We start from the raw sequence: 115,343 nt of genomic DNA on the forward strand, positions 1-115,343 counted from the left end.
GTGGAGACAGCGCGACGCTCACCATCACGCTGCAGGCTGATGGGACCTTCGACCGCACATGCCAGCTGGTTGGTCGATTGGAGCCATCCTGGTTCGCATCCAATGTCGGCTTTGACTTGAGCGTGGATGAGAATACCGGCAGCGCGAGCACGACGGTAAACGTGACATTCGATACTGATCCCGGAGAGGTCGATCTAAGGCTGGAAAACCTCGGTGGATGCGGCGACCTGCCGATCTCCGTTGTGCAACCAGCCTCGATCACCGTCACGGATGGAGACAACGGGGAGAACGGGGAGAACGGGGAGAACGGGGAGAACGGGGAGAACGGGGAGAACGGGGAGAACGGGGAGAATACGCCCCTGGAGCGCGCCTGTGCAGCAATTCTCCAAATCCCTGAAGCTCAACGCACCGCGGAACAACGCGACCTCCTGGAGACCTGTGACCGGTTCCGAGAAAGCGAAGACCCCGAAGATTTCCTGAACCGGCTGGACCCACGACAGGTTGCAGCCCAGGGGCGGGCTGGCCTGCTGGTGATGCGTCAGCAGGTTCGCAACATCGGCGGTCGAACCCACCGACTGCGGGCGGGCAGCCGGGGGCTCGACGCCTCGGACCTGCAGGTCAACATCAATGGTGAGAGCCTGCCAACGGGCCTGATGCCGGCGGCGCTCCGCGGTGGCGGCGCGGGAGACATGCTGTCGACTGGTCGACTCGGCGTCTTCATCAATGGATCACTGATCGTCGGCAGTCGCAGCAATACCGACCGGGAGCTCGGCTTCAGCTTCGATTCCGTCAGCCTGACAACAGGTGCCGATTATCGCTTCAGCCCGGAATTCTACGCCGGCGCGGCCATTGGCCTCAGCCGCAACGAAGCGAACCTCCGCAGCAGCGCCGGTTCGGTTGAGGTGGACGGCTACAGTGCCTCCCTGTACGCGGTTCGGTTCCTGCCGAGGGATGCCTACATCGATGCCATCATGACCATCGGCCGCCACCGCTATGACACCACGCGCAACGTCTTCCCGGGGAGTGACGGTCAGCGGGCCGTGGCACGCCCGGAAGGCCGTGAGTTTGCTGCGGGCATCAATACCGGAATCGATTTCGCCAACGGCCCCTGGACACTCGGGCTACAGGGGACTTTCGAATACGTCCGCTTGAGCATCGACGGTTATCGCGAGCGCGCAGCCAACAGCGATACTGACGGATTCGGGTCGCTGCTTTCCATCGACGGCCAGACCGTGGACTCGCTGGTTGCAGGGCTCGGCCTGCAAGCCACTTATGCCTACCCGTTTCGTTATGGGGTGCTGCTGCCTACCGCGAGGGTGGGGCTCGAGCGCGAGTTTCGTGACGACAGTCGCGTGATCACTGCACGCTTCACCCACGACCCCAACGGGGAGCGTTTCGGGATACGAACCGATTCGCCGGAGCGCAACATCGTCAACCTTGGGGCGGGCATCTCGGCGCAGTTCGCCTACGGAATCTCGGCGTTCGTGTATGTAGAGACACGGGAAACCAATGGGCCGACCAGCCTATACCGTGTGGACGGCGGCGTCCGGGTCGAGTTCTGAATCGGCGTTCGGCGGCGAGGAGCCCCAGGCCCAACAACATCAGTACCATTGCCGATGGCGCGGGAACCGGAACCGGAAACTGCGTAAGCGCGTCCACCGAATAATTGCCGAAGAACGTCGACTTCTCCTGTTTGCCGAAGTCCAGCAGAAGCATTTCCGTGGTGAAACCTGTAGGTTGCATCTCCGTCATCGCGGCCACCTGGAACAGGTCGCGGAACAGTAGATCGATGATCAGACCATCAACACTCAGCGACATGACGGCAGCGATATTGCTGCACTCCCCCCACTGGCAACTCAGGGCGAGGCTCTGGACGTGGTCCACACCAAGGCTGAACACCTGAGACTGATCAGCCCTGAACAGGTCGATCCGAAAGTCGCCGACTGTAGACTCACCCTGACTTATCAGGAAATCCCCGGAGCCTCCAGCCGCCTCGAAGGCATCCCGCTCCAGCGAGAAACTGCCATCCAACAACCACTCGGGGTCCGCCTGTCGCTCGGAGACAGCAGGCCCATAATTCGCAGAAAAGTCGAACAGGTACGGACCGGCATTGGCCCAAAGCGGCAATGCCAGAGCACACATGGCAACGCACGCCCGAACCCTGAAAGCCACTCCACCAGCCCAGCGCATCGTCATTCCCTCGCTACCAACGTCTGGTCCACCACCTTCAGAAGTGGAAACACCATGCAAGAGACGGCCCGCCCCACAAAAAATACTCTTTACTACAGTTGCTTGCGTAATGGGGGCTACAGCAGCCAATTGGGACTGGATTGCTCTCAGTCCAGCAAATGTAAGATCTTTCGACGCCTGTTTCGTAAGCGCTTTCTGAGCTGCGCGCAGTTGCAACATGGGAACTGATTCTGGCAATAATGCCCGTGGGGACCGGACGTCCTGGACCACAGGACACAGGACAGTCAGAAAAGAAGAAACCAGGGGGCGTCGTCGTGATCTCAGGTCTGCAAGTGAGCCCTCCCCGAATCCGCGGCCAATCATCGTGGAAACTGCTCCTCCTGATTGGACTCGGCGCAACACCGTTTTCTCACGTCGCGGCAAACGCACTGGTAACGTTTCAGCCCGAACCCCCGAGCTTCATCCAGTCTGGCCAGCAGACTTTCACCGTGGACCTGGTGCTCCGTGCGGAAGGTGAGGTCACGGCCCCTGCCGAAGGCTGTTTGGCCCAAGCGTTTGCTTCGATCTCTGCGGAGGGGAATGGCGCCTTCGCCGAGGGCGACACCATCGACTTCAATGTGGCGCCTGGCACCTATCCCGCCGGTAGCACCCTGGACGCGGGAACAATCACATTCACGCTGAACGAATCATTCCAGGCGGCTGGCAGCTTTACTGTCGCCATTGCCGCTGGCACTGAGGACAACTGCGGTATCAATGGCTCCGACGGATTCGTGATCGATGTGGATACGGCCACGCGTCTTGTGCAGTTCAGCGAGACGGCGGGGGATGCGCCCACCAGCGACACCGGTGCGATCAATGTCACGAACGCCCAGCCGGGGCAGACCATCAGCGTCGAGTTCCAGGTGAGCAGTCAGAATCCACCCATGACCCTGGAGACGGATATCGGCAGCGTCACGCCTCCCGGTTTCGAGGCGAATTCGGGTATGGCCACGTTCAACTACGAGGTACCCACCGATGCAGAGCCAGGGTTCACGGACAGCGGCGGAATCCTGGTAACCGATTCGGGTCAGTCCGACGGGCTGTTCATTCCAGTGCAGATTTCTGTCGGCTCCCAGGAACTCTCCGAACAGGAAGGTCTCACGCCGCGCCAGCGTAGTGTGGCGAACTCACTGGATGCTGCCTGTGGCGCACTGCGGGAGATTCCCGAAGAGGAGCGCACCAGTCGGCAGAACGACCTCATCGCCACCTGTGATCGCGCCGCCGAGTCCGGTACCCCCGGCGCCATCTATGACGGCCTTGCCCCCGAGGAAGTCGCCGCCCAGGGCCGCGCCTCCATGCAGACCATGCGCCAGCAACTCCAGAACGTGGGCTCACGCATCACCGAGCTGCGTGCCGGCGCCACGGGCTTCAGCGCCCGGGGCTTCAACGTGGCGCTGGACGGCGAGCGTCTGCCGGTGAACATGTTCACCAATGCCCTGGGCGCAGGCGCCAGTGACGATATCCTCGCCTTCAGCAACTTCGGCTTTTTCGTCAACGGCTCGGCGGCCTTCGGCAATCGCCAGCAAACCGACAACGAGCAGGGGTTCCGAAGCCGCACGCTCGGGCTCACCGCCGGGCTCGACTACCGCTTCTCGCCACAGACCATCGGCGGCGTGGCGCTGGGCTACACCCGCACCGATACCGATCTGCGCAACAACGCTGGCGGCGTCGATGTGGATGGCTACAGCCTGTCGCTCTACGGCACGCACTTCCTGCCCCGGTCGTTCTACGTCGATGGCATCGTCACCGTGGGCCGCAACCGCTACGACACCGTGCGGACCGTGTTCAGCGGGCCCGATGGCCAGAGTGCCAAGGCAAGGCCCGACGGCATGGAATACGCCGTTGGCCTCAATGCGGGCTACGACCTGAGCGACGGCCCCTGGACCGTGGGTTTCCAGACCAGTCTGGATTACATCCGTGTGGAGATCGACAGCTACCGCGAGCGCGCCACCAATTCCAACAACCCCGGCGCTGGTTCCCTGTTGCGCATCGACAGCCAGACCATCGAGTCGAAAACCGCAGAAGTCGCGGTGCAGCTGTCCTATGCCGAGAACTATCCCTGGGGTGTGATGGTGTACTCCACGCGCTGGGGTCTGGAGCGGGAGTTCAGCGACGATAGCCGCCGCATCAATGCCCGCTTCATCGAGGACCCCACCAATACCCGCTTCTCGCTGCGCACCGATGACCCGGACCGCACCTACATGAACATCGGCGGCGGGCTCACCGCGCAGTTCGCCCGCGGCCGCGCGGCCTACCTGTTCCTGGAGAGCGTGGAGGGCCGCAGCGGGTACAGCCTCTATACCGTCGATGTCGGCTTCAGGATGGAGTTCTGAGGGGTGGCGCAGAGAGATCGGGCGTGGGTTGCGGTGCGTTACGCGCTGCGCGCTAACAGCATCCTACAGCGGGCACGGCTCACCTAGCGGTGCGTTACGCGCTGCGCGCTAACGCACCCTACAGCGGGGACGGCTCACGTAGGGTGTGTTAGGCCGAAGGCCGTAACGCACCGCGACGGCGGTCGTTTTGCCCGCCCCAAGCCCAAGGCACAGACCGCGGTCCGGTGCGCCGCTCATGGACCGTCAGCGACAGGGATGTCGCTGTCGAGCCCCCATGGACGGGTTTACGGCGTGTCCATGAGCGGCGTACCGGATCGCGGTTCCCCGATCCAACCCGTACCGCAACCCACGCCCATCAGCGCCGCAGGCCATATCGCATGACCCCACACACGCCCAGGGCGGCGAACAGCAGCACGAGCACCGGCCAGTTACCCCACCACATGTACGGCGTCACCCCCTCGTGGGGGGTCACTTCCGTGAGCAGGGCGTCCACCGTGAACTGTGGCACCCGGGCAATCACCTGGCCGCGGTGGTCGACGCTGGCAGTGATGCCGGTGTTGGTTGCCCGCACCAGCGGCCGACCCATTTCCAGGGCACGCATGCGCGCCATCTGGAAGTGCTGGTGGGGGCCGATGGACGTGCCGAACCAGGCATCATTGGACACGTTCACCAGCACCGTCGCCTCCGGCAGGAAATCCCGCACTTCGTTGGGGAAGGTGATCTCGTAGCAGATGGAGATGGCCATGGGCTGGCCGCCAACCATCAGCGGCCCGGCAGTCCAGCCCGGGGTAAAGTCAGCCATGGGCGCGCCAAAGACATCCAGCGCGGCACCAAGATAGCGGCGGAACGGCACGTACTCGCCAAAGGGCACCAGGTGGCGCTTGTGGTAGACATCCACCTCCTGCCCCAGGGCCAGCACCGTGTTGTACACCGCCCGGGTTTCGCTATCCCAGCTCGGCAGGCCTACCAGCACATCGGTGCCGTAGTCCTCGGCGTCGGCCAGCAGTGGCGCCAGGAACTCCCGCGACACCTGATGCTGGAAAGCCGGGATGGCCGTCTCCGGCCAGATGACAACATCCGCGCCCCAGAACCGGCTGGTGAGCCGCTCGTAGAGATCAAGCTGGCGTTGGCGGTTCTCTGGCAACCATTTCTGGTCCTGCGGGACATTGCCCTGCAGCAGTGCGATCTGCAGCGGCTCGGCGGCGGGGCTGGTCCAGTCGCGCTGCATGACACCACCAATCAGCCAGACGACGACAACCGCCACCACCGCGACAATGGCGGGCTTGCGACGGCGCACCAGCGCCGCCCAGGCAATCAGGCCCGCCAGCACGCTCACCAGCATGCTGATACCAAGGGCACCGATAATCGGCGCGTAGCCCCCCAGCCAGTTGTCGACGTGGGCATAACCGAGTTGCAACCAGGTGGTGCCGGTGAAGAGCCAGCTACGCACCCACTCCACAGCCATCCAGCAGGTGGGCAGCGCCACCGTCACCGCCGGCAGCGCGGCCTGGGGACGCACCCGCAACCACAGATGCACCAGCGCCCAGATGAGCAGCCCAAAGGCGGCGGCAAGCGCAGCACAGAACACCAGCGCCACCAGCGGCCCACCGCCGAACTCGCCTACGCTGTAGTAGATCCAGTGCCCACCGGCACCGAAGTAACCCACCCCGTATACGTAACCGACCCAGGGTGCGAGGCGGCGCGGAGCGGCGGCAACCAGGTAAAACAGTGCGGCTGGCGACAGCAGGGTCAGCCAGGACCAGTGGAAGGGCGACAGGGCCAGCGCAATCAATGCGCCGGAAAGAGCCGCAGCGGGCAGCACGACAGCGGCCCGCCCTGCCCAGGCGGGCTTCTCGAAGGCCTCGGTCATGCTGTGGGCTGTCGCGGACGATGTGACTGGTGAGGAACGATCATTCCCTTCTCGCGCTGCGGGCTCTGCCTTCATCACGGGCTTCCATTTCCGGCTCTTCGGGCACATTGGTGACCATCAGCAGGTGAATGCGACGGTTGTCCGCCCTGATGACCTCGAAGCGATAGCGCTCGACGGTGACCTGCTCGCCACGCCTTGGCAAGTGCCCGAAGCTATGGGCGACGAGCCCCCCGATCGTGTCGAACTCTTCGTCGCTGAAATCGGTGTGGAAGTGCTCGTTGAAGTCCTCGATGGGCGTCAGCGCCTTGACGATGCTGGCGCCCTCTCGCTGACTGAGGATATAACTGTCCTCATCGATATCGTGTTCGTCGTCGATCTCGCCGACGATCTGCTCGAGCACGTCCTCGATGGTGACCATACCCGCCACACCACCGTATTCGTCAACCACAACGGCCAGGTGGTTCCGGCTGCTTCGAAACTCCTTGAGCATGACATCGAGGCGCTTGCTCTCGGGCACAAACAGCGCCGGGCGCATGAGTTCGCGCATGTTGATGCGTTTGCCGGCGTCCTCGGAGAAATAGCGCAACAGATCCTTGGCAATCAGGATGCCGATGACGTCGTCCCGGTTATCGCCAATCACCGGGAAGCGGGAGTGGCCGGACTCGATCACCGGTGGCAGCAGTTCCCGCAGTTCCGCGTCGCGGCGCACCACCACCATCTGCGAGCGGGGAATCATGATATCCCGCACCTGCATTTCCGACACATGCAGGGCACCCTCGATCATGGCCAGTTGATCGGCGTCGAGCAGCGCCCGTTGCTGCGCCTCACGCAGCATATCCACAAGGCCATCGCGGTCACGGGGCTCGCCGGAGAACGCCTGGCTGATGCGCTCAAACCAACCGCGTTGGTCGCGGCCGTTTTCGTCGGACTGCGTAGGTCGATCTTCGCTCATCGGTCGGCCAACCCCCTGTCACGCCCATGCCCGGGGCACTGGCTACGGCCCGCGGCGTGGCTGGTCGGTACAATCGAATTGTTCATGGATCGTTCTCGGCATAAGGAGCGGGGAAACCCAGCCCCCCGAGTATGGATGTTTCCAGGGCTTCCATCTCCTCGGCGTCGGCCGGCTCAACGTGATCATAGCCGAGCAGGTGCAAGGTGCCATGCACAACCATGTGTGCCCAGTGTGCGGAAGCCGTTTTGCCCTGCTCCTTTGCCTCTGCCGCAACCACGGGCGCGCAGATGGCGATATCACCCAACACTGGCAAATCGAGCCCCGGCGGCGCCTCGAATGGGAAGGACAGGACGTTGGTCGCATAGTCCCGGCCGCGATAGGTTGCGTTCAGTGAGCGGCCCTCATCCTCATCCACGACACGAATGGTAAGTTCCAGCGGCTCGGCGCGACCATCGAGCACGGCACCCACCCAGGCGCGGATGTCAGCCTCCGAGGGCAGATCCGGGTGCTGGCTCGCGAACTGCACCTCGAGTCCGGACAGATTCTCAGCGGCGTTCACCGGCATTCCCGATGTTGTCTTCTTCGCCAGAGGCACGTTCATAGGCCTGCACAATGCGTTGTACCAGCGGATGGCGAACCACATCCGCCGCGCTGAAAAAGGTAAAGCTCACACCTTCCACGTCCTTGAGCACCTCAACCGCCTGCCGCAGCCCGGACGGCGTGCCCCGGGGCAGGTCCACCTGGGTGACATCACCGGTAACCACGGCGGTGGACCCAAAACCGATACGGGTCAGAAACATCTTCATCTGCTCGACGGTGGTGTTCTGCGCCTCATCGAGGATGATAAAGGAGTGATTCAGCGTGCGGCCCCGCATGTAGGCCAGCGGGGCAACCTCGATCACATTGCGTTCGATGAGCTTGCCCACCCGCTCAAAGCCCATCATCTCGAACAAAGCGTCGTAGAGCGGGCGCAGGTAGGGGTCAACTTTCTGGGCAAGGTCACCCGGCAGAAAACCAAGCCGTTCCCCGGCTTCCACCGCCGGGCGCACCAGCACCAGCCGGCGCACATCGTCGGCATCCAGCGCCTCCACTGCAGCGGCGACGGCCAGATACGTCTTGCCAGTACCTGCCGGGCCGATGCCAAAGCTGAGATCGTTGCCCTGGATGTTGCGCAGGTAGGCCTGCTGATTCGGTCCGCGGCCACGGATTTCCGTCTTTCGGGTGCGAATCACCACTTCCTGGGCGTCACCGGCCCGGGCCCGCAGCCGTTCCTCGACACCGGCGTCCTGCAGCATCAGGTGCACATCATCGGCGGACAGGGCATTCTGCGTCGAGGTGCGATAGAGCTCCTTGAGCACACTCTCGGCGGCTCGGGCAGCGTCCGGCTCGCCGATGACCCGAAAGCGATGGGCACGATTGGAAATCTCGACCCCCAGCCGACGCTCCACCTGACGGAGGTTCTCATCGAACTGTCCGCAGAGATTGGCAAGCCGATCGTTGTCGGCGGGTTCGAGGCTGAAATCCAGAGCGGCAGGATTCGCGGTATTCAAGGTGACAGTGTTACCTCATGCACTGGCGGCGGGGCGCAGCAGGGCCTCGTCGACGCCGACCATTTCGCCACGCAGGGAATGCGCAAGCGCTTCGGTGATGCGTACCCGGACGAACTGCCCGATCAGGCGGCGATGTCCGGGGAAGTTGACCACCCGGTTATTCTCCGTGCGGCCGGCGATCTCGTGATCGCTCTTTTTCGACAGGCTGTCCACCAGCACCGTCTGTTCGGTGCCGACCATGGACTGGCTGATGGCCTTTGCCTGGGCTTCAATGGTGCTCTGCAGCCGCTTCAAGCGCGCCTTCTTGACTTCCGGCGGTGTTGCATCGGCCAATGAGGCCGCTGGCGTGCCCGGGCGGGCGCTGTAGATGAAGCTGAAAGAGCTGTCGAAGTTGAGCTCCCGCACCAGGGCCATGGTCTCCTCGAAGCTGTCTTCGTCCTCGCCGGGGAAGCCGACGATGAAATCCGACGACAGGCTGATGCCGGGGCGGACTTCCCGCAGGCGGCGGATCTTGTCCCTGAACTCGTCAATGGTATGACCGCGCTTCATCATCTTGAGGACGAAATCCGAACCGCTTTGCACCGGCAGGTGCAGGTGATCCACCAGCTCCGGCACATCGCGATAGGCCTCGATCAGGCTGTCGGAGAACTCCACGGGGTGGGAGGTGGTGAAGCGGATGCGCTCGATGCCGTCGATGGCGGCAACGTAGTGGATGAGCAGCGCCAGGTCGCAGACGGTGCCATCGACCATGTCGCCGCGATAGGCGTTGACGTTCTGGCCCAGCAGGGTGACTTCCCGCACGCCCTGTTCGGCGAGCTCTGCCACCTCGGTGATGACGTCGTCGAAGGGGCGGCTGATTTCCTCGCCCCGGGTGTAGGGCACCACACAGAAGCTGCAGTACTTGCTGCAGCCTTCCATGATCGACACAAAGGCCGTCGGGCCCTCGGCCCGGGGTTCCGGCAGGCGGTCGAACTTCTCGATCTCGGGGAAGGAGATATCCACCTGCGGCTCGCCACCCCCGCGCACGCGATCAACCATTTCCGGCAGCCGGTGCAGGGTTTGCGGGCCGAACACCAGGTCGACGTAGGGCGCACGCTGCTGCAACGCCTCGCCCTCCTGGCTGGCAACGCAACCGCCGACGCCGATGATGAGATCGGGGTTGCGCTCCTTCAGGGGCTTCCAGTGGCCCAACTGGGAAAACACCTTCTCCTGCGCCTTCTCGCGGATGGAGCAGGTGTTGAGCAGGATGAGGTCGGCATCCTCGGGATTGTCGACGCGGCTATACCCACGCTCGGCACAGAGCACGTCCGCCATCTTGGCGGAATCGTACTCGTTCATCTGGCAACCATGGGTCTTGACGTAGACCTTACGATTCATAGGCGATATGCGGCCCTGGTGGCGGCGCTTCCTCAAGTGTAACCCACTGCCCGAAAAGGGCTAAGGCAGCGCTGACGCATTCACGCCGTTGCGCTCGAGCCCCATGGGGTTACGCAGCGGTGTGAATGCGTTCAGCGCTGCCACAGCCGGCGGATGGTACCGCCGGGCGCAGGGGTGTTCAAGCATGGGTGTGTGACACGCGCGGGGATGGCGTGAGGGGGCACGGCAAACGCCGATGCGGTGCGTTACGCGCTGCGCGCTAACACACCCTACAGCTCGAATCGGGGAACCGCGGTCCGGTGCGCCGCTCATGGACACGCCGTAAACCCATCCCTGGAGGCTCGACAGCGACATCCCTGTCGCTGACGGTCCATGAGCGGCGCACCGGACCGCGGTTTGTGGCTGTGTGGCCTTGGGGGCAACACCACCGCCGTTATGGTGCGTTACGGCCTTCGGCCTAACACACCCTACGTGAGGCCATGCCCGGCGGTTGGCCGTGCCGGGCGGTTGGTCGCGCCCGCCGTAGGGTGCCGTTAGCGCGCAGCGCGTAACGCACCGCGGCGCCCCATCAATAACCACCACACCCCGCCTAGTTGAGCTTGCAACCGTTGCCGCTGAAGGTGCCCGACAGCCCGTCCTGGGTCTGCCAGCTACCGTTTGACAGCGTGCCCGTGGCCCGATCCAGCGTGCCCTGCAGGGAGCCACCGGAGAACGTCGCCGACAGGAATGTGCCGTTGACTGTCCCGCCGAGGTTGAACAGCTCGTCCTCGGCGACGCTGTAGGCGACACCGGTCACCGCGCCACTGGGCGCCACATCGAAAGAAAAGAGCCCGGAATCAGACCCGGAAAAGCTTCCCGTGAAGCGATATTCCGCGCTGGCGGACCCGCCAATGCGTGACCCTGAAAACGTCCCGGACTCCACGAACAGGGGGTTCTGCCAGCTCCCGGACAGGCTGTTCACCGTGTTAAAGCTGCCGTTAAACGTGGCCCCGGAGTCCGTATTGCCGCTGACGAACGTCCCCTGCTGGTCCAGCGCCACCGGCGTCTGCCCCGTCAGGGTGATCAGCTCGTCGTCATCACTGGAATACGCCACGCCGCTCACGCTGCCGGTCTGGGCCGACACCAGTATGCCGAAGGTCCCACGATCGTCGCCGCGGAACGTGCCCCGATAGGCACCGGCACGCACACAGCGCAGTGTTGATTCGATGTGGGCCTTGGCGGCGGCCGCACTCGGCAGCACAACATCACGGCTGTAAATAAAGACCAGCTCTTCCCCGATATCCTGCACTCCAGTCTCGAATGCCGCAGTGGATTCGAAATCCGGTGGGGTCCATGCATTGGCTGCGTCACGCACCGTCTCGGGAATGTTGATACCGTTGTCTGCGTCGCCGTCCTCGTCCAGCAGCAGCAGGAAGCGCACCCGGTTGATCACCGCGTCCGAATCGGTTGAGCCAGCAGTAACCAGATCCACCGGGGTCAAGATCTGATCGGCGCTCGCGCTGCCCAGCTCAACGTTGCCCACGGAAAAGGTGATCTGCTCGCCCGGCTGATACTGGAAGCTGCCGCCCTCCCCCGTCAACACACTACCGCGGGAGGTGGTGTAGGTCAGCCCGGTCACGTTGCTGTCCTTGAAGCTGCCGGTCTGCAGCGAACTACCGCCGCCGCCTCCACCACCGCCACCACCTCCCCCACCGAGGCAGGCAGCCAGGGTAAGACTGCATCCCGTGATGGCGCCGAGGTGCAGCGCGCGGCCCAAGCCGGACTGTTGATGCTTGTTCATGTGTGCTCCGAAACCCTGATGATGACCCGGCCGACAAAGAGCCGCCGCATGGAGCCCCTTGACCCCTTTCAGGTATTTATCGGAGATAGAACCCACATGAATCACCCATATGGGTTAGACGCGGTGATTCAAGTCACAATCAGCGACGCCCGTAGACGTCATCGAAGCGCACGATGTCGTCCTCCCCCAGGTAGCTCCCGGTCTGCACCTCGATCAGCTCGAGCGGAATCTGGCCAGGGTTTTCGAGGCGGTGGGCCGTGCCGAGGGGGATATAGGTAGACTGGTCCTCGGTGAGCAGGAGGGTGTCCTCGCCGCGGGTCACGCGTGCGGTGCCACGGACGATGATCCAGTGCTCGGCCCGGTGGTGATGCATCTGCAGCGACAGGCTGGCGCCGGGCTGCACGATGATGCGCTTGACCTGGAAGCGGCTGCCTTCGGCCACACCTTCATACGACCCCCAGGGGCGGTAGACGCGCCGGTGGCTCATGGGCTCGGTGCGGCCCTCTGCCCGCAGGCGCTCGACGATGGCCTTGACGTCCTGCACCCGGTCGCGCCGGGCCACCAGCACCGCGTCGGCAGTCTCCACCACCACGCTGTCTTCCAGCCCAACGGTGGCCAGCAGGCGGCTTTCCGCCCGCAGGTAGTTGCCACGGCTGTCATGGGCCAGCACGTCGCCCACGGTGACGTTGCCGTCGGCATCAGGTGCGCCGGCGCTTTGCAGCGCGTCCCAGGAGCCGACGTCACTCCAGCCGGCGTCCATGGGCACCACCCGGGCGTTGCGGGTGCGCTCCATCACCGCGTAGTCAATGGAGTTCGACGGGCAAGGCTCCAGCGGCTCGCGGGCGAGACGCACGAAATCGAGGTCCCGCTCGGCGCCATCCAGCGCTCCCCGGCAGGCTGACACCATCTCCGGCGCGAACTGCTCCAGTTCGTCCACGAAACGCTGCGCCCGGAACAGGAACATGCCGCTGTTCCAGTAGTAGCCACCGGCGGCAAGATAGCCCTGGGCGGTTTCCAGGTCGGGCTTTTCCACGAATTCGGCCACGCCACGGGTGGGGCCGTCACCGACTTCGGCGCGGATATAGCCATAGCCAGTCTCGGGCCGCGTGGGCACGATGCCGAAGGTCACCAGGGCGCCGTCCAGCGCGTCACCCCGCCCCTGGGCGACAGCCTGCTGGAAGGCAGCGGTATCGGCGATGACGTGGTCCGCCGGCAGCACAAGCAGCAAGGCGTCCGAGTCGTCGTGCAGGGCGTGCAGGGCGGCCAGGCAAACCGCCGGCGCCGTGTTGCGTGCCAGCGGCTCGAGCAGTATGGCGGGGTCGGTCTCGCCGATGGCACGCAGCTGCTCGGCGACCAGGAATCGGTGGGCCTCGTTGCAGATAACCAGCAGGCGGTCGAGATCGGCGATGCCGGCCAGGCGCTGCACGGTGGCCTGCAGCATGGTGTGGTCGGGGGACATCAGCGGCAGCAACTGCTTGGGGTACAGCTCCCGCGACAGTGGCCAAAGGCGGCTGCCCGAGCCACCGGAGAGAATCACGGGTGTGAGACGCGACATACCTGACTGCCTGTTGGTCAATGTTGCCCGAGCATAGCCTTTTGCTGGACGGCGAGGCCAGTTCAGCGCAGCGGCGGTGGTTCGGCCCGGGCCTCTTCCAGGGCCCAGACCAGCATGCAGTGCAATTCGCGGTGATGCGCGATGGCCGGCTGCGCCAGCAGCATGGTGCCGAACAGCACCGCCAGTATCGCGAAGACCACGGCAACACCCTCCACCAGCGGTACCCACTCGGGATACCACTGGGCCAGGTACGGTGCGCCGGCAAGCAGGGCCACCGCCAGCAGTGCGAGCCAGATGGGCCGGGCCCGCGACAGGCGCATCTCCGGCGTGTTCTGCAGTGCCAGTTCCGCCTCGCAGCAACGCAGCGCGGTCTGCAGCGCCGCCGGGTCGAACAGGCCGGAGAGACGCAGGCGGTCAAGAAACTCCAGGTAGCGGACGCCGAAAAACCCGCGCCGGTAGGCAGCCAGCAACGGGCGGCGGGCCAGACTGTGCTCGGGGTACGCCGCGCGGATGCGCTCGTCCAGAATCAGCGCCCCCAGCCACATCAGCAGCGGCATGAGGATGGCCACCGCCAGCGCGGCCATGTAGCCCGACAGCAGCCAGGGTGCAGCCAGCAGCACCACCAAGGCGAGGGCGATGAAGGCGAGCATCATCACGCCGGACACGCTCAGCAGGTTCGAGAACAACAGGCGCCGCAGCACGCCAGCACGACCGCAGTCGTCGTACAGAGCGCGCACCACCGTCCAGTCCTGCATTCAGCCCCCAGTTCGTCGCAGAAAAAGCAGGCGACCCAGCCCCAGGAGGCCGAGCAATACCAGGCCGAGGCCGCCGAACGCGCCGCCGCCGACTGCCGAGCCACTGCCGCCACCACCGATGGGGTTGGGCCCGCCGTTGTCCGGCCCCACGCCGTTGCCGCCATTGCCATTGCCGCCATCATCCGGCGGCGGCTCGAAGAAAGTCCGGCTTACCATCATGCGGTTCGTGCGGTTCGGGTTCTGCGCGAAACCGGCCAGGGCGATGCCGACCGCATTGTCGCCGTAGGCAACGGCAGCCAGACCACCGGAGGCAGTCTCCGGTGAGATGTCGCGGTAAAGCTGGCCGTCATCCAACTGCACGAAATCGCCATCCTGATCATTGCCGAAACGGGTGATGAGCAGGCTGGTGCCGGTGTCCGCCCCCGTTTGCCCGGCGCCCACCACGGCGATATCGCCATTGCCCAGCACGGCGATGTCGCGACCTTGGGCGAACTGCCCTCCGGGCAGAAGCTGGACCCGGGACTGGCCGCCCAGAACCCCGGGTTCGTCATTCGTGGCGCCTGTATCCGCGTCGATGACGCCCAGGGAGCCCGGCCCGTCGGCTCCGGCGCCGTAGTTCGCCGTTCCGCTGTAGATGATCATGTCGCCCCGCAGTGCCAGGGCATAGATCACCGCATTGACAACATCTGCCTCGTCGAATTGGCCGAGAATGTAGACTTCGCCGTTCTCGCCGAAATCGGCCACGGGTTCGCCGGCGGAATCCAGTTGCACGATGAAGTCCCCCCGCAGAGTCCCGGCGCGATCGAAAACCACCTCGGTTCCCTGCTGCGCGGCACCGCCGGCGATAATGCCGTTGCCGTCACGCAGCGTCACGGCGTTGAAGTCACTGGATACAACGGCGGCCGCCGGACCGGACCAGACGCCGTCATCGGCGAATGAGTCATCCGGTGTCCCATCGGGCAGCACCCGCCACACGGCGGCCCGGCTCCGCTCAACCGCGAAATCGCGACGACCCACCAGCACGATACGGCCGGCGGCATCCAGCGCTGCGGCCGCCACGCGGTCGGCAGCGGCACCGTCCGACACATCGAGAATGGCCCCGCCATTGATGCCGAAGGCGGTGTCGAGCTCCCCGCCCTGGCTATAGCGCAGGATGGCAATCCGGTCCGGCGCTGACGCAGTGGCGATAACGAACAGCCCACCGTCATCATCGTCGAGCACCAGCACTGGCGTGCCCGCGGTCAAGGCCACACCGGCTATATCGGAGAAATCGGTCAGTACGAGTCCGTCAGCGCCGAAGTCGGTGTCGAGTGCCCCGTCAGCGGTATATCGCAGCAGCGCCGCGGCGGGGGCGAACTGCTGCTCCGCCCGTCCGGCGATGAGCACATCCGGTGACGTGCCGCCACCCAGCGTCAAGACGCTCATGGCAATGCTCGCCCGACCGTCCTCGCCCACATCCGCAATGACAGCACCAGTTGAATCGGGGCCAAAGTTGAGTTGGGCGTAAGCGAACGCCGGGAACAGTGCGAGTACAGTGATCAGTAGCGTGCGGATAGACATGGCGATGGCCCTCCTTGCCGGCAAATCGTGACTCCCGAGAGCAGCTTAGCCGCCGAGAGGCGCATGGGCCATGGTCCGCCCGCCGGGGAGTCACGTTCGCAGGACGAGCGGTCGGCGTATCCGGGCTCAGGGACCATAGCCGTGGGCCTCAAGGGCCGGCGCGACGCCGGCGGCGAAATCCCGCAGGCCCGAATCACCACGATACGCATAGGCCCGGTCAGGCCGGTAGCGCGCCGCCTCCTCCGCCAATGCGTCGTCAGAGACATCCAGCCCGCAGAAGTCCAGAACCCGTCGCAGATGCTCCTCCGGCGACTCCAGCAGGGTCTCGTAGCGCAGTTCCATCGCCCGCTCGGGGCCCAGGGCGCGCACATGCTCCGATGCCCGTCCGGTGTACTCCGACCACAGGTCCAGCCCACCCTGCAGTTCACCGACCCGGGGCGAATGGGCGAAGCCGCTGCGCTTGGGCGCGAAGGGGTTGTTCAGGTAGCGCGCCCGGGCTGCCTGGAAGCGGCCGATGGACGCGGACACCGCCTGCTCCCGGCGAACGCGCAGGCTTTGGGCCACGTCCACACCGTGGCGCAGGATGTGCAGCACCCGGGAATCGGGAAATACGTCCAGCCAGATGGGCAGGGTGAAGCTGTTGCGCGGGTCCTTCCAGCCCCAGGGCTCAGAAAGCTCATGCATGGAGCGGTGCCGCAGCCAGCGCTTGAGGCCAAGATAACCAATACTTGCCGGGCCGCGGGTGATACCGGCGACATAATCCGTGACCGCCCGTCGCACCGTTGCATCCGTGAGCAGCGCATCGAAGCCCAGCGGCCGCTCCCAGGTGGCGCTCGCCTGGCGGAACAGCCACTCGTTGATGGCGTTGGTCCAGCGGCATTCCTCGTTACGGGTGGTGCCCCGCCCCATGAAAAAGCCGAAGCCCTGCATGGTGCGGGTGAGCATGCTGGTGCCGGCACGATGCATGCCGATAATAATGACGGGCGGGCGGGCGCTCATGGCGGGCAAGTTACCGCATTTTCATCAATAACAGTAAGCGAAGGCACGGCCAGACGCTTGACACCATGACCGCCGCTGCCGAGACTCGCGCGCAATGATTATCTGTCACAGCCATCGCTTCATTTTCGTGAAGACGCGCAAGACCGCCGGCAGCAGCGCCGAGATTGCGCTGTCCCGCGCCTGCGGGCCGGGTGACTGCGTGACGCGCTTGAGCGAGGACAGGGGCGAAGAGGCATTGCGGCAGCAGGAGAGTGGGTTCGGCCCTGCCAACCATCACAAGCCGCTGCTCGCCCATCGCGGCTTAAAGGAGTGGAAGCGCCTTTTGTTGCGCGGGCAACGGGCCGAGTATGGCTACCACACAACCGCCGCCGAGATCCGCACCATCGTGGGCCACCAGTGCTGGCGTGACTACTTCACCTTCACCATCGAGCGCGACCCCTGGGACCGTGCCCTGTCCCGCTACTTCTGGCAGAAGCAGCGCTGGGAAGAAAAGCCCCGGGACAGTGAATTCCCCGGCATCAGTGACTACCTGGTCTGGCTCGAGACCCACAAACCGCACTGGCTCAGCAACTGGGGCCACTACGCAATCAGCGACACCGTCGCCGTGGACCGCATCCTGCGCTACGAGAACCTGTCGGCCGAACTCGAGGAAGTCCGCCAGCACCTGGGCGTCGAGGCTTCGTTCAAACTGCCCGAAAAGCGGGCCAAGGGCGGGTTCCGGCCCAGGCGACAGCCTTACACCGAACTCCTGAGCGACGCGGATCGGGAGCGCATTGCGCGGGTCTGCCGGCGGGAGATCGAAACGCTTGGTTACCAGTACGGGGAACTCGCTTGAACGCACCGGACCACCGCAGCGACGAGGGCAAGCTGGCGTACGTCGCCATCGCGTCGATTTACCTGTTTGCGTTCTTCGCGCCCCGCAGCATCGCCATCGGCCAACTCTCCCAGCTTGTCATGCTGATTGTGGCGGTGGTGTTCGCGCTGCGCTATCGCGACGCGATACTGCGCGCGCCGATCCTCTGGCTGGGTGGGGCCTACGTGATCTACGTGCTGGCACGCGGGCTCTGGGCTGCGCTGATCGGCCAGCCGGAACTCGCCTCCGAGCACCTGGACGGCACCAGTAGCTGGGTGCGGGCCATCGCCCTGCCCATTGTCATACTCGGTCTTGCCCTGCTGGCCACCGGCAACTGGGTGCGCCACGCCATCGGCGCATTGATTGCGGTGGCCGCCGGCCTGCTGCTGTTCGAGGTGTTGCCGGCCTGGTCCTGGGGCGAATTTCAGGACGCCCTCACCGGCCGACGGCGCTTCATCTTCGGGCTCGGGCACAGCCGGTCCGGCTTCATCATGGCTGCGGGGCTGGTTGCGTTGCTGGCCTTCATGCCGCTGATCATCGGGCGCTGGCCGGACAAGGGCGGCACGCTGATGAAGGGGCTCACCGGGCTGCGCGTGGCGCTTTGGGCGGTGCTGGTGATCGCGCTGCTGCTGGCGGAATTCGTCACCAAGACGCGCACCACCTGGCTGGCGCTGATGGTGGCACTGCTGGCGCTGGGCGTAGTGGCCGCCTGGCATTATCGGGACCACTTGCTGCGCAAGGGGACGCTGATCGCGCTCGCCTGCGCGGCCATCGTGCTGGGCCTTGCCCTCACCCAGGTCTGGGGCGAACTTGAGCGGCGAGCCACAGACCGGGCGGAGGCCATCCAGCAGATCCTGACCATGGAAAGCCTGGACGACGCCTTCGAAATGGACGACGCCAACGTCGGCGCACGCATGGCCTACAAGGTGTTCGCCATCACACTGTGGATGGAGCGGCCGCTGGTGGGCCATGGCCCGGCGGACCCCTACTACCTGATGCAGGAGCGGCCGCTGCCCCCCGTGCTGGAAGGGCGCTCCGGCCACTTCCATGACGCCCACGTGGAGGCCCTCTCCCGACTTGGCCTGACGGGCTGGTTGCTGATAATGGCGTTCCTCGCCTTGCTGGTGATCGAGGCCCTGCGCCGACTGGGCCGGCCGGACACGGGGGATCGCCGGGTGCACATGCTGGCGCTCACTGGCATTAGCTTCACTGCGCTGCTGCTGGTCTGGATGCTGGGCACGCACCAGTTGACCCGCTTCCAGTCGGTGCACATCTATGCGCCGTTCCTCGCGCCCATGTGCGCCGCCCTCTTCCTGCGCCGGCTGAAGCCCCGGCGCGAGGCTCGCTGAACCGCCATGGTGGATATCGCGATTTTCGGCATGTTTCGACCCTGGGGCGGCACCTATCGCCGCCTGATGAACCAGATCCATGTCTGGACGCAGCAGGGCTGGCGCATTGAACTCGTCACCTTCCGCGACGGCGAGATGTTCTACCCGGACGAAATGCCCGACTCGGTGCGCTGCGTGCACCTGGGCACCCGTGGCAAGTTCACCACCACCCTGGCGCTGTGGCGCTACCTGCGCCGCGAGCAGCCCCGTGTCATCCTCTCGGTGAATCACATCAGCAACGTGATCCTGGCGCAGACCGGCTTTCTGCCGGACACCGGAGTGAAACGCTTTCTCAGCGTCCCCAACACCTTCGGCGAATCGGAAAAGCTCGCCGAGGAGCCAAGGCGCCGGGAGCAGAAATTCAAGGAAATACGGCGGCTTTACCCTCGCTCCGATGGGGTGATCGCGGTCTCGGACGGCGTACGTGACGACCTGCTCAACACCGTCGGCCTCAAGGGCGTGACCGTGGAACGCATCTACAGCGGCTCGGTGGCACAGGTCACGCTGAACCGCGCCAAGGAGCCGGTGGATCACCCCTGGCTCACGGACAAGACCTGCCCCGTCATACTCTCCGCCGGCAGGCTGGTGCCGCAAAAGGACTACGCCACACTCATCCGTGCCTTCGCGAAGCTGCGCCAACGGCGGGAGGCCCGGCTGATCATTGTCGGCAAGGGGCGCGACCAGGAACAGCTCGAGGCGCTGGCGGGGGAACTCGGCGTTGCAGAGCACATGGATCTGCCAGGCTTTGTTTCCAACCCCTACGCCTGGATGGCGCGGGCCGACGTGTTTGCCCTGTCCTCCCGGTGGGAAGGACTGGTGAACGCGGTGATGGAGGCCCTCGGCATCGGCACCCCCATTGTCTCCACCGACTGCCCCAGCGGCCCGCGGGAGATTCTGGCCGGCGGGCGCTATGGCATCCTCGTGCCCATGCGCGACCCGGACGCCTTGGCCGATGGCATCGATCAAACCCTGCGCGGCGAAGTACCCCAGTTCGACCACAAGGAGGCCGTGAAGCCGTTCCGGGCCGAGACCGCCGCCCAGGCCTATCTCGATTTCTTCGGGCTGGACCAGCCAGCGGGGCCCCGCCGGTGATCCGCCTGCTGCGTCGCTGGAAGGCGCAGCGCAGCCTGCGCGGGCAGTTGCAGTGGCTGGAAGGCGATCTCATGGCCGGCGACTGGCGGCTCTACGACGACGTGGCGCTGTTGCCCGCAGCACCTGGGGGTGCTCCGGACGATTACCAGCAGCAACTGCTGCGCAGCCTGGGCGGTTCTCACGCCGGCTATCGAATGCTGCGGCTACGGGGCGGCGAGCAATCAAGCTGCGATTTGCTGATCCCCCGGGGCGAGTGGACACTGCTCATGGACCGCGATCGCCGCTGGATGCTGCGGGTGGGCACCAGCGCCGAACGCGCCCGTCGCCTCGTGGACAACGCCGCCTGGCTGTCGCAGTCATTCCCCTGCCCACACATCGAACAGGCGACGGTTAGCGCGGAAGGCGCACACGCCGTCCGCGAGAGTTTCGCCGACGGCGTGCCCATCCGTGATGCCGACGAGCACCACTGGGAGCCGGTGTACCGTCAGCTGCTGGCCGCCTGCACCCGCCATGCGGAGTATTGCGATGGCGTGTTCGACCTGTCCCACGCGATGGATGAACTCGCCCGCTGGAATCTCCCCGCCTGGCTGCAGCGGGCGCTGGAAGCCCACCGTGCGGGCATCGACGCGACGCTGGGCAACTGCCCGATGCTGCGTGCCCACGGCGACTGCCACAATGGCAACGTGTTCGCGCGGGCCGATGGCAACCTCCTCCTCATCGACCTGGAGCGCGCGCAGTCGATGCCATTCTTCTACGATGCACTGTCCCTGCTGCGCGGTACGGCGGCGGTGAACGGCCACTTGCGCCGGGCCTATCTTGACGGTGCCTACGACGGACCGCTGACTGAACTCTGGGCTGCAGCCGGGCGTGAGTGGCATCCCTCGCACCGGGTGGCCGCCCTGCTCGCCATGCCTATCGCCCACGCCTTTCGCCCGCAATTCAGCGAGGCAGATTCCGCGAAACGACGTGACAAATTCATCAGTGCCTGCGAGAAAGTGCGGGAAGACTGCGGACTGGGGTAAGGCATGCGTCGCATCGAGTTGATCGGGCCGCCCGGTGTGGGCAAAACCACCCTGCTGAGAGGGCTGGCTAAGCCGCTAGCCGGGCAAGGGCTTTCCATGGCCTCACCACGCTTGCTTGCCTTGTGGGCCTACCAGCGGCGCCACGGAATCTCCGGCCCCCGCCGCAGCCTGGAAGCCTGGCTGTACGAGGTAAAAGGCTTGCAGCGCTGGATGCGCCCGAAGCTGGAAAAAGAGCTGATCCGCCATGAGTTCCGCGCCCTGCGCGCTGCCGAGGCCCCCTGGCCCGCGTTCCTCGAACTGGCCTTGCAGCGCGGTCATGAAGCAGCAGACACACCCGCGCTGGCGCTGGAGCGGCTGCAGAGCTACATGAGCGGCGCGGCGGCGGCCCATGCCGCCGACCGGCTCGAAGGCGACGAGGTGATCCCCTTTGACGAGGGGCTGGGCCAGCGCGGTGTGAGCCTTGGGCAGGGTGCCGATGCGGACGTGGTTCGCGAGTATTTCCGGCTGATGCCTGCGCCGGCAGCGGTTGTGTTCATCACCGCGCCGGCGGATGTCATTACCGAGCGCCTGCGACAGCGCAATCCGGCCGTGACCCGTTTCGAGGCCATGGTGGAACCGTCGCTGGAGATTTGCGAGCTGGCGGCCGCAGTCTGCGGCGACCGCGACATCCCGGTCATCAAGATCGATGCGACGCTGGGGCAGGATGAGGCCACGCGTCGGCTTGCGGAGGGGTTGGCGGGCGTGTTGGGCGGTCGGCATCTTTGAGGGATTGGTTGTGGTGCGTTACGGCCTTCGGCCTAACACACCCTACGGCGGGCAATGCCTTCGGTAGGGTGTGTTAGCGCGCAGCGCGTAACGCACCGCGGCAGCGCACGAACATAGCCGCAACCACATCCAACTGCGTACCATACCAATTGCGGCCCATCACACACCGGAGACCTCCACCTTGACCCGACCCCGCCTCGCCATACTTGCCCCGTTCAAGGCCTGGGGGGGCATCGAGCGCAAGATCATGATTCTCTGCCACGAGTTCCTGGCGCTTGGGGTGCAGCCGCAACTCATCCTCACCCGGGGTGGAGTCGTGCCCTATCCCGATGAACTGCCCAAGGAAGTGGAGATTGTCGACCTCGGCAGCGGCGGCAAGCTCGACAGCGTGATGAAGCTCACCCGGTTCCTGAAGCATGAGCGGCCTGCCGCCCTGCTTACCGCCAAGGATCACTCCGCCAAGGTCGCCATCCTGTCCCGCATACTCAGCCGCACCGACGTGCCGATCTTCGTGAAAATCACCAACACGCTCAGTTTCACCCTCCGTCGCCCCATGAAGCGGCGAAGCGCCCGATGGCTTTACGGTTACGCGGATCGACTGATTGCCGTCTCCGGCGGCGTGCGGGACGATCTGATCGAGAACTTCGGCATCCCGCCCGAAAAGGTGCAGGTGATCTACAACCCCACGGTGACGCCCTCCATCGCAGAGCGCAAAACTCACCCGGTGGATCACCCCTGGCTGCAGGGCGACGGCCCCCCGGTCATCATCGGCGTCGGGCGGCTCACGCCGCAAAAGGACTTCCCCATGCTCATTCGCGCCTTTGCCAAGGTGCGCCAGCAGCGTGAAGCCCGCCTCATCATCCTCGGCGACGGGCCCTTGCACGACGAATTGATCACCTGCGCACGAGAAGCCGGTGTCGGCGACGATGTGGACCTGCCCGGCTACGTCAGCGACCCCATCCCCTACCTGGCAAGGGGGTCGCTGTTCGCGCTGTCATCCCGCTACGAGGGACTGGCCAATGTGCTGATTGAGGCGCTGGCCGCGGGCCTGCCGGCGGTCGCCACGGACTGCCCGTCCGGCCCGATGGAGATCCTGCAGGCCGGGCGAATCGGGCCGCTGGTGACCGTGGGCGATGCGGATGCTTTGGCGCAGGCGATGCTCGACACGCTGGACAACCCGCCCACACAGGAAACCCTGGCCCGCGGCCTCGACCGCTTTCGCAGTGACAAGGTTGCCCTGCAGTACCTGCAGGTGATGGGTATCAAATCCAGCGGTGTTCAGGCAGCGGGTAACGGTTTATCCGGATCAGTCGAGTAGCCGAACGCTTCGAAGTCTTCCCGGAACAGATGGCGTACGCGGTCGATGGCATTGTCATCGTAATACTTCGCCAACTTGGCGGAGGAATCCGTGCGGTGCGGGTCCCAGCTCTTGACCTCGGCGTTCGCTTCCACGCCGAACAGTTCATTGACCAGGCGCGGCAAATCGGCGTCGATACGTTCAAGGCGGCCGATAAAATTCAGCCGTGACCGGTCCTTCGGCAGTAGGCTCACCTGCGGCGCCCAGTGCGGCCCGGTGTAGAGCGCGCCCTGCTCAAGCTGGTCGAGAAACTCGGAAAACCCTATCACCGAACCGTCATCCCGCGTCGGCGAATTGCCGAGGTTCTTCGCCGCCGGCGGCCGGTCGCGGACCACTTTGTCCAGATACGCCGAAAGCGTTCGATGGAAAGGGTTGCGCACGAAAGTGAACAGAAAGTACTTCCGCCAGGCAATACGGGAGCGGCGGATGCCAATCTCCCGCGGCCTCAGATAGACCCCGATCTTGTCCCCGGCGGCGCTGAGCTCGCTACGCTGCGCATCGGTCACGGATGGGTCATAGTGCAACAGGGTATTCCCCACCGTGGAGTGACCGGCCTTGGGGATGCGGTAAAAGACGAAGCCCTGGGGTTCGGACACCAGAATCCGCGGATCAACGCGGTGACGGGCAACGCGGCCGTCGAGGGTTGAGAGCAGAGGGTTGAGGTGTTCGCTGATGGTTCTGCGCAGGTGCATGGCCAGTCGATTCTTTAGTATCGAAAAGTTGTCAAAGCGTGCTCGAATCCCGGCTGACCCTCAAGCCGATGCGCGTAAGTCGTGCACATAGGCCACTTTCAGCATGATGTCGGTACAAATCGAACACTTCCATCCTGATATTGGTGACCACTGACGGATTCCAGTTGCTAGGGTACCATGCGGCATCTCGAGACCAGCTAGGCATCACGCCAGGCCCAGACCAATGACCGAACAGAGCAGATGGCTGAAGGCACTCTCAAACCCACGACTTCACAACGCTTCAAGTCCCTGCGCTATGGGCTTCACCCGTTCTATCGGCGCTCGGGCGTCTACTCCCTGCGTCATCCAGTGCAGCGGACGGCCAGTCTTCCCTCGATCGATTCCAGGATCGTCGTCAGTTCAGAGAGGAAGTTCATTTTTGTGCGTGTTCCGAAGTGCGCCAACACCACCCTACTGACGACCCTCTGGCTGTGTGAAAAGGGACTCGGGACGGAAGACCTGGAGCGCTACAGCGCAGACGAGCGCAAGCAATTATTGCGCAAACAAACGATGCGGCATGTCTTCCTGTCGCCGTCGGACTTGAGCAGTTCGCAGGCCTACGAAGCACTGAAGAGCTACAAGAGCTGCATATTCGTGCGCAACCCGTTTACGCGTCTCGCTTCCGCCTACTTTTACAAGATCGCCAAGGGCCGGACGGCGGAGCGCCTTGGACTCGGTCCGAAGCCTTCGTTTCTGCGTTTCTGCGAGTTCCTGCGTGATGGCGGGCTGCATGCCGACATTCATTGGATGCCGCAGACGCACATTTGCCCGATTCCCCCTGAGCGCCTGCACTTTGTCGGCAGGATGGAGAACCTGGTGGAAGACCTGGACGCGATGACCCAGATGCTTTACCAGCGCAGCGCCCCCTTGCTCAGCCGTCAGCATCATGCCACGGGGGCTGACTCCCGCCTCCGCGACCTTTACGGGCCAGAAGAGACGGAGATCGTTCGCAACCTCTATAGCGACGATTTCGCGGCGTTCGGCTACAGTCCGGAGCCTTTCTGAGTTGATGGTTGCCAGAAAATGATCATCAGCCACCGGCACCGGTTCATATTCATTCATTGCCGCAAGGTCGCCGGCAGTTCAATGAAGGTGACGCTGGCACCTCACCTCGGCCCGGACGATCTGCTGCTGGGCAGCCTGCACGAGGTGCTGAAAGACAGCTCGCCGTTCCAGAGATGGATACTGCGCGAACTCGCGAAACCGGCGGGGATCGCCGAACTGCTCTCGGCATCGATGAAGCGTCGGGACTGGCGCTCGGCGATGAACAAGGTGCTGAAGAAGCGCCATAAGCGCGAGTTGGGGCTTTCCTCATCGTCCCACCCGACAGCGGTGGAAGTTCGTGCCTCGCTGGGCAAGACCTGGGACGAATACTTCAAGTTCTGTTTCGTTCGTAATCCTTACGAGCGCGCCGTCTCTGATTATCTCTACCAGACCAGATTGATGGCGGAGCCGCCAAGCTTCAGCGAGTTCCTTGACGGCGTGAAGGCCGAGGCAGAAGCCGGCGACGTCAAACATGACAACTGGCCGATGTACACCATTGATGATGATATCGCGGTGGACTTCATCGGCCGGTACGAAAATCTCAAAGAAGATTTCCGCAACGCTATGCTGCAGATCGGGCTCGAGAACGTGGAGCTTGCTGCGTCAGAGAAGCGGCGGCGTTATCCGAAACCCTGGCAGGCATATTACGGAACCGGCGATCAGGATCGCGTGGAATCTCTCTTTCTGCGGGAGATCAATGAGTTCAATTATTCGTTCGAGGGCAAATAATGCGGGTGCTGATACTAGTTGGACGCTTTCACCCCAACCTGACGGAATGGGTCGAGGCGTTTCGTCTTGCGGGGGACGACGTCACCGTGATAACCGGTGGCGATTCCGTCAATCGTGTTGAGCGTGTCAAGCCACGCATCGTGCCCGAGAATGCCGTCAGCCAGTCCGAAGCCGAAGCTATTGCGCGGGAAATCAGACCCGATCTCGTCATCATCCGTAGCAAGGAAGACAGCTATCGCAGAATCGTGAAAGCGGCAAAAGGGCTCGGCGCCAAGGCCATCTACTATGATCAACGCGCATACTTGCGTAAAAAAGGCTTCAAGCCGTTTCACCGCGAGTTGCGCAAGGCCTTCCGGCGATTCCGTCAGGGCCACCCGAGAGTCGGCATAACGACGACACTGGGAAAAGGCGAAGTGCCACGCCTCTGGAGGCATTGGATCCATGTTCCCATGCCGGTTCCTGACGACATAGAGCGACGACCGTACTTCAAGGACGGGCTCCCGACCGTTCTGATGGTAGGCAGGCTGGCCAACGAGAAAAAGCGCCATCTTTGGGTCCTGCAGGCGCTTGAGGAATCAGGGCACCCCTACCGCCTACTCGTCGCAGGTGCAGGCGACGACAGCCACACCACCCGACCCGGCAAGCGCAGTCAAGACTATTATCAAAAGGTCAAAGAGACACTCGCCGCAGCAGGCCATCGCGGGAGCGTTGAGCTACAGGAAGATCTGCCACATGAACAGATGGCGGAACTCTACTTGCAAGCGGACATTTTTGTTCTGCCGTCAACGAAGGAACTGCTGGGGATTTCCGTCGTGGAAGCCATGGCCAGAGGTTGCGCCGTGATCGCATCCAATGGTGTCGGGGCATGCGGATACATCAGCCATGGTAAAGACGGATTGATTTTCCCGCGCGCTTCTTATGAAGCGTTCAGGGATACGCTGCACACCCTGCTATCGGACAAAGACTATACTCGCGCACTGGGACAAAACGCGGCAAAGACCATTAAGAACCGCCATGGACATGGGGACTTTGTCAACCAGATTCGCCAGATCGCGCGAGTTTGATCTTAAGAAGCTCAGAATGCAGGCTTTTTGGCGCAAAAACGTAATCCCGATTGAATTCTTTCAGTTCTTTACTCACTGGCTCCGCAGGAATGTAGTCAATCTTCTGCAATACAGATAAGTCACGATCCGGAGTAATTGATATCTTATAGATTTCGTATTGCAGGGATTCGAGCAGCGCGTTTATTTCACTTATGTTTTCCATGCGGCCGACATCATTTGAGTCGCGCGGAGGGAGCACTTCAGCAATGATTAGCGGCTGCAATGCGCCGATAAATGACGACGCCCCCCGAAAAACTTTGGATTCGTGACTCTCCGCGTCGATCTTGAGGACCAACCCGCCCTTCTCGAACCCGAACTCATCCGAAATATCGTCCAGTCGATAGAGGCAAACGGGATGAGCAACTTTTCGCGCAACGTCCTTAAGATCCGTCTCTAGTGTCGCACCGGAGTTGGTCAGATTCCTCCTGCCGACGTGCAAACTAGCAACTCGCGGCTCGTCCGACAGCCCTGCCGGAACAATCTCAAAATTACGAATAGCACTCTCGCTTGCAAGTTCATGCACATAGACCACGCAAAAAGGATTCGGCTCGAATCCCACATAACGACCTTCCGGACACACTGACTTGTAGCTCAGCAAAGACTGCCCAATGTTCGCACCAACATCGACAAAGGTTCGGATTTCGAACGGAAGCGAACGAAGCAGAGTTCTCATCCAGAGCTCACTGATCGCAGGACGCACCTCCAAGGCGAGCCCCATATTTCTGGGTGGGCGAACTCTTATATCCCCGATTGATTGCACACGCCACCTCGATGGCATGTGCAAGGAAATGCTGTTTGCCAGCTTACGTAATCTCTTTTTCACGGTTCAGATAGTGTCCTGCGGGTTCTGACAGTCCAAACGAAGCAGCTTGGGTCACGCCTCGGCGAACTGCCGGCTGTGAAGTTGTGCATAGCTACCGTTCCGAGCAAGCAACTCGTCATGCTTGCCTACTTCGACGATTTTGCCAGCTTCAATAACCACGATGCGATCGGCTTCCTCAATCGTGGACAGGCGGTGCGCGATCACTAGCGTTGTACGCGACTTCATCAAGCGATCGAGTGCATCCTGGATCATCTTTTCCGACTCAGTATCTAGGGCGGACGTTGCCTCATCCAGGATCAGAATTGGAGCATCCTTGATGAGGGCACGTGCGATGGCCAGCCGCTGACGCTGCCCTCCCGAGAGCATCACCCCGTTGTCACCGATATAGGTATCGAACCCGTTTGGCAGCGATTCAATGAAGTCGAGCGCATTGGCCGATCTGGCAGCCTCGCGTAACTGATCGATCGACGCGTTTTCAGGCATCCCATATGCGATATTGTTGGCAACCGTGTCATTGAAGAGCACGACTTGTTGGGTGACGACGGATATCTGGCGCCGCAAGTCCCGCATCGGGTACTCGGTAATCGACCGGCCATCAAGGAGAATACGCCCGCCTGTCGGCTCATAGAATCGGGGGAGCAGGCTTGCAATGGTGGATTTTCCACTCCCCGAGCGCCCCACCAGGGCCACGATTTCCCCCGGCCGTATCTCGAAACTGATGTCCTGCAAGACATCCGACACGCTCGCTTCATACTTGAAGCGTACCGAGTCAAAAATCACATGACCTTCCGCCCTTTCCAGCGGAATGGTCCCGAAATCCGGCTCCGGCTCCAGATCCAGCATTTCGAAGAGGCTTTCTCCAGCAGCCAACGCTTTCTGTATTTCGGAATTGACCTTCACCACACGCTTCAGCGGCGCCATCATGAGCGCAGTCGCCGTAATGAATGACAGAATGCCGCCAGGCGTAATCGTGGACATGACCGCCTCCATGGTGGCCAGATAGAGAACGATCGCCAGGCTGACCACCGCAACGAATTGCACCATTGGCTCGGTCATGGACTTGACCATCACATAGCGCAACTGCTGTCTCTTGTGGTTGTCGTTGATCTTGCGGAAGCGGGCCGCTTCCTGATCCGTCGCTCCGAACACTTTGACTTCCGTGTGGCCGCGAAGTGTGTCTTCGGCGACCTGTCCAATCCCCCCCACTGTGCTCAGCAATCTGCGAGCGATCTTTCGAAAACGTTTGTTTGCCCAAAGAATTATGACGCCCAATAGCGGCGACAGCACCAAGAATACCAATGCCAACCATCCGGCAAGGTAGATCATGTAACCAACGAGAAAGATGATCGTGAAGGTGTCACGTATGAGTATGACCACGGACTTGGAGGCGGCATCCGCAACCTGATTCACATTGTATGTGAGCTTGGCTTTGAGAAAGCCCAGAGCGCCCTTGTCGAAATAGGCTGTTGGTAGAACCAGGTACTTCTCGAATACAGCCTGCCGCATATCGGCGACCACATTCCGACCGATCCACGCCATGGTGTAGTCAGAGCTGAACATGGTCAGGCCGTGAAAAAGAAAGATCCCCACCAGCGCAAGTGGCACCCATGTTCTCGCACCCGGATCCTGATCAATAAACGTGCCGTCCACCAATGGCTGTACAATCCAGGCGAAGGCAGCCTGGCCAGCCGCGGCGAGCAACATGGCAATGATCGCCAAGATCCCGAGCCGCCAATACGGAATCACGTAGCGAAGAATTCGCTTGTAAATCTCAAATGACTCGGAGGCCACAATCGGTCTTCCGGAGGCGTTCCGGATTTCCTGCTTGACCTGCTTGATTGCCGGGAGGGGTCTACTCATAAGCCGCCGATCATAACATCGGGGTCTCCGGCACTACATGCATTCGTTCAAACCCATCGCCGCCAGATACCGTTGCGCCACCACATCCGCCCGGTCATCGGCCACGGCGGCACGCAGGAAAGCGCCGTCCGACGGGGCATGCAGCGTCGCCAGCATGGCCGCGGCCATGGCCTCGTGATCGCCCACGGGAACCAGCTTGCCGATTCGACCTTGCTGCAGGGTCTCGGCGGGGCCGCTGGGGCAGTCGGTGGATACCACGGGGGTGCCGCAGGCCAGTGCCTCCACGATCACGGCCGAAGCCCCCTCGCGGCGCGATGCCAGCACGAAAAGACTCGCCTGCCGCATGTGGCGATAGGGGTTCGGCTCATAGCCCGGCAGATCCACGTCTTCCGCAACACCCAGCGATTGCGCCAGCGCCAGCAGCGACTCGCGTTCCCGGCCCTTGCCCAGAATGACGAGCCGCGCCGGGCGCTGCGCCCGCACCAGGGCGAAGGCCCCGATCAACGTAGCGAAATCCTTGCGCGGCTCCAGCGAGCCGACACCCAGTATTACGGGGCGGTCGGCATCACGGTACCAGGGGTGCTCCAGCGGCTCCTCGGCCAGGGCATGGAAGCGGCTGTTCAGGATTGGGTTTCGCACCACATGCAGCCGTTCCGTGGGTACGCCGGCGATGCGGATGAGGTCGTCACCGACACCCTGCGAGGGCGTGATTGCGGCATCCGCAGCGGGGTACCAGCGGCGCATGGAGGCGAACAGCGCATCCCGCGCACGGGGCGACATATCCTCGCCCATGGCCGTGACCGACATGCCCATGCGAATGATGATGCGCGTCGGTGCGCCGCTCAGACGGCGGGCCAGCAGCGCAGCGCGGTTGAGCTGATGATTGGCGGTGAGTAGAGCCTCGGGGCGATGACGGAACAGGTACCAGAGCAAGGGCGGCAGCACGAGTTTCTTGGTACCCACCGGCAGGCGAATGACGCGAATATTGTCCGGCAGATCCGCGGGGATGGCCGGTCCGTGGCCGCGAATCACGAGCAGGTGGAACTCCCGGTCGACCTGGCCGAACTCCGGCAGCAGGTTGGCCACCACGCGATCCACGCCGCTGTGGCCGGAGGTCGCGAACAACAGGGCAATCGGCGGGCGTGGCAAGCGTGGCTCCATGAGGTGATGGGGACCGGTGGCGTGGGTTCGAAGTTTATCATCGCTCGCCATGGCTGAGGCGGTGTCCGCCGACCGCCCGAATCGGTAGACTTTGCCAACCCTCACCAGCAGACAACGGAGCGCGCCGGTGCTCGTCAAATACTGGAGTCGAATTCGCCGCAAGTGGCTGATGCGCAATGCCGACGTGCACATTGTCTCGTTCCCCAAGTGCGGGCGGACCTGGCTCTGCCTGATGATTGCCAAGGCGCTGGAGTATCACTACGGCGTCACGGTGAATCGGCCGCTGAAGCTGCGCCGTTTTCGTCAGAAGGTGCCCGGCCTGCCGCTGATCCTGCAGCACCACGACGGGGGCCCCGAATTCCAGCGGGCCGAGGCGCTGGAGCGGGACAAGTCGCTCTATGCCGGCAAGAAGGTGATCTTCCTGGTTCGGGACCCACGGGACGTGACGGTCTCGGCGTATTTCCAGAAGACCAAGCGGAACATCAACTTCGAGGGCAGCATCGAGGAGTATGTCTACCACCCGGTGGGCAGCATCGAGACCAATATCGCCTTCTACAACATCTGGGCGGAAAACAGGGCCGTGCCGTCGGAGTTCCTGCTGATGACGTACGAAGACCTGCACGAGGACGCGGTGCGCGAGTTGCGCCGGGCCTTCGAACTGCTGGGTGTGGACGACATCAGCGACGAGACGCTGCAGCGTGCGGCGGATGAGTGCAGCTTCGACAACATGCGCAAAATGGAGGCAACCAATGCGCTTGGCAGCGGCCGTCTCGCCCCACGGGACGCCAAGGACGAAACCACGTACAAGACCCGCGAGGGCCGGGCCGGCGGGTACGTGAAGCATCTCAAGCCGAAGGAAATCGCCCACATCGACAAGCTGATCGATGAGCGGTTGGATGATTTGTACGGGGTGTACAAGCGGGGGGCGGAGGCAGAATGAACGCCGAACCGGTGCGTTACGGCCTTCGGCCTAACGCACCCTACGTGAGGCCGTGCCCGACGGGTGGCCGTGCCCGCCGTAGGGTGCTGTTAGCGCGCAGCGCGTAACGCACCGAACCGGCGGTGGTAGGAGCACCCAACGCGTGACGAATGCCGAAAAAGCGCGCCGGCAATTCGCTGGCTACGCCGTCCGTCATTCCCCCCGATACCCCTGCGGGTTCTGCTGCTGCCAGCGCCAGGTGTCCTGCATCATGCGGGCGAGGTCGTGGCGGGCTGTCCAGCCGAGTTGCTGCGCGGCCCTGGTGGGGTCGGCGTAGCAGGCGGCGATGTCGCCGTCACGGCGGGGGGCGATTTCGTAGGGAATGCGCCGGCCGCTGGCCGCCTCGAAGGCGCGGATCATCTGCAGCACGGAATAGCCCTGCCCCGTACCCAGGTTCCATATGTGTACTCCGGGTTTTTCGGCGATGATTTCCAGCGCCCGCAGATGCCCCAGTACCAGGTCCACCACGTGGATGTAGTCGCGCACGCCGGTGCCGTCGTCGGTGGGGTAGTCGTCACCGAACACCGAAAGCTTCTGCAGCCGCCCCACCGCCACCTGGGCCACGTAGGGCATGAGATTGTTGGGGGTATCCAGCGGATCTTCGCCGATCAGGCCACTTTCATGGGCGCCCACCGGGTTGAAATACCGCAGCAAGGCCACCGACCAGCGCTCGTCGGCCCGGCTCAAATCCCGCAGCACCTGCTCGACCATGAGCTTGGAGCGGCCGTAGGGATTGGTGGGCTCACCGATGGGCGCGGTCTCGGCAATGGGAACCGTCTCGGGGTCGCCGTACACGGTGGCCGATGAGCTGAATACGATGCGGCGCACGCCTGCTGCATCCATGGCCTGGCAAAGGGTGATGGTGCCGCCGACGTTATTGTCGATGTAGCGCAGGGGCTGACGCATGCTCTCCCCCACGGCCTTCAACCCGGCGAAGTGCATGACGGCGTCGAAGGCAGTGTCGGCGAACAGCCTGTCAAGCAAATCGCGGTCGCGTATGTCGCCCTTGACGAACGCAGGACTGGTCCCGCTAATCCGCCTTACCCGCGCCAACGCCTCTTCAGAGCTGTTGGAGAGGTTGTCGAGCACAGTGACGGCATGGCCCGCGTTCTGCAGTTCAACGACCGCGTGGGTGCCGATGTAACCGGCGCCGCCGGTCACGAGTATGTTCATGCTCTGCGCTCCTGCCCTGGGGTTGTCAATGAAACTGACATGCTCATCTGCGCATACTCACCGTCACGGCTATAACACGCAAGTTGTGGAACAGTTCCGTTGTGGGGCCGGCGGTATTTGGTTATGGTCGGCAGTAGATAATAAGTACAACTCCGAACCAAATGGGGGGTATTCGGGGGTGAATGCAGTCGTCCAGGCTTTTCCGACCGGACGGCAGGATGCCACATCGGTTATCGAATCCATCTATCTTGCCGCCGCGCAGCCCGCGTTATGGCAGCAGGTGCTGGAGGATCTGGTTGCGCTAACCGTGTCGCGGTCTTCGCGACTGCTGATCATGGATGACTCGGCTTCAGACGTGTTGACCAGCATCAAGGTCAATACCGACGACGCCGCGCACCAGCGCTACGTGGATCATTTCGTGAACTGTTGCCCCTGGCGCACAGAACTGGGTCGCAAGCGGCCAGGGCGCCTGTATTCAACGTATCTGCACTTCTCCTGCGACCAGAAAAGCTTCTACCGCACCGAGTTTTTTAACGACTGGGCCAAAGGCTTGGACATCCACCACGGTGTCTGCGGCACGATTGACCAGGCCGGCGGGCAGACCGTGCAACTGCTCGTCCAGCGCACTCACGACCAGGGCCACTACAACGAAATTGAAACCGATGCGATCAATTCGCTGATCCCCCACTTCCGCCGGGCGCTGTTCATCAACCGAACCATGGCGGCGGAATATGCGCAGCGCAGCGCCATCGCGGCTGCGGCGAGTCGGTATCGGTTGCCGTACATCCTGCTGGGTGAGCGGGGCATGGTGCGTTGGATCTCACCGGACGCCGAGGCATTGATCCAACGCGGCGCCCTGCCCGCCCCCAGCGGCGGCATGGTGCAGTGCGAACTGGACGTCGACACCCAGCGCGTCAACCGCATGATCCGGAGCTGTCTCGGGACCGCCATCGGCCGGACTGGCTCTGCCGGCGGCGACGTGCTGGTTCGGCGCCAGGCCGGGGAACCGCTAAGGCTGATCGTCACCCCAATCCATCCGGAGGGCGAGTGCAGCGAGTGGATGCCCCGCAGCGGCGGCTTCGCCGCAGTGTTCATTTACGACCCATCGATGATGCCGAAAATCGACCAGGCGGCGCTGGCCGCGCTCTATGGCATGACGGAGGCCGAGGCCCGCGCTGCCACAGCGGTGGCACTGGGCGACAGCCTGGAGGAGATCGCGAGGGACTGTGGCATCAGCGTGCACACGGTGCGGACCCAGCTCAAGGCCGCCATGCGCAAGACCGGTGCGCACCGACAGGCGGCACTGACCCGGCAGATTCTGTTGAGTCCGGCCTGTCGGGCTGAATCCGCGTTGCCGGCTTAAACGGCTCCATCCACCGAGGTGGCATTGAAAGCGTCCGGGCTCGCGCAATGGGGCAGCGACGCAAAAAAACACGATAAGTCGAAGGAGACACTGCAGTGAGACAAGTGACCGCCCGCACCGCCGACGGCCAGCCCATGACGGTGAGCGTGCGTGATGGCAACGCCGACAAACCTACCGTGCTCTTCATCCACGGCTGGACCTGCCGCCGCGCCTACTGGGAACCCCAGATCGAGGCGCTGCCCGGTGAATACCCCGTGCTGGCGCCCGACCTGCCCGGCCACGGCGACACGCCCGCACCCGACCGGGCTGACTGGACTATCGAGGGGCTGGCGGAGGATGTCTGCCAACTCGTGGCGGAGCATGCGGAAGCTGACGTCATCTTGGTGGGGCACTCCATGGGGGGTGCGGTAGCGCTGGAGGCAGCGGCACGGCTCGATCAGCAGGCCCGGGGCGTGATCCTGGCGGATACTTTCGTGATCGATTACGGCGGCCTGGATGCCGACACCCAGGAGCAGATTCACAAGTCGTTCCGCGACGACTTTTCCGAGGCAATTGCTGCCCTGGTGGAGAACACCAGCACCGAGATCACGCCGGACACGCTGAAAGAGCGATTGCGGACGGAAATGGCCCAAGCCGATCCCGCCTGGGCCCTGCCGCTGTGGAAATCCCTGCTGGCCTGGAGCCCGGCTGCGGCGTTCGAGCGGATGCAGTGCCCCGTGCACGCCATCAACGGCAAGCTGATTCCCGAGAGTTCGCGGGAACGCTGGAGCGCGCACATGACCGAGACGGTCATGCCCGACTCAGGGCACTTCCTGCAGATGGAAGCCCCGCAGGTGTTCAACGGGCATTTGCTGGACGCGCTGCGACGGTTTGGTTGAGGGGTTCAGCGAGCGCTGAGGCGGTGCGTTACGCGCTTCGCGCTAACGCACCCTACCGGACCCACGGCGGGCACGGCCGACGGGCACGTCATCCGCATCCGCAATGGGCACGGGGCATGCAGCACGACGGATGGGTGGGCACGTCATTCTCCATGGGCATTGGGCACGGCTGAATGTAGGGTGTGTTAGGCCGAAGGCCGTAACGCACCGCCAATCACGGTACATTACGGCCAGCGCCCTCTCAATCAAGGCAGCGTATATAGCGCAGGGCCAATGCTTGCCCCTGTGTCCTCCACATTCACCCGATCATCATCGTCGTTGAGATCCGCCAAAGTCGCGGTAATGCTCAACATCGCGCCCGTGGTAAATGTCTCAGTCGGAATCGCGAACTCGAAGCCATCGGCACCGCGGGCGGCAATCCAGCCCTCTTGCGCTGCGTTAACCTGGTCGCCGTTCGTGCTGGTGTAATAGGCAAAGGCCGCGATATCGGGATCGAACTTGATCGTGAACTCGGTCATACCGTCATCAACGTGCAGAACCAAGCCGCCTTCAGGCATCTCCGCAGTACGAACCAGCAGCTTGAGCAGACCACGGTCTGCAATCGCCCCCAAGGCAGCGATGTCTCCACCATCGGTTGTGAGAATGAGCTCGTCCGGCCAGTCACTCGCGAGGCCATCCACCACGATGAACTGTGCTGGACTGATCGGCCGCAACACGAGCACCTGCTGCGTACCTGCAATGCGACCGGTTTCAACGAAGGCACCGGCCAAGTCGATCTCGCCAATGACCGTGGAGTCGGTCGCTCTCTCCACCGCACGCACCCAGACCCGGCTGTCGGATAACACCTCGAACTCGGCCAGGTCCAGGGTGGAGGGTACGTCAAGCCTCACGACATCACCGGAGGTGCCATCCCAGCGAATGATCACGCCATCGTCCGCACCCCCGGGCGCGGCGGCAGTGGTATCCGCGAAGAAGAACAGGAAACGCTCGGTGGCCGTATAACCGCGAATGCTCTCGAAAATGTTCTCCAGCTCCGGCACCGGGCGGCTGTAGCCCTGCTCGGGCCGCACCTCGTAGGGCGTACTGAAGGGCTCACTGGATCCGCGACCCACGGTCAGTCCTGCGGGGACGATCAGCCGTCCAGCCACAATCCGCCTTTCCACGCTAAAGGGAATCATGATGCCGGGCGCGCCCTCCGGCGGAACCATCTCCGTGAGAACGGTTTCCGGGATGCCGTTATTGATTCGAAGGTCGAGCCTGAGCAGTCGCGGCTCTTCTACGTCATTGTCGAACGCATACACCTCGCCATTGATCCCGAGGAGCATTCGGTTGGCCAACTCGATGTCCGAGTTGTCGAAGCCAGGCGCATCGGTGCGACGGAGGCGGTCCACCGACACTCCCTCGGGCGTGGAACCCGCATAAGCAAGAAAGCGTCCGTCGTAAGGTATCTCCCAGAAGCCGATGTAGTTGTCGTCACCGCTGATGAGCGTCGCCTCGACATTTTCCTCGCTGCCAACCGCGGACACATCGATTCTGTAGATACCGACGGCGCCGATTCCGTCCTGCGACACACCCGGCAGGAGACCTTCGAGGTAGATATTGCCATCCCGGTCCGTGGTGATCTTGCGCGGCTCCGCGAACAGATTCAGGTGCAACGGCCCCGGGGTCATCGGATCCTCGCTGTACGCGAGCCCGGTGGATTTCTCGGCGAGAAATGATAGGCGCAGCGTCTCGCCGTCCTCGACGGTCTGCTCGAAACCGATGGCGACGAAGCGATCAGTCAGCTCGGTGACGGCTTTCGGGATGATCGTGCCCGGAGGAATGTCCGACCCATCCTCGCCCGTCCAGTCAACGCGCTCCAGGCGGCCATCGACTGTGGCCTTGTACAGACTGTCCGGGTCCAGCCCAACCTCATTCTGGACGCCCACCAGGTACTCATCCGGATCGAACTCCCCGCCATTCACACCGGCTGCCGTTGCTGCAGTGCCGTCGCTGCCGGTCACCAGCAGGCCCTGGGCCCCTTCAAGGCTCACCTGCAGCGCGCTGACGATGGCGGCACTCCCTGAAGACCCGCCCCCGCCGGTACTGCCCCCACCGTTACCGCCACCTCCTCCGCCTCCGCCACCCCCGCTGTTGCAGGCTGCGAGAATGAACGAAGCACAAAGCGTGGTGGCAAGCGCTGCCACTCGATATCGAATCAGCATAGTTCCCCCCTGGACGGACTGACGTGTCCCGTGATGGTAGGAAGCCACTTGTGTCGAGACATCACCCATCTGGTGTAAACGTTGTGATCGCGTGCCCATCTGTAACAGCGATCGTTGGTCCGAATAGGGTTTTCTGGGTCGGTGCGGTGCGTTACGCGCTTCGCGCTAACGCACCCTACATTTGGCCGTGCCGTTTGCGGGCTGTTGTGTGGTTGTTGGGGCCGACGGCCATGCTGATGGCGGCAACGCGCTGGAAGGCGTCGGCGGGGTCGTAGACTTCGAGGCGGTAGTAGCCCTCCTCCACTGCCTCGGGGGGACGTGTCGTGAAGAGTTGGGAGCCGCTGAGGTGGTTGGTTTGCACCCGCTGCAGGCCAAGAACCCGGCCACGGCTCGCATCCACCCAGCGGACGATGACGTGATCGGTGTAGTAGTGATCCGGCAACTCCAGCCGCGCCAGAATTGTGGACGGCAGCGCAGGCAAACCGGACAAGGGCATGGCAATATCAGCCGCCTCCGGCTCGTGTAACCACAACGCACCCGGTGCGGCCTGGACGTTCCACCAGTCCTCCCGTCGCGGGCCCTTTTCGCTGACGAAGTGGGACAACGCAACCAGGCCGGCACGATAGGCGACCTGATCCCGTTCGGCGCTGATCCAGGCCTTGATCGTGGCGGAGTCGGTGTCGAACAGCGGAGCATAGGGAGCCGGCAAAAAGTCATCGTCACTGGATGACCGGCGCGGTGCTGCCTCCATGGTGAAGTCACGCGGTGCGACAGCCGCAGGATTGTCCCGGCTAGCCGGATGATCTGCCGAATCTGTCGACGCCGGGCCGACCAGGGCAGTCACCGTGCCTGTCGGGCCAGCCAGCCACCACCCGGCAAACAGCACGACAAGCCCGATTGCCAGGCTGGGCGACCATCGCTTCATCACTCGCCAAGCTCCAGCAGCGTGCAGTCGCAGGCATTGACCGTGACCGTGGCCGGGCCCCAGGTGCCGACATCGTCCCGGGCAGTGAACTGCCTGCTACCGGCGCTCACATTCGCGTAGGTGGCGATACCCGTGCCCTCGCTGCCGCAGGCGGGTGCAACGGTGCGAAAGCCGTCCGTCGAGCGTGTCCCGGCGTCCTGGAGAAACACTGTGGTCGTCCCGCCATCGGCCACACTCACCCAGAATGTGATTGTCCCGGTGTTGTTCGTTTCACAACCCGGTTGTGAGCTGCCGCCGCCGGAGCCGGAATCATCGAGCAGGCTGATCGTGAAGCGCCCCTCGTGCCAACCGGTGAGGCCGGTGTTCAACCGGTTGTCGGAGCGGTAGGTGCCGCTGGTGGGCGTGGTGAACGTGAGTCGCTCAACAGAACTGCCGGCGCTGTAGTTGAGTTCCACCGTTGCCCGGCTACCCGATCGAGAATAGCGCCAGGACGTGGTGGGCAGGGTCCGCAGCCCCTCGCCAAGGATCGTCTGCTGGTCGATGAACTGATAGGTAATGGTGCGCCCTGGCGCAATGGTGGTGGACTTGCCGTCGTTGCGCTCCACCGTCTGCACCATGCGATAGCCAATGACGGAAGCCGGCGCCCCCGGCCCGCTGCTGCCACCACCACCGCCTCCCCCACCTCCTGAGCTGCTCATGCACCCTGCGAGTGCCAGTGCGACACCCGCCAGCAAGGAGGTCACCATTGGCAACCGCGCAATCCAAGACCTTACGACCATCGTTCTGCCCACCCTGCAGACTTTCGGATTCGGCGGCCGGCAAACCCCCGGCGTCGAACGCTCTTTTTGTTCAATCCGGATTAGAGCGGAATCGCACGGGTGGGGCATCACCCATATGGGTTAATCGTGCGAATGAGGCAGATGAGACGCTGTTGCGGTGCGTTACGCGCTTCGCGCTAACACACCCTACGGGGGCATGGTCGACGGGCACGTCATCCGGCGTGGGTACGGCCATGGGCATGCTGCACGACTGGCGGGCATGTCATCCGGCATGGGCATCGGGCACGGCCAAACGTAGGTGTGTTAGGCCGAAGGCCGTAACGCACCGCAGCAGCGGTGGGGTCTGGCGAAGACTGGGAATTACACAGCGTCGAGGCTGGCCAAAGCCTGCTCCAGGAATCCGAAGCCGATGCGCTCCTGTTCCAGGCGCAGGCAGTCTGCAACGGTATTGTCCCGCAGAAAGCGCTCGAACACTGACTCATCGGCGGCTGCGTACAAGGCAGGCAGAGTCGACAAAGCCGAACAATATGCTCCGCCTCTGCGACTGGCTTCTTCCATTGCTCAGAGCAGATACGGCACCCGAACACCGGGCTCATCCGCCGGAAAGTCCTTGCTATTGCGCGTTACCAACAAGGCGTTTTCGCGCCTCGCGCTTGCCCAGATGATGGCATCTGGCAGGCGAACACGATATTGCTTCCGAATGGCGACCGCCTGCTCGGCGACAGCGTGATCGATGACCACTTGCTGGAAACCTGCCAGAAACTGGCGGACTGTCGACTCGTCATCAACGCTGACCCCCACCATGACCTCCATCCACGAGACGGGGCTGATGACCGGTTGGGTGTATCGGCGTATTTCCGTGCGAGCCGCTTCAACGCCGTTGAGGTAGTCGATCAGGATGTTGGTATCCAGTAGCGCCTTCATGCATCCCACTCGGCGCGCAGCCTGCGTTGGTATTCCACACCATCAAGTTGTTTGTGACGCCAGATGCCGAAGGCTTCTTCGCCGTTGTTTGAATGGTTGCGCTGCAGATAGTCGGCCACTGCCCGACGCACCAGCTCCGCTCGGGACAGGCGGGACTGTTTGCTCAGTTGCTTGAGCAACTCAACCTGATCGTCGGGTAAGTCAATAATAGTTCTCACGACAACTCCAGAATGATGACTATCATCGTCATCATATATCGGGATGCTTGGGCATACAATCCGATCGGGCTTCGGCGGGGGGAGGCCTTCGCAGCATTTGGTCTTCCAGAACACCGTCGCGGTGCGTTACGCGCTGCACGCTAACGCACCCTACGCTTGGCCGTGCCCATGGGCGGGGCGTGGGGATGCCCAACGAACTTTGCGCCGTGCCCCGTGGTCTGGGGTGTGCCGCCCGATTGGCCGAGCCCGCTGTAGGGTGCGTTAGCGCTTGCGCGTAACGCACCGTGACGGCGCTCCAACGGCCCCCATGGCGCCGGGATAGCAGCCAACGATCATGGCAAACACCGAATCAAACCAGGCGCACTGGCCCCGGGTACCGCGCCACTGTGGAATCGCTGGTGAGTAGCAGGGCACCCTCGGTCTGCGCTTGGGCGATGAGCATGCGATCGAAAGGGTTCCGATGGATGTCCGGCAGGCTGAGCACGCCAAGGGTGTGGATACCCGATATCGGCAGCTCCTCATAGCCGTTCTCGAGCAACCCCCGCCGCAGCAAGTGCGGCTCAACATGAAAGTCGCCTCTGCCGAGGGACGCCTTGATCGCCACCTTCCACATGCTGGCAGCACTGAATATGAGTCGGTGTGGGGCAATGGCCGCCGTTGGTGCGGTGCGTTACGGCCTTCGGCCTAACACACCCTACGTTTGGCCGTGCCAATGGGCAGGGCGACGGGATGCCCGCCGCACATTGCGCCGCGGCCGTTGGTTGGCCATTGACAGGCGTGCCGGTTGGCTAGGCCCGATGTAGGGTGCGTTAGCGCTTGCGCGTAACGCACCGCAACGGTAGCGAGACATTCGCCACTCAATGCGGGCGTGCGCGGCGCTCGGGGGATGACGGGGCCGTGGTGGGGGTTTTCTGGGCGTTGGTGGTCAACTGCCGCCCTAGCAGGTCGAAGGTGACCCCTTGCGGGGCGTAGCCCTCCACCGCGCTTGCCATGATTTCTCGGGCGCGCTCGAAGTCGAAGCTGGAAATACACTCGGCAAGGGCGTCCAGCCTTGCGCTCAAATCGTCCCACGGAATTCGCGCTTCCTGCGCACGCATGATCATGGGGTGACTGGTGCGCGTTACGTTGTCGCCCAATAACAGCTCTTCGTAAAGCTTTTCACCCGGCCGCAGCCCAGTGAACTCGATGGCTATATCGCCACCCGGGTTGTCTTCGCTCTGCTCGGTAAAGCCGGAAAGGTGGATCATGCGCCGGGCGAGGTCGACAATCTTGACCGGCTCCCCCATATCCAGCACGAACACGTCGCCACCCTCGGCCATGGCACCAGCCTGAATCACCAGAGTTGCTGCTTCGGGAATACTCATGAAGTAGCGCGTGATCTCCTCGTGGGTCACCGTCACTGGGCCGCCGCGACGAATCTGGTCGCGAAACAGCGGCACGACCGAGCCCGAAGAGCCCAATACGTTGCCAAACCGCACCATGGAGAATCGTGTGCCGTGTCCGCCTCGCTCCGCCAGCGCTTGCAGGATCAACTCTGCCATGCGCTTGCTGGCACCCATGACATTGGTTGGGCGAACTGCTTTGTCGGTGGAAATCAGCACAAACTCGGGCACACCTGCACTCATCGCTGCCTCTGCGGCGCAGCGCGTCCCGAAGATGTTGTTCTCTACCCCTTCAAGCACGTTTTCTTCAACGATGGGCACATGCTTGTACGCGGCCGCATGGTAGACCACCTCAACACCATAGGCCTGCATGATTGCACGCAAGCGAGCAGAGTTGGTCACGGTGCCGAGCAGCGGCACGATGCGCGTGCCGAGCTTCCCCACGCGCACCAGGGCCTGAAGCTGGCGTTCGATGGCGTAAAGCGAGTGCTCGGACTGCTCGAGCAGCAGAAGTTTCACCGGGGCGCGCTGTAACACCTGACGACAGATTTCAGAGCCAATCGAACCGCCAGCCCCGGTAACCAGCACGACGCGGCCTGCCAAGGCGCGGTGCAGCAAATCCTCGTTGGGTACAACCCCTTCCCGGCCCAGCAGGTCGTCAATATCGACCTCCTGCACCTGAGAAACCCGGGCGCGCCCGGATACCAGATCAGCCAGCGCCGGCATCGTCTTGATATGAACCGGAAGCTGCTCCAGGCGATTTACGATGCGGCGGCGCTGCTCCCGGCCCAATGACGGCATTGCCAGCAAGACATGGGTTAGGCCGTACCGCTCGATGAGCCACGGCAATCGATCGGGCGAAAACACCTTGCGCCCGGCGATGACCTGGCCATGGGTGCTGCTATCGTCATCGACGAAGGCACGGGGGAAGAACTCAACGCCACCTTCCAGGGCCACAGCCAATTGCGCCCCTGCGTGACCCGCGCCATAAATCGCAACGTTATGGCGCCCCCGGCGCCGGCGCATCAAGGCCTGGAACCAAGTGCGGGCTACGAAGCGGATGCCACCGCACAGCGCCAGCACGAGCAGGAAGAAGATCACGTAACTTGTCCGGGGGACGGTCTCCAGACGCAGGACAGCTACAAGGGCGATAAACGAGAGAGTCGCCAACCCCGCCCCTTTCAGCGCGGCGGAGACCGCCTGCGGCCCCATGTAGCGCACGACGTTGCTATACAGACCGCTCAGATAAAAGCAGGGAATCGCAATGGCGGGTACCGCAAGGACGAGCCACCAGTTCTTGACGAAATAGGGATGCAGCGGATCACCCAGGCGCAAGGCAAAGGCGGCCCAGACGGCGCCGGACAAAAGAAGCAGATCCGTCGCCACCATCAGCAAGCGCTTGCCCAGTCTGGGAAGTGTCCCAAGGTATTGCCGCGCACGCCTGACCTTGTCTCTGAAGCCTTCCATCGACTGTCTCGAACCCCTAATGCGCAAGCCCCATCACGGCAGAAGTCATGTCACCCGAACTTGGCGACCTTATACCTAACTTCTCATAGTCATGGCGAGGAATTCAGCCAACGTTTTTCCCACGTACTGCAGTGCAGTATAACAGCGAGGTTACTGCTTTCCGGGTTGCGACTCGGTGCGGTCGCTGTGAGCTGGTTCCGGCAGACCCGCATGAAATAACAATGCAACGACAACCAGCGGCGCCCAGGCAATCGCCAGAAATAATGGCCCAAGACCCGGATTGCCGACAGCCATCCATGCGAGTGGCAATAGCCACAGGAGGTTGATGGCAATCACCGCAAGAGTGACCGGCCGATGTGCCCCGAAACGCCGGGAGGCATGTTGGTAGGCGTGGGACCGGTGGGCCTCGTAAAAGCGCTCGCCCCGCAGCACCCGGCGAGCCAGCGTGATAGACGCATCAACAATGAACACGCCCAGCATGATTAGCCACGGCCAGATGGGGAAGGCCGCATCCGCCCAACTCACCACAACAAGCGCGCCAAACGTAAACCCAACAAACCCGCTACCGGCGTCGCCCATAAAAATGCGCGCTGGTGGCCAGTTCCACACCAGAAACCCGAGGCTTGCCGCGCCTAGCGCCGCGACGGCCACGGCAAGCTCAATCTCGTCCCAGGCCCACAACAGCAGAGTCATGGCCAGACAGACAGTCACCGCCTCGGCGGCGGCGATGCCGTCGATGCCATCCATGAAGTTGTACAGGTTAAGCAGCCACCCCAAAGACAATACAACCAGCGGCAAGGCCAGCCAGCCGAGCGCAATCTCCCCGGAAAAGAACGGCACCGGTGGCAGCGAACCAACAAAGGCCACCAACAGCAGCCCAGCACCCAGGTGCACCATTAGGCGCCACCGCGCAGCCACATGGCGTAGATCATCAACATACCCCACGGCGGCAACCATGAGCGACGACAGCGCCAGGCCAATGGCGACGTAAGCCGGCAGGACGCCGATTGCACCCAGCAACGCAATCGCCAGCAAAGAGGCCACCACAATGGCAACGCCCCCACCCCGCGGCGTGGGGACCGAATGACTGCTGCGTGCATTGGGTACGTCCATGAGGTTGCGCTGCAGGGCGTAGCGCCGTAGAACCAGCGTGAGCCCGGCCGAAAATGCAAACACCAATGCCAGCAAAAACAGCACAGTCACGAGCGCGTTTGCTCCGCGGTCGCTGCGTGTTGCTTGAGGTAGTGATCGACCGTCCGGCGAATCTGCTCTTCCGGGCTGTGCGGGGGCGTCCAGCCGAGAAGGCGCTTTGTTTCGGAGATATCCACGCACAGCGACCCACAGAGCCGCTCTACCTCATCCTGCTTACCCAGCATTCGACCAAGAAGATGCAATGCCCTTGGCGGGACTGGTAATAAGCGGGGTTTCTTGTTCATTGCTCTGGCAATCAGCCGAATCAAATCCGGCGTAGAGAGATCTTGCCCGTCGGAAACCAGCAAGGTCTTCCCTGCGACATTCGGAGCATGAATGCACTGAATGAGCATATCGACGAGGTTATCCAGACCCACAAGACTGCGGCGATTATCAACCGACGCCAGCGGAAGCGGCAAACCCAGTTCAACAAGGCGCATCAGACGGGCGAAGTTGGCCTTTACGCCGGGACCATAGACCAGTGGTGGGCGCACGATGACGACCTCCATCCCCTTATCGCGCATAATCGCGCCTAGCCCCTCTTCGGCCTCTTGCTTGGACTGACCATAGGCATCCTGCGGCGCGGGCAAGTCGTTCGGCCGAAAGGGCTCGGCGACAGGCGTCGACTCACCATTGACCTTGATTGAGCTGAGGAACACGAAACGCCGAACACCGGCCTGAGCCGCTTGCTGGGCGAGGCTTATGGTGCCCTCGGCATTTACCTTACGAAACTCGGCGAGAGGTTCTTCCGCCACATCACGCATGATGTGAGCGCGGGCCGCACAATGCACAACAACATCGACATCATCAAGCGGAAGAGCCTGCTGCAAGGCCTGATCGCCGGCGGCCAGCACGGGAGTTACGCCCTCTGGTAAACGCGCGCCTTGGTCACGAACCAAGGCCTTGACATGCAACGCGGAAACCCCCTCCAGCCGCCGCAAAAGAGCACTCCCGACGAAACCGGTGGCTCCCGTGACAAGGCAAATTCGCCGCGGAGTCATGCGCGCTCCACATTGAAACCAAGCTTGCCGTACACGCTTAACGTTGCGTTGATAATTGCCTCGTCCGTAAACCGCTCCATCGCGAGCGCCCTGCTGCGCAACCCCATACGGCTGCGAAGGGGCTCATCCTCAATCAACGCCTGCAACGCGTCAGCCAGGCGAGTTGCATCCTTGACTGGGACGAGCAGGCCATTGTCGCCGTCGATCACAACCTCACGGCAACCCGGCGCATCAGAGGTTACGATGGGCAGCCCGGCGGCTGCCGCTTCCAAAAGGGTTTTCGGCATCCCTTCTCGGTAAGACGGTAGACAGGCAATATGCGCCTGCTCCAGCACCGCTGGCATATCGTCCCGACGTCCCCACCATTCCACGTCCCCGTCTTTCGACCATTGACGCAACACACCCTGAGGAACCTGAGCCCGGTTGCCGGTATCGGGATCCCCAACGAGGACGAATCGTGCATCAACTCCTCGCGCGCGCAGAATACGCCCTGCCTCGACGAACTCCTGAACGCCCTTATCCCAGATCATGCGCGCCACAAGCATGACCACGGGGGGGGCATGACTGCGCTCGACCGGGTGGAACCGGTCAACATCGACGCCACTACCCTGGATCAGGTTCACATGCTCAACACCAAGCCGCCTCACCAGATCCGCATCATCATGATTCTGGACAATGACTTCACCGTGATTGAGTAACCACCGCAGCAGGCCTCTGATGACCGGCTTCAGCGCTTTGGCGACACCGCTGCTGGAAGAAAACGCCCAACCCATTCCCGCTATCGCATTGACCACCTTCTTTCGCCCCACTAGCCAGGCGGCCATAGAGCCATACAGCACCGGCTTCAGCGCAACATGGTGAACGATATCCGGACGCTCGCGGCGATAGATCTTCGCCAACCGACGAACCACGTCAAGCTCAGCGAAGGGATTAAGGCTGCCTCGGGAGATAGGGAAGTCGATTACCCGCAAACCAGCCTCACGAATCTGATCACCGTGGTCCGCGACCTGCGTAACCACAGTTACGTCGAATCCGGCCTCCTTTGCAGCCACGCCCAATGCAAGACGATGTGAGCAGAAGTACCAATCCTCCGTTACGAAGAAAAACAGTTTCATGAAGCCCTTTCGTACCTGTACGTCAGTTCCTATGCGATACCCGCTATCCAGACGGTCACGGTCTGGACTCAGCCAAACGCGTCTGACCAGAGGAAAGAAGGCTACCTAAAAGCGAATGCACTACTGACCATCCAGCACTTCACGAAAAAGTGCGTCATACCGATCGGCAACAGCCCCTATACCGTAGTTGTCCTCCATGCGTTGCCGGGCCTTTCGGCCGACCAGCGAAAGTTCGTGGTGCCCCAAACGCACCACCGCCTCTACCGCATCCGCGATATCTTCCGCACTGGTGGACGCGCACACAAAACCGGCGTCGCCCACCACATCCGCAGCATCACCCACAGGCGTCACCACGGCGGGCACACCGCATGCCATCGCCTCGCCAACGACGTTGGGGAATCCTTCGCCCCATAGGGACGGCATAACCAGAAGATCGAGTCCCGGATAGATGCGCTCTGGATTAGAGGTTGCGGGTAGACGAATAAACTGCTCGTCGAGACCGGCGATCTGAATCGCACCTTCAAGCGGAGACTCTCTGGCATCCAGGCCTTTACCAATCATCAGACATCGAACAGGCAGGCCACGCTGGACAAGCTTTTTGAATGCGCCTACCCATCCCAAGTGGTTCTTCATTGGATGCGCCCGACCTACCACCCCAATCAATAATTCGTCCTGAGTCACACCAAATGCGTGGCGAGAACGATCCCTCACAGTCGAGTCAGGCTTAAACCGCTCCAAGTCGAAACCGTTCGGCATTACCACGCGGCCTTTATTCGAATAGCCCAAGGTCTCGTGCTGAAATGCGGCGGCGACGCTATTGTAGACAATCTTACTAGGACGCTTCGAAAGACACGCGCCAGCCCTGATAACCCAACGCGTCGTTGACTTCTCAAGCGTTAAATCGTGCACAGAGTGGCGAACGTTCCAGCAAACCGGCCCCTTGTAATTCAGCGAGCGGGTAAGCAGCGCCGCCAAGTTGCCATGATACATCCAGCCCATGACTAAGTCTGGTCGAAAATCATGAACGGTATTCATCAGACGACGAACCCAGCGCCAAGAAAAAAGCCTACCAGCATGCCCAGAATACAATCGGACACCAGTTGCACGGATGTCGTTTTCCATATCACCTATACGCAGTATGGAAAATACTGCCGCCTCATCATCAGTTCGTATGCCAACCAGATTTATAAGCTGACGTTCGGCGCCCCCCCGGTCCAAGCCAGTTATAACGTGCAACACCCTCACACTGATCTTCCTCCATATCCGTGCCAGTAAACGCCGGACCACCGACAAATCGCCAGAACACAACAAACTCAATAATACAACTCGGTCGTACCAGCCGGCATCGATACTAGCTACCTTGCCAACGTTAGCTGTCACGGGGTGCATCCCGCAGGCCGTTGGATGGTCGAGACTCACAGAGACAAACTCAAACACCACACCTTCCAGCGCTCGGGCCGCTGCTGATGAGAACGATGCTCATTCAGGGCGGCTCCGCGCCGGCCCACCCACCGCGCTCAGTAGCTTCGTAATCAGCCATGCAACCAAAAACGGCCAAACCAGATAGCGTATGAACCCGAGGGTTACTGCGATAGAATTTCTGTACGAGTAAAATGCCACCAGTGCGCCAATTATCGCGACAACAACAACCCACGCCGACCTAAGCCTAGCCATAGAAAGAGCGATTAGAAACAGGCAAAGAGAGAATAAAAGAAGGTAAACAAAAACTCCGAAAAATCCCGCCACCGCATAGAACTCCGCCAGAGAGTTATATGCCATTCCAGCCGGATGCCCCGGAAAAAGCGCAGGCTGAAACAGGTCGTTGAACTCGCTGCTTGGAGTCGTGAAATTACTCCTGGGGACAGGCACCAGACTCAACGGTGCGCGAACGATGTGCCCGCCATCCGTGACAAAGTTACTTAACACAATCTCATTAAAAATATACTGCGTCCCAGTGAACTCCATTCCTCTGAATAGGAGATCTTGCAGATCATTTTCCGAGAAAAGCTCAACAACCTGATCCCACCCACCGCTTTTGAAGTGGCCATAGACCGGCTTAGCAAGGGAGACAGCCATCAAGGAAATAACCAGTAACCCCGTAAAAGTTATGGGGCGTCTACCCAGCAACGAGACGGGAGGAAAATGCCTCGCATAAAGTAAGACCAAGGCGATCCCGGCCAACACCAATGGAGCCCGATGTCCAATAAGGAGCCATATAAGAAGCAAAGCAACAGCATAAACCTTTCCAAACTTCCCACTCGCATAAAAGCACCACGTGGCTGCGAGGAGACAGACCCAGTTCGTTGCCACGTAGTGACCGCCGACCGAGTCCATGATTGCACGCTTGCTCTGACCGAAAATGAGAGACGATCCATATCGGAAAAACAAAGAACCCAAGAGCAAGGCGGAGACAGAAACGAGAAAAAATGAAATCAACCTGCCTTGCTCATCAGAGAAGGATAAACATATCCCGTTTTTCCCACAGGTCAACTTATCAAAAACAAACGAGGAAAAAAGAATCAACAGGAAAAGTGTAACGAAGGACGCATATACAACATCCTCGACCTCCTTGTCTTCCCAGCCTCTCGGCCCCGAGACGATGCCTGAAACGAGCGACACGGAAAAAAGAAAGGCTGAAACGCCTGCGATAGTGAAGACATCTACTTGCCTAACGACAAAAAGCAGGTACGACAACATCGCCGTCGCCGCGAGTGCAAAAGTCATGATCGTCACAATTTCTCTCTTTCCGCCATTGCTGACGATGGACAACCTCCCAGAGCGCCTGAACAGAACTCTAGCCGCAAGCTGTCATCCTTAATCATAAAGCACCAGCTATGTGGGCGGCATCGTGGTCAGATTAACCAGTTCACCACCGGAGCCGAGTCTTCTCTCGAAACAGAGGGTATGTCCAGCGAGCCAGACCCACTCCGCCCGGAGCCGACAAAGTATGTGAATTCTGCGATGGCTGGTCAGGTCTGCGACAGCCTGTCGATATCGCGCCGAACTGCCGTAGGCAGAGCCGGCCTCGTCTGTCGACGCAGGTTAAGCCTTGCCACTAGGGCATAGGCACCGAAGGAACCAATGCCAAGGCGTCGCTTGACGGCACGCAAGCTATCGATGAGCCACTGCTGACGACTCGTCCAGTGTAGCAGCCGACGCACGAACTCATTTCGGTGTCCCTTGCTGGCGTTAATGACCTCGAACTGTTCGCGACCGTCATCCGGCACGCCGAGAAACGCGAGCGCGCGACGGTAGGTCGTGGCGACATCTTTCACCATGTCCTCCTGCCGCAGGACAAGTACGTTCTCGGCCCCGAATGTGTTCTTGTATTCGGCAATGAAGTGGTCGTGCTGCATGAGTACCGGATACATCCTGCGCCAGTTTTCCGCGTACTCGATCGTGGGTAGTTCAGCGATCCCCAGTCTTTCACGCTCCCGGCGCCAGGCTTCACTTAGGTTCTCCTCTTCGCGGCCACTGAACACCATTTGGGCATGCAGCGATGGGACAAAGCCATAGGGGTGGCGGGTCATGATTATGATCCGGGCGCCAGGCGAAAAGGCCTTTATGCGTTCCCGCGCATGGCGGGAGTAGAGATACCAGACCGACGCCTCTCCCACCACGGCGCAGCCCCGGGCACTGGTGAAGATCGACAAGTAGTGATCCTCATGAATGATCTTTCGCTGCTTGTCATTTTCGTGCAGGAAATACAGGGGTTCTTTCGGCCTGGACATAAAGATATCTGGATGCGCTCCGAGATACTCGGCCATCGCCGTGGTACCGCACTTGGGCGCCCCGACGATAAACAGATTTGGCCGCGTTGGGGACATCGGTACTCCTCCGTACTCAGTCATGGCGTGTCTTGCGCGTCATTGGAACCGCCAACATCTCCAGGCCCAGGCGCCTCATAACCGCACGGCGCAAAAGGAGATTCCACGTGGTCAAGGTCAGCGCCATGGCGACCGCGGCCCCCTCCAGACCGAACAAGGGCACAAGAGATAAGTTTAGGGCAACGTTCAGCACAGCGGCAGTGGCGACACCCTTTAAGCTGTCCTTCTCGTGCCCCGTCATATTTAGCAATATGGCGACTGGACCCATTGCCGCATGGACGAGTTGCCCGCTAACGAGAATCACCAGCGCCACGTATCCCACGGCAAACTCCTCACCGAAAACCACGGCCAGAATCCACTCGCCGAACAGCACGAAGACAATGGCCGGTGGCAATGACAACAGCAGTATGGCGCGGGCGCTCTGCGTCACGAGCTGTTGCAGGCGATGGTAGTCCCCTTCCCTGTGCAACCGTGAAAAATGGGGCATCACGACCTGAGTGAGCGCAGTCAAGCCGAATGAAACGAGCGTTGCCGCCTGGGCGACAATCCGATAGACACCCACGTCCGCATCGGTGGCGAAAAACCCAAGCACCACTACAGCCGCACTGTGGTTGATCACGTGCATGCCGCCGAGCAAGGCGAGCGGCCATGCAGCACTCAGCCACACCCGGGCATCGTATTCGCGCGTGCGCAGGCCATGCAGTTGCTCCGGTATGTGCCGTAACAGCAACCAGGCCCCGAAGACGAATGCAATCGCGGCAGCGAGCAGGTGCAGGGCCATCGCGCCCGCCGCATCCAACGGATAGCTGAGGGGCAATACGATGACGATCAATGTAAAGATCACCAGCAGCGCTGGCCGTATTATGTGCTCGGGCAGTTGTCCGAGCACCACCCGCCTAAGCCCGTGCAACGCAGCGCCGCGTAGCTGACCCAGCGCCAGCAGTGGGACAAGCAGGAGCCCCCACAGCAGGGCGCTGGCTCGGTCCTCGCTGAGAAAAGGGATGCCGACGGTCCATGCAATCACGAAGGGGACGAGCAACACCGCCGAGAAGGCGAGCACGAACACGGTGGACCAAGTCCAAAGTCCGCGCATTCTGGCCCACCGCTCCTCGACCTGCGCCCGTGCGGTTTCACGTACCACTAGTTGCGGCAGCCCCACCTGCGCGGGTATGGCAAGCAGTGTCACAATCGCAAGAGCGAATGCGTAGACGCCATAGCCAGCCGCTCCAAGCGCCCGGGCAAGAACAACCGCCACGGCGAACTGCAGCAGTATGCGCCCACCGTTGACACCGAGGCTACCAATCCCCCCCTTTACGAGTTGCCCGCGCAGGCCCTCGCCACGCAAGCCCTTGAGGCGCTGAGCGAGCATGGCGATGAGGGCGTTCACTGTTCAGGTCTTCCTGTGAGTGGTAGCAGAGTCCCGTGCCATCGAGGCGCTTACCCAGCGCTTTAGCGACGTTGGTTGGCGCGCTGGACGAACTCAATGAAAAAGGCGGAAAAAACGCCTAGCATCCCGCCAAGCAGCAATGACAGGAGCAGAATAATCGCCCGCCCCGCACCGACTGGTTCGTCGGATTGTGTCGCAACCGCTGAAAGCGATGTGCCACGGCTGGATTCCGCGAGCATCGTGATCTCCAGCTGCGCCTTATTGAGGTTCCGCCTCAGTGAGGCTGCATCGCGCCGCAACGCCTGCAGCTCCTGCATCTCGACGAAGCGCGCAAGAGTCTCATCGGACTCCCTGCTCAGCGCACCTCGCGCCAAGGCCTCCATTTGATCGCCAATGGCCTCAAGCTCAGTGCGCAGATCTTCGACCGAAGTTTCCAGCGGCGCCGTCCGCAAGTCGATCATTTCCTGCAGTTCTGGCTGCTGATTATCCCGCAGTTGATCTGCAATGGCCTCATGCAGGGATGCGACGTCCTCGGCGCGAGACGCGGGCGTCCGTGACGTCAGGGTGATTCGAGAGTCGCCCGCCGCCGTTACCTGCACGCGCGGCACCTCTCCAAGTGAATCCGACAGGGCTCGCCGGCCGTCCGGAACGATATGGTTCGACAGTCGCGCCTCGACACCGGATGCCGATTCAACCGGCTTGAAGGCGCCACCGCCGTCGTAGACCCGGGCGAGATCGATGGTGGATCGAAACTCATAGGCGCTTGGCGTGACTGCGGCGTAGGCTAAGCCCAACCCACCGGCGAGCACCGTCAGCCCGACGATGACCCACCAGCGCCGCACCAACACATCCCAAAGTTCGTACAGGCTGATTTCGTCTGCCGACCGATATTCCTCGGGAAATCGGGCATCGCCCCCCCGCTCAGAGAGTTCCCTGTGTTCGCTCACGCTTTATGCACAACCATTCCGGAGTGATGTGTTGGGATAACTCATTAACAACTGGCAGGAGTGAAGCGCAATATCTTTTGCATTGCAATACTCGTGACACTTGATGGAAACACGGCCCACGCCTCCCCCCTTACCCCATATGGGTCATTCGCCCGACGACTCGTTGTGCTCCCCTATCGGTGCTGAGAACCGTGCTTGCCTCGCAGGCAGCGCCTCAGCAGCGACACCCATGCGGTGACACACAGAGTTGGGGGCATCCATGCAGTTTAAGAAATGGTTACTGGTGATCTTGATGTTGCTGGCGCTCGGCGCGCTGGCAGCATGCAACAGTTCCGGCGGCGGTGGCGGGAGCAGCGGCAGCAACGACAATGGTGGTGGCGGTGGGGATGATGATCCGCCTGCAGCAGTAACGGCTTTCCAAGGCGAAGTGCTGGCACCCGGCGGTGAGTTGGCCTTCCTGCAGCCGCACCCGGTGGAGCGCATGCTGGCCTGGGTGTCGGGGCAATCCTTTGCAGGGATGTCAGGGCTGTCGCCCGTGGCGGGCATTACCGTCGAACTGATCCGTGTGGATAACGATGGCAACAAGATTGGTGACGTGATTGCCACGGCCACAACCAGCCTGACCGGCACCTACAACCTGACCCTGCCCGAGAACACATCGCTGCCGCCCTCTGCCAACCTGGTGATCCGCGCGGTTGGGCACACGCAGACGCTTCGCGCCCAGGCGGTGGAGGACGACATCAAGGTCGACCCCACGTCGGAATTCGTGCTGCGCAAGCTCATCGACTTCCAGGTGCCGTTGGATCAGATCGCCGCCCGCGATGTGGTGCGCATTCGCGGCGATATCGATGCCCTGGGCATTGATGCCGGTGCGTCCATCGAAGCGGCGGCGGCGGCGCTGGAGGCCGCCAGCGGTTCCTACATGGAGAGCCAGGCGGAATCATTGAGCACGCCGCCGGCGGAGAGTATCGCGGCGGTACTGGGCGACTGGCGGGTGAGCAGCCTACGCCTTGAGATGGGGTATCGGACGCAAGAGCCCCCTCAGACCGCAGGCGGCACGATTGGCATGCTGACGGATGGCGGTGGCTTCCAGCTATTCGATGGTGGTGGCGACCTGCAAGGCCGCGATTTGGAGGAGACAACGTACTACTTCGCGGAGCAGTACAACTTCACCGGCGGCCAGAACCTGTTCACCGAGTTCGGCGTTGACCCGATCAACGAGGACGACAGCTTCCCGCTTATTCTTGAGAGCAACGGCGCACTGCTGGTGCAGGTGCCGTTCGAGGAGGATGTCCTCGATGGCGACTTCGCGACCCGGCAGCCGGCGGCGGATAACCGATTCCGTGCGATTGGCGATAACCTTTTCGTGGGCGTGAACCGCTTCTATGAGCGGCTGTACGGCGTCACCAACGATGCCCTGGATACCAATCGCTTCTTCGGCGAGCGGTTTGGGGCGGATATCACGCTTATCGGCCGCGTGGATACCAACCTGACGGCAAGTAACGTGTCGGGGACCTACGGCTTCGTGCAGTTCGGTGTGCAACTGGAGGACAACTACACCGGCACTGTGGGTTACTTGCGCAACTTCAATTTCGACGGGATGGGTGGCGTCGATGTGGGCAATGACGACGAGATCGAGATCGAGCACTTTTACGGCAGCGCGGTGGAGGTGAACGCCGTCGGGCCGGATCCCTCCACCCTGGATTACGAGGTGAACGATGGCGGTCTGACCTTAGTGGAAAACGATGAACCGTTGATCGCCTTCAACCTGACGGCGGATGCCCAGGTCTTCTGGACCAACGACGTTACGAGCACGCTTGACGAGGCGGAAGAGGAAGTCATCCGCGACGAATACGGCTTGCTCATGGCCGTGAAACTGCCGGCATCCCAGCCGGATTTGAACGGCAAGCGCTACCGCATGCAGGGCATTAGCCTGGGTGTTGGCCGCGCCGGTGGCGGTGACGTGGCGGAGTTGGATATGCAGCTCTTCGGCGATCTGGTGTTCGACGGCGGCAACGTCCAGCTTGTGGGTGCGCGGGAGCGGTTGCTGGAGCGGGACAGCAAGACGGGGCGGCCCGAGTTTATCAGTGGCGAGCGCGCGGATTCAGACACCGTGGGGTACTCGCTGGGTTCGAACGGGTCGCTGACCGTCGAAGCTGGCAACATTGCGTTCGATGGCTTTGTGTCTGCCGATGGGCAGATGATCGTGCTGCGACGTTATGCCAACGAGGGCACTGGCATGCAGACCCTGGGGCTTTGGATTGGGACGTTGGTAGCGGATTGATCAGAGAGTGTTGTTGATGGGAGTTGGCGGCGCCTTTCGGGGCGCCGTTTTTTTGTTGTGGGTTTTGTTCTAGCGGGGGGCCGATGTGCGGCTTTGGGGTTTTGATCGGGCGTGGGTTCGGTGCGTTACGCGCCAGCGCTAACGCACCCTACTGGGATTGGCCTTGCTTTTCGATTTCTCATGGCTTGAAGCGTCGTAGGCTCAGGCCAGGCAATTTCTTGTAGTGCTTTACATTGCCCGTGAGCAGGGAACACCCCATTTCCAGCGCAGTGGCGGCAATGAGCGCGTCTGCAACCTGGAGTGAATCCGCATGTGCATGCTCCTCCATGAGGAAACTGGCCCGGGATGAAATCGCTTCATCAACGTGGATAACGCTTGCCCCCCAGAACTGCATCGCCTGCCGCAACTGACGAAGCTCCTGCTTGTTGCGCATTCCCTGCACCAGTTCCATATAGATGACTGCGGAGAGGGCGAAACCGGGTTGGCGGTCCAGAGCTTCGGCCGCGCGCTCGTTGCCTCGCAGGTTCCATATCAGGACATCCGTGTCTACGAGCAGGCTCATGGCAGGTTCCTTCGCCTCTCGCGCAAGCGGCGCACATGGTCCGCTACATCTTCATCGGTCCGGTCCGGTCCGACCAGATGCCAAACGCGGGGTTGCGTTCGCCGCGCGTGGATTCGCTCTCGCCATCCTGCCAGCGTTTGAGTACGGCGCGACGCTTGCCGCGGTAACTGATAATGACGGTTTCCCCGCGGTCTGCCGCGGCGAGCAATTCTGCCGTGTGCAGGCGGAGATCTTTCGTTGTTGCTTCCATTGGAGACACCTAAGGTTACTCTCTGGAGTGTAACTTGAGATGGATGTGTGCTGAAAGTGGAAGGCGATGGGATGGGCGCTGGCATGCAGGCCCTGGGGCTGTGGATCGGAACGCTGGTGGACGATTGGTCAGAGAGTGGTGTTGATGGGAGTTTGCGGCGCCTTTCGGGGCGTCGTTTTTTTGTTGTGGCGTTGTGGGGGTTTTCGGTTGCGAGTCGGTAGGCGGTTTGGGAGATGTTGATCGGGCGTTGGTTCGGTGCGTTACGCGCAAGCGCTAACGCACCATACGGCGGGCATGGCGGACGCCTGGGGCACGGCCAAACGTCGGGGGCGTTGGGCCGAAGGCCGTAACGCACCGCCCAACCACGGAGCAGCTCGCAGAGAGGCTAGGCCACATCGACGTATTCCACATGGCTACCGGGTTCCGGGATGGCGCAGCCGTCTTCACGCATGCCCTCAAGGTGGAACTCAATAGCCTCCCTGATCCGCTCCTCGACTTCCGGTAGTGTTGCACCAGTCGCAACGCAACCGGGCAAGTCCGGAACGTACGCCGAATAATTCGCCCCGGCGTTTTCGATCACCACCGCGTATCTCACGTCACCACCTATTTCCAATCCGCCTGTTTGTAGATGCTGTCGACGGTACCGACAGCCAGATCGTCACCTGGCTTTCCCGGCACGGTAACGCGACCCGGCCTATCCGGATGTTTGTATTGCCGATGACTACCCCGCGTTTGCTTGCGGTACCAACCGTCGGCTTTCAGCTTCCGCACGAGATGGCGCACTTTCATGGATTTCCGTATCCCGAAGGCACGTCAGCTTCCTTTTGGCACATGTCCCCCCAAATCAACACTACCTCAAGCCGATGCCTCCCGCCATGGCCGCCAAAATCTGACCTATCCAAGGTTGGCAGTGACGATCTCGTCCAACGGCAACTGGCACTCCGCCTGAGCCACGCCAATGGATGTGAAGCAATATTCTCGGCGTTGGTTCGGTGCGTTACGCGCAAGCGCTAACGCACCCTACGGCGGGCATGTCCCAGGTGACTGGCGCGGCTAACCACACCTCACACACTGGCCCGCACCGCCGCAGCGTAAGCCAACAGGTCTTCCAGGTGATTGCGCACAATATCCCGCACCACGGCGAGGTCAACGCGCTGGTATCCGTGTACGAGAATGTTTCTGAAACCTGCCATGGCGTAGAGAGACTCTGCCAACCGTGAATCAAGCAGATCATGGGCTCGCATCAGATCAAACAACTCGCGATTCGTTTCCGGCTCTCCCAGGCGGTGGGCAGAGACGATATGGGACGCCGCATTGAGCGCAGCCTGGATGGCTATCTGCAGTTGTGCTGGACGAAGCGTGCCTCGCGCACGTCGCGCTCCAGCCGGTCAATGTCGGCGAGTTCCCTCAGTTCGCGTACGCAGGTCTCGATGAGCGAGAGCTTTTTCTCGATGAGAGCGATATCCATCACGCAACCGGCCGGCGCCGATACTCTTGCAGGTAAGGCAACAGATCGAAGTACCGATTGCGGGCATCAACCTCAAACGCGATGCGCGCGTTGGCGTCGTTTTCAACCAGCAACACGCCGTCGCGCAGTACCCGATGGACGAGATCCACTGGCGCGCTTCGCAGATCGAGCACGTCGACCTCGCAACGAAGGCGCCGCTCGAGTTCGCCCTGGATCCGGCGGATGGGCCCGACCAACGTGGCCGCAGCGTGTTCTGGTTTCAGCAGTAGGGCCACATCCACGTCGCTGCCCGGGCGGGCCTCTCCCCGGGCATGGCTGCCGTAGAGGTAAGCGGCCAGTACGGAAGGCTGCACCTCGCTGAAGCAAGCTCGCAGTTGCTGGATGATGGCCTCGGTGCTCATGGCCGGAAGCGTACGCCAAGATTGCCTTGATGTGTTAGGTGAGCAATAAGCGCCAGCATGGTCCCCCGTCGGATGAAACGAGCGAGTTTGCCTGGAAGATGTATTCCCAGGCTGTAAGCCTACGCCAGCAGCGCTATGGTGTCAGGGGCCACGGATCACGGGTGAAGCATGCGGCTTAACGCAAGGCAGCGCGAGATAATCCGCTCGGCGGTCAAGGCCTGTTATGGCGACGAAGCAGCCGTGCGGCTCTTCGGATCGCGCCTGGATGACCAGCGCCGCGGTGGTGATATCGATCTGCTGGTGCAAACCGACTTTCCCCCGGACGACGCGTTCAATGCCGAGCAGCGGCTGTACGCACAGTTACAACGATAGCTCGGCGAGCGAAGAATCGACATCGTGACGCACTCCCGCGGGCAGCCCATGGCGGCCATTCACCGTCACGCTGCACACACCGGTGAGCCGCTGTGAGCCGACTACGGGGTCTGCTGGACCTGACCCGGAAGGAGGCTGACCACCTGCAGGCCGCACGCACGCGGCTTTTCGAGTCAGCGCCTGCGGAGCCTGATGGCGGCGCGGGCGCGGCTGGCGACGTATGCTGGCCAGAAATGTGTCGCGTGAAAAACCTTTTCCTGGCGCGTTATCGACCGGTTGTTTCGGTGCGTTACGCGCATGCGCTAACGCACCCTACAGCGGGCACGGCCCACGTGTGGGGCACGGCGAAACGTAGGGTGCGTTAGGCAGAAGGCCGTAACGCACCGACCCGACGCTGGCTGGTCCCCATACCGAATGCCAGATTGCAACACTTCCCGCTTTCCGCCCGATTCACGGCCTGCCGGATTTTCACCTCCTGCCATCCCCTATCCCCCAAATGGGGGACCCCATTTGGGGGAGTGTTCGTGATGCGTTTCCACCTTAACTTGGGTTTGGGGGGTGATTTGGTCAGCCCCTGGTGGTGCTTGACGTACGCCAGGCAACCAGCCGGGTGGCGCATTGCCTACGAATAACGACCTTGGATGGGATTGGAACGATGGAACAGACAAGATTACGACAGGGATTCGCTGCGAGCGTTCTGCTGGTGGCGGGGATGGGGCTCGCGGCATGTAACAGCTCTGGTGGGGGTGGCGGCAGCAGCTCGGGTGGGGGTGGTTCTGGTGGTAGTGGCAGCGGACCGTCTCTTACTCCGGCGCAGGTAGAATTGGCGTTGGCTCAGGCGGCCACAGATTTCGCTACCGATGCCACATCCGGCGATGCCATCGGGTTTGCTTCCTTCAGTGGTGCTGGCGACAGCGCGTTTGAAGACCCTCGGGATTCGGAGTTCGACATCGAGTTCGCCCAAGTGGGAGCGCTGGAAGACGGTGAGTTCGAGTTCTGCAACGATGGCGGCACCTTCGTCGCCAATCCGGACACGCCCAGCCACGTCCGACTTGAATGGAACAATTGCAGGAACTCGTTCTCGGAAGGCGGCGATTCGTTCTCATCCGTGACTGACGGAGTTATCGAATCGAAGTGGGAACAACCAGGGCCTGACGGCTACGAATATCTGATCACCACGGATACCGCGCAATTCTCCACAGAGTCTTCATTCAGTTTCGACGGCAGTTCCGGCAGCTTGATCTTTACCTCCAATGGTTTCGCGAGCATCGCCTGGACCAGCGGAATCGACTACAAGGCGGACATCAACTCGACGAACCGCTTTGCAGTGACCTGCGACGGTGACTCCTTCGACGCAACATTTGGCTTCCAGAATGTCGATATTCTCGTCAAACCGTCCGACGACGGCATGACCAATGCCGGCCAGATGGAATTCAATGGTGGCTGGAGCGTGAGCGGGCTCAGCCCCGACGCGGACGGCGAGTACACCTTTGAAACACTGGAGGATATCCGGTTCGTTCGCTTCAATGAGGAACGGCCCTATGCTGGCAAGGTGCGCATCGGCGGAAGCGGTCAGATCGTTGAGGTGGAATATGTCGATAGCGGCTTGCTGGTGAACGGCACGTTCTACGCCTGGGATGACATCGAAGGTAACGAAGACGACGACCTCGAGTTCGACGCCGACTGCATATTCGGTTGACATAAAGCACGGTGCGTTACGCGCTTTGCGCTAACGACACCCTACGGCGGGCAGTATCCCGGTGACGGGCAGGGCCATGCGTAGGGTGTCGTTAGGCCGCAGGCCGGAACGCACCGCTTCAACGCCAGCCACGGCCAGCGCCCCCGCAAACCCCTCAAAAGCTAATCGTCACCACGCCCCGCGCATCGGCGGGGAATGCCGCTCTCTCGCTGACTGACGGCGCCGCCGTCACCAGCTCCGCGCCGACATCCAGCCAGCTCGTCACCCGCACCCCGGTCTGCAGCCCCACCACAAGGTCGAGATTCTGCTTGTCCTCGGTGCCGCGCACGCGGGACAGCCCCGCCCGGCCACCCACATAGAAGCGGGTACCGAAAAAGCGGTTGAAGCGATAGAACAGCCCCGACGACTGAATGCGCCGGGTTGTGCCCTCGTCGTCGATTTCCGGGTCCTTGTAGGACAGCGAGCGCTCGAACCCCAGCTCGAACAGCCAGCGCCCTTCCCGTTCGGTGGTGAGGTAGGCCCGATAGGTGATCTGCAACGCGCCGGATTCCCCGGCGGCACCATCATCCCCGTACCATTGGTTGCCGTAGGCAAGCCCGACCCCCCAGCGGTGCTCGACATCCGGCGTCACCGGTTCAAGCTCCACGGGCTCGATACGGAGTTCATCAGCAGTCACCGGCATGGCGGCCAGCAGCAAAAAAAGCAGGCAGGCGAATCGGCTCGGCATGGGGCCCCTCGGTTTCGTGAGCCGCCAGTTTAGACGATGGTGTCGTTCCGGGGCATACCCGCGGGCAAAGGGGCCAGATACTGGACGGGGCAGGGGTTACGGTTTCGCCGGTTGTGGGTTGCGGTGCGTTACGCGCTGCGCGCTAACAGCACCCTACGGCGGGCATGGTCATGCATAGTAGAATCGCGCCAAGCCAGGGGACGCAGCAGGGTTGCCCAAGGAGTGGGCTTCGTTATCGATAAGGATGTCACCATGTCATTTTTGAAACGCTTGTTGACCACCTTCCGCGCCAGGGCCGTCGCCGGCGAGCGGCCAATTGAGGACGACGAGCCCAGTCCTGCCATGCTTGACGGCCGCAGACACCTTGCGCGCGTTCGTGAAAACAACACCAAACTGGTTACCGCGGTCGACCGCCTGCAGTCGGAGGCCCAGCGCTGGGAGGATCGGGCCAGGCGCTTCGCCGCCAGCGACGAACCCAAGGCTCTGGCCTGCGTTCAGCGCCGCAACAGCGCTCAACGTCGGGCCGATAAGGCGGCGGCAACCCTGCGCGAGCATCGCCAACTTGAGCGATGCCTGGAGGAGGAAATGCGGCAGTCCATGAGCGAGATGGGCGTTGATCGTGCCAAACATGTAAGCGTCGCGGCGCAGGGGTGGGAGATCCGGATCGCGGCGGCCGAAATCCGCATCGGAGCACTGCACGGCAAGTCGCTCTCGCGAACGGGCCACGAGCGGGAAGAATCGGAGTGCGTGTTGCGCAGGGATCTTGCCGCGTTGCTCAAGGGGTAAGACACCGGTTCACCGTGTTCCGAGTGAACGTTGTTGGGTTTTTTGCGGTTGTGGGTTGCGGTGCGTTACGCGCTTCGCGCTAACAGCACCCTACGGCGGGCAGGGCGCACCGCCGTGGGCACGGCCTCGTAGGGTGTGTTAGCGCTTGCGCGTAACGCACCGCGTCAACGCCGGGCACGCGGCACGGGACTAAATCCTGAACTGCTTCACCAGGGCGCTCAGCCGTTCCGCCAGCTTCGCCAGCTCTTCGCTGGATGATGAAGTCTGGTCGGCAGCCTGGGCCGTTTCGTCGGAGACGCCGCGGATGGTCTCGACACTGCCGGAGATGTCGTTGGTCACCGCCGACTGCTCTTCCGCCGCGCTGGCGATCTGGGCATTCATGTCGTTGATGATGCGGACCTGCTCCTCGATGCGCTCCAGCGCGCTCCCAGCGGCGGCGGCGTGTTCCACCGTCTTCTGGCCCTGCTCGCCGCTTTCGCGCATCACGCCGATGGCGCCCCGAGTGCCCTTCTGCAACTTCTCGATGAGCTCCTGAATCTTGACGGTGGAATCCTGGGTCTTCTTCGCCAGGTCCCGCACCTCGGAGGCCACCACGGCGAAGCCACGCCCCTCCTCCCCGGCACGGGCAGCCTCGATGGCGGCGTTCAGGGCCAGCAGGTTGGTCTGCTCAGCCACGGCCTGGATCACGTCGACGACCTCGGTGATGTTCTCGGCCTCGTTGCCCACCTGGTCGACAGTGCGCTGGCCTTTTTCAACGGCCTCCACCAGGGCGTTGATGGCCTCCACGGTCTGCACCACCACCCGGCGCCCGTCGGCGGCGGACTGATTGGCCTCTTCCGCGGCGGTGGATGCATCCGTCGCATTGCGGGCGATCTCCTGCACCGTGGCCGTCATCTGGTTGATGGCCGCCGCCACCTGCTCGGTCTCACCCCGTTGCCGGGCCGTGCCCTGGTTGGTCTGGTTGGTGACGGCTGACAGCTCTTCCGCCGCGCTGGCAAGCTGGCTGGTCTCGCTGTTGATGGTGCCGATCACCTTTTGCAGGGTCTCGACGAAGCGGTTGATGTTGCCACCCAGTTCACCCACCTCGTCCCGGGTGGTCACCTCCACCCGGCGGGTGAGGTCGCCGTTGCCGGCGTCCATGTCATCCACCAGATCACCGAGGAAGGCATTGGTCCGCACCAGCGGCTTGACGTAGCCCCGGGTCAGCACCCAGGCCACCACGGCGCCGATCAACAGCCCCGCCACCACCAGCGCAAGGATCACCACCTGGGCCTGGGCGCCGGTCTGGGTCACCGCCCCGGCCACGGTGTTAAGGTCACCGACGGCGCTCTGCTGGAACTCCCGCACCAGGTCGATCATCGCCGGGCCGATTACGTTCAGTTCCTCGCGTACCAGCAACGAGGTCTGGGTCACCGCCGCGCTGAGGTCGTTCATGGCCTCGCCGTAGTCCTGCCAGAGCTGGACCAGTTCGGCGATGTCGCCGGCAATGTTGCGGTCGGTCACGGCGGCGGAAAGCTGCTGCAGGCTGGTTTCGGCGTTGCCGTAGCGCATCTGCGCCAGGTTGAAGCGACCGCTGTCGCCGGTGCTGGTGTACTCGATCACACTGGTCTGGGTGCCGGCGACCTGGCTGGCGACGGCACCCGCAAGGCGGGTTTCCTCCAGCCGTCCCGCACGGACCAGGGCATTGATGACGTCTTCAATGACGAACTCGACGTCCATCACCACCGGCTGCAGCCGGCGCATGGCAATGTTCTGCGCCTCCATGGCGGCGGGCACGACGTCATCACGGAACACATCGCCAAAGCGCTGGTGCTGGTCAGCGAATCGGTCAAGAATCTCGCCGCGGGCAGGGTCCTGGATCATCTGCCGGGCGTTGGCGAGGTTCGCTTCCACCTCCTCCCGCGCGGTGCCCCACAGATCCCCCATGTAGTCGGCGCGATGACCGAGGAACTCGGTAGCCGCCATGCGCTCGCGATAGACGCTGTTCAGCAACTCGGTGGCAATCTCGCTGGCGGGGGCCAGGTTACCGGAGACGGTCTGCATGTCCCGGTTAACGCCCTGCTGCACCACCAGCGCGGTGCCGCCGATAACCAGCATGATCAAAACCAGCACGGCCGGGGCGACCAGCGCCTTGACCATGATTCCCAACCGACCGAATACGTTCGGAAGCGACCGCATTGAATACCCCCAACCTGCCACCCTGACGATCGGCATCCCTGCCGCGCCCATGTCTGACCGACGATCTTGCCCGCCCGTCCAATGGGCGAACCTGTCTTGTAATGTCGTGGATTCTAGGCGCGCCGTCCGCGGCGGAGATTGACGCGGTTCACGGAACTGGCATGCGCCCCTCCAGAATGGGTATCGACCAGACACGCATTCCCTTGAGCGCACTCAACATACCCCTGCGTGTGTTCGCTCGCGTACAGATGTGCGGGAGATGACATGCCTAACCTGTTCCAAGGGTGCGCGGAGCACCTCCACACAAGCACAGAGGCTGGACGCCCGGATATCGTGGCGGGGAGGGTGGGGTGAATAAACAATCGTTTGTGAAGTTTGCGGTTTTCCTGGCGTCGATTTCTTCGATATTGCTGCTGGCTGGCTGTTTTGGATCCAGCGGATCCGGTGGATCCGGCAGCGGAGGCTCAAACGGTGGTGAAGGCCCTACGGTCACCACCCCTGCGCCGCCCGCCCGTGAGCATGACACACGCATCACGGAAGGGTACTACCGCCTGGTTCTCGAGGACCTGCCCTTCGACCCCATCGGCGATCCCGCGAGCACCGACCGCTGGTGGGGTGAACTCGATGGCGTGGGTTACCGCATCGAGGTGCCGGACCACTGGAACGGTGCCTTGGTCGTCTATGCCCATGGCTATCGGGGCGACGAGCGCGAATTGCGCGTCGACAACCCCGAGATACGCCCCTACCTCATCGAGAACGGATACGCCTGGGCGGCATCCGCCTATGCGGCAAACCACTACGATGTGCGCTCCGGCCTTGAGAACAGTAATGCACTGGCGCTGAACTTCACGAAGATCGCCGCCGAGCGCGGCAGGGAGATCGAAGAGCCAGTCCGGCATTACATGATCGGGCAATCCATGGGTGGGCACATTGCCGGTGCGGCCCTGGAGGCCGAAACGCTCTCCAAGGCCAACAACCCCCTGCTCTACGATGGCGCGCTGTCCCTCTGTGGCGTGATGGGGGATGCGGAGATTCTCGACTACTTCACCGCCTACAACCTGGCAGCCATGCAACTGGGCGGCGTCCCCGCCGACAGCTTCCCCGTCGCCGATGGCGAGAGCCGCGTGGAAACATTCAAGGAAGCCTTGTGGGTGGATTACGACGCCGATATCGGCGCCCTGACCGCTGAAGGCGAGAAGCTTCGAGCCATTCTGATGAATCTCTCCGGCGGTGAGCGGCCAACTTTCAATGAGGCCTTCTCGGACCCGATCAGCGGCCGCAGGGAACTGGATATCCTGCATGGATACGCTGACAACGACGGCACCGCGTACGGCATTCTCGCGCAGAACATCGTCGACACGAGATCGGTGGATTACCGCTTTGAGACCGCCCCCGGCGCCACACGGACCACGGCCGAGAATCAGTTCAATAACCTGATCCTGCGGGTATCACCGAGCAGTGACGCGAATCCGGCGCAGGACGATGGATTGCGGTGGATCCCCAGGCTGCGCGGGGAGTTGAACGCCCCAATGATTACCCTGCATACCCTGGGGGACCTCTGGGTGCCGTTTTCCATGCAACAGATCTATGCCCAGCGGGTGAAGGACCAGGGCTACGCTGATTTGCTGGTGCAACGGGCGATTCGCGCGGTGGGCCATTGCGACTTCACCTACGAGGAACAGGTGACCGCATTCTCCGATCTGGTGGACTGGCACATGGAGAATGTCAAACCCGACGGGGATGACGTACTCGACGCGGCTACGGTGGCCAGCCCCGACTACGGTTGCGGTTTTACCATCGACGGCGGCGATGAGGCATTTCCCTGCCCCTGAGGCGACGCTGACCTGAGAGTGCGACAACGTACCGACGTTCCAGAAGGCGACGTCCATCATGCGGTCCACATGCCTCTGTCATTGATTCAGTTCAATGGCAGGGGTGTCCGGCGGGCACAACCGCCAGCCGGGGACATTACGAGGATGACGTCGATGAAAAAGCTGAATGCATTAGCACTGGCCGCTGCAGTAGCACCTGCGGTCATGTTGGGAATCGGTACCGTGCACGCAGAGGAGCGCCAGACCGATCCGCAGGACGAACTCGGACAGACCGACACGGATACGGATGCAACGGTGCAGTCCTCCGGGGCAGAGAACAGACCCTCCGCCGCGATCCGGGATTCTGAGGAAACGCAGGTCGATCCGCAGTCCGAACTCGGACAGGACGACTCCGACAGGGATGCAACGGCGCGTTCAACTGGGGCTGACACCGAACGTTCCACCAGGATGCAGGACTCCGACGAAACCCAGGTCGATCCACAGTCCGAACTGGGACAGGATGACTCCGATAGAGACGCCATGGACCGGGAATTCGAGGCCGACACCCGTGGTGGAGTCGCCATGGACCGCGGCCAGATGAGCCAGATTTCTCAGGAAGAGGTGATGGGCGCATCAGTCCAGAATCGGCGCAATGATCGGGAACTCGGCAAGGTCAAGGACGTGCTGCTCGGCCCGAATGGCGAGATTGAGAGCCTCGTTGTTGGCGTCGGCGGCTTCCTCGGCATCGGCCGGAGAGACATCATTATCGATTGGGACAGGGTTTCCCATTCACCTGACGCTGAAGATGGGGACTACGCCCTGTCGGTAGACATGTCCGATGAGGACATCAAGAACGCACCTGAGCAGAACTGAGACTAAAAGCTGGAGTATCGCGGATGCCAGCTTACTGGGGGGGGGCACCAATGGCTCCCCAGTGTCTTTCAGGGGCGCGAGGAAGCATCAGTACTGGCGAGCCGCTCGATACTGGCACCGTACAGGGTGACTGCCCCGCGGATGTCTCCCGCCTGCAGTTCGCGAAAGGCCTCATTGTAGGCGAACGCCATGATCTGGCCGGTGGGCCCGGGATGATCGAGACCAATGGCATGGCCGATTTCATGAATCATGGTGTAGCGGAAATCGTAGACGTCGACATCGCCATCGAAACCGACCTTCCAGGGAACATCCGGGTTCAGGCAGACCAACGATCTTTCGATCGCCTTGACGCCGTTATCGCTCACCGACGTATAGGCAACATCAGCAAAGGCACGGCCGAAAGGACGCGCCTGGGCGCCAATCACGATGTCTGCCTGCGAAGCGTCAGCAACCGGCTCGAATCTGATGTCGGCAACTTCTTCCCAGGCCCTGAAGGCAGCGATTGTCTCTTCGATGAGGCGGGTAGACGAGATGCGGGAGCGTGCCGCCAGGCCATGCATGGGAACGAGGCTTCGGCAGTTTCGCGCGTCGTCGAAGCGGAGCTCGGTCTGGGCGAATGCGTAGGTGACATGGGCACCTGTGCCCAATGCGGCGTCACCCCACTTGACCGGATGCGAGTCGAACTTCAATAAACGAAACCGCTCGTCGTCTTCGCTCGCAGTGGCCACCCCGGTCAGCGCGCAAGTGAAGAACAGCGCGCCGAGCACCAACCTGACCGGATTCCATACGAATCGTCGCATGCACCCCCCGAGAGCCTGGCAACCATGTCGGTTGACTAAACCGCGGAGTGTGCGGAAAAGCACAGATGTTTTCTGCGAATTGGATCACATGCGATCGGCGATGGAGAGCTTTGCGCCAGCAAGCCAAACACGCCCTGCCCTTGGCCCCCGGTTGCCGGTATAATGCGCGGCCCGGTTTCGACCACTACCGAGTTGCCATGACTGACTCCCGCACCCGCCTCACCAAAGATCTTGCCTCCCGGATTCTCATTCTCGACTCCGGCATGGGCACGATGATCCAGCAATACCCGCTGGAGGAGGCGGATTTCCGTGGCGAGCGCTTCGCCGACCACCCCTGTGATCTCAAGGGCAACAATGACCTGCTGGTGCTCACCAAGCCCGAGGTGATCCGCGAGATCCACGACCGCAACCTGGCGGCCGGTGCCGATATTCTCGAGACCAACACCTTCAGCTCCACCACCATCGCCCAGGCCGACTACCAGATGGAACACCTGGCCTACGAGCTGAACGTGGCGGCGGCGCGGCTGGCCAAGGAAGCCTGCGACGCCGCCATGGCCGAAAATCCCGACCAGCCGCGCTATGTGGCAGGCGCCCTGGGGCCCACCAACCGCACCGGCTCGATCTCGCCGGACGTGAACAACCCGGGCTACCGCAACACCAGCTTCGAGCAGCTCCGCGCCGCCTACCTGGAGGCCGCCCGGGGGCTGGTGGACGGCGGCAGCGACCTGCTGCTGATCGAGACTATCTTCGACACCCTCAACGCCAAGGCGGCCATCTACGCCATCGAGGAGCTGTTCGACGAACTGGGCCACCGCCTGCCGGTGATGATTTCCGGCACCATCACCGATGCCTCCGGCCGTACGCTGTCGGGCCAGACCACCGAGGCGTTCTGGAACTCGGTGCGCCACGCCGAACCCTTCTCCGTGGGGCTTAACTGCGCCCTGGGTGCCGAGCAAATGCGGCCCTTCGTGCAGGAAATCAGCCGCATCGCGGACACCTACGTCACCATCTACCCCAACGCCGGCCTGCCCAACGAGTTCGGTGAGTACGATCAGTCGCCGGAGCAGATGGCGGCATACATCCGCGATTTCGCCCAAAGCGGCTTCGTCAACATCGTCGGCGGCTGCTGCGGCACCACGCCGGAGCACATTGCCGCCCTGCGCGAGGCCGTCGCCGACTGCGCCCCCCGCGAGATACCCGAGCGGGAGAAAGCGATGCGCCTGTCGGGACTGGAACCCTTCAACCTGGGCCGCGATAGCCTGTTCGTGAACGTCGGCGAGCGCACCAACGTCACCGGCTCGGCGCGCTTCAAGCGCCTGATCGTGGACGGCGACTACGACACCGCGCTGGAAGTGGCCCGCCACCAGGTGGAGGGCGGCGGCCAGGTCATCGATATCAACATGGACGAGGGCATGCTGGATGCCCGGGCCTGCATGGTGGACTTCCTCAACCTGGTGGCCGCCGAGCCGGACATCGCCCGGGTGCCGGTGATGATCGACTCATCCAAGTGGGAGGTACTGGAAGCCGGCCTGCAGTGCGTGCAGGGCAAGGCCGTGGTGAACTCCATCTCGCTGAAGGAAGGCGAGGAGCCGTTCCTTCATCAGGCGAAGCTCATCAAGCGCTACGGCGCCGCCGTGGTGGTGATGGCGTTCGACGAGGACGGCCAGGCGGACACCTATGAGCGCCGCATCGAGATTGTCGAGCGGGCCTACAAACTGCTGACGGAAAAAGCCCACTTCCCGCCGGAAGACATCATCTTCGACCCCAACATCTTCCCGGTGGCCACGGGCATTCCCGAGCACGACAACTACGGCATCGACTTCATCGAGGCCACCAAGTGGATCAAGGCCAACCTGCCCTATGCGCGGGTGTCCGGCGGGCTGTCGAACCTGTCCTTCTCGTTCCGCGGCAACAACGCCGTCCGCGAGGCGATGCACTCAGCCTTTCTCTACCACGCCATCAAGGCGGGGCTGGACATGGCCATCGTCAACGCGGGCCAGATCGAGATCTACGACGACATCCCCAAGGACCTGCTGGATCATGTGGAAGATGTGATCCTCAACCGCCGGGAGGACGGCACCGAGCGGCTGCTGGAGTTCGCCGAATCGGTGAAAGGCCAGGCCGGCAAGGCCCGCGTGGAAGACCTCTCCTGGCGTGAGGCGCCAGTATCGAAACGGCTGGAACATGCGCTGGTAAAGGGCATCATCGACTACATCGATGACGATGTGGAAGAAGCACGACAGCAGTTCAACCGCCCCATCGAGGTGATCGAAGGCCCGCTGATGGACGGCATGAACGTGGTGGGTGACCTGTTCGGCGACGGCAAGATGTTTCTGCCCCAAGTGGTGAAATCCGCCCGGGTGATGAAAAAGGCCGTGGCCTACCTGCTCCCCTACATCGAGGCGGAAAAGCAGGAGGGCGACAACAAGCCTGCAGCCCACATCCTCATGGCCACGGTGAAGGGCGACGTCCACGATATCGGCAAGAACATCGTCGGCGTCGTGCTCCAGTGCAACAATTTCAAGGTCACCGACATCGGCGTGATGCAGCCGGCGGACAAGATTCTCGACACTGCCGCCGCCGAGGGCGTGGACATCATCGGCCTCTCCGGGCTGATCACGCCCTCGCTGGAAGAAATGGTGGACGTGGCAAAGGAGATGCAGCGCCGCGGCATGCGCCAGCCCCTGCTGATCGGCGGCGCCACCACCTCCCGTGTGCACACGGCGGTGAAGATTGCGCCCGCCTACGAGCAGGAGGTGATCTACGTGAAGGACGCCTCCCGGGCCGTGGGGGTGGCGTCGAACCTGATGAGCGAGACCCGCCGCGAGGCATTCGTCGGCGATCTGCGCGAGGAATATGCGCGGGTTCGCGAACAACACGCCGCCCGGCAGAAAAAACAGAAATGGCTGAAGATCGACAAGGCACGGGACAACCGTACACCGGTCGACTGGAGTGCCTTCGAGCAGGTCAAGCCGAAACAGCTCGGCATCCAGGTGCTGCACGATTACCCCCTGAAGGACCTGGTGCCCTACATCGACTGGACGCCGTTTTTCAAATCCTGGGAACTGGCGGGCAGTTATCCGCGCATCCTCGAGGATGAAGTGGTAGGCGAGCAGGCCCGAGGCCTGTTCCGCGATGCCCAGGCCATGCTGGAGCAACTGATCGACGAGGGCTGGCTGAAGGCAGCCGGCGTCTACGGGCTGTTCCCGGCCAACGCCGTGGGCGACGACACTCCGGTGTACACCGACGAGAGCCGGGAAAAGGTGCTGCTCACCCTGCACCATCTGCGGCAGCAGACGGAAAAGCCCGCAGGCCGGCCCAACCAGGCGCTATCGGACTACATTGCACCGAAGGAGAGCGGCAAGGCGGATTATATCGGCGCTTTCGCGGTGACGGCGGGCATCGGCATCGACCAGCACATCGCCCGCTTCGAGGCCGACCACGACGACTACAACAGCATCCTGCTGAAGGCCTTGGCTGATCGCCTGGCCGAGGCCTTTGCCGAGCACTTGCATGAGCGGGTACGCCGAGAGTTCTGGGGTTACCAGCCGGAAGAGGCCCTGAGCAACGAAGACCTCATCAAGGAACGCTACGCCGGCATCCGCCCGGCGGCAGGCTACCCGGCCTGCCCGGATCACACGGAGAAAGACCTGATCTGGGAGTTGCTGGATGTGGAGAACAACATCGGCCTGCACCTCACCGAGAGCCGGGCCATGGTGCCCACGGCAGCGGTGAGCGGCTTGTACTTCGCCCACCCGGAATCACGGTATTTCGGCCTGGGCAAGATTTACCGGGATCAGGTCGAGGATTACGCCCGGCGCAAGGGCATGACCATGCGCGAAGCCGAGCGCTGGCTGGCGCCAAATCTCGGTTACGAGCCAGAGGATTGAGCGCGCGGGGGACAAGAGCCCCGCACGGGGCATGACCACCGCCGAATCGGTGCGTTACGCGCTGCGCGCTAACACACCCTACGAGTCGGATCGGGGAACCGCGGTCCGGCACGCCGCTCATGGACACGCCGTAAACCCGTCCATGGGGGCTCGTATGCGAGGTCCCTCTCGCATACGGTCCATGAGCGGCTCACCGGACCGCGGTTTGTGCCTGTGGCCTTGGGGGCAACACCACTGCCGGATCGGTGCGTTACGGCCTTCGGCCTAACACACCCTACGTTTGGCCGTGCCCGCCGTAGGGTGTGTTAGCGCGCAGCGCGTAACGCACCGATTCGGCGGTGGCGGCCCCACCTCACTCGAAACACATCCCCGCCACCGACGCTGGCTCCGAGGCGCCCCAATCGGCGGGGTAGATCCCAGCCCGTACGAGGTGACGGAACGAGCTGTACGGCCAATCAATGGGGCTTGTGACCAGCCCGTGCCGCACCGGGTTGTAATGGATGTAATCCATGTGTCGGCGGTAATCGTCATCGTCCCGCAGCAGGTGTTCCCAGTAGCGTCGCTGCCAAAGGGTTCTCTCACGGCGTCGGCGACGCGATACGTCCTGGGCCGGCAGTTGCCCGATGGCCCGGGAGACACGCCCCTTCACCAACCGCCAGCGCCTGGAGAAATCACCGTCCGTACCAGGCAGTGTCCAGATGGCGTGCACGTGATCCGGCAGCACCACCATGGCGTCAATGTGAAACGGGTGATTTAACTTGACGATGCGCAAGGCCGTGCGCAGGGCGTTGATAGCGGCGAGATCTTCGAAAACAGGCCGCCGCCGGTGCGTCACCACGGTAAAGAAGTAGCTGGCGCCAGGAATCGGCGCACGGCGATAGTTGGGCATGCTTGGCCTCCTTGCCGTTTATTTGCCACAGACGCCGATCCATCAGCGCCCAATTCGGTCTCTATAATTGCAGCATACGGTGCGTTACGCGCTGCGCGCTAACAGCACCCTACATTAGGCCGTGCCCGCGACGCCGGTCCGTGCCCGCCGTAGGGTGCTGTTAGCGCGCAGCGCGTAACGCACCAAACCCTACTTTCGCCATGCCCAGAAACACCTACCCCAGAAACACATGCAACAAGGCGTAAACGGCACCCAGATAACCCAGGCCCAGAATAACCGCACGCAGAATTACGCGACCGCTTGCATACAGCGTCAGCAGCAACGTCGCAAACGTGGCCACGAACAGATGGATGATGGCGGTGAGCAGACCCGGCCAGATGCCCTCCGCCGGGGTGCCCCAGGGCCAGCCCAGGGTCAACCGCACCGCCATCAGCGCCAGCAACAGCGCCGCACCCTCGAACAGTAGGCTCAAGCCGTTGCCCAGACGCCCGCCACCGGTCGAAGGTGACGATTGTTGAACCGTGTTCACTCTGTTTCCTCCACGATCTCGTTACGCACCCGCACCGCCAGGTTACGGGGAATGATGGGCTTGCCCCGGGCCAGCAGGTGCACCTTGGTGAACGCCGCGCCAAACATGAGAATCAGCGAAGAGTAGTATACCCACAGCAACAGTAAAACCAGCGAGCCCGCAGCGCCGTATGCGGACGCCGGGGCGGTGTAGGCGAGATAGGTGGCGATGCCGTAGCGGCCCAGGGAGAACAGCAGCGCGGTGACCACCGACCCCAGCATCACGTCCCGCCAGCTCAGCACTACGTCCGGCAGCACCTTGAAGATGGCCGCGAACAGCAGTGAGATCATCACCAGGGAGATGACGAACTCGGAACCGCTCAATACCTGGCCGGGGATGGGGATCCAGTCCCCCGCAAAATTGATGACCGCCCGCAGCGCCACGCCGAACACCAGCGACACCATGAGCACGAAGCCGATGGACAGGGCAATGGTCAGCGACAGCGCCCGGTTCTTGACGAAGATGAGGATGCCGCTGCGGCTGGGCTTGGCGACCACGTTCCAGATCCCGTTCAGCGAGTTCTGCATTTGCGCGAATACCGTGGTGGCGCCAATGATCAGCGCGCCCACGCCGATGATCGTCGGCAGCAGCCCGGCCTCTTCCATGCGGGACTGGTTCACGGCCCCTTCCACTGCGCTGGCGGCATCCTCACCGATGGCACTCTCGAGCTGGGCGACGATCTGACCCTGGGCCGCGTCCTCACCGAAAATCAAGCCGATCATGGTCACCGCGATAATCACCACCGGCGCCAGCGAGAACAGCGTGTAAAACGCCAACGAGCCCGCGGCCGCAAAGGCATTGCGCTCCAGCCACAGGCTGATGGTGTCCCGCAGGATGGCATACCAGTAGAAACCAACCCGGGACACCGCGGTCAAGTCAGGCATGATTGGCTAAACCCCATATCGCCCGCATCAGAGCCGCCCGCGCTGCACAAGCGGCGGAAGGCAGAATACACAGCTTGCCACAGGATGACCCCATGCCCTCGACACCTCACACATCCACTGACCTGTTCGACGACGCCAGCTCCCGGCTGGAGGAAATTTTCAAGCGCCTGGCAGTCGACGACGACGTCCGCGAGCGGCTGGCGCAGCCGGCCCTGTCGCTGCAGGTCAGTGTGCCGGTACGCATGGACAATGGAGAGCTGCGGGTGTTCACCGGCTGGCGCGTGCAGTACGACACCACCCTCGGGCCCGCCAAGGGCGGCATACGCTTTCACCCCGACGTAGACCTGATGGAAGTCACCACCCTGAGCTTCTGGATGGCCATCAAGTGCGCCGTGGTGGGCCTGCCCTACGGTGGTGGCAAGGGCGGCGTGCAGGTCGACCCCAAGAAGCTGTCGCGGCTGGAGCTCGAACGCCTGTCCCGCGCCTACATCCGCGCCATCGCCGACGTGATCGGCCCGGATCGGGACATCCCCGCCCCCGATGTGAACACCAACCCCACGGTCATCGGCTGGATGTCGGACGAGTACGACGCCATCGCCCGGGCCAAGACACCCGCCGTCATCACCGGCAAGCCGGTGGAGCTGGGTGGCTCCCTGGGCCGGGTCGAATCCACCGGCCGGGGCGCGCTGCAGGTATTGAACATCTGGGCCCGGCGCATGGAGCGCAAGCCCGAAGATCTCACCATCGCCATCCAGGGCTTTGGCAACGCCGCCTACCACTTCGCCCGGCTGGCGAAGGAAGACGGCTACACCATCGTCGCCCTGTCCGATTCCAAGGGGGCGATTCTCAATCGCAAGGGGCTGGACCCGGACCGCATCTGGAAGGAGAAGACCCGCAACATCAATCTGCAGGAACTGGTCTACTGCGACGACTCCGTGACCTGCCTGGCGGACGAGGCCGAGGCCATCGACCAGGAGGCGCTTCTGGCGCTGGACGTGGACGTGCTGGTGCTGGCCGCCCTGGAGGACCAGATTCACGAGGACAACGTGGATGACGTACGCGCCAGCGCCATCCTCGAGATCGCCAACGGCCCCGTCACCAGCAAGGCGGACGCCGCACTCGCAAAGCGCGACGTGCCCGTACTGCCGGACGTGCTGGCCAATACCGGCGGCGTGATCGTGAGCTATCTGGAATGGATTCAGAACCGCACCGGCGACTACTGGGACGAGGCCACGGTCAACGAGCGGCTGCGCGCGCGGATTGAGCAGGAGGCAGACCGGGTATTCGCCCTCGCGAACGAAGAAGGGGTGAGCTACCGCACCGCCGCCTACCTGCAGGGCATGAAGCGCATCGCGGCCGGCATCATGCGTCGCGGCCATGATCATGGACCAGACTGACTGGCACACGTTTGATGGCGCGTAGCCCTATGTGAGCGCGGTGTCTTCATCCCGCTCGGGACCGGTGTACCAGCGGCGGTTGTCATGGGGCTGCAGCGTCACGCCCCAGGCGTCGTAGTCCTGGGTCCAGAGCACGTCGCCCGCCTCGTCGGTGGCAGCCACCGGCGAGCCCAGCGCGTCGTTGTGGTAGTCGGTGACGGTCTCCGTGGCGCCGAGCAGCAGCGCCAGCAGCAGTGTGGTGATGGTTCGCATTGTACGTTCCTCCGTGAAAGGGGCGTCAGTCGTCGACGCCAACCTCGGTGGTGTCATCCTTGATGCGGCTCACAAGCTGGGTGCCGATATGCACGTACTCCCGAAAGCCGCCGCCCAGGTCGTACTCGCCGAGCAGCAGGCCGGTGTCGGCGCTCACCAGGTTGCCGGCGCCGTCATAGGCGTAGAGAGCCTGGCCGTCGGCGGTGGCATTGCCCCGGACGTCGTAGTTGAAGGAAGCGCTGACGTATTCACGCCGTTGCGTTACACACGGATTTCTCGTGATGCTAGGCGCGGCGACTGGCTCGCCGCCACCGGGTTCGATATCCAGACTCCGGTGAGCGTGCGTGTCATGCAGACATGCTGGCGGTGACGGTGGAAGAGGCTCGAACCAGAAAGCCCCGGCGGTTGCCCGCCGGAGCTTTACCGTTATCACTCAACCTCATCGGGGATCTTCATTAGCCGATCAGCAAACTTCTCGGTTGCCTGGCGATCGCCAGTCAGGCCCATGTGCTCAGTCTCAAGCCACCAGAGATAATCGACGACCTCATGCCGTGGTTTCCGCAAGATCAGCATCTTGTAGATCGTCGGCACGTAGGAGTCGTATTCATCCTGCGCTTCCGTAATCTCGCTCACGCCAATTGGGTCCCACTCTTTCAGCAACGCTCGTTTGATTGCTTCGTGAAAGAGACGAGCTCGACTCCTGGAATCTGTTGTCATGGCGCACCTGGAATGACTGTCACCACCCTACCGGTGGCATTATCGGTAATCACACGAGCGTTGTTGGCCGCATCGAAGTATCCAGCCGTTCCAGCCCGGGTGCGGAATGTCGTGCCAGTACGGACCGTATTCTCGACGACCGATGGCATGAGGCCACGGTTCTGCATCTGATCGAGAGCGTGTCCACTATACCGACGCCCTCCAATGGTCGTCGGTGAATTACGTACCGCTTGGTATGGTGCGTTGCTTAACTCGAAGCCCCTACTTCCACGGAAACCCGTCCCTGCTCCCCGAGCCCCATCCGCCACAGCCCTGCCGGCCCGGGCGGGTCTGCCGATGAGGTTGACACCGGCGGCAGCGGCGGCTCAGGTGGAGCCTCTATTCTTGCAGGCCTGACATGCGATCTCTCAACAACTTCTCCACGGTGAGTCCAAGCTACACGATATCGCCCCCTGAGAATCACAAGCAGCGAATTTAGCAGCAACGCCCGCGACGTCTTCAGGTTCAGCCAATATCCAGCTCTCCTCCCATACATCGTCTCGACCCGCGATCGTAATGGACTCACCGTCGCTCGTCTCGATTATCAAGGTGCTGTCCTGCTCCACCCGGACTGCATTGACAGTGACGCCGACCAACAGCATCAGTCCATAAGCAAAGGCTGGTTCGTGCCGTTCTGTTCGTCGCGATGCTTTGGGGAGACTTTCAACGAGATTATTCCACTCATCTATTTCTCCTATATGGGACATGGATTTAATCTCTAAAATCATGACTTTTGGCCTATCTATTTCGTCCGTTTCTCGGCTTTCAAACTGGACCCGGAATCCAGCCGAGAACTCGAAAGAGGCCAGAGTCATATTCACAAGCCATTCACCTAGAATGGCTTGTAATCTTGACGTGGTTGTCATGGTGTTTGCTCGAAGTGACTGGCAGCACGTCTCTGTTGCTTTGTACCTTGTGGAGTGGCGCCACTCGGTGTCCGGGGGCTGTTTGTGCCTGGCGTCGTAGTTACGGCCCTCCTCGGGTGGTGTGCACTCCCCTGCATCGATCCGTCGTAGGCGTGCCTCCCTCAATTCGACTCGTCACCCTCCATGAGTTCTATTATGGCTGACGGCACTTCCACAGCCACGCCATCGCCATATTCAACGAGGTAAAGTGTCGTGCCGACCGGATAGCCAAGTTGCTGAGCTTGCACTTCTGTCTCGACCTGTCGGAGACCGCATACCGAGGCAAACACACCTGGCCGTTGCTCCGGCTTAGCACTCAACTTGATGCGAACGGTGTCTCCCCAAGTGGGCTCGGTCATGAGTGCGCTCCTATTTCCTAATCGGTAGCCACGGCGTGCCATCCGAGTTGGTCACACCCGGAACGTGCCCGTGTGGTTGCTGAGCCCGGGGGTCTGGATGCGATGCAGGCCTGTGCGGTCCGTCGATGCGGACTCCTGTAGGATTCCCTGCCGCATCCCTCGCTTGGATAAAGCGGCCGTCCGGCGAGCCGGTTATCCTCCCACCAGGAGGAGTGGGTATCGCGTTCCCCTTCGAGTCAACATAGATGGGGCCGCGCTCTGGAACAGTATTAGGGTTACCTCTCGCTCTGGGAGCAGTCAGTGTCCTTGCTCCCCGCACCCCATCCGCCACAGCCCTGCCGGCCCGGGCGGGTCTGGCGATGAGGTTGACACCGGCGGCAGCGGCGGCTCTCGTGGCTCCGCTGCCCTGGTACGCCTGATAGGCATCATAGGCCGCAAGTCCGTATCCCGCGACCTTCACCGCACCCCAGACCAGCGCCGGGATGGGGATATTGCCGTCAGGGTCCACGTAAGTGTAGGGGTTGTTGGCACCGTAGGCGTAGCGGTTGAAGCTGTGGATGTTGCTGTCGTGGAAGTCCACTGGATCAAGCGCGAGAAAGCGCCCGATAGCCGCGCTGTACCAGCGCGCCTGCAGGTAGGTGAGCGCGGTGTCTTCATCGCGCTCGGCGCCGGTGTACCAGCGGCGGTTGTCGTGGGACTGCAGCGTCACGCCCCAGGCGTCGTAGTCCTGGGTCCAGAGCACGTCGCCCGCCTCGTCGGTGGCGGCCACCGGCGAGCCCAGCGCGTCGTTGTGGTAGTAGGTGACGGTCTCCGTGGCGCCGAGGGCGTGGGTAGTGCCGAGCAGCACCGCCAGCAGCAGGGTGGTGATGGTTCGCATTGTACGTTCCTCCGTGAACGGGGCGTCAGTCGGCGAGGCCAACCTCGGTGGTGGCGTCCTCGATGCGGGTCACCGGCTGGGTGCCGATGTGCACGTACTCCCGAAAGCCACCACCCAGGTCGTACTCGCCGAGCAGCAGGCCGCTGTCGGCGTAGACGCGGTCGGTGCTCTGCCCGGCGCGGGTGCTGCGCACCAGCAGGCCGGCGCCGTCGTAGAGGTAGCTGATAACCTGCGCGCCGGTGTCGGCGCTCACGAGGTTGCCGGCGCCGTCATAGGCGTAGAGGGCCTGGCCGTCGGCCGTGGCGTTGCCCCGGGCGTCGTAGTTGAAGGCATGGAAGGTGTCGGGGAAGGTGCGGATGGCGAGCCTGTTGTTGGAGTACATGTACTCCTGGGTGTCGCCATTGATCTGCCGCAGGGTGATGTTGCCACGGTGGTCGTAGGCGATGCTATCGCTGCCCCACACGCCCTGGGCGCTGGTCATAGCGATACCTGCCAGGGGATTCAGAAGGCGTTTTAAGCCTGCGGTGTTGCCGTCCAGTGAGCAACTTCATATCGAGTCCCTCCAGATTCCTCCCTGGTGACGTCGAACAGGAACACCTTGCCCAGATCGTCAGCACCTCCAAGCACCGTATCCCCATCCCAGTCGAGCAGAGAGGTATGACACCGGAGAAGCTCTCGCCCGGTCAACTTTATCCCACCGACCTGCAACCAATGGCAGAGAAATACCGCGAATAGCTCATGCTCCGACTGATGGAAGAAACGCGTAACTTCCTCGGAAAACCGGCTTATGTCTCTCGTTTTGACTTCTTCCAAAGCAGACACTAACCGGAGTTGCTCAAACTAACCTTGGAGTCTCTGCTCATAATCTGCGGAATCTTCCAAAGAAAGCAGGCGAGACTCAATATCGAGCCCGAGGCCCACCACGCTCCGCAGGCCCTCAACGAAGGCGGGAAGCGCCTGCTTTCGCTGATTCCGACGCTTTGCAAGCTGAAGCCTGCTGTCTGGCCCGCGCATTGCCCTACGGCCTCTCATCAATGCGAGTCTTATCGTTCCTTAAACGAGGGCGACCAGCCGGGTCCGTCTGCCCACCTGGTTTCGACCTACATGCCTCCCAGTGAGGGCCATGATTCCGGTCCTGAAGCTGATGCTGCACGTGCCTTCTTCCGCTGGGCGTGTCGTATTCCAACTGCCTGCCAGCAGGTCGATTCCCAGGTCCTCGCGGGCTGCTCTGAGAAAAAGGCTGGCAAAATATACTCTCGCCGCCGGACATATTTTCAAAAAGAAACTTAATATTAGCGCTTCTTAACTCGAAGAAGATCGCTTCAGAGAGATAACCGTTGTGCAGACCATAAACAACACCATATTTAATGATCTCTACGTCCTTTTTAATTCAGAATATCTTTTTCATCAGCAGACTTCCAAAAATTGACTGTTAGAATTAAAACAACCAATCATCTAGCGCAAAAAAATAATCATAAATATCACATAAGAAATACGCCCACTTAATTAAAACTTCAAGTCAAATACGAGTGGAACATCATCAGAATCCTGCATGTGCCCTGTCTCCAAACACAAATATCTAAAACCCCAATTGCCAGGCAGGGACAGAAGGGAGATAAGATCGTTCACGGTTCCATACGTGTAACGAACCCTATCCCCACGTGACCATTCACCGGCGAAGAATATGGCTAACTTATCGCATTCTACAGAGCAAACTGACACCACTTCCGTTAGAAAATCGAAAAACTTTGGACGCACACCTTTCACCTCAAAGTCTATTAGCTCGTTATGTATATCGAAGGCGAGTGCAACCGTTCCTTTTCTCGGCGCTTGCAGAAATAAAACTTTGTCCCACCCTTCAATTCTGCTAACACCACTCAAGCCAGCCACCACATCAGGTTCCGCATAGACTATACCGTCCAGTAAGCCGTATCCGAAGCTGGTTGCTACCTTTAAAGCAGCAGGGAAAATATCTGCATTCTTTTGAGAACAGTAGCCAAGGCCAATCGTGGTACTCATTCTTTCCTCATGGACCTTGTTCGAAGTGTGCTCGTGCCTTGCCCAGTTTGCGCCTTATAGAGTTCGCGAATATCTCTCCGTGTGACAGGTCTGTCAGCACCTTTCCCAGCAAACACTCTTCCACCGGGCGTAACTCTTCTAATATTCTGAGGGGTGGCCGTAGCGCCAGAGTAGCCATGGCCACTGGACCGCAGACGGAATAAATCTCGACCACCACGTTGCACTGTTGGATTTCCGGCTTGAGTAGCCGCGTCTACCTGTCCCTGCATGGTCCGCTCGCCGAGTCGAGGCCTGTGTCCTCGCCCCTCCAGGCCTATCGTTCTCCTCGCCCCATCCGCCACAGCCCTGCCGGCCCGGGCGGGTCTGCCAATGAGGTTGATCCCGGCGGCAGCGGCGGCTCCCGTGGCTCCACTGCCTTGGTACGCCTGATACGCATCATAGGCCGCAAGTCCGTATCCCGCGACCTTCACCGCACCCCAGACCAGCGCCGGGATGGGGATATTGCCGTCAGGGTCCACGTAAGTGTAGGGGTTGTTGGCACCGTAGGCGTAGCGGTTGAAGCTGTGGATGTTGCTGTCGTGGAAGTCCACTGGATCAAGCGCGAGAAAGCGCCCGATAGCCGCGCTGTACCAGCGCGCCTGCAGGTAGGTGAGCGCGGTGTCTTCATCGCGCTCGGCGCCGGTGTACCAGCGGCGGTTGTCGTGGGACTGCAGCGTCACGCCCCAGGCGTCGTAGTCCTGGGTCCAGAGCACGTCGCCCGCCTCGTCGGTGGCGGCCACCGGCGAGCCCAGCGCGTCGTTGTGGTAGTAGGTGACGGTCTCCGTGGCGCCGAGGGCGTGGGTAGTGCCGAGCAGCACCGCCAGCAGCAGGGTGGTGATGGTTCGCATTGTACGTTCCTCCGTGAACGGGGCGTCAGTCGGCGAGGCCAACCTCGGTGGTGGCGTCCTCGATGCGGGTCACCGGCTGGGTGCCGATGTGCACGTACTCCCGAAAGCCACCACCCAGGTCGTACTCGCCGAGCAGCAGGCCGCTGTCGGCGTAGACGCGGTCGGTGCTCTGCCCGGCGCGGGTGCTGCGCACCAGCAGGCCGGCGCCGTCGTAGAGGTAGCTGATAACCTGCGCGCCGGTGTCGGCGCTCACGAGGTTGCCGGCGCCGTCATAGGCGTAGAGGGCCTGGCCGTCGGCCGTGGCGTTGCCCCGGGCGTCGTAGTTGAAGGCATGGAAGGTGTCGGGGAAGGTGCGGATGGCGAGCCTGTTGTTGGAGTACATGTACTCCTGGGTGTCGCCATTGATCTGCCGCAGGGTGATGTTGCCACGGTGGTCGTAGGCGATGCTATCGCTGCCCCACACGCCCTGGGCGCTGGTCAGGCGGTTGACGCCGTCGTAGGCCATGGCGCGATTACGCTGACTATCCAGCCCATCGGTGATGCCGGTGACGTTCAGGCCATTGTCGTACTGGTAGCCGAGGTCTGCCGCCACTCCGCCCGGGGCCGTGGCCTGAATGCTTGAGAGGCGCTGGCGGTTGTCCAGCGTGGTGGTGGCCTGGGCGCCGTTGGCAAGCGTCAGTTGGCTGACGAGCCCCGTGGGGTGGTGCGCGGCGGCGGTGACGTAGGGCAGGGCCTGGGTTTCCCGGCCCAGCGCATTGGGGGCGAAGTCCACCATGCGCCCGCTGGGGTAGGTGATTGCGGCGATATGGTCGAGGTTGTCGATGAGGTAGGCGACCGTGTAGGCGCGGCCATCCACCTGCAGGGTTTCCTCCACGAGATTGTCGGCGGCGTCGTAGGTGTAGTCTCGTGCAACATCGCCATGCATCAACGTCACCAGATTATCGTTGGCGTCGTAGGCCTTGCTGGTGGTGGGGGTGGCATCGGAATACGACATCTCCACGGGGCGATCCCGGCCGTCGTAGGAGAAGCTCTCCACAACGCCGTTGCTGCCAATCTGCCGCGACGTGAGGTTGCCCACGGCATCGTAGCCGAGCACGGTGTCGCCGGTCTCGGGGTGGAACTCTTCGACGAGAAAGCCGCGGCTGTCGTAATCGTAACTGCGGGTGAGGCCCGTACCGCCCTGTTGCCCCTGGAAGACGCTGACTGGTCGGCCAACAGCGTCCCGATCGATGATTGTCGCGATGCCTTCGGGCGACTCAATGTAGTGAATCAAGGGTTGTTCGTCGAAGCTGCCGTAGATGGCTTGTAGGAAATAGGTTTGCTGCAAGTTCTCGTCGATTTCGACTCGTTCGTAGGCGAGTGGGTACTGATACACCCGGAACGAGCCATCGGCATGGGTCACCTGTGTCAGCCGGTCGAACACATCGAACGCGTAAGTGGTGCCCGACGAGCTATTGGGGTACGACTCGAAGGTGACGCGATTGCGCGCATCGAAAGTTCGCGTGATCTCCACCGAGTCACTGGTGCTGATGTCCTGCGTCGTCTCCGTGACAACTCGCCGCAGGCCGTCCCATTCCTGCGTCTCGCTCAGAGAGCCTCTGGTCAGTGTCTTCCCTGTCGGCCCGTAGTTGATGGATACCGGGGCGCCGACGGGGTAGGTGATGCCGGTGAGCCGATTGAGCCCATCCCAAGTAAAGGTGCGGGTGTTGCCGCGGCCGTCGGTTTCACTGGCGATGGTGCCCGTGGGGTTGACGGTTCGGGAGATGGTGATGCCTTCCGGGTGCTGTTCCGACTGCGCCACCCCCCTGAAGTAGTTACTGAACGTTGTCGTGTTGTTGTTGGCATCCGTCTGTGTGGCGACATCGCCGTCGGCGGTGAAGGTGTACGTGGTCTCGACGCCGTAAACACTCTCCGAGATCATGTTCCCGGCGTTATCGAATGATCGGTTGATGGTCCAGGCGTCCTCATTCGGACCAATCACCGTCTCGGATGTCACCAGGTCGAGCATCCATGTCTGCGTATTCGACTCGTAGGTGTAGAGGGTGGTCCGCTCTGGATACTCCACCAGGGTGCCGGTCTCAGTGACCGTCTGCGGCACCAATGAACTGAGGTAATCGTCGTAACTGGTCGTCACGCCGACCCAGCCGTCGTCATCGTTTCGGAAATGCGAGCTTTGGACAAGCAGAGGCGCAAGGGTATGCGGGTCGATCTTCTGGGTGTCCCGGCCATGCCAATAGTTTTCATTTGAAATCTGAAAACCGGTCCAGGTGTTCTCGATCTGCTCGATAAGCACGCCGTTTTCATCCAGTACCTGCTCGAAATCCCGCAACCCGATCCGCCACACCGAGCCGGCGCTGACGCTGTTGTATCCGTAGTGGTAGTAGATGCGCGTCTCGTAGGGGCCCTCGACGGTGGTTTCGTCATAGGCAGAGGAAGACGCGTAGGCCGGCACATAGGCGTAGCTCCACTGGTCAGTGGGCACATCCCGCCCACTCTGCTCCTTCTGCGAGACTACGGTGGTGATGCTGTCGGGATTACCGGCCTCGAACTGCACGTCGTCATACCCATAGCTGACTTCGCCACCCCAGGGGTAGGTCATGCGCTGTAGTGCAAACGAGCCGGCAGAGCCGTCGGTGATGAGTCCGTAGTAGTCGAATTCCCAGCTTGTACCGTCAGGGCGAATGACGCTGGTGAGCTGCTGGTACGGCACCAGGGTTTCGGATATCTGGGTGTAGTCGTACGTCCAGGTTTGTCCGTGCGCTGAGATCGATGCCAGGCGAACCGTATCCTCATCTTCGTCGGTGTAGCTGTAGGTGACGACGCGGCCGTCGCTGGTCTGCAGTTCATCAATGATGATGTAACCGGATGTCGTCTGCGAGTAGGCGATCTCCATCCAGTTGCCGTTCGGGTCCTCGATTCTGGTTGGATAGAAATGCGTTTCGTCGACCACGCTCTTCCGAAAATCCATGCGATAGCGCATCCCATCCCGCGAGACGACGGTGATGACCTCGCCGGTGCTGTTGCAGTCGGCCCGCCACATGCTCTTGGTCACCAGGTAAAGATCCTCTAGCTCGGGGACGGCCAGAACCAGTAGGTGGCGTTCACCGCTCGGCAGCTCCAGCATGGGGTTGTCCTTCACGCTGATGGCGTACTGCTGTTGAACACAGACCTTGGAGCTATGCAGGTTGCCGACAACGATTCGCCCGAAGTGCATCGTCCAGCCGGTGCCGTAGGGTGAATATGGCGGCAGCGAACCCTGAACGTGCGTATACGTACGCTTGATCTCGATATCGAAGCCACCATTGCCGGGAATGACGAGATCGGTGAAGGACAGTTGCAGGCTCCCCGAGAAGGGGTCTATCTGTTCGTTGAAGCTGTCGTTCCGGGTATCCCGATGGGGGTTCAGGCCGGGCTCTTCATAGTAGTCTCGGATTGATGCCGAAGGCAGCGGGTCGTCGCTGTCATCCGCGGCAACGTGGACGGGGAGAGCCAGAAGGCACAGGGCAAGGGCATGGCGCATGCGCATTGTAGATTCCTCCATGAATTTACAAGATTCATCGGAATGTCAGAGCGAAGCAGGGCGATACCGGAGCAGGCGCTGCCAACGCTTGCTCTAGCGTCGCGGCAGGTCTCTCGGGGTCAGCGGCCGTGGAGCCCGCTCCAGCGACTGCCTGACATTGGGGGTGCGTGGGGCGGTTACGACCCCTCCCTCGGATGGGCGTGCCCGTTCATGCGGAACAAAGTCCGCCTGGCCGGAGCGATTGTTCGGGTTACTTCCGGCGTCGGGAGCAATCTCAACAGACTGAGAAGCGAGCGCTGCCGGCAGAAAGCCAGCAGTTATGGCGGCGCAAAGCCACAGCGTGCGGGGGGTCTTCATGGTCCACCTCCTTGTGTGGGGCCAGTCGTTTCCGGCCCAATTCCAGTGAGTGCTATCCGATAGCGCAACTGGATTCCTACTAAATCGTTTAGACCGAAGACGGCCTGTTGTCTCTATTACTTCGGTGCAATTTGTGAATTGCGTCACAAAAAAAGTCGACGCGGCACCATCGAGATGCGCGGCGCTGGCTCGTGTCCCGCAACAGAAATGCAGCGAACTTCTGCTTCGGGACGCTAGGCTCCGATCTTGGCAGTCTGCGGCGTCCGCCCCGTCAGCCAGGTTTTCAGGCGTTCGGCGAAGCCGCCGAGAATCAGGTACAGGCAGGGCACCACGACCAGGGTCAGCAGCATGGAGACGGACAGGCCGCCCACCACAGCAGTGGCCAGCGGGCGCATGATCTCCGCACCCTCGCCGATGCCGATGGCCAGGGGAAGCATGCCCAGCACCGTGGTGGAGGTGGTCATGAGGATGGGCCGCAGGCGGATGGTGCCGGCGGCCACCACCGCCCGCGACACGGAAAGCCCCTTCTCCCGCCGCCCGATTTCAATGTACTCCACCAGCAGGATGGCGTTGTTCACCACGATGCCGATGAGCAGGATCATGCCGATCAGCACCGGCGCGGAGACCGGTGTGCTGGTGAGCCACAGCAGCCCCACCACGCCGATCAGCGACAGCGGTGCGGCGGTGATGATCACCAGCGGGTTGCTGAGCCGCTCGTACTGCACCGCCAGCACCACGAACACCAGGAACACCGCAAGCAGGATGACCATGCGCATCTCGCGGTTGGTCTCCTGGATGGTCTCCCACTGGCCGCCGTAGATCAGGCTGATCTCGTCGGGGACTTCCAGCCCGGCCATGCGCTGTTCCACGGTGGCCATGATGCTGCCGACATCAGCGATCTCGGTGTTCAGGTCGCCGTTCACGCGCACCACCCGGCTCTGGTTCTCCCGCTCGATGTGGGCCGGGCCCTCGCCCAGGGTAAAACTGGCCACGTCCCGCAGGCGCACCGGCACGCCATTGTTGCGGAACAGCATGAGGTCGCCCAGGGCGTCGGGGTCCTCGACCTGGTGGCTGGGCAGGCGCACGCGGATGTCGTATTCGCGGTTGGCCGTCATGTACTGGGTGGGCACAGCGCCGTCCACCGCGTCGCGCACGGCACGGCCCACATCGGACACGCGCAGGCCAAGGTCCGCCGCCCGGGCGCGATCCACCGACACCCGCATCAGCGGGCTCTGGTCCTCGCGGCCGATCTCCACACCCTCAAGACCCGGAATGCCCTCCAGCAGCGTCAGGATCTCCGCCGCCTTGCCCTGCAGTTGCTCCAGGTTTTCCCCCATGACACCGATGGAGAAATCATCACCCCGGGTGGTGAAGCGCAGGCCGTCGATGCGCGGCGGGCGTACGCTGACCCGGGCACCGGGGAGATCCAGCGCCTCCAGCCGGGACTGGGCCTCCGCCACCCAGCGGCCGGCACTCATGTCGGGCCGGTCGGCAAGCGGCGCCAGTTGCACGGAACTGCGGATGGTGCCGGGGCGCTCGTTGATGACCCCGCCGGAGAGATGCCCACCGACGATGGTGAACATGCTCTCCACATGGGGCATGCCCTGCACCGTCTCCTCCGCGGCGCGGGCCACGGCATCGGTTTCGTCAGGCGGCGTGCCCGGCGGCAGCCAGACCCGCACGTCCACGTTGCCGTCATCCACCACCGGCAGGAACTCGTTACCCAGTTCGTCCAGCACCTGGGTTGCGCCCACGAACAGCAGTGCCGCCACGGCGACCACCGCCCAGCGAAGGCGGAGTATCCGGGGCAATGCCCGGCGGTAGACCCGTCGCAACCAGGCGATGAACCGGTTGAACAGCCGTAGCGGCAGCGAGCGCTGCAGGCCGCTTTCAAAGCGCACCGCCCCCAGCAGCGCCGCCAGCATGGGCACCAGGGTGACGGCGGCGGCAAGCGTGGCGATGATGGCGAAGGAAATGGTGAGGATCAGATCCCGGAACACCAGTGCCGCCAGCCCGGTGATGAGCAGGAAGGGCAGCACCGCCGCCAGGTTGGTCAGCGTGCCGGCGGTGATGGCGGAGACCACCTCCCGGGCGCCGTCGTGGGCGGCCTGGTCGGGGGATTTGCCCAACCGCTCCCGGTGCCGGTAGATGTTCTCCAGCATGACGATGGCATTGTCCAGCAGCAGCCCCACGCCCAGGGCCAGCCCGCCCAGGCTAATGATATTCAGGGTCAGGCCACCGGCCCCCATCATGGCGAAGGTGGCCATCACCGCGATGGGAATCGACAGGCCGATGACAAAGCTCTTGCGCAGGCTGCCCAGGAACATGAACACCATGAGCATGGCCAGCACGCCGCCGAGGATGGCGGCGCTGGCTACGGAGTTGATGGAGCCACGGATGAAAAACGCCGGGTCGCTCACGGTCTCGTACTGGATGTCCGCCGGCAGGAAGCCGGAGCGCTCCAGCCGCGCCATGGTGTCGTTCACCGAGTCCACCACGTCCACGGTGTTCGCGTCGGGCAATTTGAAAACCGACACCTGGGCCGAGGGCGTCCCGTTCAGCCGCGCCAGCACCCGCTGCTCCCGATGGCCATCTCGGATCTCCGCCACCTCGGACAGGGGAATGCGGCGGGCGTTGTTGGCGGGCAGGTCCAGCAGCACCTGGCGGATGTCGTCCACCGAAGTGAACATGCCGTCGGTCTTGGCCATGACATCGAAGGTGGTGGAGGTCATCCAGCCGGCGGCGATGTCGACGTTCTCGTCCTGCAGCGCAGTGACCAGGTGCTGCATGCCCAGGCCGTAGGCGTGCAGCCGGTCCTGATCGACGATCACCTCCACCTCCCGCACCATGCCGCCCGCCGCCTCCACGCCAGACACACCATGAATGGCGATGAGCTGGGGTGCGAGCTGGTTCTCCACCCAGTCCCGCACCTCGACCTCGGAGCGCACGCTGGAGCTGAAGCCCGCCTGCCACACCGGGTCCTGGGCCGGGTCGAACTTGTAAAGGCGGGGCGGTTCGATATCCAGCGGCAGCTGGGTGCGGGCCAGCTCCATGTAGCGGGCCGCGTCCTGGATGGCGAGGTCCAGGTTGGTCCCCAGCTCGAAGATCAGGTTGACGTTGGTGCGGCCCTGGGAGGCGCGACTGTCGATGGTGACCAGGTTTTCCACCGCCGCCAGGTTGCGCTCCAGCACGCGGGTGACCTGCTGCTCCATGACCTCCGGGGCCGCACCGGGGTAGTTCACCGTGACGCGGATCTGCGGGTATTCCACGTTGGGGAGCAGGTCCACCGGCAGGCGGTCGAAGTAGAAAAGCCCCAGCACGAACACCACCGAGGCTATGGCCAGGGTGCCGATGGGGCGGCGGATGGCGGTACTGGTGATGCCACGCGGGCTGACGCCGCCGTCCCTGCTGCTCATGGCCTACCCCCGCCAGCCGACGATGCGCACCGCCTGGCCGTCCTGCATGTCGATGGGGTTGGTGGCGAGCACCACTTCCCCCGGCTCCAGCCCGGAGACCACTTCCCGCCAGGGGCCGCGGGTGACACCGGGCTCGATCTCGCGGTAGTGGAGCTGTTCGTCCTCGATCACGTAAACATAGCGCTTGTCGCCGTCCTCGCCGATAGCGGCAGCAGGCACGGCAAGCACGTCGGCGCGGCGGTCGATGGCCATGCGAATCCGGCCCAGGTAGCCCGGCCGAACACCCTGCTCCGCCGCGTCGGCGGGCAATGCAATTTCCACCATGACCAGGCGGCTGCCGGGCTCCGCCGCCGGATCGATACGGCGGATACTGGCTTCCAGCGGGTTGTCAGGCATGGCGTCGAGTTGCACAGGAACCGTCTGCCCCGGCTCGAGATGGGCGATATCCAGCTCCGATACGCCAAGCCGGATCACCAGTGCATCCATGGCCGACAGCTCGAACAGGGTCTCCTGCGCCTGCACGGCCTCGCCCGGCTCAACGTAGCGCGCGGTGACCACGGTGTCGCGGGGTGCCGTGACGCGGCCGAAGGCGACCCGCGTCTCCCACAGGGACTGCTCGCTGTCCGCCACCCGCACTTCGGACAGCGCCCGCTGGTACTCTGCCGGGCTTGCCACGCCGCGTTCGCGCAACTCGGCGGTGCGCTGGTAGTTGACTCGCGCCTCATCGGCCTGGGCACGGGCGCGCTCCAGTTCCGCCCGCTCCTCGGACACATCCATCCGCGCCAGCACCTGCCCCTGCTCCACGGCATCGCCGACTTCCACCAGCACATCGTCGATGGTGCCGGCGGTACGGCTGGCCAGACGAATACGCACCCGCGGCTCCACCGTGCCGGAGGCGGACAGGGTGCGGGAGAGATCCCGCGGGGTGATCTCGATGGCGGCCACCGGCGTGCCTCGGGGCCCTTCAGCGTTCGCAGAGGCTTCTGCCTCGGCATCATTCCCGCAACCACTGAGCAGCCACGTGGCAGCGACCAGGATCAAGGCACCCAGCATTGGACGTTGGCGCATTCTGCTGCTCATCTCGAGTAGGAAACACAGGAGGCCGGTAAGATCCCACCGCCGGGCAGCGGGCATGGCAAACCTCCCTGCTACACTGTCACATCATGCCTTTCACTGATACCACGGACCGAGGCTCCAGACAGCGATGAACCTCTACTTCAGCCCCACCTCGCCCTATGCGCGGGTCGTTCGCCTGACACTGATGGAAAAGCACCTGACCGCCCAGATCACCGAGAAGCAGGTCAGCCCCTGGGACGATGACCCGGAACTTGGTGCCCACAACCCGATCATGCGAGTGCCCACATTGGTCACGGACGAGGGGGCGCAGCTGACAGAGACCCTGTTGATCGCGAACTACCTGGAGCACCGGTTTCCGCAACCGGCACTGATTCCGGAAGACCGTTATGCGGAAACCCTGGCGCAGGCTGGCCTGGGCATCGGTCTGATCGACTCCACCGTGCAGCTCGTGATTGCCCGCAAATTCTGCATGGCGGCGAACATACCGAAAGACTTCGAGAAGCGCCGCATGAACGGCATCCAGCGCGGCATCGAAACACTGGAGAAGCAGCGCCCCCAGGCAGCCGGCGAGGTGGCAGATCTGGCCTGCATCACAGTTGGTACGGCGCTGGCGTATCTGTCTTTCAGAATACCCGAACTGGATTGGACGACGGCCCACCCCGGTCTCGCGGGCTGGCTGGCCGATCTGAACATGCGCCCGTCCTTCCGGATTACCGCCCCGGCCTGAGTCAGTGGACGACGGTCACCGGGCACTTGGCCTTGTGCACCACGCGGTTGGATACGCTGCCCAGCAGCATGCCGCGCACGGTGCCAAGGCCCCGTGGCCCGATGACGATGGCGGGGGCATCCAGCCCGTGGGCGAATTTGATGATTTCGTCCGCCGGGTCGCCGGACAGCTTCACCGCCTTGGCATCTGCCCCTGCCTCACCCAGCGCCTTGTGAGCGGCCTCCAGGCTGGCTTTTGCGGCGTCATCCCACATGCGGCGGAAGGTTTTTTCGTCGAAACGACCCACGCCCACCATCTGGGCGGAAGCCCCGGGCATGCCGATCAGCTCCGCCGGTGAACCGGGAAATACATGCACGAGGTGCAACTTGGCACCGAAGGCCTTGGCCAGCATGGCGGCGTGGACGGCAGCCTGGGCTGCGTGTTCGGAGCCATCACAGGGCACGACGATATTCTTGATGGTGGACATGGTGCAGCCTCCTGGAGGGGGATGTGCACATTAGGACAGGCGAGGGTCCGCGACAGCTTGATGCAGGTCAATGATGGTCGGGTCGGGGAACGGCAGGAGCCTGAACCGCCGCCGGATCGGTGCGTTACGCGCTGCGCGCTAACACACCCTACAGCGGGCACAGCCACACGTAGGGAGTGTAAGGCCGAAGGCCGTAACGCACCACAACGGCGGTGGTGTTGCCCCCAAGGCCACAGGCGCAAACCGCGGTCCGGTGCGCCGGCCGCGGTTCCCCGATCCAACCCGTAGGGTGTGTTAGCGCGCAGCGCGTAACGCACCGATCCGGCGCTACATCACCACCCGCACCTTCTCCGGCAGCTCGCGCTCGTCGCAATTGTTGCCGCTGCCGGCACGGTCCACGACCAGGAAATCCGACACCCGGTCCAGCGACAACAAGGGGTGATGCCACACCCCGGCGCGGTAATTCACGCCCTGGCTGCCGTTGGTGATGAAGGCCCGCAGGTCATCGACGCCGAATACATCCACCGGTGGCGCCACCACGAGCAGAAACCGCTCTCCGCGCATGGGTACGAAACACTGGCTGCCCAGGGGATGGCGTTCCATGAGCTGCAGGGTCACGGGAAAGGCGAACGGCTGGCCGCGGAAGATGCTGACGATGCCCCGGGCGTCGTCACCCTTCAGTTCCACGCCGGCCAGCGCGTGGTAGCGCATGGTGGAGCCGTTGTTGATGGGGAAGCGCTCCGGCGCGCTGGTGGTCTCGATAACGTCACCAAAAGGCTCGAAGGCATCACGGGTGAGCGGCTTCGCTGTCAGTGTTCTCATGCGCCCTCCTCCCCACGATGCAGACGACCCCATAGCCGCAGGCGGCTGACGCCGCCATCCGGAATAACGTTCAGCCGCACATGGCTCACTGGACCGATGCCGGATGCCAACTCCGTGAAGCTGTGGATGCTGTCCGCCTGCAGAGGCTGCTCGGGCAGCAGGGTATCCCAGAACATGCTCTGGGTGATCAGGGATTCATCGGTGCCCCAGGTCACCAGGGCCGCCTGTATGGAGCAGCAGTCCGGGTAGTTGCCCTTGAAATGGGCGGTGTCCAGTTCGACCCGTTCGATAACCGCCGGATGGCCGAGTTGCAGAATGCACCAGTCGTTGCCCGGCTCGCGCCGGCGCCGGGTCTCCCAGCCATCGCCCATGTTCAGCCCGCGCCCGGGGCGGAACAGGCGCATGGGATGGCCATAATGGGAATCGCTGTAGGCGATGGCCCGCGCGCCGTGCTCCAGGGCCAGCAGGTCGTAGAGCTGATCCGCCGGCTTGCGCGACCAGTCACACCAGGGGTCGCCATAGACCCGCAATCTTGCGATGCCGCCATCGGGATAGATGTGCAAGCGCAGGTGGGTCACGGGATTGTCGTGATCCACGGCGATGAAGCGGTGGCTGTCGCCCTGCAGGCTGGTGGATGCCACCAGCAACTGCCAGTCGCTCTCCGCAGGTTCACCATCGGGCTTGCAGCAGGCTTCGATGGACGCGGCCGGCGGGTAGTTGCCCGTGAAAAAGCTGGTGTCCAGGTCCACTCCGAGAATCACCCCCGGCAGGGCCAGGCGCACCACACACCAGTCGTGCCCGCCATTGCGCCGGCGGCGGGTCTCCCAGCCATCCATCCACTTGCCATGCTCGTCGTAACGGTCGGGATAGAAGACGGCCGGATCGGGATTCAACATGCGTTGCCGATCAGCGAAGAACTCGTCACTGCAAGCCAGCGCCTCGGCGCCAAGGCTCGCATCCGCCAGATTGACCCGCGCCCGGGCGAACTCCGGCAGTTCCACCGCTGGCGCCTGGATGGCCTGTTCAGACATGCGTTGCTCCCTGTTGGGCATCAAAGGGGTGATGTTCGACCCAGTGGCGGGCGATGTCCACACGGCGTGCGATCCAGACCCGATCATGGGCTTCCAGGTGGTCGAGGAAGCGTTGCAGCCCGCGGAAGCGCCCGGGGCGGCCGATCAGGCGGCAATGCAGGCCCACGGAGAGCATCTTCGGCTGCTCCGCGCCCTCGGCGTAGAGCACATCGAAGGCGTCCCTGAGATAAGTGAAGAACTGCTCGCCGGTGTTAAAGCCCTGGGGGGTGGCGAAACGCATGTCGTTGCTGTCCAGGGTATAGGGCACCACCAGATGCCCGCGCCGCTCGCCGGCATGGGTGGTCACCGTGGTCCAGAACGGCAGGTCGTCACCATAATTGTCTGCGTCGTAGAGAAAGCCGCCATGCTCCACCACCAAACGGCGAGTGTTCGGGCTGTCGCGCCCGGTGTACCAACCCAGCGGTGGCGCTCCGGTGAGACGGGTGATGGCCTCCACCGCACGGGCCATGTGTTCGCGCTCGGTGGCTTCGTCCACATCCTGGTAGTGAATCCAGCGCCAACCGTGACAGGCGATCTCGTGGCCGGCCTCATGGAAGGCACGGGTCAGTTCGGGATGGCGTTCCAGCGCCATACCCACGCCGAAGACTGTCAGCGGCAATTGCCGCCGCTGGAACTCCCGCAGGATCCGCCAGACGCCCGCCCGGGAGCCGTACTCGTAGATGGACTCCATGCTCATGTGCCGGTCCGGATAGGCCTGGGCACCGATGATCTCGGAGAGAAACTGTTCCGAATGGCTATCGCCATGGAGCACGCAGCTCTCGCCGCCCTCCTCGTAGTTCAGCACGAACTGCACCGCCACTCGCGCACTACCAGGCCAGCGGGGATCAGGCGGCGAAGCGCCGTAGCCAACAAGGTCGCGGGGATAGTCTGACTGCATGCGCGGGACCTCCGCCCGGTGATTATCCATGACTCAATGTATACAGGTGATGGGTCAAGCACGGCAACGCGGGCACTTGCACGCCCTGCGTCAAGAATGAATAGTGAAACGATGACTGAGCAAAGACGGCGCGCCGCAAGAACCGCACGCAACTACTACGACACCGCTGATGCGGACAACTTCTACCGCCGCCTATGGGGCGGGGAAGACATTCACCTGGGGCTGTACGGCCGCGACGATGTCGACATCTACAGCGCCAGCCGACGGACCATTGCCGCCATGGCAGCAATGCTGCCGGCTCTGGACGCCGACAAGCACATTCTCGACCTGGGCGCGGGCTACGGCGGCAGCGCCCGCTGGCTGGCCCGGGAATACGCCTGCCGGGTCACCGCGCTGAACATCAGCCACCGGGAGAATACCCGTAACCTGCGGCTGACGGACCAGCAGAATCTGGAGGATCGCATCCAGGTGCTGGAGGGCAGCTTCGAGGATGTGCCCATCGCCGACGGCAGCATCGACGTGGTGTGGTCCCAGGACGCGCTGCTCCACAGCGGAGATCGGCCACGGGTGCTCTCCGAGGCGGTTCGGGTCCTGGAACCCGGCGGCCACCTGATCTTTACCGACCCCATGCAGGCAGACGACGCCAGAGGCGGGCTGGAGCCCATACTGGCCCGTCTGCAGCTGCAATCCATGGGCTCCCGGGAATTCTACGAACAGACCCTGGCCGGCCTCGGCATGCGGCTGCTGCGCTACGACGATCACTCCGACATGGTCGCGCGGCATTACGGCGCAGTGCTCGAGGCCCTGATTACCCAGCGCGAAAGCCTGCAGCAGGACATCAGCAGCGAGTACCTTGAACGCATGGCGGAAGGGCTTCGGCACTGGATCGCCGGCGGTCAGCAGGGCCTTCTGCACTGGGGTATCTACTTGTTTCGCAAACCCGATTTTCCAGATTGAGTGAACCCTTATTGCGTATTCCTGTCCCCATGACTGTACCGGCCGCGGGGGCGGTCGAGCCCCTGCGGCCGTCATTTTTGCAACCGGGAGCGAACACATGCGAACACTCGAACGCACGTCACTGCTCATCGGGGGGATGGCGCTGGGTCTTGGTACCGTCGCCCACGCCGACATGATCACCGTGCCCGCCGGGCTGGACGAAGATGGCGAAGCCGTCCGGGACGATGACCAGGCCCAGACCAGCGACGCCGTTGCCGCCATGGCGGCGCTCACCGTGGTGGGCCGCAACATGCGGGCCGCGGAAATGGGCCACGAGCGCCACGAACCGGGGCTGGACGAGGCCCCCATGGAATCGGTAGGCAAGCGCTGGCTGGCGCTGCTGGATTCGGTGCAGGCCGGCTACATGGACGAGGACCGGCTCATGAGCGGTCATGCGGATGGCGCCGCCACGGATTCTGACGCGTCGATGGCGACCCTCGCCGACGGCATGTACATCTACCACATGCACCACAGCGGCGGGCGCTTTGCCGCCCACGATCTGGAGGACGATCTTGTCTTCCAGCCGGCGGCAATGCTGTCCATGCTCACCGCGCAAATGCTTGACGCCTACCACGAGGACGGCCACTTCGGGCTCAACGACGATGACGACGTCGACGGCACCGAACTCGCCTATGGCCTGGATGCCTGGCATGGCGCCGCGTATGCCTGGATCCGCCATGGCAAATCCGATGGCGAAGGCGATATGGGCCTCGTGGACGAAGACCAGCTCGAAGCCTGGATGCACCATACGCCGGACGATCTGGTGGACATGGCCCACGCCTTTGCCGACACCCTGGACGCCGCCTGGGACGATGACGCCGGCGTTTACGATTTCGGTAGCGGTACCACCTGGCAGCTGGATGAACTGGGCTCGCTGATCCGCGGCCACAAGGCTCTCTATGAAGTGCTGTATTTCTTCGATGGGGATGCGGACCGGGCCGAGGAGCTGTTCCACCGCACTGCCGACATGGTGGAAGCCATCGTCGGTGATGGCGGTTTGGTCCAGGACTGGGGGCTGCCGGAGGCTGTGAGCTTCGAGGATGGCAGCGCCAGCGCCGATGGCGACGTGGACGTTGCGGCGCAATGGCGCTTCATCCACCACCTTACCGGCGGCTTTGCCTTCACCCGGGAGAGCAGCGATCTGAGCAGTTTCCTCAGCGACGACCGGGAAGGGCTAACGGACTCTATCGGTGAAGCAGTGGATCGCATGGTACTTGGTGCCCTGCACTACCAGATGCCCATGGGCGAGTTGGCTCGCACCGTGGATCACGGCGATGGCGCCATCATTGATGACACCCTGCGCACCCGCACCGTGACCGCATTTCTTGTCGGCAGCGGAAACGCTTACAGCAGCGGCAAGCAGCTGGCACCGCCGGACGCCTGGGAGGAGGACGACGACGTCGCCCAGGCCACCGCGGCGTTCTACGCCGGATTCCTGAATCAGGCACAACTGCTGCAGGACGAGCTGATCGGCAGCGATTGGTGACGCCATGGCCGGGCTGCTGGTGGAGACGCTGGTTGTCTGGCTCGGCTTCTGGGCGGTGGCCGCGTGGGGCATAGCACGCCTCACCGGGGCCGCCGCCCGGGGTGCTGAAGGCCGCCGGGTGCTACTGGTGAGCACGGGCCTGATCAGTCTTGCGATGGCCCTGCTGTACCTGCCTCTGCGCTGGTGGCTTGCTTCGGTTTGACGGCTTCCACCAGCAGGGTCAGACCGTCCGCGCCCACCACCAGGACCTTGCTGCCGCCCGGTATGGGCTGACGGCGTCGCTCCACCGCCGCCCACAGCTCCCCGGAGACGCGAATCTGCCCCCGCGGCTCCAGCGGCATGACTACCCTTCCATAGCGCCCCTCCATGGCCTTGGTGCCATGGCCGGGGCTGTTCTCCAGGGCTGGCTTGTAGAGCGGATACAGCACCGCGTCCTTGATGAGCCAGAGACCCATGATCCAGGCGGCGGTGTCGAGGCGCATCCAGCCGTGCCCGATTACCCACCACAACAGGGCCCCCAGGAACACAATTCCCGGCACCTGCAGCAGGCTGTATCGAAGCAGTGGCGTCATGGCAATGAGCGTATCAGAGGCCGCGGGGCCTAACTTATACTCATGTGATCGCGACCAGGGACGAACCATGGCCTATTCCGTCAATCTGCGAAACCAGCGCTACCACTTCGCCGATCTCACCACCCTGCTGGCCCGGGCGACGCCCGACCGCGCCGGTGACCGGCTGGCCGGCGTTGCAGCATCGTCGGCGACCGAGCGGGTCGCGGCACAACTGGCGCTCGCGGATGTGCCGCTCGGGCAGTTTCTCAACGAGGCGGTGGTGCCCTACGAAGAGGACGCGGTGACCCGCCTGATTATCGACAGCCACGACCCCGCTGCGTTCCAGCCGGTATCCAGCCTGACGGTGGGCGGCTTCCGCGACTGGCTGCTCTCCGATACCGCCACCACCGAGGCGCTGCAGGCGCTGGCATCGGGCCTCACGCCGGAAATGGTGGCGGCGGTGAGCAAGCTCATGCGCAACCAGGACCTGATCGCCGTGGCCGCCAAGTGCCGGGTAGAGACTGGCTTTCGCAACACCATCGGCGGCCCGGGCACCCTGGCGGTGCGCCTGCAGCCCAACCACCCCACCGACGACGAGGCCGGCATTGCCGCATCCATTCTGGATGGCCTGCTGTACGGCATCGGCGATGCGGTGATCGGCATCAACCCCGTCACCGACAACACCGACACCATGGTCCGGCTGCTGCAGCTGGTGGACACGCTGCGGGAGCGTCATGCCATTCCCACCCAGAGCTGCGTCCTGGCCCATGTGACCACCGCCATGGAGGCCATGGAACGGGGTGCGCCGGTGGATCTGGTGTTCCAGTCCATCGCCGGAACCGAGGCGGCCAACGACAGCTTCGGGATCAACCTGGCGCTGCTGGCGGAGGCTCGGGAGGCCGCGCTCTCCCTCAAGCGCTACACCGTGGGCGACAACGTGATGTACTTCGAAACCGGTCAGGGCAGCGCCCTGTCCGCCGACGCCCATCACGGCGTCGATCAGCAGACCTTGGAAACACGGGCCTATGCCGTGGCCCGGGCCTACCGGCCACTGCTGGTGAATACGGTGGTGGGCTTCATCGGCCCGGAATACCTGTTTGACGGTCGCGAGATAATCCGCGCCGGACTTGAGGATCACTGCTGCGGCAAGCTGCTGGGCCTGCCCATGGGGGTGGACGTTTGCTACACCAACCACGCCGAGGCGGATCAGGACGACATGGACAACCTGCTCACGCTGATGGGCGTGGCCGGCGTCAACTTCGTCATGGGCGTGCCGGGGGCGGACGACATCATGCTCAATTACCAGAGCACCAGCTTTCATGACGCACTTTACGTGCGTGAGGTGCTGGGCCGTCAGCCGGCACCGGAGTTTGCCGCCTGGCTGCGGCGCATGGAAATCATGACCGAGGCCGGCCGGATGCGCCCGGCGCTAGAGGGCCCTGCTGGGCGCCTGCTGACTGTCGATCAGCCCCGGGGGCGCGCATGAGCGAGAACGGTGACGAGCCCTGGCGCGAGTTGCGCCGCTTCACCGATGCACGAATCGGCATGGGCCGCAGCGGCAACGGCCTGCCCACCCGGCACTGGTTGGACTTCCGCCTGGCACACGCCATGGCCCGGGACTCGGTGCATGGTGCTCTCGACGTGGCCGCGCTGGAGCATGCGTTGCAGGAGGCGGTGCCTGCGTGTGAGACGGTGATTCGCGTCCGCAGCCAGGCAGTGGATCGACCCACCTACCTGCAAAGGCCGGATCTGGGACGCTTGCTGGACCCACAGGATGCCAAGGATCTGGTGCAAGGCAACCACGAAGTGGTGATCGTGGTGGCGGATGGCCTGTCGGCGGCGGCGGCCATGGCGGTGGCGCCGCCGCTGCTGGCGGCATTGGTTCCGCTGCTCGAGGGCTGGCGGATCGCACCGCTGGTGGTGGCGCAACAGGCTCGCGTCGCCCTGGGCGACCCCATTGGGGAGGCTCTGGGCGCGCGATTGGCGGTGATGCTGATCGGCGAGCGGCCGGGCCTCTCCAGCCCTGCCAGCCTGGGTGCCTATCTCACCTGGAACCCACGCCCGGGCCGGCAGAATCATCAGCGTAACTGCATCTCCAACATTCGTCCCGACGGACTGCCGCCGGAGGCTGCGGCGCACCGGATCGCGGCATTGATGAAGGCCGCGCGGCAACGGCAACTCACCGGCGTCAAGCTCAAGGACACCACCCGGGAGATCAGCACGGAGGCGACGCCCGGGCGGTTGGATACGGAGTGAGGCGGAGTCGCCGGGTTGATCATCGGCGAACCGGCGGCGGCAGACCGAACGCCGAATCGGTGCGTTACGGCCTTCGGCCTAACACACCCTACGTGAGGCCATGCCCAACGTGAGGCGATGCCGATGTTTGACCGTGCCCGATGTTTGACCGTGCCCGATGTTTGGCCGTGCCCGACGTTTGGCCGTGCCCGATGTTTGGCCGTGCTCGCTGTAGGGTGCGTTAGCGCTTGCGCGTAACGCACCGATTCGGCAATGGCAAAGCCAAAAACGCCGGTCGGGTGCGCCGATCAGGGACCGTCAGCGACAGGGATGTCGCTGTCGAGCCTACAAGGACGTATTAACGGCGAGTCCCTGATCGGCGCACCCGACCGGCGTTCCCGGACAAGGGCCCCTGACCGACGAGCCATCCCCCTGCTATCCGGTCTCACCGTCGTTGATTCGTTATACTGCTCACCCCCTCGATTCCGACTGCGGCAGGAACCCATGACCCGCGACGTGATCCGCATCTCCGGCGCTCGCCAGAACAACCTGAAGAACCTCACACTGGACCTGCCTCTGGGCGAGTTCATCGTGGTCACGGGGGTCTCCGGTTCCGGAAAATCGTCGCTGGCCTTCGACACCATCTACTCCGAGGGACAGCGCCGCTACGTGGAGACCTTCTCCCCGTACGCGCGGCAGTTCCTCGACCGCATGGACAAGCCGGCGACGGACCGTATCGAGGGCATTCCGCCGGCCATCGCCATTGATCAGACCAACCCGGTGCGCACGTCCCGATCCACCGTGGGCACCATGACCGAACTGAACGACCACCTGAAACTGCTGTTCTCGCGGCTCGCCACGCTGTACTGCTCCGGCTGCGGCCATCGCGTGCAACGCGACGACCCGGAAAGCATCGCGGCCCGCCTGCTTGCCCGGGCACCGGATCAGCGCTGCATGGTGGTGGCCCGGGTCGACGTGCCCAAGGGACTGGACAAGCACGAAATGCAGAGCCTGCTGGAGCGCCAGGGCTATAACCGCTTTCACCGGCTGACAAAGAAGTTCGTCGAGGTGGTGGTGGACCGGGTTCGCGTCGCCGAGGATCGCCGCGACCGCCTGGTGGAAGCCATGGAAAACGGGCTGAAACTCGGTCGCGGCAAGATCGCCGTCCATCCCCTGGATGACGACCGCAAGCCCGGCGACCCCTGGCGTTTTTCCGCCGATCTGCACTGCGCCGAGTGCGACATCCACTACCAGGAACCCTTCTCCAGCCTGTTCTCTTTCAACTCCCCCATGGGCGCCTGCACCGACTGCCGCGGCTTTGGTCGCACCATGGGCATCGACTATAACCTGGTGATCCCAGACGACAGCAAGACCCTGGCGGAGGGCGCCATCCGGCCGTGGCAGTCGGGGAAATCCGCCGAGTGCCAGAGCGACCTGATGCAACATGCCCGGCGCCAGGGCGTGGCCACGGACATCCCCTGGAGGGATTTGCCCCAGACAGACCGGGACTGGGTGATGCAGGGCGAGCCGGGCCGGGGCAGCGGGCGCTGGTATGGCGTGAAGGACTACTTCAACTGGCTGGAGTCGAAGAGCTACAAGATGCATGTGCGGGTGCTGCTTTCCAAGTACCGCTCCTATGACCTCTGCGGCACCTGCCACGGTGCCCGGCTCAAGCCGGAGGCACTTGCCTGGCGCGTGGGCAGCCACGAGGACAGTGATGCGGTACTGGATCGGGCGGCGCGCTTCCGGCCACATGGTGCATCCATGCCGACCGAAGCCTTTCACGGCCTACCGGGGCTGTGCATTCACGACGTGCTGCAACTGCCGCTGTCACGCGGCCGACGGTTTTTCGATGCACTGCACCTGCCTCACGGCCTGGACGAAGCCGCCGAGCAGGTGCTGGATGGCATCCGCACCCGGCTGCGTTACCTCTGCGAGGTGGGGTTGGGCTATCTCACCCTGGACCGGCAGTCCCGAACGCTGTCCGGCGGCGAAGTGCAGCGTATCAACCTCACCACGGCGCTGGGCACGTCGCTGGTCAACACCCTTTTCGTGCTGGACGAGCCCTCCATCGGCCTGCACCCCCGGGACATGCAGCGCATCGTCGGCGTGATGCAGCGTCTGCGGGACGCGGGCAACACCCTGCTGGTGGTGGAACATGACCCCGACGTGATGCGGGCGGCAGACCGCATCATCGACATCGGCCCCGGGCCGGGGGAGCACGGTGGTGAAATCGTGTTCAACGGCTCGCCGCAGGAAATCCTGCAGGCGGAGCAGTCGTTGACAGGGGCGTATCTGTCAGGGCGGCGGCGGGTTCTTGATGGCTTGGACGGGCTTGAAGGGGAAGACGGTGCGTTACGCTTCGCTAACGCACCCTACAACACAGACCCGGGTCACAGCGCGGTTCCAGACGCTGAAGCCGAAGCGGGCACGGGCACGGGCACGGATGTAGGGTGCGTTAACCGCAGGCGTAACGCACCGAAGCCCGATCCCACGGCCAAAGTCCTCACCGTCCACAACGCCCGGGAACATAATCTCCGAGGCATCGACGTCACCCTGCCACTGGAACGCTTCGTGGTGCTCACCGGCGTGTCGGGCTCGGGCAAGTCCACCCTGATGCAGGATGTGCTCTACAACGCCCTGTGCAAGCTCAAGGGCCACCCCGCCGAGCCGCCTGGCGCCCATGATGCCATCGAGGGGCACGAGGCCATCGACGACGTGGTGCTGGTGGACCAGAGCGCCATCGGCAAGACCACCCGCTCCAACCCGGCCAGCTACGTGGGCGCCTTCGACCCCATTCGCAAGGCTTTCGCCCGCCAGCCTGATGCCGCGGAGCGCAAGTACACCCCCGGCACCTTCAGCTTCAACTCCGGCAATGGCCGCTGCCCCACCTGCGGCGGCAACGGCTTCGAACACGTGGAGATGCAGTTCCTCTCGGATGTGTATCTGCGTTGCGCCGATTGCGATGGCAAGCGCTATCGCGATGAGGTCCTGGAGATCCGGCTGGCGCCGGCGCCGGGCTGCGAACTCGGCCCCCGGTCCATCGCCGGGGTGCTGGACCTGACGGTGACCGAGGCGGTGGCCTTTTTCGCCGACAACAACGAGGTCCTGCAGCGCCTGGAGCCATTGCAGGCCGTAGGGCTTGGCTACATGAAGCTTGGTCAGCCAGTGCCAACCCTGTCCGGCGGTGAAGCCCAGCGGCTCAAGCTGGCCGGGCATCTGGCCAAGGCTGCGGGCCGCCGACGCCGGGCCGAACGGCTGCTGTTCCTGTTCGATGAACCCACCACGGGGCTGCATTTCGCCGATGTGGCGGTGCTGCTGCAGGCCTTCCGGCGGCTGCTGGATGAAGGCCACTCGCTGCTGGTCATCGAACACAATATCGATGTGATGGCGGCGGCAGACTGGCTGATCGACATGGGCCCGGAAGGCGGTGACCAGGGTGGGAGCCTGGTCTGCGAGGGGACGCCGGAGCAGGTGATGGCGGTGCGCGAGAGCCACACCGGCCGGGCCTTGGAGGCATATGCGGCGGCAATGGCGCGATCGGAGGCTGACAACGGTGCGTTACGCTTCGCTAACGCACCCTACAGTACGGGCACGGATCACGGCACGGCTCCGGCTCCCGACGCCGTCGCCGTCGCCGAGGCGCCGGCGCTCTACACCGACCATGCCATCGCCATCCGCAATGCCCGGGAGCACAACCTCAAGGGCATCGACCTGCGCATCCCCCGGGACAAGCTCACGGTTATCACCGGGCTGTCCGGCTCGGGGAAATCCACCGTTGCCTTCGATATCCTGTTCAACGAGGGCCAGCGGCGCTACCTGGAATCCCTCAACGCCTACGCCCGTCAGTTCGTGCAGCCGGCGGCGCGGCCAGACGTGGACGCCATTCTGGGCATTCCGCCGACGGTGGCCATCGAGCAGCGCACCAGCCGCGGTGGCCGCAAGAGCACCGTCGGCACCATGACCGAGGTGCAGCATTTTCTGCGCTTGCTCTATGTGAAGCTGGGCACGCAGCATTGCCCGGACTGCCACGTGCCCATCCGCGAACAGACCCCGGAAGCCATTCATGCCCAGATCATGAAGGACTACCGCGGCCGCGAGGTGGAACTGCTGGCGCCACTGATCGTGGCGCGCAAGGGCTACTACACGGATCTGGCCAAATGGGCGGCGGGCAAGGGCTTCGCCCACCTGCGGGTGGACGGCGAGGCCCAGCCCACCGACAACTGGCCGCGACTGGACCGCTACAAGGAGCACGACATCGAACTGCCCGTGGGCCGGGTCGCGGCGAAACCGGGCAACGCCGAACGGTTACGGCAGCTCATCCGCGAGGCGCTGGACTACGGCAAGCAGACCCTGAAGGTGGCGGCGGACCGGGAAGACGCCATCTTCTCCGCAAGCCGGGCCTGCCCGTCCTGCCAGCGGAGTTTCGAGTCACTGGACCCGCGGCTGTTCTCCTATAACTCTAAGCATGGCTGGTGCCCCGGCTGCTATGGCACCGGGATGGTCATCCCCGGCTTCGACGCGGAGCAAACCGGTGAGGAGAGCAGTTGGACCGAGGATGGCGAGGCGGAACCGGTGAGCTGCCCCGACTGCAGCGGCCACCGGCTGAACCCGGTGGCGCTGGCGGTCCAGTTCCGCGACCAGTCCATCGCCGACCTGACGGCCTTGTCCGTGGACGAGGCCGCAGAGTGGTTCGGCGCCCTCGCCCTAAAGGGCCGCGAGCGGGCCATCGCCCGGGATATCAAACCGGAGATCGATAACCGCCTGGCCTTTCTCAAGGAGGTCGGGCTGGGCTATCTCGCCCTGGACCGGGCCGCACCCACCCTCTCCGGCGGCGAGGCCCAGCGCATTCGCCTGGCGGCGCAGCTTGGCTCCAATCTGCAGGGTGTCTGCTACGTGATGGACGAACCCACCATCGGCCTGCACCCGCGGGACAACCGCATGCTGCTGGACACCCTCACCCGCCTTGAGGGCAAGGGCAACACCATCGTGGTGGTGGAGCACGACGAGGACACCATCCGCCGCGCCGAGCACGTGGTGGATCTCGGGCCGGGGGCTGGTGTGATGGGCGGGCGCATCATCGCCGAGGGCACGGTGGAGGATCTGCTGGCCAACGCCGACTCGGTGACCGGGCGCAGCCTCAAGAATCCGCTGCGCCATCCACTGCGCCAGAGCCGCCGCCTGGAACCCGCCGAGCATGTGGTGCGCCTGCGCCGCGCCCACGCCAACAACCTGAAGCAGGTGGATGTGGACCTGCCACTGGGCCGCCTGGTGGTGGTCTCCGGGGTGTCCGGCTCGGGCAAATCGACGCTGATCCGGGATGTGCTGGAAACCAACCTGCACCGGCTGGTGGCCAATCGACGCAAGCCCGACACTGCCGGCCTGCAAGGCTGTGTGGCCATGGAAGGCTGGGAGGCTGTGGAGCGCGTACTGGAAGTGGACCAGACCCCCATCGGCAAGACGCCCCGCTCCTGCCCGGCCACCTATGTGGGCTTCTGGGATGACATCCGCAAGCTCTACGCCCAGACGGAAGAAGCGCGCATTCGCGGATATGGCCCGGGGCGGTTTTCCTTCAACACCAGGGAGGGGCGTTGCCCGGGGTGCGAGGGTCAGGGCGTGAAGCGCATCGAGATGAGCTTTCTGCCGGACGTAACCACCCCCTGCGAGGTCTGTCACGGTCAGCGTTTCACGCCGGAAACCCTGGCCGTTGAATACAAGGGCAAGTCGGTGGGCGAGGTGCTGAACATGCCCATCGACGAGGCGGTAGAGTTTTTCACCGCCCATAGCAAGATCCATCACGCCCTGTCGCTGCTGCAGGACGTGGGCCTGGGCTATCTCACCCTGGGTCAGCAGAGCCCCACCCTCTCAGGTGGCGAGGCCCAGCGCATCAAGCTGGTGACGGAGCTGGCCAAGGCTCGCCCCGACACCGGCCGCCGCAAGCCGCCACACACGGTCTACGTGCTGGACGAACCCACGGTAGGACTGCACATGGCGGACGTGGAAAAGCTCATCCACGTGCTGCACCGGCTGGTGGATGCGGGACATACGGTGGTGGTGATCGAACACAATCTGGACATTCTGGCCGAGGCGGACTGGATGATCGACATGGGGCCGGAAGGTGGTGAGGCTGGCGGCCGGGTGGTGGCCAGGGGCGTGCCCGAGACGGTGGTGGAGACCAGCGATTCCCACACGGCGGTCATATTGCGGGAGTTCCTCGCAGACCGGCGGTGGCCGGACGACGCCGCGGCGGCGCGGAAGTCTTGAGGTCACGCGGCCGTGATCGGGCGTGGGTTGTGGTGCGTTACGCGCTGCGCGCTAACACACCCTACAGCGGGCACGGCCAAACGTAGGGTGTGTTAGGCCGAAGGCCGTAACGCACCACAACGGCGGTGGTGTTGCCCCCCCAGGCCCCAGGCACAAACCGCGGTCCGGTGCGCCGCTCATGGGCCGTCAGCGACAGGGATGTCGCTGTCGAGCCCCCATGGATGGGTTTACGGCGTGTCCATGAGCGGCGTACCGGATCGCGGTTCCCCGATCCAAGCCGTAGGGTGTGTTAGCGCGCAGCGCGTAACGCACCGCAACCCACGACTGTCGAAACCAACCTGCCCCATCAGAACCGCTGCCCCAGGAACAGGTACAGATTCCCGCGCCGACGTTCAGCCCGCCCATAGGCCAGGTACACGGCGCCGATGGGCGCGTCCACCGCGAACAGCAGGCTGCCTGAATACACCAGATCATCGAACGCCGCATCGCTGCGGTCTTCCCAGACGTTGCCCGCTTCGGCGGATAGCCCCACATAGGTCGGCAGGCCGAATAGCCCGTCCTCCCCGGCTCCGGCGATACGCCGGTAATAGATGGCCTGACCCAGACCCCGATGCGCGCCGGTCAGCTCGCCCTGCTGGAAACCGGACAAATTGAGGAAGCCGCCCAGGCTGTAGAGGTCGTACACCGGCGCGTCACCGCTGATAAAGCTGCCAAAGCGCAGCCCGGTGAGCAGCGTGTTATCCCCCAGCGTCCAGGCACCGAGCCAGTTGGCGTCCACTCGCTGATAACGCTCGTCGGCACCCAAGGCGGCATCGCTGGCGAGCCAAAGCAGGCTCGCCGTATAACCCCGGGTGGGGAAACGTGGATTGTCGAGGCGATCGCGGGTCAGGCGCAAAAAGACTTCGCCACTGGTGAAATCGAATCGCTCCAGCTCCGGTGCCAGTACACGGGGCCGTGACTGGCCACGGCCGATCTCGATGCCGGTGCGCACCTCCGTGGTGGGGCTGATCTCGTATCCGAGATGGAGGCCGCCCCGCTGGCGACTGACGCGGGTCTCACCGACCTGATCACCGTCCTCGAACACCGGTACCCGTTCGCGCTGTATATCGACCCGGGGCGCGGCCAAAAATCGCCCTTGTGGGCCGAAGGGCTGCCAGAACTCGCTGAACAGCCGCGGCCGATCTCCGATGGCGACATCGGAACGCCACTCCGCACCCATGGCGTTCACTTCCGTCATCAGGTAGCTGACAGTGGCCAGGTAGTTGGCGTTGGCGCGGAAGTCGTCTTCCAGGGTCAACCCCAGGCGCAGGTAATTGGGCCCCCAGGAACGACTCACCGCCGTCACCACCACGCCCCGCTCCCCCGCCTCGTTCTCCTCCAGCCGGTAGTCCACCCGCTCGAAATAGCCCATGCCATAGAGTATGTTGAGATCCTCCTCCAGGGCGTCCCTGTCCAGCGGCGTGCCGGGCTGCTGGCGTATTCGCCCCAGCAGCAACTGGTCGCTGAGACTGGATTGATTGTCGATGCGCACGAAGGCCGGTACTTCGGGGGTGATGAGTGGGCGGCGCTGGCCAAGCTGCCAGGCTGCATAAGCCTCTTCATCCATGGCCAGTGCCAGCAGCTGAGCCAGATGGGCGCGGGCGGCCAGCGTACCGGCGACAGAGGCCTCCCGCACTCGCAGGAAGTCCACGGCGGAGATGGCAATGCCGGTGAGGTCCGGCTCGATCAGGATATCGTTCGGCCCAAGGGTTGCCAGCAGCTCCTCGGAGCGGCGGCGCATCATGATGTCCAGCGCCTGGTTCATGACTGCCAGGGGGTTGTCCAGCCCATCGGCGCCGAGGGCATCCGCGCCAACATCCACCGCAATGATGATGTCGGCACCCATTTCCCGGGCCACGTCCACGGGGATATTGTTGACCAGCCCGCCATCCACCAGCAGACGGCCGTCGCGCTCCACGGGGTTGATCAGGCCCGGAATAGCCATGCTGGCCCGCATTGCGGTGCTGAGATCGCCGTCCGCCAGCAGCACCGGCTCGCCGGTGTGCAAGTCCACCGCCATGGCGCGATAGCGGATCGGCAACGCATCGAAATCCTCAATGCCCTCGGCCCGCCGCGCAAACTGGCGCAAGCCCACCATCAGGTACTGTCCCTGCACCAGCCCGCGAGGAAAGGCAACGCCGTCGCGGCGCACGCCGATGGTGATCTGGTCGGGCAGGTCCCGATCCTCCTGCCGGCGTCGCAAGGCGCGCACTTCCCGATCCGGCGTATCGATGAAGGCTCGGCCCCAGTCCATGCGGATGACCTCGCCCTCGAGCTCGACAGGATCCCAGCCGGCAGCATAGAGGCCACCGACGATGGCGCCCATGCTGGTGCCAACGATGATGTCCACCGGCACCCGCAGATTCTCCAGCTCCCGGATCACGCCGAGATGGGCAAGGCCCTTGGCGCCGCCGCCGCTGAGTACCAAGGCAATGGTCGGGCGTTCGTCAGCGGACTGCCCGACAGCATGCAGGGGAATCCATAGCAGCAGGACGCTCAGCGTGAACGACAATACCCGGCGTGAAATCGACGCATCCATGTGCGTGACAGGACCTCCCTGATGGCGAGACGAGTTGCGGTGATTGCTTCAATGGGCACAGTATCTCCCCCTATGGACGACGCTTCCAGGCAATCCACCTGTCACACAATCTTGGGTCTTGATCTGGCGGTGGCACCGGAGAACTCCGGCGTGGCCCTGGCCCAGCGCGACGGTGACGACGAATGGCGGTTACAGCGGCTGTTTCGAGGCAGTCGTGAACCGTTGCTGGGGCAGATTCTCGCGATTCTGGATGACCCCAGGCCCCTGATCTGCATTGATTCGCCGCTGGGCTGGCCAGCGGCTCTGGCAGATGGTCTGCGGGATCACCGGGCCGGCGAGCCCCTGCCGGGGGAGCCACAGACGCTTTTCAACCGGTACACGGATGTGGAGATCCGTCAGCGGTTGCGGAAGAAGCCCCTGGAGGTGGGGGCGGACCGCATTGCCCGGACAGCAGTGGCGGCGCTGACGCTGCTGGAGGCGTTGCGGCAGGCACTCGGCCAACCGCTCCCCCTGTTGCTGGGCCTGGATGAACCGGCGGTGGGCAAGGTGATCGAGACCTATCCGGCGGGCACGTTGCGGGCGCATCAGGTGGAGTCCCGCGGCTACAAGCGCCCCGACGGTGAGACGGTGCGTGGGCGCCTTGCGAGCTGGCTGGCCGAGGGCATAGCCATGGATGAGGCGCAGCAGGCCAAATGCGTTGCCTCGGATCATGTGCTGGATGCGGTACTGTGCGTGCGGGCGGGGCTGGATGTGCTGGCCGGCGAGGCGGTGGCGCCGGAGGACCTGGCGCTGGCGCGACGCGAGGGCTGGATCTGGTGTCGGGGAGCGTAGGCGGGAACGTCGTACGGGCACGCCACTCCGGGACTCGCCGTGAATACATCCCTGTAAGCTCGACAGCGACATCCCTGTCGCTGACGGTCCCGGAGCGGCTTACCCGTACGACGTTTGTGCCTGGGGCTTAGACAGGGAATGACAACCGCTGGCGCGGTGCGTTACGCGCTGCGCGCTAACACACCCTACGGTATTGATCGGGGAACCGCGGTCCGGCACGCCGCTCATGGACACGCCGTAAACCCATCCCTGGGGGCAACACCACCGCCGGCTCGGTGCGTTACGGCCTTCGGCCTAACACACCCTACATTTGGCCGTGCCCGCTGTAGGGTGTGTTAGCGCGCAGCGCGTAACGCACCACGACGGCGGCGGCCATGGCCACCCCCCGCCGCCTACTCCGCCAGGCCGTACACCAGCAACAGAAACGCATACCGGTAGGCCACTTCTTCCAGATAATCGAAGCGGCCGCTGGCGCCGCCGTGGCCGGCACTCATGTTCGTCTTGAGCAGCAGCAGATTGTCGTCGGTTTTCAGCTCCCGCAGACGGGCCACCCATTTTGCTGGTTCCCAGTACGTCACTCTTGGGTCGGAAACCCCGGCGGTGACCAGCAGGTTGGGGTACGCCTGGGCCCGCACATTGTCATAGGGCGAATACGACAGGATGGTGCGGTAGGCGGACTCGCTCTCGATGGGGTTGCCCCACTCCGGCCACTCCGGCGGCGTGAGCGGCAGGCTGGGATCGAGCATGGTGTTCAGCACGTCCACGAAAGGCACGTCCGCCACGGCGGCATGGAACAATTCCGGACGCTGATTAACCACCGCGCCCACCAGCATGCCACCGGCACTGCCGCCGTGGGCGGCAATTCGACCGGGACCGGTGTAGCCCTCGGCAATCAGCGCTTCCGCCGCGGCGATGAAATCACTGAAGGTATTGGGCTTGTGCTCCAGCTTGCCCTGCCGGTACCAGTGATCGCCCTTCTCTTTGCCGCCGCGCACGTGGGCAATGGCAAAGACGAAGCCGCGGTCCACCAGGCTCAGTCGATTGGGGGCGAAGGACGGCAGGTCAATCATGCCGTAGGAGCCATAGCCGTAGAGCAGCAGCGGCGTGTTCGGGCCGGGCTGCAGATCGCGGCGGTGGAACAGCGATACCGGCACCTGCTCGCCGTCCGCCGCCGTGGCCATCAGCCGGTGGCTCACATACGCCGCCGGATCATGCCCGCTGGGCACTTCCTGCTCCTTGCGCAGCACCCGGTCACGGCTTTCCATGTCGTAGTCGTATACCCGCCCCGGCGTGGCAAAGGAGCTGTAGCCGAAGCGCAGGCTGCAGCTGTCGAACTCGTATCCCGACTGCATGCCCAGGCTGTAGCCTTCCTCGCTGAAGCCCACGGCATGTTCCTCACCGTCAGCCCAGCGCCGCACCACGATGCGCGGCAAACCGTCTTCCAGTTCCAGGCGCACCATGTAATCCCGAAACACGATCAGGTCCTGGATCAGGCACCCGCGGCGGTGTGGCACCAGCGTGTCGCCAACCGCGGCGGGATTGTCCAGCGGCCGCCGGACGATGGTGAAGTCTTCCGCCCCATCGGCATTGGTGAGCATGACCCAGTGATCGCCGTGGTCGGTAACCTCGTATTCAACTCCGGTGCGGCGCTGCAGCAGCACCCGTGGCGGCGTGGCGGGCCGGTCGGCGGGAATCACCCGCACCTCGGAGGTGATGTGATCATGGCTGTCGATGAGGATGTGGCGACCACTCTCGGTTTCGTCGACACCGACGAAGAAGCCCGGATCGGCCTCCTCGTAGACCAGTGCATCGTCGCCGTCGGGATAGTGCCGGCGGCGCACCCATCGGGGGCGATGATCGTCATCGATGACGGTGTAGAACAGGGTGGCGGATTCCGCCGCCCAGACCAGGTCGCCCCGCGCCTGCTCGACCACGCTCTGCAACAGGTCACCTGTCTCCAGGTCCCGCACCAGGATCGTGCAGACTTCTGCCCCTGAACGGTCCACGGCATAGGCAAGCAGGCGGTGATCCCGGCTATGAGCGGCGTTGATAATGCGAAAATAGGCCTGGCCTTCGGCTTCGGCGTCGCCGTCCAGCAGCACCTGCTCGCCATCCGTGGCGCCGCGCGGGCGCCGGCAGAAGACGGGCTGCTGACCGCCGACACGGTAGCGGGTGTAATACTCCCACGGCCCGTCCGGCGCCGGAACGCTGCTGTCATCCTCCTTCAGCCGCGCCTTCAGCTCGTCGAACAGGCGCTGGCGCAAGGCGGCCGTAGGAGCCATGACGGACTCCGCATGACGATTTTCCGCTTCCAGGTAATCGCGTATCTCGGTGGGTAGCAGGCCCGGATCCTGCATGGCTTCACGCCAGTTGTCGGCGCGCAGCCAGGCGTAATGGTCCTCTCGCCGATGATGATGGTAGTCGGCAATGGTTGAATGCCGGGGGGCAATCGGTCCTGGATGGTTTCCTGACACGGAGACTCCTGCGTAATATCATGGACATGGGGCAAACGCCCCACCCGGATCGACGGAAAGCAGATTCGGCGCCCGCATAACCATAACCGAAGGGCGGGCTTGAGAACATGGACGACAGAGGGCATCGAGGAACTGCCTGTTACGGCTGTTGCCGTAACTGATGGTAGGTCAGCGATCCCGCAGCAATAGCGAGGAGATCATGCAAGAAGTGATGGAGGAGGAGGCAACCGATGGGTTGCCACAGTTCCTGGACCTGGAAGCGTCCAGTCTTCGATTTGGTGTCAGTTACCCTACAGAAGTGGCCTGGTCGGACGAGGCCGGGCACATTTATTCCTACCTGATCAAGCCCGACCCGCGGTGGACCGACTGGAGCCGCAGTGCCGAGGCCATCACCGGGCTGAGCCGGGAACAGCTGTTCCGCGAGGGCCATCCCGTTCATCTCGTGGCCACCACCATGAACCATCAACTGGCCGGCCGCGTGTTGTACTGCGACGGTGGCGCTCATGATGCGTTCTGGCTGCGGCGCTTGTTCGAAGCTGCGGGGACACCCTGTCGGTTTCTGCTCGAGGATATCTCGCGCATGGTGCCGAGCACGGTGATGGGCTGGCCTGACTGGCCCGCTCACCTGCAGGGGCTGATACGGGATTCCCGGCTTGCGGCAGGTCAGGCCCACCGCGCCGCGCCCGATGTCGCCTACCTGCGAGAGCTGTACCGCCGTGTCCGTGAGTCTCTCGAACAGATGACGGATCCGACCCTCACCAGCTACAGCCCCAGAAGGGCACAGCTTCGCTGATAGGGTTGCTGGAATTCGGGCCATTCCCGAAATGACATGCCTTCGGGCAGGCCCAGGCGGTCCATGCTCGGCACCTGGCGAGCGGCCAGCCCCGCCATGGGGTGGTCGGACTCACGGTAGAGGTCCACCTGGGCGGCAATGACCAGATCCGCCAGATCGGCGGTACCGTCTGCCGTCTCCCGCCGCCAGCTCTCATGGGCGGCCACTGCAGACACCACCGGCTCCGGGAAACGCCAGACTCGCAGCAGGCCGGCCCCCACGGATGCATGGGTGTAACGCAGCACCTGCTCAAGACGCTGTGGGTTGTTGCGCAATGCCGGGCGATCGGCAGCAAACTGCAGTACAACCAGTTTGCCGATATCGTGCACCAGCCCCACCAGCAGTGCTCGATCTGCAGGTAACCGCGTGAAAGCGACCGCCAGAGCATGGCAATGGGCCGCCACTTCCAGGCTGTGACGGTAGATGGACTGAACGCGGTCACGATAGATGCCACCCGCCATGTTGACCATTTGCATCAACGCGTAGTTGGTCACCATCACGCCGGTGAGCTGCAAACCCAGTCGCTGCAGTGCACCGTTGACGGAATCGGTATCCACGACTCCTCGATTGGCGGCACTGTTGGCGAGCTTGATGAGATAGCTGGCCAGCCCGGGATCACGTGCAATTTCAGTCGCCACCAGCCGTTGGTCAGGCTCGCTTTCAGCCAGGATGCGTCGCACCCTGCCAGCAACCTGGGGAACACCGGGCAGCACGATTGTCCCCTTGGCAATGCCCTGCTGTATCGCCACCAGGTCCTGCATGAAATCCCCGGGGGTGGACATGGCGTCAGGCGCTTCCCGAGGCGATGTCGTCCGGAGAATGGAAATACTCGCTGGAGCGCGCCATGTCATCCACCAGGCGGTGCAACTCCGCAAGCCGCCAATCGGCGCTTCGGTAGGGGGCACAGTCCGGGCAGCGCGGATCGTCGCAGGGTTGTCGGGCATAGAGCCAGTAGTGGACCACGCCGGACAACAGGCCCTCGGCGATGCGGGCAAGTTCCTCTTCCGGGTAGTCCTCGGCCAGGCGATTGCCCAGTTCCACCGCATCAAAGGCGGCTTGCTCGTCAGCGGGGGTTTGCTCTGTCATGGCTTGCGTCCGGACGGTTGACGGGAAAGAGCACGCGCTATTTTTGTGCACAGGCAGCAAACGTCGAGGAGTTTACACGCAAAGATTGCGTCAATCGAACTCGGCATACTGATGCAGAAGTCCTGGCCTCGACATAAGTCACTGTTCCGATTAGGGCTTTAGATTCCGGCGAAAAGTTCATCAAAATGACGCAAAGCCGCGACATGACAGGCTTCCCCCGTGGTAATCGCCACCTTGTCCACAAGCTTATCCACAGCATCTGTGGAAAACGGTGACTAGCCCATGCGTGGCAGGCACTTGCGCGACCGGCGGCGGAAAGGCCCGGAAAAATGCGGCGCCGCACCACGCGAGAACAGACCTCGGCGCCCCACCTTGTCGAACGAGTGAACCTCCGGCCTGTTGTCAGCCTCTACAGTGAAGAAACGCTGAACAGGGAACGCATTCCCCGGTATTGTTCAATGACACCGTTGCACAGGAGACCACCATGCGCCTTGTCTTGCCGCTTGCCATTGCCGCACTCGTTGCCGCAGCCGGCATCGCCTCGGCCCAGACCGTGGATAGCGAGGAACACCGCTTCCAGGTACAGGTACTCGCCGAGGGTTTCTCCCATCCCTGGGGGCTGGCGTTCCTGCCCGATGGTCGCATGCTGGTGACCGAGCGCGGCGGGCGGCTCAATTTGCTGGACGCCAACGGCAATAACCGCCGCACAGTAGAAGGGACACCCAGCGTTGCCACCGAGAATCAGGGCGGATTGCTGGACGTGATCCTGCACCCGGATTTCGAAGAGACGCCCTGGGTCTACCTGAGCTACGCCCGTCCCAGCAGCGAAGGCAACGCCACAGCAGTGGGACGCGGCCTGCTGGACGGTGAGCAGTTGACGGATTTCGAAGTTCTCTTCGTGGCTACGCCCTACACCGGTGGCGGCCGGCATTTCGGCTCCCGCATGGCCTTTGATGAGGACGGCTATCTCTACATCAGCACCGGCGACCGCGGTCAACGTGATCGATCCCAGGAACTGGACAACCACTACGGCAAGATCATCCGGCTGACCGATGACGGCCAGATCCCCGACGATAACCCGTTTCTCGACCAGCGCGACGCCCAGCCGGGCATCTACAGCTACGGCCTGCGCAACCCCCAGGGCATGATCCGCCACCCGGAGACCGGCGAAATCTGGATCAACGAACATGGTCCGCGCGGTGGCGACGAGATCAACATCATCGGGCCCGGACTGAACTATGGCTGGCCGAAGGTCACCCATGGACGCGAGTACCACGGCCCACGGATCGGACCGGAGTCCATGGATGGCATGGAGGACCCGTTGCACCACTGGACGCCTTCCATCGCGCCCTCCGGCTTCGCCTACTATGACGCAGACGTGTTTCCAGCCTGGCAGGGCAACCTGTTTGTCGGGGCGCTGGCCCAGACCCATCTGGCACGCCTGGTCGTCGACAATGGTGAGGTCGTGCACGAGGAACGCCTGCTGGACGACGCTGGCTGGCGGATACGCGACGTCCGTCAGGGGCCTGACGGTGCCCTCTATCTGCTGGTGGACCAGCGACGTGCGCCGCTGGTACGGCTAAGCCCGGCGGATTAACGCATTCATGATGCAGCACCTGACAAAGACCATCCTACGGGGGTTGCTGGCGCTTATTCCGGTGGGCGCCACGCTGTACCTGGTTATCTGGCTGGCCATGACCCTGGAGTGGGCCCTGGGCAAGGCAGTGGTTGCCATCCTGCCCGACGGGCTCTATCTGCCGGGCATGGGCCTGGTGCTTGCGTTGGCGGCGCTCTACGGAGTTGGCTGGCTGGTCGACCACTGGCTGCTCAAGCGCCTCATTCAGGGCATGGAGCTGGTGCTCACCCGTATTCCCCTGGTGAACAAGGTCTACCGAGCGGTGCACGACCTCATGACCTACTTCGCCGGCAACCGGGAGCGGCGTTTCGATCAGGTGGTGGCGCTGGATCTGCCAGGCACGGACTTCACCGTCCTGGGGCTGGTGACCCGGGACGATCTCTCAGACCTGCCCGATGGACTGGCCGCTGCCCACAAGGTGGCGGTTTACATACCGGGCAGCTACCAGATCGGGGGCTTCACGCTGCTGATCCCGAGAGCATCGCTGCGCGCCGTGGACATGCCGGTGGAAGATGCACTGCGCTTCGCCGTGACCGGTGCCATGTCCGTCTCCGCCGCCGAGCGACTGCTACTTCGCCAGACATCACCCGGCCCACAGCCACCGTCCTGATCCAACACGGATCCGGCCAATCGCCATACCTCCGCTGGAGACAGGCATGCGGATCATCATCATTGGTGCGGGCGTTATCGGCACCACCACCGCCTGGTATCTGCACCAGGCTGGTCACCAGGTACATGTCATCGACCGTGCCGCGGAACCTGCGAGCGAGACCAGTTTTGCCAACGGCGGGCTACTGCACGCCAGTCATGCGGAGCCCTGGAATGCCCCCGGCGTGGTCGGTCAGTTACTGCGCTGGATCGGGCGCGAGGAATCGCCACTTCTGCTTCGGGCGCGGGAGATCCCACGACTCACGCGATGGGGGCTCGGTTTTCTGCGCAATAGCAGCCGCAGCCGCTTCGAACGCAATACCGTGGTGAACACGCGCCTGGCTATCCACAGCCTGCGCCGGTTACAGGCGCTGCGACGGGAGACCGGGATACGCTATGCCGATAGCCAGAGCGGCATCATCAAGATTTTCCGGGACGCGGTCAGCATGGAAAAGGCCCTGCAGGCGTCCCGCCTGACGGCGGACCTGGGCTTGCGCTTCTCGGTACTGGATCCACGACAGGCCACTGCGCTTGAGCCGGCGCTGGCAGACGTCGCCCATGAGCTCACCGGCGCAATCTATTACCCGGACGACGAAAGCGGCGACGCCTGCCTGTTCACCCGCCGCCTTGCCGCCCTGGCGCAACAGCAGGGGGTGGAGTTCGAGCAAGGCGTTTCGGTGGAACGCCTGCAACGCGATGGCGACCGGCTGAGTGGGCTGATCACCAGCGCCGGACCCCGCACTGCGGATCTCTACATTCTGGCCGCCGGGAGTTTCAGCCCGGGCCTGGCCCGTCAGGTGGGACTGCGGCTGCCCATCTATCCGGTGAAGG

The 115,343-nt window shown here is 63.0% G+C and carries 96 protein-coding genes and 2 pseudogenes (2 of these 98 only partly in view); 33 read left to right on the forward strand and 65 right to left on the reverse strand.

Annotation, left to right across the window (positions count from 1 at the left end; translation table 11 throughout):
- Both J2T57_RS05170 and J2T57_RS05175 read left to right on the forward strand, forming a co-directional pair.
- A protein-coding gene (locus tag J2T57_RS05170) for an autotransporter outer membrane beta-barrel domain-containing protein (protein ID WP_253475284.1) crosses the window boundary here: on the forward strand, positions 1-1,562 show its 3' portion. Its footprint begins 157 nt before the window's first position; 1,562 of the gene's 1,719 nt are visible here — the last part of the coding sequence; its start codon lies off the left edge, out of view; its stop codon occupies positions 1,560-1,562.
- Positions 1,563-2,678: 1,116 nt separating this feature from the next.
- Complete coding sequence (locus tag J2T57_RS05175; protein ID WP_253475286.1) at positions 2,679-4,562, forward strand: autotransporter family protein; 1,884 nt, start codon at positions 2,679-2,681, stop codon at positions 4,560-4,562.
- A gap of 355 nt (positions 4,563-4,917) precedes the next feature.
- Here the strand turns inward: J2T57_RS05175 and lnt are convergent, their stop codons facing one another.
- The 10 genes from lnt to J2T57_RS05225 form a co-directional block, all read right to left on the reverse strand.
- Positions 4,918-6,432, reverse strand: coding sequence for an apolipoprotein N-acyltransferase (lnt, locus tag J2T57_RS05180; RefSeq protein WP_253475288.1), 1,515 nt, complete (start codon positions 6,430-6,432; stop codon positions 4,918-4,920).
- Between the two features lie 40 nt (positions 6,433-6,472).
- Entirely contained in the window at positions 6,473-7,384 is a 912-nt protein-coding gene (locus J2T57_RS05185) for a CorC family transporter (RefSeq protein ID WP_253475291.1), read from the reverse strand.
- Between the two features lie 82 nt (positions 7,385-7,466).
- A complete protein-coding gene (ybeY, locus tag J2T57_RS05190) occupies positions 7,467-7,943 on the reverse strand; it encodes an rRNA maturation RNase YbeY (RefSeq protein WP_253475294.1) in 477 nt (158 codons plus the stop codon).
- Complete coding sequence (locus J2T57_RS05195) at positions 7,930-8,934, reverse strand: PhoH family protein (protein ID WP_253475297.1); 1,005 nt, start codon at positions 8,932-8,934, stop codon at positions 7,930-7,932. Before J2T57_RS05195 ends, ybeY begins: the two co-directional genes overlap by 14 nt.
- A 15-nt stretch (positions 8,935-8,949) precedes the next feature.
- Positions 8,950-10,311: a tRNA (N6-isopentenyl adenosine(37)-C2)-methylthiotransferase MiaB gene (miaB, locus tag J2T57_RS05200; protein ID WP_253475300.1), complete on the reverse strand. Its 1,362-nt coding sequence runs from the start codon at positions 10,309-10,311 to the stop codon at positions 8,950-8,952.
- A 589-nt stretch (positions 10,312-10,900) separates the two neighbouring features.
- Positions 10,901-12,091 carry a hypothetical protein gene (locus J2T57_RS05205; protein ID WP_253475303.1) on the reverse strand — a complete coding sequence of 397 codons (1,191 nt, stop codon included), beginning with the start codon at positions 12,089-12,091 and terminating at the stop codon, positions 10,901-10,903.
- Positions 12,092-12,230: 139 nt separating this feature from the next.
- Entirely contained in the window at positions 12,231-13,646 is a 1,416-nt protein-coding gene (locus tag J2T57_RS05210; RefSeq protein ID WP_253475306.1) for a mannose-1-phosphate guanylyltransferase/mannose-6-phosphate isomerase, read from the reverse strand.
- 62 nt (positions 13,647-13,708) lie between these two features.
- Entirely contained in the window at positions 13,709-14,401 is a 693-nt protein-coding gene (locus J2T57_RS05215) for a hypothetical protein (protein WP_253475309.1), read from the reverse strand.
- Positions 14,402-15,961: an NHL repeat-containing protein gene (locus J2T57_RS05220; protein ID WP_253475312.1), complete on the reverse strand. Its 1,560-nt coding sequence runs from the start codon at positions 15,959-15,961 to the stop codon at positions 14,402-14,404.
- Positions 15,962-16,087: 126 nt separating this feature from the next.
- Positions 16,088-16,960: a sulfotransferase gene (locus J2T57_RS05225; protein WP_253475315.1), complete on the reverse strand. Its 873-nt coding sequence runs from the start codon at positions 16,958-16,960 to the stop codon at positions 16,088-16,090.
- Positions 16,961-17,054: 94 nt separating this feature from the next.
- On the opposite strand from J2T57_RS05225, the gene J2T57_RS05230 reads away from it, so the two are divergent.
- The 6 genes from J2T57_RS05230 to J2T57_RS05255 all read left to right on the forward strand — a co-directional run bounded on the left by J2T57_RS05230 (position 17,055) and on the right by J2T57_RS05255 (position 23,398).
- Positions 17,055-17,795, forward strand: coding sequence for a sulfotransferase family 2 domain-containing protein (locus J2T57_RS05230; RefSeq protein WP_253475318.1), 741 nt, complete (start codon positions 17,055-17,057; stop codon positions 17,793-17,795).
- Positions 17,792-19,162, forward strand: coding sequence for an O-antigen ligase family protein (locus J2T57_RS05235; RefSeq protein ID WP_253475321.1), 1,371 nt, complete (start codon positions 17,792-17,794; stop codon positions 19,160-19,162). Before J2T57_RS05230 ends, J2T57_RS05235 begins: the two co-directional genes overlap by 4 nt.
- 6 nt (positions 19,163-19,168) lie before the next feature.
- The gene (locus J2T57_RS05240) at positions 19,169-20,293 is read left to right on the forward strand and encodes a glycosyltransferase (RefSeq protein ID WP_253475324.1); all 1,125 of its coding nucleotides are present in this window, start codon (positions 19,169-19,171) and stop codon (positions 20,291-20,293) included.
- Positions 20,290-21,315 (forward strand): aminoglycoside phosphotransferase/kinase family protein, encoded by a 1,026-nt coding sequence (locus tag J2T57_RS05245; protein ID WP_253475327.1) that lies wholly within the window; start codon positions 20,290-20,292, stop codon positions 21,313-21,315. The genes J2T57_RS05240 and J2T57_RS05245 overlap by 4 nt, the downstream gene beginning before the upstream one ends.
- A 3-nt stretch (positions 21,316-21,318) precedes the next feature.
- Positions 21,319-22,080 carry an AAA family ATPase gene (locus J2T57_RS05250; protein WP_253475330.1) on the forward strand — a complete coding sequence of 254 codons (762 nt, stop codon included), beginning with the start codon at positions 21,319-21,321 and terminating at the stop codon, positions 22,078-22,080.
- 202 nt (positions 22,081-22,282) lie between these two features.
- Positions 22,283-23,398 (forward strand): glycosyltransferase, encoded by a 1,116-nt coding sequence (locus tag J2T57_RS05255; RefSeq protein ID WP_366519074.1) that lies wholly within the window; start codon positions 22,283-22,285, stop codon positions 23,396-23,398.
- Here J2T57_RS05255 and J2T57_RS05260 read toward each other — a convergent pair.
- Positions 23,359-24,129 (reverse strand): sulfotransferase family protein, encoded by a 771-nt coding sequence (locus J2T57_RS05260; RefSeq protein WP_253475333.1) that lies wholly within the window; start codon positions 24,127-24,129, stop codon positions 23,359-23,361. The genes J2T57_RS05255 and J2T57_RS05260 overlap by 40 nt on opposite strands.
- A gap of 240 nt (positions 24,130-24,369) precedes the next feature.
- Here J2T57_RS05260 and J2T57_RS05265 point away from each other — a divergent pair, with 240 nt between their 5' ends.
- Genes J2T57_RS05265 through J2T57_RS05275 form a run of 3 tightly spaced genes read left to right on the forward strand, consistent with a single transcriptional unit; the run spans position 24,370 to position 27,005 of the window.
- Entirely contained in the window at positions 24,370-25,173 is an 804-nt protein-coding gene (locus tag J2T57_RS05265; RefSeq protein WP_253475335.1) for a sulfotransferase family protein, read from the forward strand.
- A gap of 18 nt (positions 25,174-25,191) precedes the next feature.
- Positions 25,192-25,941 (forward strand): sulfotransferase family 2 domain-containing protein, encoded by a 750-nt coding sequence (locus tag J2T57_RS05270; protein WP_253475337.1) that lies wholly within the window; start codon positions 25,192-25,194, stop codon positions 25,939-25,941.
- On the forward strand, positions 25,941-27,005 hold the full coding sequence (locus J2T57_RS05275) for a glycosyltransferase family 4 protein (RefSeq protein WP_253475339.1): 1,065 nt from the start codon (positions 25,941-25,943) through the stop codon (positions 27,003-27,005). Before J2T57_RS05270 ends, J2T57_RS05275 begins: the two co-directional genes overlap by 1 nt.
- Here the strand turns inward: J2T57_RS05275 and J2T57_RS05280 are convergent.
- From J2T57_RS05280 to J2T57_RS05290, 3 genes are all read right to left on the reverse strand, one after another.
- Positions 26,974-27,762, reverse strand: coding sequence for an FkbM family methyltransferase (locus J2T57_RS05280; protein ID WP_253475341.1), 789 nt, complete (start codon positions 27,760-27,762; stop codon positions 26,974-26,976). The genes J2T57_RS05275 and J2T57_RS05280 overlap by 32 nt on opposite strands.
- A 156-nt stretch (positions 27,763-27,918) precedes the next feature.
- A complete protein-coding gene (gene msbA, locus J2T57_RS05285; protein WP_253475343.1) occupies positions 27,919-29,727 on the reverse strand; it encodes a lipid A export permease/ATP-binding protein MsbA in 1,809 nt (602 codons plus the stop codon).
- Between the two features lie 33 nt (positions 29,728-29,760).
- The gene (locus J2T57_RS05290; protein ID WP_253475345.1) at positions 29,761-30,939 is read right to left on the reverse strand and encodes a glycosyltransferase; all 1,179 of its coding nucleotides are present in this window, start codon (positions 30,937-30,939) and stop codon (positions 29,761-29,763) included.
- Positions 30,940-31,015: 76 nt separating this feature from the next.
- Here J2T57_RS05290 and J2T57_RS05295 point away from each other — a divergent pair, with 76 nt between their 5' ends.
- Positions 31,016-31,828, forward strand: coding sequence for a sulfotransferase domain-containing protein (locus tag J2T57_RS05295; protein ID WP_253475347.1), 813 nt, complete (start codon positions 31,016-31,018; stop codon positions 31,826-31,828).
- 192 nt (positions 31,829-32,020) lie between these two features.
- Here the strand turns inward: J2T57_RS05295 and galE are convergent, their stop codons facing one another.
- The gene (galE, locus tag J2T57_RS05300; RefSeq protein WP_253475349.1) at positions 32,021-33,040 is read right to left on the reverse strand and encodes a UDP-glucose 4-epimerase GalE; all 1,020 of its coding nucleotides are present in this window, start codon (positions 33,038-33,040) and stop codon (positions 32,021-32,023) included.
- Positions 33,041-33,218: 178 nt separating this feature from the next.
- Between galE and J2T57_RS22360 the strand changes: the two genes are divergently transcribed.
- Positions 33,219-34,403: a helix-turn-helix transcriptional regulator gene (locus J2T57_RS22360; RefSeq protein ID WP_253475352.1), complete on the forward strand. Its 1,185-nt coding sequence runs from the start codon at positions 33,219-33,221 to the stop codon at positions 34,401-34,403.
- Between the two features lie 95 nt (positions 34,404-34,498).
- Complete coding sequence (locus tag J2T57_RS05310) at positions 34,499-35,281, forward strand: alpha/beta fold hydrolase (protein WP_253475355.1); 783 nt, start codon at positions 34,499-34,501, stop codon at positions 35,279-35,281.
- 245 nt (positions 35,282-35,526) lie between these two features.
- On the opposite strand, the gene J2T57_RS05315 is transcribed toward J2T57_RS05310, so the two are convergent.
- The 16 genes and pseudogenes from J2T57_RS05315 to J2T57_RS05390 form a co-directional block, all read right to left on the reverse strand.
- Complete coding sequence (locus tag J2T57_RS05315; protein WP_253475358.1) at positions 35,527-37,485, reverse strand: hypothetical protein; 1,959 nt, start codon at positions 37,483-37,485, stop codon at positions 35,527-35,529.
- Positions 37,486-37,660: 175 nt separating this feature from the next.
- Entirely contained in the window at positions 37,661-38,413 is a 753-nt protein-coding gene (locus J2T57_RS05320) for a hypothetical protein (protein ID WP_253475361.1), read from the reverse strand.
- The gene (locus tag J2T57_RS05325; protein ID WP_253475364.1) at positions 38,410-39,108 is read right to left on the reverse strand and encodes a hypothetical protein; all 699 of its coding nucleotides are present in this window, start codon (positions 39,106-39,108) and stop codon (positions 38,410-38,412) included. The genes J2T57_RS05320 and J2T57_RS05325 overlap by 4 nt, the downstream gene beginning before the upstream one ends.
- 441 nt (positions 39,109-39,549) lie before the next feature.
- Positions 39,550-39,687, reverse strand: coding sequence for a DUF2220 domain-containing protein (locus J2T57_RS05330; protein ID WP_253475367.1), 138 nt, complete (start codon positions 39,685-39,687; stop codon positions 39,550-39,552).
- Between the two features lie 63 nt (positions 39,688-39,750).
- On the reverse strand, positions 39,751-40,113 hold the full coding sequence (locus tag J2T57_RS05335) for a type II toxin-antitoxin system VapC family toxin (RefSeq protein ID WP_253475370.1): 363 nt from the start codon (positions 40,111-40,113) through the stop codon (positions 39,751-39,753).
- On the reverse strand, positions 40,110-40,331 hold the full coding sequence (locus J2T57_RS05340; RefSeq protein ID WP_253475374.1) for a ribbon-helix-helix domain-containing protein: 222 nt from the start codon (positions 40,329-40,331) through the stop codon (positions 40,110-40,112). The genes J2T57_RS05335 and J2T57_RS05340 overlap by 4 nt, the downstream gene beginning before the upstream one ends.
- 349 nt (positions 40,332-40,680) lie before the next feature.
- Positions 40,681-40,971: pseudogene (locus J2T57_RS05345) on the reverse strand (type II toxin-antitoxin system VapC family toxin); the annotation flags it as partial.
- A 217-nt stretch (positions 40,972-41,188) separates the two neighbouring features.
- Positions 41,189-43,180: a nucleoside-diphosphate sugar epimerase/dehydratase gene (locus J2T57_RS05350; protein WP_253475377.1), complete on the reverse strand. Its 1,992-nt coding sequence runs from the start codon at positions 43,178-43,180 to the stop codon at positions 41,189-41,191.
- Positions 43,181-43,330: 150 nt separating this feature from the next.
- Positions 43,331-44,383 carry an MraY family glycosyltransferase gene (locus J2T57_RS05355; RefSeq protein ID WP_253475380.1) on the reverse strand — a complete coding sequence of 351 codons (1,053 nt, stop codon included), beginning with the start codon at positions 44,381-44,383 and terminating at the stop codon, positions 43,331-43,333.
- Positions 44,380-45,372, reverse strand: a complete 993-nt coding sequence (locus J2T57_RS05360) for a UDP-glucose 4-epimerase family protein (RefSeq protein WP_253475383.1) — start codon at positions 45,370-45,372, stop codon at positions 44,380-44,382. Before J2T57_RS05360 ends, J2T57_RS05355 begins: the two co-directional genes overlap by 4 nt.
- A complete protein-coding gene (locus J2T57_RS05365) occupies positions 45,369-46,487 on the reverse strand; it encodes a glycosyltransferase family 4 protein (RefSeq protein WP_253475386.1) in 1,119 nt (372 codons plus the stop codon). The genes J2T57_RS05360 and J2T57_RS05365 overlap by 4 nt, the downstream gene beginning before the upstream one ends.
- Before the next feature lie 120 nt (positions 46,488-46,607).
- Positions 46,608-47,732 carry a glycosyltransferase gene (locus J2T57_RS05370; RefSeq protein WP_253475716.1) on the reverse strand — a complete coding sequence of 375 codons (1,125 nt, stop codon included), beginning with the start codon at positions 47,730-47,732 and terminating at the stop codon, positions 46,608-46,610.
- A gap of 234 nt (positions 47,733-47,966) precedes the next feature.
- Positions 47,967-49,211 carry a hypothetical protein gene (locus J2T57_RS05375; protein WP_253475389.1) on the reverse strand — a complete coding sequence of 415 codons (1,245 nt, stop codon included), beginning with the start codon at positions 49,209-49,211 and terminating at the stop codon, positions 47,967-47,969.
- A gap of 245 nt (positions 49,212-49,456) precedes the next feature.
- Complete coding sequence (locus J2T57_RS05380; protein WP_366519069.1) at positions 49,457-50,338, reverse strand: sulfotransferase family protein; 882 nt, start codon at positions 50,336-50,338, stop codon at positions 49,457-49,459.
- Positions 50,331-51,701, reverse strand: a complete 1,371-nt coding sequence (locus J2T57_RS05385) for a flippase (RefSeq protein ID WP_253475392.1) — start codon at positions 51,699-51,701, stop codon at positions 50,331-50,333. The genes J2T57_RS05380 and J2T57_RS05385 overlap by 8 nt, the downstream gene beginning before the upstream one ends.
- 62 nt (positions 51,702-51,763) lie before the next feature.
- Positions 51,764-52,648, reverse strand: a complete 885-nt coding sequence (locus tag J2T57_RS05390) for a Wzz/FepE/Etk N-terminal domain-containing protein (RefSeq protein WP_253475395.1) — start codon at positions 52,646-52,648, stop codon at positions 51,764-51,766.
- Positions 52,649-52,907: 259 nt separating this feature from the next.
- Here J2T57_RS05390 and J2T57_RS05395 point away from each other — a divergent pair, with 259 nt between their 5' ends.
- Positions 52,908-54,932 (forward strand): hypothetical protein, encoded by a 2,025-nt coding sequence (locus J2T57_RS05395; protein WP_253475398.1) that lies wholly within the window; start codon positions 52,908-52,910, stop codon positions 54,930-54,932.
- A gap of 178 nt (positions 54,933-55,110) precedes the next feature.
- On the opposite strand, the gene J2T57_RS05400 is transcribed toward J2T57_RS05395, so the two are convergent.
- The 7 genes and pseudogenes from J2T57_RS05400 to mntA all read right to left on the reverse strand — a co-directional run bounded on the left by J2T57_RS05400 (position 55,111) and on the right by mntA (position 57,613).
- Entirely contained in the window at positions 55,111-55,488 is a 378-nt protein-coding gene (locus J2T57_RS05400; RefSeq protein WP_253475724.1) for a type II toxin-antitoxin system VapC family toxin, read from the reverse strand.
- A 2-nt stretch (positions 55,489-55,490) separates the two neighbouring features.
- Positions 55,491-55,744: pseudogene (locus J2T57_RS05405) on the reverse strand (type II toxin-antitoxin system Phd/YefM family antitoxin).
- A 385-nt stretch (positions 55,745-56,129) separates the two neighbouring features.
- A complete protein-coding gene (locus J2T57_RS05410; protein ID WP_253475401.1) occupies positions 56,130-56,339 on the reverse strand; it encodes a type II toxin-antitoxin system HicB family antitoxin in 210 nt (69 codons plus the stop codon).
- Between the two features lie 8 nt (positions 56,340-56,347).
- The gene (locus J2T57_RS05415; RefSeq protein ID WP_253475404.1) at positions 56,348-56,533 is read right to left on the reverse strand and encodes a type II toxin-antitoxin system HicA family toxin; all 186 of its coding nucleotides are present in this window, start codon (positions 56,531-56,533) and stop codon (positions 56,348-56,350) included.
- A 275-nt stretch (positions 56,534-56,808) separates the two neighbouring features.
- Positions 56,809-57,087, reverse strand: coding sequence for a type VII toxin-antitoxin system HepT family RNase toxin (hepT, locus tag J2T57_RS05420; RefSeq protein WP_301289186.1), 279 nt, complete (start codon positions 57,085-57,087; stop codon positions 56,809-56,811).
- Positions 57,078-57,212 carry a hypothetical protein gene (locus J2T57_RS22130; RefSeq protein ID WP_301289142.1) on the reverse strand — a complete coding sequence of 45 codons (135 nt, stop codon included), beginning with the start codon at positions 57,210-57,212 and terminating at the stop codon, positions 57,078-57,080. The genes hepT and J2T57_RS22130 overlap by 10 nt, the downstream gene beginning before the upstream one ends.
- Positions 57,212-57,613, reverse strand: a complete 402-nt coding sequence (mntA, locus tag J2T57_RS05425; RefSeq protein ID WP_253475407.1) for a type VII toxin-antitoxin system MntA family adenylyltransferase antitoxin — start codon at positions 57,611-57,613, stop codon at positions 57,212-57,214. The genes J2T57_RS22130 and mntA overlap by 1 nt, the downstream gene beginning before the upstream one ends.
- Positions 57,614-57,781: 168 nt before the next feature.
- Between mntA and J2T57_RS05430 the strand changes: the two genes are divergently transcribed.
- Both J2T57_RS05430 and J2T57_RS05435 read left to right on the forward strand, forming a co-directional pair.
- Positions 57,782-57,985, forward strand: coding sequence for a nucleotidyltransferase domain-containing protein (locus tag J2T57_RS05430; RefSeq protein ID WP_253475410.1), 204 nt, complete (start codon positions 57,782-57,784; stop codon positions 57,983-57,985).
- A 655-nt stretch (positions 57,986-58,640) separates the two neighbouring features.
- On the forward strand, positions 58,641-59,684 hold the full coding sequence (locus J2T57_RS05435; protein WP_253475413.1) for a hypothetical protein: 1,044 nt from the start codon (positions 58,641-58,643) through the stop codon (positions 59,682-59,684).
- Between the two features lie 154 nt (positions 59,685-59,838).
- Here the strand turns inward: J2T57_RS05435 and J2T57_RS05440 are convergent, their stop codons facing one another.
- Entirely contained in the window at positions 59,839-60,411 is a 573-nt protein-coding gene (locus J2T57_RS05440) for a hypothetical protein (protein WP_253475416.1), read from the reverse strand.
- 252 nt (positions 60,412-60,663) lie between these two features.
- Here J2T57_RS05440 and J2T57_RS05445 point away from each other — a divergent pair, with 252 nt between their 5' ends.
- Entirely contained in the window at positions 60,664-61,197 is a 534-nt protein-coding gene (locus tag J2T57_RS05445; RefSeq protein ID WP_253475420.1) for a hypothetical protein, read from the forward strand.
- A gap of 189 nt (positions 61,198-61,386) precedes the next feature.
- Here the strand turns inward: J2T57_RS05445 and J2T57_RS05450 are convergent, their stop codons facing one another.
- Positions 61,387-63,375, reverse strand: a complete 1,989-nt coding sequence (locus J2T57_RS05450) for a methyl-accepting chemotaxis protein (RefSeq protein WP_253475423.1) — start codon at positions 63,373-63,375, stop codon at positions 61,387-61,389.
- Positions 63,376-63,725: 350 nt separating this feature from the next.
- Here J2T57_RS05450 and J2T57_RS05455 point away from each other — a divergent pair, with 350 nt between their 5' ends.
- Both J2T57_RS05455 and J2T57_RS05460 read left to right on the forward strand, forming a co-directional pair.
- Complete coding sequence (locus J2T57_RS05455; protein ID WP_253475426.1) at positions 63,726-65,207, forward strand: hypothetical protein; 1,482 nt, start codon at positions 63,726-63,728, stop codon at positions 65,205-65,207.
- Between the two features lie 153 nt (positions 65,208-65,360).
- Complete coding sequence (locus tag J2T57_RS05460; RefSeq protein ID WP_253475429.1) at positions 65,361-66,059, forward strand: PRC-barrel domain-containing protein; 699 nt, start codon at positions 65,361-65,363, stop codon at positions 66,057-66,059.
- Between the two features lie 68 nt (positions 66,060-66,127).
- On the opposite strand, the gene J2T57_RS05465 is transcribed toward J2T57_RS05460, so the two are convergent.
- Positions 66,128-66,859: a matrixin family metalloprotease gene (locus J2T57_RS05465; RefSeq protein ID WP_253475432.1), complete on the reverse strand. Its 732-nt coding sequence runs from the start codon at positions 66,857-66,859 to the stop codon at positions 66,128-66,130.
- Between the two features lie 197 nt (positions 66,860-67,056).
- On the opposite strand from J2T57_RS05465, the gene metH reads away from it, so the two are divergent.
- Complete coding sequence (metH, locus tag J2T57_RS05470; RefSeq protein WP_253475435.1) at positions 67,057-70,749, forward strand: methionine synthase; 3,693 nt, start codon at positions 67,057-67,059, stop codon at positions 70,747-70,749.
- 352 nt (positions 70,750-71,101) lie between these two features.
- On the opposite strand, the gene J2T57_RS05475 is transcribed toward metH, so the two are convergent.
- From J2T57_RS05475 to J2T57_RS05485, 3 genes are all read right to left on the reverse strand, one after another.
- Positions 71,102-71,638 carry an REP-associated tyrosine transposase gene (locus J2T57_RS05475; protein WP_253475438.1) on the reverse strand — a complete coding sequence of 179 codons (537 nt, stop codon included), beginning with the start codon at positions 71,636-71,638 and terminating at the stop codon, positions 71,102-71,104.
- A gap of 214 nt (positions 71,639-71,852) precedes the next feature.
- The gene (locus tag J2T57_RS05480; protein ID WP_253475441.1) at positions 71,853-72,167 is read right to left on the reverse strand and encodes a hypothetical protein; all 315 of its coding nucleotides are present in this window, start codon (positions 72,165-72,167) and stop codon (positions 71,853-71,855) included.
- Entirely contained in the window at positions 72,164-73,090 is a 927-nt protein-coding gene (locus J2T57_RS05485) for a YihY/virulence factor BrkB family protein (RefSeq protein WP_253475444.1), read from the reverse strand. Before J2T57_RS05485 ends, J2T57_RS05480 begins: the two co-directional genes overlap by 4 nt.
- A gap of 92 nt (positions 73,091-73,182) precedes the next feature.
- Between J2T57_RS05485 and J2T57_RS05490 the strand changes: the two genes are divergently transcribed.
- Positions 73,183-74,487, forward strand: a complete 1,305-nt coding sequence (locus J2T57_RS05490; RefSeq protein WP_253475446.1) for a Glu/Leu/Phe/Val family dehydrogenase — start codon at positions 73,183-73,185, stop codon at positions 74,485-74,487.
- 27 nt (positions 74,488-74,514) lie between these two features.
- Here J2T57_RS05490 and J2T57_RS05495 read toward each other — a convergent pair whose 3' ends face one another.
- From J2T57_RS05495 to J2T57_RS05555, 12 genes are all read right to left on the reverse strand, one after another.
- A complete protein-coding gene (locus tag J2T57_RS05495) occupies positions 74,515-74,739 on the reverse strand; it encodes an RHS domain-containing protein (RefSeq protein WP_253475449.1) in 225 nt (74 codons plus the stop codon).
- Positions 74,740-74,764: 25 nt separating this feature from the next.
- The gene (locus J2T57_RS05500; RefSeq protein WP_253475452.1) at positions 74,765-75,172 is read right to left on the reverse strand and encodes a hypothetical protein; all 408 of its coding nucleotides are present in this window, start codon (positions 75,170-75,172) and stop codon (positions 74,765-74,767) included.
- Positions 75,169-75,372 (reverse strand): hypothetical protein, encoded by a 204-nt coding sequence (locus J2T57_RS05505; protein ID WP_253475455.1) that lies wholly within the window; start codon positions 75,370-75,372, stop codon positions 75,169-75,171. The genes J2T57_RS05500 and J2T57_RS05505 overlap by 4 nt, the downstream gene beginning before the upstream one ends.
- Positions 75,373-75,863: 491 nt before the next feature.
- On the reverse strand, positions 75,864-76,361 hold the full coding sequence (locus J2T57_RS05510; RefSeq protein WP_253475458.1) for a hypothetical protein: 498 nt from the start codon (positions 76,359-76,361) through the stop codon (positions 75,864-75,866).
- Between the two features lie 161 nt (positions 76,362-76,522).
- Positions 76,523-76,759: a hypothetical protein gene (locus J2T57_RS05515; protein ID WP_253475460.1), complete on the reverse strand. Its 237-nt coding sequence runs from the start codon at positions 76,757-76,759 to the stop codon at positions 76,523-76,525.
- A 10-nt stretch (positions 76,760-76,769) separates the two neighbouring features.
- Entirely contained in the window at positions 76,770-77,636 is an 867-nt protein-coding gene (locus J2T57_RS22135; RefSeq protein ID WP_301289143.1) for an RHS repeat-associated core domain-containing protein, read from the reverse strand.
- 25 nt (positions 77,637-77,661) lie between these two features.
- Positions 77,662-78,117, reverse strand: a complete 456-nt coding sequence (locus J2T57_RS05530; RefSeq protein WP_253475462.1) for a hypothetical protein — start codon at positions 78,115-78,117, stop codon at positions 77,662-77,664.
- A gap of 1,025 nt (positions 78,118-79,142) precedes the next feature.
- A complete protein-coding gene (locus J2T57_RS05535; RefSeq protein WP_253475464.1) occupies positions 79,143-79,655 on the reverse strand; it encodes a hypothetical protein in 513 nt (170 codons plus the stop codon).
- Positions 79,652-80,542 carry an RHS repeat-associated core domain-containing protein gene (locus J2T57_RS05540; protein ID WP_253475466.1) on the reverse strand — a complete coding sequence of 297 codons (891 nt, stop codon included), beginning with the start codon at positions 80,540-80,542 and terminating at the stop codon, positions 79,652-79,654. The genes J2T57_RS05535 and J2T57_RS05540 overlap by 4 nt, the downstream gene beginning before the upstream one ends.
- Positions 80,543-80,567: 25 nt before the next feature.
- Positions 80,568-84,083, reverse strand: a complete 3,516-nt coding sequence (locus tag J2T57_RS05545) for an RHS repeat domain-containing protein (protein ID WP_253475468.1) — start codon at positions 84,081-84,083, stop codon at positions 80,568-80,570.
- 569 nt (positions 84,084-84,652) lie between these two features.
- Positions 84,653-87,835 (reverse strand): efflux RND transporter permease subunit, encoded by a 3,183-nt coding sequence (locus J2T57_RS05550; RefSeq protein WP_253475470.1) that lies wholly within the window; start codon positions 87,833-87,835, stop codon positions 84,653-84,655.
- A 3-nt stretch (positions 87,836-87,838) separates the two neighbouring features.
- Entirely contained in the window at positions 87,839-88,903 is a 1,065-nt protein-coding gene (locus J2T57_RS05555) for an efflux RND transporter periplasmic adaptor subunit (RefSeq protein WP_253475472.1), read from the reverse strand.
- A gap of 136 nt (positions 88,904-89,039) precedes the next feature.
- Between J2T57_RS05555 and J2T57_RS05560 the strand changes: the two genes are divergently transcribed.
- Positions 89,040-89,639, forward strand: coding sequence for a glutathione S-transferase family protein (locus tag J2T57_RS05560; RefSeq protein WP_253475475.1), 600 nt, complete (start codon positions 89,040-89,042; stop codon positions 89,637-89,639).
- A 1-nt stretch (position 89,640) separates the two neighbouring features.
- Here the strand turns inward: J2T57_RS05560 and J2T57_RS05565 are convergent, their stop codons facing one another.
- From J2T57_RS05565 to puuE, 4 genes are all read right to left on the reverse strand, one after another.
- A complete protein-coding gene (locus tag J2T57_RS05565) occupies positions 89,641-90,105 on the reverse strand; it encodes a universal stress protein (protein ID WP_253475478.1) in 465 nt (154 codons plus the stop codon).
- A gap of 327 nt (positions 90,106-90,432) precedes the next feature.
- Positions 90,433-90,927 (reverse strand): ureidoglycolate lyase, encoded by a 495-nt coding sequence (locus tag J2T57_RS05570; RefSeq protein ID WP_253475481.1) that lies wholly within the window; start codon positions 90,925-90,927, stop codon positions 90,433-90,435.
- Positions 90,924-91,958, reverse strand: a complete 1,035-nt coding sequence (gene alc, locus J2T57_RS05575) for an allantoicase (protein WP_253475484.1) — start codon at positions 91,956-91,958, stop codon at positions 90,924-90,926. The genes J2T57_RS05570 and alc overlap by 4 nt, the downstream gene beginning before the upstream one ends.
- Positions 91,951-92,895, reverse strand: coding sequence for an allantoinase PuuE (puuE, locus tag J2T57_RS05580; protein ID WP_253475487.1), 945 nt, complete (start codon positions 92,893-92,895; stop codon positions 91,951-91,953). Before puuE ends, alc begins: the two co-directional genes overlap by 8 nt.
- 111 nt (positions 92,896-93,006) lie before the next feature.
- On the opposite strand from puuE, the gene J2T57_RS05585 reads away from it, so the two are divergent.
- Together J2T57_RS05585 and J2T57_RS05590 are read left to right on the forward strand one after the other, a co-directional pair.
- A complete protein-coding gene (locus tag J2T57_RS05585) occupies positions 93,007-93,852 on the forward strand; it encodes an SAM-dependent methyltransferase (RefSeq protein ID WP_253475490.1) in 846 nt (281 codons plus the stop codon).
- Positions 93,853-93,949: 97 nt separating this feature from the next.
- A complete protein-coding gene (locus tag J2T57_RS05590) occupies positions 93,950-95,377 on the forward strand; it encodes a hypothetical protein (RefSeq protein ID WP_253475493.1) in 1,428 nt (475 codons plus the stop codon).
- 143 nt (positions 95,378-95,520) lie between these two features.
- Here J2T57_RS05590 and J2T57_RS05595 read toward each other — a convergent pair whose 3' ends face one another.
- Positions 95,521-95,949 carry an NfeD family protein gene (locus tag J2T57_RS05595; RefSeq protein WP_253475495.1) on the reverse strand — a complete coding sequence of 143 codons (429 nt, stop codon included), beginning with the start codon at positions 95,947-95,949 and terminating at the stop codon, positions 95,521-95,523.
- A gap of 67 nt (positions 95,950-96,016) precedes the next feature.
- On the opposite strand from J2T57_RS05595, the gene J2T57_RS05600 reads away from it, so the two are divergent.
- The 3 genes from J2T57_RS05600 (at position 96,017) to uvrA (ending at position 104,427) form a co-directional block, all read left to right on the forward strand.
- Complete coding sequence (locus J2T57_RS05600; RefSeq protein WP_253475498.1) at positions 96,017-97,414, forward strand: ethanolamine ammonia-lyase subunit EutB; 1,398 nt, start codon at positions 96,017-96,019, stop codon at positions 97,412-97,414.
- Entirely contained in the window at positions 97,411-98,184 is a 774-nt protein-coding gene (gene eutC / locus J2T57_RS05605) for an ethanolamine ammonia-lyase subunit EutC (protein WP_253475501.1), read from the forward strand. Before J2T57_RS05600 ends, eutC begins: the two co-directional genes overlap by 4 nt.
- Positions 98,185-98,667: 483 nt before the next feature.
- Positions 98,668-104,427 carry an excinuclease ABC subunit UvrA gene (gene uvrA / locus J2T57_RS05610; RefSeq protein WP_253475504.1) on the forward strand — a complete coding sequence of 1,920 codons (5,760 nt, stop codon included), beginning with the start codon at positions 98,668-98,670 and terminating at the stop codon, positions 104,425-104,427.
- 346 nt (positions 104,428-104,773) lie between these two features.
- Here the strand turns inward: uvrA and J2T57_RS05615 are convergent, their stop codons facing one another.
- On the reverse strand, positions 104,774-107,005 hold the full coding sequence (locus J2T57_RS05615) for a patatin-like phospholipase family protein (RefSeq protein WP_253475507.1): 2,232 nt from the start codon (positions 107,003-107,005) through the stop codon (positions 104,774-104,776).
- Between the two features lie 111 nt (positions 107,006-107,116).
- On the opposite strand from J2T57_RS05615, the gene J2T57_RS05620 reads away from it, so the two are divergent.
- Complete coding sequence (locus J2T57_RS05620) at positions 107,117-107,836, forward strand: DUF429 domain-containing protein (RefSeq protein WP_253475510.1); 720 nt, start codon at positions 107,117-107,119, stop codon at positions 107,834-107,836.
- A 392-nt stretch (positions 107,837-108,228) separates the two neighbouring features.
- On the opposite strand, the gene J2T57_RS22365 is transcribed toward J2T57_RS05620, so the two are convergent.
- Entirely contained in the window at positions 108,229-110,310 is a 2,082-nt protein-coding gene (locus tag J2T57_RS22365) for a S9 family peptidase (protein ID WP_253475513.1), read from the reverse strand.
- Between the two features lie 160 nt (positions 110,311-110,470).
- On the opposite strand from J2T57_RS22365, the gene J2T57_RS05630 reads away from it, so the two are divergent.
- Complete coding sequence (locus J2T57_RS05630; protein WP_253475516.1) at positions 110,471-111,103, forward strand: hypothetical protein; 633 nt, start codon at positions 110,471-110,473, stop codon at positions 111,101-111,103.
- Here the strand turns inward: J2T57_RS05630 and J2T57_RS05635 are convergent.
- Together J2T57_RS05635 and J2T57_RS05640 are read right to left on the reverse strand one after the other, a co-directional pair.
- Entirely contained in the window at positions 111,073-111,924 is an 852-nt protein-coding gene (locus tag J2T57_RS05635) for an HDOD domain-containing protein (protein WP_253475519.1), read from the reverse strand. The genes J2T57_RS05630 and J2T57_RS05635 overlap by 31 nt on opposite strands.
- Positions 111,925-111,928: 4 nt before the next feature.
- A complete protein-coding gene (locus J2T57_RS05640; RefSeq protein WP_253475522.1) occupies positions 111,929-112,228 on the reverse strand; it encodes a hypothetical protein in 300 nt (99 codons plus the stop codon).
- Positions 112,229-112,712: 484 nt separating this feature from the next.
- Between J2T57_RS05640 and J2T57_RS05645 the strand changes: the two genes are divergently transcribed.
- The 3 genes in view from J2T57_RS05645 to J2T57_RS05655 are tightly spaced (at most 46 nt apart) and all read left to right on the forward strand, a layout consistent with a single transcriptional unit that may run on beyond the window.
- Positions 112,713-113,825, forward strand: coding sequence for a PQQ-dependent sugar dehydrogenase (locus J2T57_RS05645; RefSeq protein ID WP_253475525.1), 1,113 nt, complete (start codon positions 112,713-112,715; stop codon positions 113,823-113,825).
- A gap of 7 nt (positions 113,826-113,832) precedes the next feature.
- The gene (locus J2T57_RS05650; protein WP_253475528.1) at positions 113,833-114,474 is read left to right on the forward strand and encodes a DUF502 domain-containing protein; all 642 of its coding nucleotides are present in this window, start codon (positions 113,833-113,835) and stop codon (positions 114,472-114,474) included.
- A 46-nt stretch (positions 114,475-114,520) separates the two neighbouring features.
- Positions 114,521-115,343 carry the 5' portion of a D-amino acid dehydrogenase gene (locus tag J2T57_RS05655; RefSeq protein ID WP_253475531.1) on the forward strand. The gene runs 440 nt beyond the window's last position, so only the first 823 of its 1,263 coding nucleotides appear in the window; it begins with the start codon at positions 114,521-114,523; the stop codon falls past the right edge of the window.

The sequence above is a fragment of the Natronocella acetinitrilica genome, assembly GCF_024170285.1.
Taxonomy (GTDB): domain Bacteria; phylum Pseudomonadota; class Gammaproteobacteria; order Nitrococcales; family Aquisalimonadaceae; genus Natronocella; species Natronocella acetinitrilica.

Excerpts from the sequence above, each read along its gene's own strand:
- J2T57_RS05495 (WP_253475449.1), bottom strand. The coding sequence starts at position 74,739 with ATGCGAACCATCACCACACTGCTGCTGGCGCTGCTGCTCGGCGCCACG.
- J2T57_RS05365 (WP_253475386.1), bottom strand. The coding sequence starts at position 46,487 with ATGAAACTGTTTTTCTTCGTAACGGAGGATTGGTACTTCTGCTCACAT.
- puuE (WP_253475487.1), bottom strand. The coding sequence starts at position 92,895 with ATGCAGTCAGACTATCCCCGCGACCTTGTTGGCTACGGCGCTTCGCCG.
- J2T57_RS05435 (WP_253475413.1), top strand. The coding sequence starts at position 58,641 with ATGGAACAGACAAGATTACGACAGGGATTCGCTGCGAGCGTTCTGCTG.
- J2T57_RS05395 (WP_253475398.1), top strand. The coding sequence starts at position 52,908 with ATGCAGTTTAAGAAATGGTTACTGGTGATCTTGATGTTGCTGGCGCTC.
- J2T57_RS05375 (WP_253475389.1), bottom strand. The coding sequence starts at position 49,211 with ATGACTTTTGCACTCGCGGCGACGGCGATGTTGTCGTACCTGCTTTTT.
- J2T57_RS05205 (WP_253475303.1), bottom strand. The coding sequence starts at position 12,091 with ATGAACAAGCATCAACAGTCCGGCTTGGGCCGCGCGCTGCACCTCGGC.
- J2T57_RS05350 (WP_253475377.1), bottom strand. The coding sequence starts at position 43,180 with ATGGAAGGCTTCAGAGACAAGGTCAGGCGTGCGCGGCAATACCTTGGG.
- J2T57_RS05645 (WP_253475525.1), top strand. The coding sequence starts at position 112,713 with ATGCGCCTTGTCTTGCCGCTTGCCATTGCCGCACTCGTTGCCGCAGCC.
- J2T57_RS05565 (WP_253475478.1), bottom strand. The coding sequence starts at position 90,105 with ATGTCCACCATCAAGAATATCGTCGTGCCCTGTGATGGCTCCGAACAC.
- J2T57_RS05260 (WP_253475333.1), bottom strand. The coding sequence starts at position 24,129 with ATGCACCTGCGCAGAACCATCAGCGAACACCTCAACCCTCTGCTCTCA.
- alc (WP_253475484.1), bottom strand. The coding sequence starts at position 91,958 with ATGTCTGAACAGGCCATCCAGGCGCCAGCGGTGGAACTGCCGGAGTTC.
- J2T57_RS05315 (WP_253475358.1), bottom strand. The coding sequence starts at position 37,485 with ATGCTGATTCGATATCGAGTGGCAGCGCTTGCCACCACGCTTTGTGCT.
- J2T57_RS05280 (WP_253475341.1), bottom strand. The coding sequence starts at position 27,762 with ATGGGGCTCGCCTTGGAGGTGCGTCCTGCGATCAGTGAGCTCTGGATG.
- J2T57_RS05210 (WP_253475306.1), bottom strand. The coding sequence starts at position 13,646 with ATGTCGCGTCTCACACCCGTGATTCTCTCCGGTGGCTCGGGCAGCCGC.
- J2T57_RS05415 (WP_253475404.1), bottom strand. The coding sequence starts at position 56,533 with ATGAAAGTGCGCCATCTCGTGCGGAAGCTGAAAGCCGACGGTTGGTAC.
- metH (WP_253475435.1), top strand. The coding sequence starts at position 67,057 with ATGACTGACTCCCGCACCCGCCTCACCAAAGATCTTGCCTCCCGGATT.
- J2T57_RS05515 (WP_253475460.1), bottom strand. The coding sequence starts at position 76,759 with ATGACCGAGCCCACTTGGGGAGACACCGTTCGCATCAAGTTGAGTGCT.
- J2T57_RS05325 (WP_253475364.1), bottom strand. The coding sequence starts at position 39,108 with ATGAGCAGCTCAGGAGGTGGGGGAGGCGGTGGTGGTGGCAGCAGCGGG.
- galE (WP_253475349.1), bottom strand. The coding sequence starts at position 33,040 with ATGAACATACTCGTGACCGGCGGCGCCGGTTACATCGGCACCCACGCG.
- J2T57_RS05185 (WP_253475291.1), bottom strand. The coding sequence starts at position 7,384 with ATGAGCGAAGATCGACCTACGCAGTCCGACGAAAACGGCCGCGACCAA.
- J2T57_RS05560 (WP_253475475.1), top strand. The coding sequence starts at position 89,040 with ATGAACCTCTACTTCAGCCCCACCTCGCCCTATGCGCGGGTCGTTCGC.
- J2T57_RS05595 (WP_253475495.1), bottom strand. The coding sequence starts at position 95,949 with ATGACGCCACTGCTTCGATACAGCCTGCTGCAGGTGCCGGGAATTGTG.
- J2T57_RS05550 (WP_253475470.1), bottom strand. The coding sequence starts at position 87,835 with ATGAGCAGCAGGGACGGCGGCGTCAGCCCGCGTGGCATCACCAGTACC.
- J2T57_RS05485 (WP_253475444.1), bottom strand. The coding sequence starts at position 73,090 with ATGCCTGACTTGACCGCGGTGTCCCGGGTTGGTTTCTACTGGTATGCC.
- msbA (WP_253475343.1), bottom strand. The coding sequence starts at position 29,727 with ATGAGTAGACCCCTCCCGGCAATCAAGCAGGTCAAGCAGGAAATCCGG.
- J2T57_RS05335 (WP_253475370.1), bottom strand. The coding sequence starts at position 40,113 with ATGAAGGCGCTACTGGATACCAACATCCTGATCGACTACCTCAACGGC.
- J2T57_RS05630 (WP_253475516.1), top strand. The coding sequence starts at position 110,471 with ATGGTAGGTCAGCGATCCCGCAGCAATAGCGAGGAGATCATGCAAGAA.
- J2T57_RS05635 (WP_253475519.1), bottom strand. The coding sequence starts at position 111,924 with ATGTCCACCCCCGGGGATTTCATGCAGGACCTGGTGGCGATACAGCAG.
- J2T57_RS05445 (WP_253475420.1), top strand. The coding sequence starts at position 60,664 with ATGTCATTTTTGAAACGCTTGTTGACCACCTTCCGCGCCAGGGCCGTC.
- J2T57_RS05545 (WP_253475468.1), bottom strand. The coding sequence starts at position 84,083 with ATGGAGGAATCTACAATGCGCATGCGCCATGCCCTTGCCCTGTGCCTT.
- J2T57_RS05290 (WP_253475345.1), bottom strand. The coding sequence starts at position 30,939 with ATGGCGAGCGATGATAAACTTCGAACCCACGCCACCGGTCCCCATCAC.
- J2T57_RS05275 (WP_253475339.1), top strand. The coding sequence starts at position 25,941 with ATGCGGGTGCTGATACTAGTTGGACGCTTTCACCCCAACCTGACGGAA.
- J2T57_RS22135 (WP_301289143.1), bottom strand. The coding sequence starts at position 77,636 with ATGCGAACCATCACCACCCTGCTGCTGGCGGTGCTGCTCGGCACTACC.
- J2T57_RS05270 (WP_253475337.1), top strand. The coding sequence starts at position 25,192 with ATGATCATCAGCCACCGGCACCGGTTCATATTCATTCATTGCCGCAAG.
- J2T57_RS05265 (WP_253475335.1), top strand. The coding sequence starts at position 24,370 with ATGGCTGAAGGCACTCTCAAACCCACGACTTCACAACGCTTCAAGTCC.
- J2T57_RS05220 (WP_253475312.1), bottom strand. The coding sequence starts at position 15,961 with ATGTCTATCCGCACGCTACTGATCACTGTACTCGCACTGTTCCCGGCG.
- J2T57_RS05440 (WP_253475416.1), bottom strand. The coding sequence starts at position 60,411 with ATGCCGAGCCGATTCGCCTGCCTGCTTTTTTTGCTGCTGGCCGCCATG.
- J2T57_RS05215 (WP_253475309.1), bottom strand. The coding sequence starts at position 14,401 with ATGCAGGACTGGACGGTGGTGCGCGCTCTGTACGACGACTGCGGTCGT.
- lnt (WP_253475288.1), bottom strand. The coding sequence starts at position 6,432 with ATGACCGAGGCCTTCGAGAAGCCCGCCTGGGCAGGGCGGGCCGCTGTC.
- J2T57_RS05460 (WP_253475429.1), top strand. The coding sequence starts at position 65,361 with ATGAAAAAGCTGAATGCATTAGCACTGGCCGCTGCAGTAGCACCTGCG.
- J2T57_RS05225 (WP_253475315.1), bottom strand. The coding sequence starts at position 16,960 with ATGAGCGCCCGCCCGCCCGTCATTATTATCGGCATGCATCGTGCCGGC.
- J2T57_RS05430 (WP_253475410.1), top strand. The coding sequence starts at position 57,782 with ATGCGGCTTAACGCAAGGCAGCGCGAGATAATCCGCTCGGCGGTCAAG.
- J2T57_RS05360 (WP_253475383.1), bottom strand. The coding sequence starts at position 45,372 with ATGACTCCGCGGCGAATTTGCCTTGTCACGGGAGCCACCGGTTTCGTC.
- J2T57_RS22130 (WP_301289142.1), bottom strand. The coding sequence starts at position 57,212 with ATGGATATCGCTCTCATCGAGAAAAAGCTCTCGCTCATCGAGACCTGC.
- J2T57_RS05510 (WP_253475458.1), bottom strand. The coding sequence starts at position 76,361 with ATGACAACCACGTCAAGATTACAAGCCATTCTAGGTGAATGGCTTGTG.
- mntA (WP_253475407.1), bottom strand. The coding sequence starts at position 57,613 with ATGAGCACCGAGGCCATCATCCAGCAACTGCGAGCTTGCTTCAGCGAG.
- J2T57_RS05240 (WP_253475324.1), top strand. The coding sequence starts at position 19,169 with ATGGTGGATATCGCGATTTTCGGCATGTTTCGACCCTGGGGCGGCACC.
- J2T57_RS05465 (WP_253475432.1), bottom strand. The coding sequence starts at position 66,859 with ATGCGACGATTCGTATGGAATCCGGTCAGGTTGGTGCTCGGCGCGCTG.
- eutC (WP_253475501.1), top strand. The coding sequence starts at position 97,411 with ATGAGCGAGAACGGTGACGAGCCCTGGCGCGAGTTGCGCCGCTTCACC.
- J2T57_RS05475 (WP_253475438.1), bottom strand. The coding sequence starts at position 71,638 with ATGCCCAACTATCGCCGTGCGCCGATTCCTGGCGCCAGCTACTTCTTT.
- J2T57_RS05490 (WP_253475446.1), top strand. The coding sequence starts at position 73,183 with ATGCCCTCGACACCTCACACATCCACTGACCTGTTCGACGACGCCAGC.
- J2T57_RS05450 (WP_253475423.1), bottom strand. The coding sequence starts at position 63,375 with ATGCGGTCGCTTCCGAACGTATTCGGTCGGTTGGGAATCATGGTCAAG.
- J2T57_RS05380 (WP_366519069.1), bottom strand. The coding sequence starts at position 50,338 with ATGACTGAGTACGGAGGAGTACCGATGTCCCCAACGCGGCCAAATCTG.
- J2T57_RS05600 (WP_253475498.1), top strand. The coding sequence starts at position 96,017 with ATGGCCTATTCCGTCAATCTGCGAAACCAGCGCTACCACTTCGCCGAT.
- J2T57_RS05570 (WP_253475481.1), bottom strand. The coding sequence starts at position 90,927 with ATGAGAACACTGACAGCGAAGCCGCTCACCCGTGATGCCTTCGAGCCT.
- miaB (WP_253475300.1), bottom strand. The coding sequence starts at position 10,311 with ATGAATCGTAAGGTCTACGTCAAGACCCATGGTTGCCAGATGAACGAG.
- J2T57_RS05590 (WP_253475493.1), top strand. The coding sequence starts at position 93,950 with ATGCGAACACTCGAACGCACGTCACTGCTCATCGGGGGGATGGCGCTG.
- J2T57_RS05540 (WP_253475466.1), bottom strand. The coding sequence starts at position 80,542 with ATGCGAACCATCACCACCCTGCTGCTGGCGGTGCTGCTCGGCACTACC.
- J2T57_RS05640 (WP_253475522.1), bottom strand. The coding sequence starts at position 112,228 with ATGACAGAGCAAACCCCCGCTGACGAGCAAGCCGCCTTTGATGCGGTG.
- J2T57_RS05555 (WP_253475472.1), bottom strand. The coding sequence starts at position 88,903 with ATGCGCCAACGTCCAATGCTGGGTGCCTTGATCCTGGTCGCTGCCACG.
- J2T57_RS05530 (WP_253475462.1), bottom strand. The coding sequence starts at position 78,117 with ATGACCAGCGCCCAGGGCGTGTGGGGCAGCGATAGCATCGCCTACGAC.
- J2T57_RS05250 (WP_253475330.1), top strand. The coding sequence starts at position 21,319 with ATGCGTCGCATCGAGTTGATCGGGCCGCCCGGTGTGGGCAAAACCACC.
- J2T57_RS05650 (WP_253475528.1), top strand. The coding sequence starts at position 113,833 with ATGATGCAGCACCTGACAAAGACCATCCTACGGGGGTTGCTGGCGCTT.
- J2T57_RS05535 (WP_253475464.1), bottom strand. The coding sequence starts at position 79,655 with ATGAGTACCACGATTGGCCTTGGCTACTGTTCTCAAAAGAATGCAGAT.
- J2T57_RS05585 (WP_253475490.1), top strand. The coding sequence starts at position 93,007 with ATGACTGAGCAAAGACGGCGCGCCGCAAGAACCGCACGCAACTACTAC.
- J2T57_RS05615 (WP_253475507.1), bottom strand. The coding sequence starts at position 107,005 with ATGGATGCGTCGATTTCACGCCGGGTATTGTCGTTCACGCTGAGCGTC.
- J2T57_RS05230 (WP_253475318.1), top strand. The coding sequence starts at position 17,055 with ATGATTATCTGTCACAGCCATCGCTTCATTTTCGTGAAGACGCGCAAG.
- uvrA (WP_253475504.1), top strand. The coding sequence starts at position 98,668 with ATGACCCGCGACGTGATCCGCATCTCCGGCGCTCGCCAGAACAACCTG.